Origin of the sequence: Photobacterium leiognathi, from assembly GCF_030685535.1 — a bacterium.
GTDB lineage: Bacteria > Pseudomonadota > Gammaproteobacteria > Enterobacterales > Vibrionaceae > Photobacterium > Photobacterium leiognathi.
Map to the genome: position 1 here is coordinate 3,171,929 of NZ_CP131601.1, position 97,203 is coordinate 3,269,131.

Genomic DNA, 97,203 nt, shown 5'->3' on the forward strand with positions numbered 1-97,203 from the left:
TTTCCATGTGTCTCCGCTATCTTCGGCTTTCGTCCAATATTTGGCAGTGAGTGAGAAAAGTGCTTTTAGAGGCTGTGCTGTCAATCGTTTTCGCGCCTGAGGGATAGCACTTGGTGCAATAGAATCACCTTGTGATCGCGATAATTGCAAATCAAGTTTATTCAAGACATCGGTTATCGATCTATTACGATATAGGCCAATTCCAACGATTAACCAAACAACCAATTCCGCAGGTAATTTTCGTCTGCGTATACTGGCCTTATTGGTTTCATCTAATGCTTGTTGAATCCACTCAAGAGGTAAGTCTCTTTGAAATAATGAGAGTGATTCTGGTGCTGCAAACGCATCTACATCAATGAGCCAATGTGACAACATAAAAAATACCCCCAGTTTTGCAAAACTGAGGGTATTTTTAACTATCTGAAAGATCGTGCAACCAATCAATTTCTTAAGTGATAGGTGTTATCCCAGAACGGAGGCTTTTTTGTTAAATCTAAATTTATAATCCCAACGCTTTTTTGGCTTTCTTTAGCTGCTTTTCAAACTTCTTCACGGTTTTCGCCGCTTTCTTCAACTGCTTATTTTTCTTCTTCGCTAACTTCTTCAGTTTTTTCGCTTGCTTTAGCTTTAAGCTATCAGGCTCTAAGGCTTCTTCTGCAATTACCGATACCATTTCAATATGGCTTTGCCCGACAGCCGTTGGTGCTGGCAAGTTATGAATATTAGGCGCAGTGATAGCCGTAGGCTGAGGAGCTGGCGGCACAGCAAGCTTTGCAACACGACGAGGAGCAGCCTTTACAGCGCTAGTCAGACGACTAGGTTTACACAAATAATCTTTATCACTCGCCACACGAGTACAACTTGCACACATGTAATTTGGCTCGCTCACAATCTTACTGATAGTTGCAAACTGATCGGCAATTTCTGCTCGGCGATATTTACATAAGGTCTTAGCCATGAATGCTCCTCTAGCCAACAACGAACCTTTTTATCAACATTAAACGATAATGATTCGTAATACCAGTGGTGCATTGCGATTTTATTTACCCTATTTGTAACTATTTATTGGTAACAATCACTTAGGCTTTCATTGCTGCTTTTACGTAAATATCAAAGCGGTTTTTCTTGGTCTCAATTGGTATTGATGGCTTCGCTTGAGCGAGAAATTCAGCATAATCTGGGCGTTTCACTACCACACGTTTCGTGGCTAGCGCATAAGCCGGTTCAAATAAACCATCTGCATCTAAATCCGCACCAACTAGAGTTTGGAAAACGCGCATTTCTTTTTTCACTAACGCTGATTTTTTCTTATGCGGATACATAGGATCAAGGTACACCACATCTGGCGCTACAAAATCCGGATCTTCAGCAAGTTTCACCAAAGCATCATGGCTAGAGGCATGTAATAGCTGCATACGCTCGCTAACCCATGCGCCAATTTCAGGATCGGCTTTTGCCCGCATCAAACCATCATCAAGCAATGCGGCGACCACAGGATGACGCTCTACCAACTGTACCTTACAACCCAGTGTCGCTAACACAAATGCATCACGACCAAGCCCAGCAGTGGCATCAAGCACGGTAGGATTCACTCCACCTTTTAGGCCAACGGCTTTCGCTATTGCCTGACCTCGACCACCACCAAATTTGCGACGGTGCGCCACCGCGCCACTGACTAAATCAACAAATACTGCGCCAAGTTTTGGCTCATCTAACTTACGAAGCTCTAACTGCTGAGCGGTTAGCACCAACGCAAAACAGCTATTTTCATCATGGCTTAAGCCCCAACGTGAGGCTAATTGATCTAACTCAGACTGACGTTCAGGAACTTCACAAACTAAGGCAAGCTGCACAGCATTCTCCGGTATAAAAGCAACATCTGGATGTGAACGCACACCCGATCATAGGGCGCGGATTATAGCACTACAATTGTACCTTTGCTCTGGTATCACACCATCAGATAAGTATAAGATACGACAACGAACTTGATTCTCTGCACCGTGAAAGGAACGATTATGACGCCATCCATTCGTATCGATGATTTAGATCGCGATATTCTTAATGCCTTAATGAATGACGCCCGTATTCCTTACGCTGAAATGGCGAAACGCTTTAACGTAAGCCCTGCCACCGTGCATGTGCGAGTCGAGAAAATGCGAGCAGCGGAAATCATCACTGGAACCGAGGTGATCATAAACCCGAAATTATTGGGCTATGATGTTTGCTGCTTTATTGGCATTAACTTAAATGCTGCCCGTGATTATCACTCAGCCCTTGCCAAGCTAAATGAGTTAGATGAAGTGGTTGAAGCCTATTACACCACTGGAGCTTATAACATCTTCGTTAAATTGATGTGCCGCTCAATTGAAGAGTTGCAGTATGTGCTTATTGATAAGCTGCAAGCGATTGATGAAGTGCAATCCACTGAGACCCTTATCTCACTGCAAAACCCGATCAACCGCAATGTAAAACCTTAGAAAATAGCTTTCAATCGACAATAAAATGTATGGTCCGCCCCGTTATTGCAACTACAATATTAGTAATAACGGAGTTGGTTGCGCTAATGTATTCGGAGTCAAAATTAGGCATATTAATGTCCTAGCTCCACGATGATATCCGCGCCAGATTATCCTTAAAAAGCGAAAAGCATTTATTGCTGTTTTTATTATCAGGTTATTAATCTGGCCGATTTACCGTTAATGTCATCACTTGCATTGTCGTTGCAAACTCGGTTATGACTGCGATGCAGTCTTAAACGCTTGGCGGTGGTATAACACCGCCCAAGCTATTCTTGCTAATTTGTTAGCCAATGCGACAACAACCACATTGAATGGCTTACTGGCTCTTAAATCTACCAGCCATTGTCCGAAGACTTTACCCGTTGTCTCTAACCTTGATAATACAGCTCTTGCGCCATGAATGAATAATGTCCGGAGATGTTTATTTCCTCGTTTACTCACCCCAAGTAACTTTGTTTTACCTCCCGTAGAGTATTGTCGAGGCACTAACCCTAACCAAGCAGCCATATTCCTTCCATTTGAAAAGTTACTGGCGGCACTAACATCTGCCACACACAGGGTTGCTGTTAAATCACCGATGCCAGGCACAGTTTTTAATAACTTAGCCAATTCATGTTGCTCAGCTAGCTGTTTCAACTTCGTATCTTGTATTTTTATCTGCTCATTAAGATACAAATAATGTGCGTGAATTAAGCTTAATTCGTACATAAGACTTTGTGGAAGAGTTTGATATTTTTGGTCTGCTATCCACTGAAAAAGCATCTTCATTTTCGCATGTCCTGTAGGCAAGCTCAGTCCAAACTCTAACAATATCGCTCCGATACGAGACATACAGGCTGTTCGCTCCTTAATAAAACCATCACGGATACGATGAATGACAGCAATGACTTGTGCTTCTTCTGATTTAACAGCAACAAAGCGCATGGAAGGTCGACTTGCTGCTTCAGCGATAGCTGCAGCATCAATGAAGTCATTTTTATTGCCTTTCACATAAGGTTTTACATACTGAGGAGGAATGAGTTGAACTTGATGCCCAAAATCAGCACATTTACGGGCTAACCAATGTGCACCACCACATGCTTCAAATGCGATAGTGGTGGTTTCTAAATTTGAGAGAAACTTTAGAAGTTGGCTTCGATTATATTTCTTACGTAGCACCTCTTTACCTGCGTAATTGTGTGCGACAGCATGAAAGCAGTGTTTACCTAAATCGATACCTAAGATGTGGATAGTAGACATATGGTTCACCTCTTTGAAAGCCTACCCTAAGCCTAACGGCTTAGGATGAGGCGGACCATATAATTAAGCGAGCATGGCGCTCGCTTTTTAGATCTGGAATATCGCTTATTCAGGCTTTTGCGTTAGACATTCGCCACGCGCTGCGCCTTCTTGTGCTAACCACTCAGCAACTGTTTTCGCAAAGTACGTTAGGATGCCATCCGCACCTGCACGCTTAAAGCAAAGTAGTGATTCCATGATGGTTTCACGCTCTTTAAGCCAGCCATTTTGAATCGCTGCCATGTGCATCGCATACTCGCCAGAGACTTGGTAAGCATAGGTTGGTACTTGCAACTCACTCTTCACACGACGAACCACATCAAGGTAAGGCATACCTGGTTTCACCATTACCATATCAGCGCCTTCATTGATATCCATTGCCACTTCTTGCAATGCTTCATCGCTGTTTGCCGGATCCATTTGGTAAGTCTTCTTATCGCCACCTTTTAGGTTGCCAGAAGAGCCAACAGCATCACGGAACGGACCGTAGTAGTTCGATGCGTATTTCGCAGAGTACGCCATGATTTGGGTATTAATATGACCTGCTTCTTCTAATGCTTCACGAATCGCACCAATACGACCATCCATCATGTCTGATGGTGCAACCACGTCTGCCCCAGCTTCTGCGTGTGACAATGCTTGCTTGATCAAAACTTCTGTCGTGATGTCGTTTAGCACGTAACCTTCATCATCGATGATGCCGTCTTGACCGTGAATGGTGAACGGATCAAGGGCGATATCGGTGATCACGCCAAGCTCTGGCACATGCGTTTTCAGCGCGCGCACTGCCGTTTGAACTAAGCCTTCAGGGTTGTAAGCTTCTTCTGCTAACTCTGATTTAAAATCTTGAGAAACCACAGGGAAAAGTGCAATCGCAGGAATGCCTAACTTAGCAAGGTATGCCGCTTCTTCCAGTAGCAGATCAATCGATAGACGCTCAACACCCGGCATAGACTCTACCGTTTCACGACGATTTTTGCCCATCAACACAAACATTGGATAAATCAAATCATTCACTGATAGTTGATTTTCCGCCATCAAACGACGGCTAAAGTCATGCTTACGCATACGGCGCATACGACGACCAGGAAACGCACCTTGAATAGATACTGACACGACAAACTCCTCGCTAAAAAATAGGATTAGATAATATCACTCAGACTGACGAATGTGGCTTAAATCGAAAAAAAAGCCTGACTATTAACATAAGACTGCGCAATGACTTGCTCTGCGGTTTCACCACGACACTCGGCGATCACGGCAGCAATATGTGGTAAAAACTTTGGCTCATTACGGCTCGATTTTGGTTTAGGACGGTAATCTCGCGGTAGTAGGTACGGACAATCGGTTTCAATCATTAAACGGTTTGCAGGGATATGACGTACGACTTCGCGTAGCTCTTGTCCGCGGCGTTCATCACATACCCAACCCGTAACCCCTATGTGTAAATCAAGATCTAAATACTCCCTCAACTCTTGCTCTGAGCCAGTAAAGCAATGCAGTACTGCCGCAGGTAATTTATCTCGCCAAGGCGTCAAGATTTCAATAAAACGTTCATGGGCATCACGGCAATGCATAAATACTGGCATGTTCAGCTCAGCCGCTAACGCCAGTTGCGCATCAAAGACCGCTTTTTGCTGTGGACGAGGAGAAAAATCACGGTTGAAATCAAGCCCACATTCGCCAATCGCCACCACTTCCGGTGTTGCTGCTAAAGCACGAATATCGGGTAGCGACAGATCGGTCACTGACTTTGCATCATGCGGATGAACCCCAGCGGTTGAATAGCAATAATGCGGCCATTGCTGCGCCATTTGTTGCGCCTCAATGCTCTCTTCAATACTGGTGCCCGTAATAATTAAATGCTTCACACCCGCTTCTTGAGCACGTGTGATCACATCCGCACGGTCTTTATCAAAACGGTTATTTGTTAAGTTCACACCAATATCTATCATCTGTTTATCCATTCTCTGCGCAGTAATATCTACAAGCTCAGTATATAGAGCCTGTTCGCTTAGTACCAAACCCATATTTTAGATATAAAAAAACCGACGATTAGGTCGGTTTTTTTCATCATCACATAGTACAAAGTACTATTTACTGTTGCTCTTCGTGCTCTTCCGTATCATCCAGCTCATCATGATCACGTACATAGAAACGTGAGAAGAATAAGCCAACTTCAAACAATAAACACATAGGTACAGCCAACAAGGTCTGAGAAACAATATCAGGCGGTGTTAACAGCATACCAACGACAAACGCACCTACGATAATGTAAGGACGTTTGCTACGTAGAGACTCAGGATCGGTTGCACCGATCCAACACAACAAAATAATCGCCACTGGAATTTCAAAAGCGATACCAAACGCCATAAATAGCGCCAGAACGAAGTCCAGATAATTTGCGATGTCTGTTGCCACCTCTACCCCTTGTGGGGCAACGCTGGTAAAGAACTTAAAGACCAATGGGAACACAACGTAGTAGGCAAACGCGACACCTGCGTAAAACAGCAATGAGCTGGAAAACAGCAGTGGCATGATCAGCTTACGTTCGTGCTTGTACAAACCTGGCGCAACAAACGCCCAAACTTGGTACAAAATCATTGGCACAGCAATAAACACTGAGGTAACTAAAGTCAGTTTTATCGGTGTAAAGAACGGCGACGCCACATCTGTTGCAATCATGGTCGCACCAGCAGGCATACGCTCTACTAATGGTGCAGCTAAGAAGGCATAGATATCATTGGCAAACCAAACTAAACACAGAAAAACCACCAGCACGCTCAACATAGAACGCAGAAGTCGCGTACGTAGTTCAAGTAAATGACTAAATAGCGGCTGCGTATCTTCGACGGTCGACATAGTGATGTAATTTATTCCTGCTTGTGTGAAGTCGTTGCTGAGGTTTGCTCGCTTTTATCAGCATAAGGGCGCTGAACATCTGAAGCCGCTTTTTTAAGCTCATCCACAGAGTCTTGCAATTCCGGCGCTAAGTCCTTCATCCCCATTTGCTCGGCTTTTTTCAGATTTGCCTGCAATTCCTGAATTTTCAGTTCTTGCGATAGTTCATCTTTAACCGAGTTTGCCATATTACGAGCAGCACCTATCCACTGCGACACTGTGCGTATCGCAACGGGTAGACGTTCCGGCCCCAGTACTACTAATCCCACCACGGAGATCAGTACTAACTCCCAGAACCCGATATCAAACACGTGTTAAACCTGCTCTTTGTCTTTTTGACTAGTTGTAGTCTGATCCGCTGGCTTTTTCTCGTCAGCAATTTTCTTTTGCTCGAAGTCAGCATCGTTGTTGTCTGACTCTTTTTTCGCAGCAGGTGCAGCTTCATCATCACTGATTGCTTTTTTGAAGCCTTTTACTGCAGAACCTAGGTCACCACCTAGAGTACGAAGTTTCTTCGTTCCGAACAGAAGAACAATGATCAGGGCAATAATTAATAATTGCCAGATACTGATACCACCCATGCTTGTTTTACCTCAGCTTTATGTGGTTAATAACGAAAGTGCGTTTATCAACGCAACTATAAGTATAGGCGAGAGCCAAACCGATTATTTTCGGCAGGTACGCCATCCTAGTAACCAAAATAAACCACCGACACCGGCAGATACTGCTGGGTAAGTCGCTACTTGATCACCAAAGAGTATTGCAGCACACACCATAAAAGTGGCGCCGATACCAAAATAGAACCTTGCCTGGTTATGAGTGCGTCGATTCTCCATGAAATTATCATAGAGTTTATCGATCCGCTGATTCATTACCTTGCCTTGGCGCAAGCTGTCATAAAGTAATTCTGGCAGTTCAGGCAATTTTTCAGCCCAAAATGGCGCTTTACTTTTTACCGCTTCAATAATGGCTTGTGGGCCAACTTGACGCGACATCCAGTTTTCCAAGAACGGCTTGGCTGTTGCCCACAAATCAAGTTGTGGATACAACTGGCGTCCTAAGCCTTCAACATACAACAAGGTCTTTTGTAATAGGACCAGTTGTGGTTGCACTTCCATATTAAAACGGCGAGCAGTATTAAACAGGTTTAACAACACATGACCGAATGAAATTTCGCACAGTGGCTTCTCAAAAATAGGCTCACACACAGTACGAATTGCAAATTCAAACTCATCCACATTGGTATCATGTGGAACCCAGCCTGAATCGACGTGTAATTCTGCAACCTTACGATAATCACGATTAAAAAAAGCCAATAAATTTTCAGCTAAATAACGCTTATCTTCTCGGTTTAACGTCCCCACAATGCCACAATCTAACGCGATCCATTGGGGATTTTCCGGGTTCTCATAAGAGACAAAAATATTACCCGGGTGCATATCAGCATGGAAAAAACTGTCACGAAATACCTGAGTAAAGAAGATATTTACCGCATTTTCAGACAGTAATTTTAAATCCGTGCCGTTCGCTTTTAGCCCCTCAACGTCAGAAACTTGGATACCATAAATACGTTCCATGACAAGAAGATTAATACTGCTGTAATCGGTATAAACTTCCGGTACATACAGTGTGTCATCTCCTTCAAAGTTACGACGGAGTTGAATGCTATTGGCCGCTTCACGCATTAAATCAAGCTCATCGAGCAAGGTTTTTTCGTATTCACGGACCACTTCAACAGGGCGTAGTCGTCTTGCTTCTGGTTGGAGGCGAGAAACTATCTCTGCCATCCTGTACATCAGCTTAATATCAGCCTCAATAATTGGCTTAATATCAGGACGAATGACTTTAAAAACAATTTCTTTGCCGTTTTCTTTTAATGTGCTCGTATGCACTTGAGCAATCGATGCCGAAGCGAGTGCGACTTCATCGAAATCATCAAACCATTGCTCTAACGGCCCACCTAATGCTTGCTCGATAGTACGTTTCGCTAACTTACCATCGAATGGCTCAACTTGATCTTGCAGCAGAGCCAATTGATCGGCGATATGCGGTGGAAACAAATCGCGACGCGTTGACATCATTTGACCGAATTTGATCCAAACAGGACCTAACTCTTGCAACGCTAAACGTAATCGCTCACCCAATGGTTTATCTGGGTATTCGTTTTTGATCCAAAACAGCGATTTACGAAGTTTCTTTGGAAGTTCAGTGCGCGGATCGACAGGGATAAAGTCATCCAAGCCATAGCGCAGTTGTACTTGAATAATACGGTACAGCCGTTTTATTTCTGAGTAACTCATCATTGCCAATTTATCGCTCAAGTAACTGGTTCAATCGGGCTTCAAAACGGGCAACATCTGATTTCAAGTCGTCAACTTGATCGCAGAAATGCATCATTTCTAAAGGCTGGGGTAACAATCGCCATTCCTCTGTGATCACTTCAGCAAGGTCGCGTTGGCGATTTTTAATCCCTTGGCGAATAAATCGACTGCCTGACTTTACACTACTGACTAAAGTATGAGCAACTACATCACCAGTATATTCTGATAACTTGTCCTCAAAATCAGGTTTTAACCCGCTTAACAAACTGGAAAAGTGCTGTGCTAATTGCAGATCACCATCTAGCGCCAACTTATCTGCTTTGATCAACTGCGTTAGGTTAGCTTGTTGACGCAACTCAGGCAGAACCGACAGGTTTAATGCTAATTGACAATCAACCTCGCCTTCAAATCCTGCCAGCACATCAATTTGATGGCTAAAGACAAAATACATTGTCTTATTAAATTCATTCAGCTTGACGCTGATCACTTTGCCACGTAAACGAGTAAGACGACGCTGACTATCAGCATCATCTTTAATTAATTGATTCAGAGCTGTTTCAACCGCACCGTTAACAAACGCATCTATTGGCATAGGATCCTCAGAACTTATAACCACGGTGCAAGGCAACAATACCGCCCGTTAGGTTGTAATAACTTGTTTGATCGAAACCCGCTTCATCCATCATTCCTTTCAAGGTTTCTTGATCAGGGTGCATACGGATAGATTCAGCAAGGTAACGGTAACTTTCAGCATCATTAGCAATGATTTCACCCATTTTAGGTAATAGGTGGAATGAATACGCATCGTAGACTTTTGATAATGGCTCTAAAATTGGCTTAGAGAATTCTAATACTAATAAACGACCGCCTGGTTTTAGTACGCGGTACATTGAGCGCAGCGCTTTTTCTTTATCCGTTACGTTACGTAAACAGAAACTGATAGTAATACAGTCAAAGTAATCGTCAGGAAACGGCAGCTCTTCCGCATTGGCTTGAACATATCCCACATTACCCACAATACCGCTATCACGCAGTTTGCTACGACCAACTTTCAACATTGAGTTGTTGATATCAGCCAAAATAACTTGACCAGTTTCACCCACGATACGTGAGAATTTTGCCGTTAAATCACCATTACCACCGCCTAAATCCAGTACACGTTGACCTTTACGAACGCCACTACAATCAATGGTAAAGCGTTTCCAAACGCGGTGAATACCCATCGACATCAGATCGTTCATGATGTCGTATTTTGCTGCAACCGAATGAAAAACCTCAGCAACCATGGTTGCTTTCTCTTCTTTGGCGACGGTACGGAAGCCAAAGTGAGTCGTATCTTGTGTGGTGTCCGTCATGTTCAATCCGTTTATAGATACTGATGACGCTTGGCGTCTAATTACGCAACGTCACCAGTATTAAATTCATTTATTCAACTGGGCTTAGTGTACTTGATGGTTGCTCTTTGCTCAAAGCGCTTTGCCCATCATTATGATAAATCCCCTTCCGAGGGCGCGGTAATATGAGAAAAGCCTCGATATTCCGTCAGGTTAGATTGTGACTTTTCCACCAGCGGAGCACTAATATCACGTTTCACTTCAACCCCTAGCTGTTTAAAGCTTTCCGCTTGGCGGATCACGTTGCCACGGCCTGTTGCCAGTTTATTCATCGCCCCTTGGTAACTTTGATTCGCTTTTTCTAACGACTGCCCCATGGCTTCCATGTCGTTTACAAATAAGCGTAGCTTGTCATAAAGCTTACTGGCACGCTCTGCGATCTCTTTGGCGTTTTGATTCTGTCTTTCATTGCGCCACAAGTTATTAATAGTACGTAATGCCACTAATAACGTTGTTGGACTGACCAGCATAATATTAAGATCCATCGCATCACGAATAAGCGCAGGATCGGCTTCAATCGCGGCTTGGAACGCAGGCTCTACAGGAATGAACATCAACACATAATCAAGGCTACGAATGCCGTGTAATTGATGGTAATCCTTACGACTTAGCCCTCGCATATGAGCGCGCATGGAAGCAACGTGCTCGCTCATTGCAAGCTCTCGCTCGGCAATGGTGTCAGCATTAAAGAAACGCTCATACGCCACCAGCGACATTTTCGCATCCACGACGACGTCTTTCTGTTGTGGTAAATGCACCACCACATCGGGTTGGTAACGCTTACCCTCTTCATTTTCTAAGCTAACCTGGGTTTGATATTCATGCCCTTCGCGAAGCCCTGAATCAGACAGTACCCGAGCCAACACCACTTCGCCCCAGTTACCTTGGGCTTTGTTATCTCCTTTTAAGGCTTGGGTTAAGTTAATGGCTTCTTGTGCCATTTGCTCATTAAGCTGTTTAAGACTATTTATTTGATGCACTAAGGTATGGCGCTCACGAGACTCTTGGGTAAAGTTATCATTAACCTGCTTTTTAAACCCTTCAAGCTGCTCTTTAAGTGGGCTTAAAAGCGTCTCTAAGCTCATCTTATTTTGCTCATCCACGGTTCGTGTTTTTTGCTCAAACAGACGATTAGCTAAACTTTCAAATTGAATACGTAGACGCTCTTCAGCATTTTCTAATAGCTTAATTTTTTCATCCGCGGCTTTTTGCTCTTCAAAATGGCGAGCATCTTGCTCACGCAGATCAGCCTCTAACCCCGCATTCGCTAAGCGGGCATTATCCAGTTGTTCTGATAAGTACTGTTTTTCATTTTGCAGTGCTTCAAAATGACGCATTTTCTCTAACGCGGCAGCTAAACGACCATGCATTTGACGAATTTCATGGGTCAGCCTGTCACGATCATCATCAAGCTCTTCCAGCTCTTGATTACGTTCAGTTAATTGGCTTTGTAGCTGCTGCTCTCGACTTTGTGCCAAACGCGCATCAGATTCTGCTTGCTGCTCAACTAACTGCAAGGTTTGTTCAAATCGCCCTTTATACCAGAATGCGGTGATCACACTGGCAACCGTTGCCCCTAACAATGTTGCTAATGCCGTGATAACGCCACCGCTTAACCATTCTGCCATCGTAAATACTCTATCTTCCTGACGGTTTATTTCTGTAATAAGGCTAAGAGGATACTGGATAAATGTCCAGCTAACGAGCATAACTCGCGGTATTAATTCAACAAGCAAAGAGATTTGTTTGCAGTCGATCACAAGGTGTTATTGCCCTTGCTATTCAGCTTTAAGATCATCTCCTACACTGTTTTCTTTTCACGTTTGCTTAATAATGGAATGTAATGAACGAACGTCTCGCCTTGGGCTATGGTATGGGGGCAGTGTTACTGTGGTCGACTGTCGCCACCGCCTTTAAAATCACTTTAGATTACTTTTCACCCGTACAAATGATGGTGATCGCCAGTACGGTTTCAGCGTTGGCACTCATCGCCATTGCTTATTATAAAAATACGCTCCACCAGCTAAAACAGACCTTTATTAAACGTCCACTCTATTACCTCGCGCTTGGACTGATAAATCCCTTTGCTTATTACTTAGTCTTATTTAAAGCCTACGATTTATTGCCCGCCTCACAAGCACAACCCATCAACTACAGTTGGGCAATCACTCTAACTTTAATGGCAGCTATTTTTTTAGGGCAAAAGATTCAACGTAAAGATTGGATTGCTTGCGTGCTGGGATATGGCGGTGTGGTGGTGATAGCAACTCAAGGCAATATTGCCGCATTGAATTTCACCAGTCCGTTAGGCGTTGCGTTAGCATTATTTTCAACACTGTTATGGGCTTACTATTGGATTTTAAATACTAAGAATACTGCTGATCCAATCCTTGGCTTATTGCTTGGCTTTTTAGTTTCACTGCCATTTTCTATCGGCTTGAGTCTTTATCTTAGCGGTTGGCAAAGTGTACCTTGGCAAGGCTGGGCAGCCGTCACTTATGTCGGTTTGTTCGAAATGGGGATCACCTTTGTTTTATGGCTCAATGCCCTACGGTTAACCCGTAATACGGCTAAGATCAGTAACCTGATTTTTATCTCGCCATTTATCTCTTTATTGCTACTTGCCACTATCATTGGCGAAACCATTCATCCATCTACTTTGATCGGATTAGTGTTGATCATTGCAGGTTTAATCATCCAACAATGGAAAACGAAAAAAGCAGTTACAGCCGAGCCTTAAACGAAAAAAGCCTGTCATCTGACCTGTCTCTTATACACAAATCCCTAAGCCAATGCTTGGGGATTTTTTTGAACTAATTTTATGTTTCATGATCTGATCATCTAAGCAATGATAAGGATGATTATGATGACCTATATAGAACCAACTCTTTGGGCTCAAAAACAATTCGGTCAAGCCGATCTTAATGACCCAAGACGCACTCAAAGACTCGTTGCTCTAGCTACCTCTCTGGCTGAACAACCTGGTATCCCTATCTCAAAACTCATCATCTCCCCAGCCGATATGGAAGGGGCTTATCGCTTTATTCGTAATGACCAAATCAAAGCAGAAGATATTGCAGAAGCTGGATTCTATGTCACAGCACAAGAAGCTTTTGAACAACAAACACTGCTTGCATTGGAAGATACCACTTCTCTAAGTTACTCACATCACAGCATACAAGATACACTCGGGCATTCCAATCAAGGTAATCGACACCGAGCAATGTTCGTTCATTCAACGTTGCTTTTTGCTCCCGAAACTCACACTGTAGTTGGTTTAATCGAACAACAACGCTGGACCCGAGATATTGAAAAACGTGGTCAAAGACACCAGCATGCAACTCGACCATACAAAGAAAAAGAAAGTTATAAATGGGAACAAGCATCTCGCCATGTTGCAGAGCGACTAGGCGAGAAAATGTCAGAGGTTATTTCTGTATGTGATAGAGAAGCCGATTTATTCGAGTACCTCACTTACAAGCACGAGCAACAACAACGATTTATCGTTCGCTCAATGCAAAGTCGCTGTATCGAGGAGCATGATAATCGTCTTTATGACTACGCTTCCAAGTTGTTATCAGCAGGAAGCAAAGAGCTAAAAATACCGCAAAAAGGCGGTCGTAAGTCCCGCACGGCTCATCTAGACATCAAATATGCTCCCGTGACACTTAAGTCTCCCGCTAATAAAAAAGAGTTCGATAATATCTCTCTCTACTATGTTGGATGTATAGAGCAAGGTGAGAGTGACGACAAGCTCGCATGGCATTTACTGACATCAGAGCCTGTAACGAACAAAGAGGAAGCACTTAACATCGTCAGTTATTATGAGCGTCGTTGGCTGATAGAAGATTTTCACAAGGTTTGGAAAAGTGAAGGCACGCAAGTTGAACAACTGAGAATGCAAAGTAAAGATAACTTAGAAAGGCTCAGTGTTATTTTGGCATTTATTGCTACTCGTTTACTCCAGTTAAGATTTATGAACGAATCTAAAGAGTTATCTAGTAGCTGTTGTGAACGGGTGTTAAAAGGTAAAGCGTGGAAGCTTATGTGGTTAAAATTGGAGAAGAAAAAGCTGCCCAAAGAAGCACCAAATATATCGTGGGCTTACAAAAGTATTGCACGGTTAGGTGGTTGGAAAGATACCAAGCGGACGGGTCGCGCTTCTGTAAAGACATTATGGCAAGGATGGTTTAGGTTACAAACCATCCTTGAAGGATATGAACTAGCTAAGTCTCTTGAACACAATGACTTGTGATCAAGAGACAGGTCATCTGACAGGCTTTTTCATCTCTAGAAACTTATTCGTTCACCGTTGCCGAAATAGGATGCCAACGACGCCCAATCTTCGATGCCAGAATGACTAATCCCGGTACTAATAACCACATTTGCAGTGTCATCAATATAGGTGACGAAAGATCTAAACGCTGCAGCAAGCTAACCATTACACCAGAACCACTCATTTGGAACAAACCTAATAGCGCAGCCGCAGTACCAGCACGATCGCCAAACGGCGCCAATGCCTTACCTGCCGCAGAGCCTAGAACGAACGCAAAACCAAATGAGCACACAAAAATCGGTACCATAAATGCCCATGCTTGTTGTAATGGGCTTAATACCAACATCATAGCGCCAGCGATCATTAAGATAATTAAACCAGTACGTAACGTGCGGCGAGTACCAAAGCGATCCATAAACTTAGGTGCAACCATACACGCAATAATATTTAATGCGGCGTTAATGCCAAACCACATCGTAAACTGGTTCATGTCTTGACCAAGGTGGTTCATCAACCACACAGGAGCAGATGTTACGTAGGCTAAGATCACAGCCATGGCTAACATACATAGCGATGCATGAAATAAAAATGTCGGTTCACGTAGCACAGACCAATAACGGCTTAAGCTGATGGTTGAGCCTGATACATCCGAGTGTGCTGGGCGTGTTTCTCTAAACAACGCCACCACAAACAGACCAGCAACTAAAGCAAAGCCCGCCATGAAACTAAAGTTTGAACGCCAGCCAAAATGATGAGTTAGCCAAGTGCCTAAAAGAGGAGCTAGCGCAGGGATGAAACAAATCGCACCGTTTAAATAACTGATCATACGACCGCTTTTTTCAGCGCCAAAGCTATCTCGTACAGCTGCAAACGCTGCTACTGAGGTCGCACACGCGCCAAAGCCTTGTAGTAAACGCGCCAACAACAACAGATCTAAGCTGTGTGCTAAATACGCCATGGTCGAACTAAAACCATAAATCACGATACCGCCTAAGGCGATAGGTCGACGACCAATACGATCCGCTAATGGGCCTGCCAATAACTGCCCTAAGCCCATGCTAAACATGAACCAAGTAACAGTATCTTGCACACGAGTAGGATCGACTTGAAACGCACTTGCCATTGCAGGTAATGCTGGCAAATAAATATCAATCGCTAAGGGACTAAAAAGGACCAAGGTTACCATTAAGGTAACAAGCCGAGTGTCGGCAGTAGTTGAATTAGGTGTTGTCATGCTGCGTTCCTAAAAAATGATCGCGCAAGTCTACGGATTTATCGGAATGAATAAAAATGGTTTATTTTCAAAACCGCTTTTCCAAATTGGAATCCACCAGCCAACGTATTAATCACTAAGATAAATAGAGTCATAAGGTGAATAGCCTGTCATTTATCATTGAGACAATTGAAGCGAGCCGCTAAACAAGCTAACGTAACAATATTAAACCTGAATCGCTGATACCGTGGTGATTAGGGTGAATTTGATCTAACCGCCTTTCAACGGTGGTTTCTTGACAAGGACCTATACATGCAAGCAGTTATCGCACAACGTATTGAGCAGATCCGTCAGTGGCTTGAAGCAGAGCAACTCGATGCCCTACTGATCCCTCATGAAGATGAATATCTTGGAGAGTACATTCCCGATCATAACGAACGCCTTCATTGGTTAACCGGTTTCCGCCATTCTGCAGGTGCTGCCGTGATCACTCGTGACCGTGCTGCCATGTTTGTTGATGGTCGTTATGTTGTGCAAGTTCGCAAGCAAGTACCGGGTGATGTGTTTGAATATTGCCATTTGATCGAGCAACCACCAGTGCAATGGGCATTAGAAAATCTAGCCGCAGGTAGCAAAATCGCCATTGATAACCGCCTACACAGTGCGGCATGGCTAAAAAACACTATCACAGCCCTTGATGGTGAGTTAGATCTGGTAGCGGTTAACGAAAACCCAATTGATGAATTATGGTTCGATCGCCCAGCACCAAAACTGTCGGATGCCGAATTAATGGGGCTAGAGTATGTGGGTCAATCAAGCGAAGAGAAGCGTGAACAAATTGCCGCACTGCTTAAAAAACAAAAAGCTGACGCTGCCTTTTTAAGCCAACTTGATAGCATTGCTTGGCTACTCAATGTCCGTGGTGATGACGTGCATTGTCTACCCGTTCTGCTATCAGCTGCGGTGATCCACAGTGATGCATCGGTGGATTTCTACATCGATCACCACCGCCTACCAGAAGGTTTTGCTGCACATGTCGGTAACGGAGTAAATATCAGTGAACCTGAACAACTCGCAGCAGGTTTAGCGGCATTTGCAGGCAAGCGTGTACTGTTTGATTCTGCGAACAGTAACGCATGGGCGGCTCAGCAATTAACGGATGCTGGCGCACAACTTATTGAAGCGGCAAACCCAACACTATTACCAAAAGCGGCGAAAAACACGACTGAAATTGCTGGTATGAAAGCCTGCCACATCCGTGATGGTGTGGCGATTGCCAAATTTCTCGCTTGGGTTGATGCACAAGTTGCGAATGGCAATCTATTAGATGAAGCCGCACTTTCCGATCAACTTTGGCACTTCCGTCAGCAAGATCCAACTTGTCGTGATGTCAGCTTTGATACGATTTCAGCCTCTGCTGGCAATGCGGCTATGTGTCACTACAACCATATTAACCAACCACAGCCAAGCAAGCTACAAATGGATACGGTTTACTTGGTCGATTCAGGCGGTCAATACCCAGACGGTACAACCGATATCACCCGTACTATCGCTATCGGCAATCCTGGTGATGAAGTAAAACAGGCTTTCACATTAGTACTAAAAGGTCATATTTCATTGGCTTCGGCGCGTTTCCCGAAAGGCACAACAGGCTCACAGCTCGACGCACTCGCGCGTCAGCATCTATGGGCGTATGGCTTTGATTATGATCATGGTACAGGTCACGGTGTTGGTCACTTCTTAAGTGTTCATGAAGGTCCACAACGTATTTCTAAAGTGGCTAACCCAACCGCACTACTGCCAGGTATGGTGTTATCTAACGAGCCGGGTTATTACCGTGCAGACGCATTTGGTATTCGTATCGAAAACCTTGAACTGGTCGTCGATATTGAAACGCAAGGCGACATGAACGTCATGGGCTTTGAGTCATTAACTCGTGCGCCAATTGATAAGCGTTTAATCGAGCCAGCACTACTAACCGACGTAGAGCTTGCATGGCTTAACAACTATCACCAAACCGTGTTTAACGTGATCAGCCCATCGCTGACTGGTAGTGATCTTGAGTGGCTAACACAAGCGACATCACCGCTAAACCGCTAACTCTGAGATAAGAAAAAGAAAAGCCAGTACACATCAGGTACTGGCTTTATTTTTATCCCGAGTATGCAGGGTGCCAATCTTTCCACACCACTTCAAACCCCTGCCGCTTGACGGCAGTTGCGACATCTGCGACCGAGCGTTCATCACTGATCGCAAATTGTTCTAGCTCTGGCGTGTCATCAGCATATCCGCCCGGTTGGGTTTTAGAGCCCGCCGACATACTAGTGATCCCCAAAGGCAATACGTTATCGCGAAAATGCGGTGATTCTCGAGTCGATAACGACAGCTCAACTTCAGGATTAAACAACCGATAAGCACAAATCAATTGCACCAGTTGGCGATCCGTCATCACCGATTTAGGCTCTAATCCACCAGTACATGGTCTTAAACGCGGGAATGAAATCGAGTAGCGGCTTTGCCAATAGGTTCGCTCAAGATAGGCCAAGTGACTAGCAACAAAAAAACAATCCGTGCGCCATTCTTCCATGCCGATCAAGGCACCGATCCCAATCTTGTCTATTCCTGCTTTTGCTAACCGATCAGGTGTCGCTAAGCGGTATTCAAAATTGGTTTTATTGCCTCGCAAATGATGCTTCGCATAGGTTGGTGCATTATAGGTTTCTTGATACACCATCACCGCATCTAAACCAAGTTGTCGCAGCTCTTGATACTCATCTTGCTCAAGTGGCTGTACTTCCATAGCCAAATAACTGAAGTGATCTTTGACTCGAGGGATCGCATCACGAAAGTAATTCATACCGACTTTGGTTTGATGCTCTCCAGTTACCAATAACACACTATCAAAATTTAGCGCTTTTATTGCCTCACACTCTCGCTCTATTTCTTGCTCACCCAGGGTACGGCGCTTAATGCGATTTTCCATCGAAAAACCACAATAGGTACACGCATTGGCACACAGATTCGAAAGATATAACGGCACATAAAAACTCATGGTATGACCAAACCGCTGACGTGTTAGCATCGCAGAGAGTTGTGCCATTTGCTCTAAGTAAGGTTCAGCCGCGGGTGAAATTAAGGCTTTGAAATCCTCTAGATCCAGCGTTGATTTTCCTAAAGCACGCTCAACATCGGTAGCCGTTTTAGCATAAATCGACAAACGGATATCATCCCAATCCATTTGTTGCCAAACATCCACAAAGCTCATGTTGGCTCCTTAGTCGTTAAGAAATGCCGTTAATGGGCTTGATGCAATGGCATGATTCACCTTACCAGCAAGACCAGCTTCATAGGCCATACGACCACTTTCCACGGCCAATTTAAATGCACGCCCCATTGCAATCGGATCACTTGCCGCTGCGATGGCAGTATTAACCAATACCGCATCAGCCCCCATTTCCATCGCTTCTGCGGCATGTGAAGGTGCACCAATGCCCGCATCCACCACCACAGGTACTTGCGCCTGATCGATAATAATGCGAAGAAAATCGCGAGAAGCGATCCCTTTATTCGAGCCAATCGGCGCACCTAGTGGCATCACGGCAGCGCAACCTACCTCTTCTAATCGCTTACAAAGCACAGGATCGGCATGACAGTAAGGCAGTACGACAAACCCTTCTTTTACCAACTGCTCTGCTGCTTTTAGCGTTTCAATCGGATCAGGCATCAGGTATTTTGGATCAGGGTGAATTTCTAATTTTAGCCAATTCGTCCCCAATGCTTCTCTGGCTAACTGCGCAGCAAAGATCGCTTCTTTGGCATTTTTTGCCCCTGACGTATTAGGCAGTAAATTCACTCCAGCTTGGATCAATGGCGCTAAGATATCGTCATCACGCTCAGCAATATTGACCCGCTTTAGTGCCATCGTCACGAGCTCAGAGCTTGTCGCTAAAATCGATTCAGCCATGACATCTCGATTGGCGTACTTACCCGTTCCGGTAAATAATCGCGATGTGAATGTTTTATCTGCAATGGTCAACATATTAACCTCCTGCTATCGCTTGAAATAACGCGATCTGATCGCCATCAGCAATGACGGTTGTCGACCACTCACTGGCTGCAACAATTCGCTGATTTATCGCGATCGCAGTACCTTGTATGGGTAAATCTAACTGCTTAACAAATTGATTGACGGTTTGCTCAGCCTCGCAAGACATAGATTCATCATTCAGCCAGATAGTTATCATGGTAGCCATTTACACAACCTCCCTTTGCTCTTGCTGACCACATACAGGGCAACAAGGAGCAGCATCAATTGATACCTGCTGCCATTTTCCTGTTAAGCCATTAAATTGCTGCAGTAAACCAAACCCAACTTCACCAACACCTGCGATAGCTTTGATCGCATTAAGCGCTTGTAACGTTCCAATAGTGCCTACAACAGGTCCCATCACGCCGTTACTACGACAGTTTTGATCTTGTGGTGGCGTTTCAGCACTTAATGGAAACACACATTGATAACACGGTGAGATCTGTCTGAAATCAAACGCCAGTAACTGCCCTCGCCAACCTATCGACGCACCAGCAATCAGTGGTGTTTGATGCTGATAACAAGCTTGATTGACCGCATAACGGGTAGCCCAGTTATCACTGCAATCAAGCACAATATCGGCCTGCTGTACTTCCATCGCGAGTTGAAAGCCTGCAAGCTTGGCTTTTACTGCACGCGTTCTCACCAATGGGTTCAATGCTAAAAGCTGATCACAGGCTGCTTGCGCTTTATTGAGTGACACATCGTTTTCTCGATAAATCACCTGACGCTGCAAGTTTGAACTATCAACCTCATCATCATCTGCAATCACCAGTAAGCCAACACCCGCAGCGGCTAGGTACATTGCTGCTGCTGAGCCTAAACCGCCCGCACCGACGATCAATACCTTGGCATTGTTAAGTGCAAGTTGTCCCTGCTCTCCCATGTCTTCGAGCATGATTTGTCGGTTATATCGAATAAAAGCAGTATCAGAGAGTCTGTCAGTTGTCATACATCACCTCACGCTGAACTAAACATTTATTGAGTTGTTCGACGGCAATCGCTGGCTCACTAGACTGGGTGATCGCACGTACCACCGCAACACTACTCACCCCTGTGTCCCAAACCACTGGCACACGCGATAAATCAATACCGCCAATCGCCACCGTTGGAAACGCATTGCCAATGAGTTGTTGATAAAGCTTTAAGCGGTGAACACCTTGCGGTAATGACGGCATTTGCTTAGTTGTAGTTGGGTAAATATGACCGAGGGCGATATAACTTGGATTAAATGCCATCGCACGTAGGATCTCGTAATACCCATGGGTTGAGATCCCCAAGCGAAGGTTGGCTTGTTGAATAGCATTGAGATCAGCAACAGCTAAATCTTCTTGTCCCAAATGCACCCCAAAAGCACCATGCTCAATAGCCAGTTGCCAATAGTCATTAATAAAGACCTGCGCATTTGCCTGCTGACCTAACGCAATAGCTTGAGCAACATCTTGCTCTAAACCTTGAGCATTCGGATCTTTGATCCGCAGCTGAGTCGTTTTCACATCCAATTCAAGTAACTGCTTAACCCATTGGACGGAATCCACCACCGGATATAACGTAAGTTTCTCACTATCAACAGGTGAAAAAGCTTCAACTGGCTGACATTCGAATTGCCAACCAATATCTGACAGCTTTGCAAAATTAGCACAAACGATATCAGGGAAAGCATCACGCTCAGTTGACCAAATGCCCATCTGCGTTGACTGGGCATAGGCTCTTGCTAGCACTAGAGCATCTTCTAAGGGGTAATCAAGCGCGAGTGCCACCAATAACATCGCTCGCTGTTGAGTCGCATTACCAAGTTCAACACTGAAACAACCACGCACGTCACCATCATGATGCCAAATATCAAGGTAGCCCCCCTTAACTGGCAAGCCACAAATTACTAAGTCTGGGCGTTTCAGTACTTGCGCTTTGAGCGATGAGAGTTTCCCATCGATAGAGCCCCATTGATCTTGGATCTCATAATCAACAGGTGTTGTGGAGCAGGCTTGTTCAAAGCCTACTCGTTTAACGCAAGAGGGTGTCGATACCTCAATCCACTCTTGGCTTGATGGCATTAACGTGACTTGCTCACCTAACTGATACTCTGCAGCAGAGGCTAATAATGGCTCAATATGCATCACCAGAGACGATAAAACCTTTGGTAAGCTTAATGTGCTCATTTAGCACTCCTCTTTCGCAGGATGATAAAGCTCGCTACCTTTCTCACGGAACTCTTGTGCTTTTTGCTGCATGCCCTCTAACGGATCGTCTAATAGCTTGATTGCTAGCTCATCAGATCGTTCAAGATCTTTTGCATAATCTCGAACTTCTTGAGAAATCTTCATTGAGCAGAATTTAGGGCCACACATTGAGCAGAAATGAGCAATTTTTCCTGACTCTTGAGGTAGGGTCTCGTCGTGATATGCACGCGCCGTTTCAGGATCTAAACCAAGGTTAAATTGGTCTTCCCAACGAAACTCAAAACGTGCTTTTGATAGCGCATTATCACGTACTTGTGCACCAGGGTGTCCTTTGGCTAAATCAGCGGCATGAGCACATAGCTTATAAGTGATAAGGCCAACTTTTACATCTTCTTTATTTGGCAGACCTAAGTGCTCTTTTGGTGTGACATAACAAAGCATTGCACAACCATACCAACCAATCATAGCGGCACCTATGCCCGAGGTAATATGATCATAGCCCGGTGCAATATCGGTAGTTAGTGGACCCAAAGTATAGAATGGCGCTTCATGACAATGCTCAAGCTGCTCTTCCATGTTTTCTTTGATCATATGCATTGGTACGTGACCAGGGCCTTCAATCATGACCTGAACATCGTATTCCCATGCAATCTTCGTTAACTCACCTAAGGTGCGTAGCTCACTAAACTGCGCTTCATCATTCGCATCAGCGACGGATCCCGGACGCAGGCCATCACCTAGTGATAGTGAAATATCGTATTGCGCACAAATCTCACAGATCTCACGGAAGTGCTCGTAGAGGAAACTTTCTTTATGGTGTGCCAAGCACCACTTCGCCATAATAGAGCCGCCACGCGATACAATGCCTGTTACGCGTTTCGCCGTCATTGGTACATATCGAAGAAGTACGCCAGCATGGATAGTGAAGTAATCCACCCCTTGCTCAGCTTGCTCTAGTAATGTGTCACGGAATACTTCCCAGTTAAGGTTCTCAGCCACCCCATTCACTTTTTCTAGGGCTTGATACATTGGCACAGTACCAATCGGAACAGGGCTGTTACGGATGATCCATTCACGGGTTTCGTGAATATTACGCCCTGTAGAGAGATCCATTACCGTATCTCCACCCCAACGGGTCGACCAAACAAGCTTCTCAACTTCTTCTTCAATCGATGAACTCACCGCTGAATTACCAATATTGGCATTAACTTTAACAAGGAAGTTACGGCCAATGATCATTGGCTCAGTTTCTGGGTGGTTTATATTGGCAGGAATAATCGCACGTCCTTCAGCCACTTCTTGACGCACAAACTCAGGGGTAATTTCTTTTGGTAAGTTGGCACCAAAGCTAATACCTGGATGCTGTTGATTTAAGACTTCATCACGGTATTTCGCACGTCCCATATTTTCACGGATCGCGATATATTCCATCTCAGGGGTAATAATACCTTGGCGCGCATAGTGAAGTTGTGTCACGCACTTACCTGCTTTTGCACGGCGGATCGGTGCACGTTCACCAAAGCGTAAATCATCTAGCGTCTTATCATCTAAACGTTCATTGGCATAATTAGAACTTAAACCGTCAAGGAGCTCTGTATCTTCACGATCTAAAATCCATTGTTCGCGAACGGTAGGCAAACCGCTGTAGATATCAATCGTCTTATCAGGATCGGTATAAAAACCTGAAGTATCGTAAACACGTACAGGTTCATTTGGCTCAAAGATAGGGGATTCTTTGCTACCACCAACCAAACTATCAGCAAGAGTGATTTCACGCATAGGTACACGAAGATCAGAACGACTTCCTTGAACATATACTTTTTGTGAATTTGGGTATGGTTGAACAGTTAATGATTCAATAAATTGTTTAGCTTCCAGTCTCGCTTGCTTGCGATTCGACATAGCAGTTTCCTTGATTTTTCAATGTAGGGGAAAATGCTTGGCGGATGGGCGTAAACAAGAGGTGTGTACTTTATGTACAGCTATGCAGATGCGTACAGTGATCATAGAAGATATGTAGCAGAAGACATTCTCTTGTTCCCTTCGCAGGTATTAGCCTGATCAGGTTCAACGGATCCCGCAATGCGGTCTCAGCCATATGGCACTCCGACAAGTAGCAATGAGTATAGAGAAGCTGTAAAAGCGCAACAACCTTTATACTGAGAAAAAATGTGAAAAGTGACAGATAACAAAAAGCCGTGTATCAACACGGCCTCTTATTACATTCAGCATATTGCTCAAGATTACTGTGAAATCAATACATCACAATTAAGGTGATTCGCTAAAGAATCGCTTAAATCACCAAAGAGGTGGAAAGTCGATTTGTGATACCCGGTGATCACAAGGTTCGCATTAAGCTCCTTGGCTAAGGCTTCAATATGTTTAGAGACATCGCCATCTGCAGTATGAATCGCTTTAACCTTGTAAGAAGAAGCAGCAATCAGTTCAGACAACTCTTTCATACGCTTTTTGGCAATAGTGTCGTGCTCTTCTTGTAATTCAACTTCAACATCAATAAAGCTGACATTGCCAATCCCTGGTTCAACATAAGCAACATGTAAATCAGCGTGATTCTGCTCAGCAATAACGCCAGCTTTTACCATCAATTTATGCGCATTTTTATCTTCAGGGTTAACCGCTAATAACACAGTTTGGTAAAGCGACATATCTAGCCTCCTTGAGCCAAGGCTCATTACAAATTCAATAATTATGATTATGATGCTATAAATGTAGCTATACAACTAACGATGTGGCTGACGAATTAATATTCGATTGAATCAATGATTGCAATATTGGAGAGTTCTCACCTTTCTAACTAGCGATTATCATGACCGCTTTCTATCATTACCTGAAAATATAAACGAGATCCCAATGAGCCAATATTTATTACTAGGATTCATCGCGCTTGGTGGTGCATTCGGTGCCTGCTCACGATACCTAATTTCTGAGCTATGCGTAATGCTATTTGGCCGTGGCTTCCCATACGGTACTTTAACCGTAAACGTGCTGGGCTCCTTAATCATGGGGTTATTGATGTCAGCACTGAATCAAGGAATGATTGAAGCTGCGCCATGGCGACCTATCATCGGCTTGGGCTTCCTAGGTGCATTAACTACGTTCTCAACATTCTCAATGGATAACGTAGTACTTATGCAGCAAGGCGAGTTTTTTAAAGCTGGTTTAAACATTTTGCTTAACGTTATTGTCAGTATCGCCGCGTGTTATGTTGGCTACCAAATCATGATGAAAAGCTAACTAACAGACATAAAAAAACCGCCAATTAGGCTAACACCTATCACTTAAGGTGTTTGGAACGAACTGGATAACGAGTTTTATTGATACGAACGGCTCTCTGCTTGGGCCGTTTTTTTCTTTCAGGTAATATGTAACGCTTTACTTGTTTTCTCATTGCTCTCAGTTTTTGAGGAATTGAACCTGGCGAAGCGATGGCACACCACATTAATTCATCTTGAATATCTCTTAACGCCATCATAAAACTTATCCGTAATGGTGAAACATTCGCTTCTGCCGCTATTCTACTTATTTCTAAGCGAACAAGATTATAAGCTATCAATATTCCCCATATTTCTTGCTCAATACCTTCTACTGATTGACTACGCAATAATATTTCATCTTCAAGCATGTCATGTTTTATTTCACCATAACTGTTTTCTATCTCCCAACGTTCGAAATAAACATCAAGCAAAGCTTGATAGCTATAATGCTCACCAACTAAGGAAGTAAGAAGCCCTTGGATATGATATTTTTGAGTTTTTTCTGGATAAAGCACTAATCGAGCTTGCCATTTTTCAGGAAGGCTTGGGTCTTTAGCTCTTGCATATTTGGATACATCCATTTCTACAATCAAATCTCGTCCTGCTTCATCAAGCTGCTTAATGACGGTATATCGCGTATTTGATTTAATTGGAGTCATCCAATGACTCGAATCATGCTGACGTTGCCAATTAATCATCAACTCGGCGCCAAGATAACATCGGTCAAAAATAGTTAAAGAATCTGGCGTTATTGAGGATATAAGCTGTTTAGCATAGTTCTCTTCACCAATATTGCTGGGACCAAATGCTACGTTGTGTATTAATCGACTACGAAGGGAGCATAAAGCACATAACCTGACGATAGGGTATTCTGTATGCTGTATCTTACCGTGTTTGACATACTGAAAGTGACTCGCTAATTCTGGAGTATCATGACTTCTAAATTGAGTTCCATCGACAGAGAAAAGGCGTAAGCCTTTCCATGTGTCTCCGCTATCTTCGGCTTTCGTCCAATATTTGGCAGTGAGTGAGAAAAGTGCTTTTAGAGGCTGTGCTGTCAATCGTTTTCGCGCCTGAGGGATAGCACTTGGTGCAATAGAATCACCTTGTGATCGCGATAATTGCAAATCAAGTTTATTCAAGACATCGGTTATCGATCTATTACGATATAGGCCAATTCCAACGATTAACCAAACAACCAATTCCGCAGGTAATTTTCGTCTGCGTATACTGGCCTTATTGGTTTCATCTAATGCTTGTTGAATCCACTCAAGAGGTAAGTCTCTTTGAAATAATGAGAGTGATTCTGGTGCTGCAAACGCATCTACATCAATGAGCCAATGTGACAACATAAAAAATACCCCCAGTTTTGCAAAACTGAGGGTATTTTTAACTATCTGAAAGATCGTGCAACCAATCAATTTCTTAAGTGATAGGTGTTAGCCAATTAGGCGGTTTTTTTATGTCTTACATCTAAGGTATTCAGACTTAAATAGCAATTAACCCGATAGCACGGCATGCCATTATTTATATCAAACTCAAAGAACTGCTTAATAATACTTATAGATAATTCGGAGAACCTAAATCGATAAATGTAAAAAAGCCCCGCTATTTCTAGCGAGGCTTCTTAATAAGTGGCGGAGCGGACGGGACTCGAACCCGCGACCCCCGGCGTGACAGGCCGATATTCTAACCAACTGAACTACCGCTCCACACGGAGATAAAACTTTCGTTTTATCCGATACCTGTCGTTCAGAACAAGTATCTTAAATTTAAAGCCTGGCGATGTCCTACTCTCACATGGGGAGGCCCCACACTACCATCGGCGCTATTACGTTTCACTACTGAGTTCGGCATGGGATCAGGTGGGTCCATAACGCTATGGTCGCCAAGCAAATTCGTTACAATCTTGAAAAGCTGATTCTCAAACACACGTTCAAGTGTTCTTGGAGTCCGTATAAAACCCCTTGGGTGTTGTATGGTTAAGCCTCACGGGCAATTAGTATCGGTTAGCTCAATGCCTCGCAGCACTTACACACCCGACCTATCAACGTTGTAGTCTTCAACAACCCTTTAGAGACCTTAAAGGTCTAGGGATGACTCATCTTGAGGCTCGCTTCCCGCTTAGATGCTTTCAGCGGTTATCGATTCCGAACTTAGCTACCGGGCAATGCGTCTGGCGACACAACCCGAACACCAGCGGTTCGTCCACTCCGGTCCTCTCGTACTAGGAGCAGCCCCTCTCAATCATCCAACGCCCACGGCAGATAGGGACCGAACTGTCTCACGACGTTCTAAACCCAGCTCGCGTACCACTTTAAATGGCGAACAGCCATACCCTTGGGACCGACTTCAGCCCCAGGATGTGATGAGCCGACATCGAGGTGCCAAACACCGCCGTCGATATGAACTCTTGGGCGGTATCAGCCTGTTATCCCCGGAGTACCTTTTATCCGTTGAGCGATGGCCCTTCCATTCAGAACCACCGGATCACTATGACCTGCTTTTCGCACCTGCTCGAATTGTCATTCTCGCAGTCAAGCGGGCTTATGCCATTGCACTAACCTCACGATGTCCGACCGTGATTAGCCCACCTTCGTGCTCCTCCGTTACTCTTTGGGAGGAGACCGCCCCAGTCAAACTACCCACCAGGCACTGTCCGTAACCCCGATAAGGGGCCCACGTTAGAACATCAAGCATACAAGGGTGGTATTTCAAGGACGACTCCATAACCGCTAGCGCGATTATTTCACAGTCTCCCACCTATCCTACACATGTAGGGTCAATGTTCAGTGCCAAGCTATAGTAAAGGTTCACGGGGTCTTTCCGTCTAGCCGCGGGGACGCAGCATCTTCACTGCGATTTCAATTTCACTGAGTCTCGGGTGGAGACAGCGTGGTAATCATTACGCCATTCGTGCAGGTCGGAACTTACCCGACAAGGAATTTCGCTACCTTAGGACCGTTATAGTTACGGCCGCCGTTTACCGGGGCTTCGATCAAGAGCTTCGACCGAAGTCTAACCCCATCAATTAACCTTCCGGCACCGGGCAGGCGTCACACCGTATACGTCATCTTTCGATTTTGCACAGTGCTGTGTTTTTAATAAACAGTTGCAGCCACCTGGTATCTGCGACTCCCGGCAGCTTAGAGAGCAAGTCTCATCACCGCTAGGAGCGTACCTTCTCCCGAAGTTACGGTACCATTTTGCCTAGTTCCTTCACCCGAGTTCTCTCAAGCGCCTTGGTATTCTCTACCTGATCACCTGTGTCGGTTTGGGGTACGATTCCTTATAATCTGAAGCTTAGAAGCTTTTCCCGGAAGCATGGCATCAATGACTTCATCACCGTAGTGACTCGACATCGTATCTCAGCCTTAAGATGGTCCGGATTTGCCTAAACCATCAGCCTACATACTTGGACCTGGACAACCGTCGCCAGGCTCACCTAGCCTTCTCCGTCCCTCCATCGCAATTATAAGAAGTACGGGAATATTAACCCGTTTCCCATCGACTACGCCTTTCGGCCTCGCCTTAGGGGTCGACTTACCCTGCCCCGATTAACGTTGGACAGGAACCCTTGATCTTCCGGCGAGGGAGTTTTTCACTCCCTTTATCGTTACTCATGTCAGCATTCGCACTTCTGATACCTCCAGCATGCCTTACAGCACACCTTCAACGGCTTACAGAACGCTCCCCTACCCAATGAAGTAAAACTTCATTGCCGCAGCTTCGGTGTATAGCTTAGCCCCGTTAAATCTTCCGCGCAGGCCGACTCGACCAGTGAGCTATTACGCTTTCTTTAAATGATGGCTGCTTCTAAGCCAACATCCTGGCTGTCTGAGCCTTCCCACATCGTTTCCCACTTAGCTATAACTTTGGGACCTTAGCTGGCGGTCTGGGTTGTTTCCCTCTTCACGACGGACGTTAGCACCCGCCGTGTGTCTCCCGGATAGTACTTACTGGTATTCGGAGTTTGCAAAGGGTTGGTAAGTCGGGATGACCCCCTAGCCTTAACAGTGCTCTACCCCCAGTAGTATTCGTCCGAGGCGCTACCTAAATAGCTTTCGGGGAGAACCAGCTATCTCCGAGTTTGATTGGCCTTTCACCCCTAGCCACAAGTCATCCGCTAATTTTTCAACATTAGTCGGTTCGGTCCTCCAGTAAGTGTTACCTCACCTTCAACCTGCCCATGGCTAGATCACTCGGTTTCGGGTCTAATCCTAGCAACTCTGACGCCCAGTTAAGACTCGGTTTCCCTACGGCTCCCCTAAACGGTTAACCTTGCTACTAAAATTAAGTCGCTGACCCATTATACAAAGGTACGCAGTCACATAACAAGTATGCTCCTACTGCTTGTACGTACACGGTTTCAGGTTCTATTTCACTCCCCTCACAGGGGTTCTTTTCGCCTTTCCCTCACGGTACTGGTTCACTATCGGTCAGTCAGGAGTATTTAGCCTTGGAGGATGGTCCCCCCATATTCAGACAAGATAACACGTGTCCCGTCCTACTCGTTTTCACTGATAATGCGTTGTCGGTTACGGGGCTATCACCCTGTATCGCAGAACTTTCCAGAACTTTCACCTAACGCAAAACTAGCTTAAGGGCTAATCCGGTTTCGCTCGCCGCTACTACCGGAATCTCGGTTGATTTCTCTTCCTCGGGGTACTTAGATGTTTCAGTTCCCCCGGTTCGCCTCGTGCTGCTATGTATTCACAACACGATACGTGCTTATGCACGTGGGTTTCCCCATTCGGAAATCCCAGAGTCACAGGTTTTTACTACCTTCTCTGGGCTTATCGCAAGTTAATACGTCCTTCATCGCCTCTGACTGCCAAGGCATCCACCGTGTACGCTTAGTCACTTAACCATACAACCCCAAGAGGTTTCGTATGTTCAAACAACCAAGGTTTATGTCTCTGATAAGGAGACGTTGGTTTTTCGCCGGACTCGATACAAGACACTTGAATGTGTATTGTTTTGAGAACTCGTTTTCATCTTTCGATGAAAACTATAAATCAATCTATCGATTGAATTTACTAGTCAGCTTTCCAGATTGTTAAAGAGCATTAACGCAAAAGCGTTAATCAATAACAAATGTTATTCATTAGCACTTTCGCTATTTTTCTAAAACCATTTCACCAAGCAATCTGTGTGGACACTGCATTTAAACAGTTAAGTCTTTAGGTAAGGAGGTGATCCAGCCCCAGGTTCCCCTAGGGCTACCTTGTTACGACTTCACCCCAGTCATGAACCACACCGTGGTAAACGCCCTCCGAAGGTTAAGCTATCTACTTCTGGTGCAGCCCACTCCCATGGTGTGACGGGCGGTGTGTACAAGGCCCGGGAACGTATTCACCGTGACATTCTGATTCACGATTACTAGCGATTCCGACTTCATGGAGTCGAGTTGCAGACTCAATCCGGACTACGACGTACTTTCTGGGATTCGCTCACTCTCGCGAGTTGGCAGCCCTCTGTATACGCCATTGTAGCACGTGTGTAGCCCTACTCGTAAGGGCCATGATGACTTGACGTCGTCCCCACCTTCCTCCGGTTTATCACCAGCAGTCTCCCTGGAGTTCCCACCCGAAGTGCTGGCAAACAAGGATAAGGGTTGCGCTCGTTGCGGGACTTAACCCAACATTTCACAACACGAGCTGACGACAGCCATGCAGCACCTGTCTCAGAGCTCCCGAAGGCACCAAAGCATCTCTGCTAAGTTCTCTGGATGTCAAGAGTAGGTAAGGTTCTTCGCGTTGCATCGAATTAAACCACATGCTCCACCGCTTGTGCGGGCCCCCGTCAATTCATTTGAGTTTTAATCTTGCGACCGTACTCCCCAGGCGGTCTACTTAACGCGTTAGCTCCGAAAGCCACGGCTCAAGGCCACAACCTCCAAGTAGACATCGTTTACGGCGTGGACTACCAGGGTATCTAATCCTGTTTGCTCCCCACGCTTTCGCATCTGAGCGTCAGTCTTTGTCCAGGGGCCGCCTTCGCCACCTGTATTCCTTCAGATCTCTACGCATTTCACCGCTACACCTGAAATTCTACCCCCCTCTACAAGACTCTAGTCTGCCAGTTCAAAATGCTGTTCCGAGGTTGAGCCCCGGGCTTTCACATCTTGCTTAACAGACCGCCTGCATGCGCTTTACGCCCAGTAATTCCGATTAACGCTCGCACCCTCCGTATTACCGCGGCTGCTGGCACGGAGTTAGCCGGTGCTTCTTCTGTAGGTAACGTCAAACAATGCCGCTATTAACGACACTGCCTTCCTCCCTACTGAAAGTACTTTACAACCCGAAGGCCTTCTTCATACACGCGGCATGGCTGCATCAGGGTTTCCCCATTGTGCAATATTCCCCACTGCTGCCTCCCGTAGGAGTCTGGACCGTGTCTCAGTTCCAGTGTGGCTGATCATCCTCTCAGACCAGCTAGGGATCGTTGCCTTGGTGAGCCATTACCTCACCAACAAGCTAATCCCACCTGGGCTAATCCTGACGCGAGAGGCCCGAAGGTCCCCTCTTTGCTCCGAAGAGATTATGCGGTATTAGCTATCGTTTCCAATAGTTATCCCCCACATCAGGGCATATTCCCAGGCATTACTCACCCGTCCGCCGCTCGCCGCCCTTAACGTTCCCCGAAGGTTCAGTTAAGTCGCTGCCGCTCGACTTGCATGTGTTAGGCCTGCCGCCAGCGTTCAATCTGAGCCATGATCAAACTCTTCAATTAAAGTTTTGTTGGTCTTTCGACAAGCTCAATGAATACTGTTAATTCATCATAAAATGATGAATGAATTGACTGTGCTGATACCGAAGTATCAAATTGGTCACTAGTATCATTGATAAATCTTTTTGACTAATCATTCAACGAGTGCCCACACAGATTGCATGGTCAAATTGTTAAAGAACAATACTGATTTCGTTGCTAGCCAGTGGCTCACTCCGTGTCAGTGAGGTCGCATTATAGAGAGTTCGATCACATTAGCAAGGGCTAAATTGAAATATTTCTGACATATTTAATCACTCGAGCAAATAACGATCAAAGCACCTCGCTTTGACTATAATTCACCCACCATATTCGCTAATCTAGTTCAATAAATACGCATTATTATAGGTATAGTTATGCCAAGCCCTTTACGCTCTTATAAAACGATTTATCCAACAGTAGGTAATAATGTCTTTATTGACCCTTCTAGCGTGATTATTGGTGACGTTCGCTTAGCTGATGATGCCAGTATTTGGCCTTTAGTCGCTGCGCGTGGTGATGTTAATTACATTACTATTGGTAAACGCACTAATATCCAAGATGGTAGCGTGCTACACGTTAGCCGTGTCAGTGATGATCACCCCAATGGCTTTCCGCTTATTATTGGTGATGATGTGACAGTTGGACATAAAGCGATGCTACATGGCTGCCAAGTAGGTCATCGAGTATTAGTGGGTATGGGAGCGATTATTTTAGATGGTGCAGTCATAGAAGATGATGTGATCGTTGGTGCTGGCAGTTTAGTCCCCCCCAATAAACGCCTAGCCGCTGGTTTTCTTTATGTCGGCAGCCCTGCCAAACAAGCTCGCCCTTTAACGGATAAAGAGAAAACCTTTTTGTCGCAATCAGCAGATAACTATGTGCGACTCAAAAATGAGTACCTTTGCGAAGAACTGCCATTGTAAATAAAAAGAAGCCTTATCTAACGATAAGGCTTCTCGATAATTATTTGAGTGACTTAGCCAATAACGACATCACCGTTATCATCAAAACATTCATCTTCAATCATTTCTTCAGCTAACTCTTCAAGATCGAAACGGTAAGCTGAGAACTGCGCTAAAATGTCCGCTTCATCTTGTAACGATTTATCACTGCGTACTTGTAACCATTCAAGGCTTACCCAGCAGGTAATTAATGCAAAGGCTTGCTGGGCGGGAAAGTTAACCGCTTGGCGAACAGCATCCCATGCTTGAATATCTGAAAATAGAATATCTTGGTTCATTACTTTTACTCTTGTAAGGTTCGGCGTAATTCGCGCTGTACTTGTTTTGCGCCAGGGCGAAGTCCACGCCATAACATAAAGCTTTCTGCCGCTTGTCCAACGAGCATACCTAGCCCATCTAGTGTTTTAATTGCGCCATGCTCTTTCGCCCAACGATTAAAAGAAGTGATCGCTGAGCCATACACCATGTCATAGCAAGTAGTATTCGCACCAATCACTGTTGATGGTATTGCAGGTACATCCCCGGAAAGACTGGCTGAGGTTGAATTGATGATCACATCAAAGGTTTGATCTTCAAGTTCAGCTTGCTCTAATGCCGCTACATTGCCGTCAGATGAAAATAACTCTGCTAATTGTTGCGCTTTACTCAAGGTACGGTTAGCGATCACAAGTTGCTTAGGCTGCTGTGCTAATAGTGGCAATATCACACCACGGGCTGCGCCACCTGCACCTAATAATAAGATGCGTTGCTCTTTTAATTCGACATGCTGATTGATGAGATCTTGCACCAAACCTTCACCATCGGTGTTATCACCTAACACGCCACCATCATCTAGTTTCTTAAGCGTGTTAACAGCACCAGCTAAACGAGCACGTTCTGTCAGGGTGGTCGCATATTGATAAGCTTGCTCTTTAAATGGCACCGTGATGTTACAACCTTTACCACCATCATTAAAAAATGCATCTGCCGCTTGTACGAAACCATCAAGCGCTACTAGTTGGCTGGTGTATGTCATCTGCTGGCTCGTTTGACGGGCAAACAAGGTATGAATGAACGGAGATTTACTTTGTCCGATCGGGTTACCAAATACGACGTACTTATCCATATACGAATTCTCTCTTTATATAAGCAGGCTCTATCACTCCGTGATCTGAGCTAAATGATTGTTCACCACTCACGCGGCTGTAAGAAATCTTGATACAAACGGGCTTCTGCTGAGTTTGGCTCTGGCTCATAACAGTATTCCCAGCGTGCTAATGGCGGCATCGACATTAAAATCGATTCTGTTCGTCCACCACTTTGTAGGCCAAATAAGGTGCCACGATCGTAAACCAAATTAAACTCAACATAACGTCCACGACGATATAACTGAAACTCTCGCTCACGTTCGCCATAAGGCAAGTGATAACGCTGTTTTACAATTGGCATGTAAGCATCAATGTAGCCATTGCCTACCGCTTGCATGTAAGCAAAGCTCTTTTCAAATCCCCACTGATTGAGATCATCAAAGAACAAACCACCCACACCACGCGTTTCATTTCGATGCGGTAGGAAGAAGTATTGATCACACCACGCTTTGTGCTCTGAATACACATTATCACCAAACGGGGCACAAAGTTGTTTCGCAGTATCATGCCAATGTTGGCAATCTTCTTCGAATGGGTAAAAAGGGGTGAGATCAAATCCACCCCCAAACCACCACACAGGTGCTTCGCCGTCTTTTTCTGCGATGAAGAAACGGACATTGGCATGAGAGGTAGGTACATAAGGATTGCGAGGGTGGATAACCAAGGATACGCCCATAGCTTCAAAGCGGCGGCCTGCAAGTTCAGGTCGATGCGCGGTAGCAGAAGCTGGCATTTCAGCACCGTAAACATGAGAGAAGTTCACACCTGCTTGCTCGAAGATCTCACCGCTACGTAATACACGGCTACGACCGCCACCACCTTCTTCACGTTGCCATTGGTCTTGCTCAAATGATACTGTGGTTTCTTGCTGTTCTAATGCTTGGCAAATGCGATCTTGTAAATCCAACAAGAAGGATTTCACCGCATGTTTGTCGACTTGGTTATCCATACTATTTACCCCTGACGGAAGATATTGCCATTGCGTGCATCACGGATCTCAGAAGGATTGGTACGTCCTCCCGTTTCTCCTTGAAGGATCGCTGCTAGACAATGACCCAGTTGTTGCTCGACTTCTTGTGCAGTTCGACCCGGCTCTTGTCCTGTTAGGTTAGCGCTAGTTGAGGTAATTGGCTTACCAAATTCTAAACATAGGCGTTGTACTAATGGATGATCGCTCACACGTACCGCAATAGTCGTAAACTGACCCGTTAAAAAAGCAGGTACATTCGCTTTAGTTGGCATAACCCATGTTACAGGACCAGGCCACGTTGCCATCACTGTCGCTTTTTGCTCTACCGTTAATTGGCTTTCATCAATGTATGGCAATAACTGCTCATAATTAGCTGCGATCAAAATTAGCCCTTTTTCAACTGGGCGCTGTTTAATTTCTAATAGTTTTTCGACCGCTTGTTGATTATCAGGATCACAGCCAACACCAAACACCGCTTCGGTTGGGTAACCAATCACTTCACCTTGTTTTAAGGCCGCGACAACTTGAGCAAAATTCTCCACAGTATCCTCGTTTCTTCTTGGGCTAACATTGTTGTTTTACTTTCTCAAAATCATTCTACCTACTCCTTAGTCACAACTCCATGCTAGGTTATAAGACAGTCAATATTCATGACGCAAACGTTTTCCTTTGCGATAAATCACCGTATAATGCCGACATCAACACGATGTTAAGTTATGACCTGAAGGAGAATGAGATGAAAGTTGGAATTATCATGGGTTCAAAATCTGACTGGTAAACCATGCAACATGCCGCTGAGATGCTTGATCGTTTCAATGTTCCTTATGAGACAAAGGTCGTTTCAGCTCACCGCACCCCACATTTACTGGCTGAATACGCAGAAAGTGCACAAGAGCGTGGTATTAAAGTGATCATCGCAGGTGCTGGCGGCGCGGCTCACTTACCTGGTATGACAGCTGCTTTTACTAGCGTACCTGTATTAGGTGTACCAGTACAATCTCGCGCCCTAAAAGGTATGGACTCACTGCTTTCGATTGTTCAAATGCCAAAGGGGATTGCAGTAGGTACATTGGCGATTGGTGATGCAGGTGCTGCCAATGCTGGCCTATTAGCCGCACAAATTATCGGTACGCAAGATGAGCAAGTACTTGCTGCCATTGATGCTTTTCGTAAAGAGCAAACAGAAACCGTACTGAGTAATCCAAATCCAGCTGAGGACGCATAATGAATAACGTGCTCGTCCTTGGAGCAGGTCAACTAGCCCGTATGATGGCACTGGCTGGCGCACCGCTTAACATCAATGTGATTGCCTATGATGTGGGTAGCGATAAGGTGGTTCACCCACTAACCCTACAGGTTATGGCGGACTCTTTAGCTCAAGCCATTAATGAAGTTGATGCCATCACCGCTGAATTTGAACACATTCCTCACGATATTTTAGATAGTTGCGCCGCTAGAGGAAAATTCTTCCCAACGCCTGATGCAATTAAAGCAGGTGGCGATCGCCGACTTGAAAAAGCGTTACTGGATAACGCAGGCGTGCGAAATGCTAACTACCATGTGATCCGTGAGCGTGCTGATCTGTTAACAGCGATTGAAAAGATCGGCTTACCGCTGGTGCTAAAAAGTGCCTTAGGTGGTTATGACGGTAAAGGGCAGTGGCGCTTAAAAGAAAGCACACAAATTGATGCGATCTGGCCTGAAATGGCGCAATGTATTGCCGATTCTGCTAATCAAGCGATTGTGGCAGAGCAATTCATTCCTTTTCAACGTGAAGTCTCATTGATTGGTGCCCGCAATCGTAGCGGTGATATTCAAGTATTTAACTTAACAGAGAATATTCACACTGATGGCGTATTAAGCCTATCTACCGCAATTGTGGGTGACTCACCGCTGCAAGCACAAGCCGATGACATGTTCCGTGCCGTAGCAAATAGCCTTGATTATGTTGGCGTGTTAGCTATCGAGTTTTTTGATCTTAATGGTGAGTTATTGGTAAACGAAATTGCACCACGGGTTCATAACTCAGGCCACTGGACACAACAAGGAGCTGAAACCTGCCAATTTGAAAACCATTTACGTGCGGTATGTGACTTTCCACTTGGCAACACGCAATTAACTCGACCAAGTGCGATGATCAATATCTTAGGGTTAGACAGCGTGCCAGATGCAGTTTATGCCCAAGAAGGTTGCCATGTTCATTGGTACGGCAAAGAAAAACGAGCAGGCCGTAAAATGGGGCACATTAACGTGTGTGCTGATACCCCAGAGCAACTGCAGTACCGTTTGATCATGTTATCGAGCTTACTCGATGAGAACGATTTCCCAGCGCTACCTCGCTAAATACACCTATATAAAAACCGACAAAAAAGCCTGCAATCTATGCAGGCTTTGTTTTTTATTCTGTTTTATCTAAGCTTTCAAGCTCTTGGTAAGCATGGCATTTTCTATCAGCACATTGCAGCTTCACACCGCTAGCTAATTTCTTTTCAATTAACAAACCAAAGCCACATTGCTGGCAAGTCCCAACAACAGGTTTGTTATTCACCGCAAAACGACAACTTGGATACTGATCACAGGCATAGAATACTTTGCCATAACGGGATTTTCGCTCCGTTAAATGGCCTTTGTGACATTCAGGACATTCAACATCCGTATTCTCCGCTTTCTTTTCCGTTGATGCCAAATAATGACAAGCAGGGTATGCCGAACAACCAATAAACATCCCATAACGACCTTGACGTAAAACCAACGGGCTTTCACATTCAGGGCAAGGCATATCTAACTCTTTCACCACATGACCATCATTGTGATTTAATGGCTGAATGTAATCACACGTTGGGTAGTGATCACAGCCAAGAAACGGACCACGCTTACCAAAGCGCATCACAAGCTCACTACCACACTGTGGACAAGGCGAGTGTGCTAACGCTTGTTCATGGGCTGAAAATAAAGGCGTGTTATTGGTTTTCATTGGGTGTGCTCAACAAGAAAAAAATCGCAGATACAATAACGGGCCACTCAATGGCCCGCTGCGTTTAATGAATAGTGCCTTCTTCATCCGCACCATATAGCAGCTCTTCCATTTGGCTATACGCCGTTTCATTGCCCGGCGCATTAAAGAGTACCATTAAGATGATCCATTTCAGATCATCTAACGAAAACTCATTGGTATCGAGCTCCATAATACGATCGATCACCATTTCACGTGTATCAGAACTCAATACATGGATTTGCTCAAGATACATCAAGAAGCCACGGCAAGTCACATCCATGCGGATCATCTCTTGCTCGGTATAAACACGCATCGATGTTGCTGCACAGTTATTCACATAAGGGGTATGCTCAGTTTCTTGCAGCGCTGCCAGTTGTTCTAACCAACTAAGAGCTTTATAAATATCATCTTGATGGAACCCTGCACGAATTAACTCTTCGGAAAGTTCATCTTGATCAAACATCAACTCAGCATCACTTTGGATGTAAGTCTCAAACAGGTACATAAGAATGTCCATCATGACTCGCTCCTCCTCGTTCTGATATAACCACCTGGCACTGCACTGACCAAACCAAGTAACTCCAACTCTAACAGCTGGGTTAATATTTCGTGGACAGGCTGTTCACAGCGTTCAGCAACTACATCTACGGGTGTTGCTTCGGTGCCTACGTTAGCCAACAGCGCTGGAAATGGCAATTCTTCATTTTCAGGTTGTGGCAAAGGCAAGCCTATTTGATTATTTATTGCGCACTCAGTAAGGGTTCCTACTTCATTAAAAATATCGAGGGGACTTTCTACCAGTGTAGCACCGGATTTTATCAAGGCATTACAGCCCTTACTTTGCGTGTTATAGATAGAGCCAGGGATGGCAAACACTTCACGCCCTTGCTCTAGCGCGTAACGTGCAGTGATGAGTGAACCACTTTTTTCAGCTGCCTCTACGACTAATACGCCGGTCGATAAGCCACTGATCACTCTATTTCGTCGAGGAAAATTTTGTGGTCTTGGTTTTTCATCAGGCCAGAATTCTGATACCAACGCCCCTTGCTCGACAATATCATTGGCTAACTTTCGATGCCGGGCTGGATATACCTGATCTAAACCAGAGCCCAGCACGGCAATGGTGGCACCACCAGATTTCAATGCCCCTAAATGGGCTTGGCCATCTATTCCTAAAGCTAAACCGCTGGTCACCACGTATTCTGCTTGTCCTAACGCATAACCAAAATTAAAGGCCGCTTCTCTGCCATCAATGGATGCCGAACGACTTCCTATAATCGCAATTTGCGGCTTAGATAAATAGGAAGCATCTCCTCGAATAAACAACAAGGGAGGCGGTGACGAGATTTGTTTGAGTAAATAAGGATAGTGAGGGGAATCGAATGTCAGTATTTGCTGAAATGGTCGTTCATGCCAAGCCAAAACTTGATCAATTCGACGCTGATCTGGTGACACTATAGCAGTGGCTTGTTGTTCACTTAGCCCTAACTGGCGTAATTGTTCAAACGGCAGTGCTACACAGTCAGCAGCAGAAATTTTACTTAATAATTTATTAATACGATGACCCCCTAATGTTGGAGTCATCGCTAGCACTAACCAAGGGTAGAGTGCGTTAGTCATCAATACTTATCGCGTTGGTGGAACCGCGATAACCCCCGGTTTAAACGGCTCTAAACTTTGCATCACCACCGCTAAACTAAAACGCTCATAAGGACGCAATACCATTAGTTTACCAACAGACACTTCACCTAACTGAGTTGAGCCAGCAAACGGATTATCTTTGTAATGGTAACTGCCTTTTTTGCCTTGCACTTTGGCGCCAGGTTTAAACAGATCAAATACGTAGCCCGACTCCACACCATCTAAATGACCACGATCTAGCACTACAACATCAAAACTAGAGATATAACTGCGCCCTTCTAGTTGACCAATCACGTTGGCTGTCATAGATTCTGGCGGCGTTGAGGGTGAGAACGATAAATTAGGCTCACCACTCACAAGTAGAGGTAACAATATGTCGTTTTGACTGATTTCTTGACGGTAAGTATCTACACGCAATTGGCTCGTTGTTTCATCTGCTGCTGTTACAGTTAAATCCGCAATTTCTTTTAGCGTCATCACTTTCGCTTCAACCGCAGGTTGCGTTTCCGTTGCTGCATCGTCACGCTCAAAAGTTTCTTCAATACGGTAAACACGCCATTGGGTAGTTGGTGCTAACGGTTGATCAGCCCATACAATATCACCGACAGAAAGATAACCACGCTCATCACTAGCGCCTAACACCTGAGGCTGAGATTTAGCAGATTCTTGGCTGATCAATTTATTTTCAGCCACGTACTCCAGCATTAAGTATCCCGGTAGTGTCGTAATAGGATCACGGATAACTCGCGCTTTTGGCGAGAGTTTTACATGCTTTTTCAAACTCAGTTTTGGCTGTCCATTAACCCAGATAAGGTGGAGGCGATCACCAGGGTAAATAAGGTGAGGGTTTTTAATGTAGCTATTCTTTTCCCATAATTGTGGCCATGACCATGGATTTTCGAGAAATACTCCAGAAATATCCCATAACGTATCACCTTTCTTGACGATGTAGACTTCTGGTATATCTTTTTTAAGTAATGGGGATGGCGCAGCAAACAGAGAGGGGATAAAAAGCATAAAGCTAAGAATAATGCCCAATTGCTTCATGAGATCGCTTCCTTGGATAACACAACCGAATCGTAAGGCTCCGCCTTACAACAAATAAAATACGTTTATCGTCTCAGACTGGCATTAGCTTGTTGATATGTCGACTGTTTAACGATGAGCAAAAAGCGCTTTTCGGTTCACGTCACTATTTATAGAAAACTGTTGCAGCTCAATAACGTCAAGTTTGCTAACGGCTAACACTAATCCCTTTCATCATAAAATAGTGCCATGCTGCTTTTCATTTCCTTATTCCTAGCCCACAGCAAAAAATTCGGTACTGTTATTTGATCTGTAAAATGACTAGAATTAGACCAACAGCGATTTATTTTTAGTTACCGTTAACGAATTCGAGTCCTTATGTCTGTATTACAAGTTTTAACCTTTCCGGACGAGCGCCTACGTACTGTCGCAAAGCCTGTTGAGGCAATAACACCTGAAATCCAAACAATTATCGATGATATGTTGGAAACCATGTACGACGAAGAAGGCATTGGTCTTGCGGCAACTCAAGTCGATATTCACCAACGTATTGTGGTGATTGATACTTCTGAAACGCGCGATCAACCTATGGTACTGATCAACCCAGAAATCACTGAAAAACGTGGTGAAGATGGGATTGAAGAAGGATGTCTTTCTGTTCCTGGCGCACGTGCATTAGTCCCACGCGCAGCAGAAGTGAGCGTAACCGCCTTGGATCGTAACGGTGATACCATCAGCTTTGATGCAGACGAGCTACTGGCTATTTGTATTCAACATGAATTAGATCACCTAGCTGGTAAGTTATTTGTGGACTACTTGTCACCGCTAAAGCGTCAGCGTATCAAACAAAAACTAGAAAAAATTAAACGCCATAACGAAAAAAACTAATTATTTAGAGGTTACCTTGAGCAAACCATTACGCATCGTTTTTGCCGGTACTCCTGACTTCGCCGCCCGTCACTTGGCGGCGTTGTTGTCTTCACAGCACGACGTTGTTGCTGTTTACACTCAACCGGATCGCCCAGCAGGCCGTGGTAAAAAGCTAACGGCAAGCCCTGTAAAAGCCATTGCACTTGAAAATGATATTCCGGTTTACCAGCCTGTTTCACTTCGCAATGAAGAAGCACAACAAGAGCTAGCAGCAATTGATGCAGACATCATGGTAGTTGTAGCTTATGGTCTATTATTGCCACAAGAAGTGTTAGATACACCGCGTTTAGGTTGTATTAACGTACACGGTTCTATTCTGCCTCGCTGGCGTGGTGCGGCACCTATCCAACGCTCTATTTGGGCTGGTGACACCGAAACAGGTGTGACCATCATGCAGATGGACATCGGCCTTGATACTGGCGACATGCTAAAAGTGGCAACTTTGCCAATTGAAGCGACAGATACCAGTGCAACCATGTATGAAAAGCTGGCTGATCTTGGCCCAGATGCACTCATTGATTGTTTATCTGATATTGCTGATGGCACAGCCGTGGCAGTTAAACAAGACGATGAGCAAGCAAACTACGCCAAAAAGCTAAGTAAAGAAGAAGCGTTGATTGACTGGACAATGAATGCAGCTGCGATTGAGCGTTGCGTGCGTGCATTTAACCCATGGTAAATGAGTTACTTCACCGTGACAGAGCAAAACGTCAAAGTATGGCAAACAGCGGTAGAAGCCGATAACCAAGGTAAAGCGCCAGGTACAATTTTATCTGCGGATAAACAAGGTATCTTGGTGGCGACAGGTAATGGCGCACTTCGCCTTATTTCGCTTCAACCTCCAGGCAAAAAAGCCATGTCAGCGGCGGATTTACTAAACTCGCGTCGAGAATGGTTCGAACCTGGCACTCAGCTATAAACACCAATGCCAGTGTTCAGTCACTGGCTTTTCTTTTTTAAGTTCCAACATTGTTATCGCCAGCACTAACGGCGTGTTCAGGAAACAGCTATGAATGTAAGAGCCACCGCGGCCAAAGTTATTTATCAGGTCGTCGATCAAGGGCAGTCATTATCCGCCGCGCTTCCCGCTGCGCAACAAGATATCAGAGAGCGTGACCACGCTTTATTGCAAGAGATCTGCTATGGCGTTCTTCGCTGGCTTCCACGTTTAGAGTCCATCACTCAAGCGTTAATGGATAAGCCGTTAAAAGGTAAGCAACGTGTTTTCCACCACCTTATTTTAGTGGGTTTGTACCAGTTAGGTTACATGCGTATTCCCGCTCACGCGGCCGTTGCTGAAACGGTAAATGCGACGAAAACACTTAAAAAGCCACAACTTCGTGGTCTTATTAATGCGATATTACGTAATTATCAGCGTCAGCAAGAAGAGCTCGATACCAAGGCGATCAGCCATGACGCAGGTAAATTGGGTCACCCAAGTTGGCTGCTGAAACTGTTAAAAGAAAGCTACCCTGAGCAATTTGAAGCGATTTGTGAAGCCAACAACACCAAAGCGCCAATGTGGCTACGTGTAAACCGCCAGCACAATACTCGTGATGCTTACCGTGCACTACTCGATGCCGAAGGTATTGCGACAGAATTACACTCACAAGCGGCTGATGCACTACGTTTGCTATCACCTTGCGATGTGACCAAACTACCAGGTTTTAGTGATGGTTGGGTATCGGTACAAGATGCCGCGGCACAATTGGCTGTGGATTACTTACAGCCACAAGCAGGTGAGTTAATCCTTGATTGCTGTGCAGCCCCTGGTGGTAAAACAGCTCACATTATGGAGCATGTGCCATCAACTAAAGTGGTAGCCATTGATTGCGATGAAAACCGTCTTAAGCGTGTGCATGAAAACCTAGCGCGTTTAAACCTTGATGCGACAGTACTGTGTGCTGATGCTCGCTACCCAGAGCAATGGTGGAAGGGCGATAAATTCGATCGTATTTTGCTGGATGCACCATGTTCAGCGACAGGCGTTATTCGCCGTCACCCAGATATCAAATGGCTACGTCGCGGTGAAGATATTGCGGCACTGGCAACACTTCAGGCAGAAATCTTTGATGCAATGTGGCTGCAATTAAAACCGGGTGGTACGTTGGTTTACGCTACTTGCTCTATTACGCCACAAGAAAACTGCGATCAGGTAAAAGCTTTCTTAGCACGAACGTCAGATGCGACATTAATTGGCAGCGATCCTGCGAAACCAGGTCGTCAAATTCTGCCCGGAGAAGAAGCAATGGATGGTTTTTATTACGCAGTACTGACAAAAGCAGAGTAAGCACTCTTTTTTAATAAAAGCGGAACTTGGCGACAAGATTCCGCTTTTTCGTACTTTATAACGCCGATCAGAACGTTGTTATTCAAACACGGAACTCTACAGGCATTACATCAGGCATAGACTATGAAAATTATTATTCTCGGTGCCGGACAAGTTGGCGGTACTCTTGCTGAAAACTTGGTTGGTGAGAATAACGATATCACTATCGTTGATAAGGATCCCGAGCGTCTACGTGAGCTGCAAGACAAATACGATCTTCGTGTTGTACAAGGTTTTGCTAGTCACCCTCGCACCTTGCGTGAAGCAGGAGCACAAGACGCCGATATGTTAGTATCTGTCACGAACTCCGACGAAACTAACATGATCGCATGTCAAATTGCGTTTTCTTTGTTTAATACACCTAACCGTGTTGCACGTATCCGCTCTCCGGAATATTTGCGAGAAAAAGAGCAGTTATTCCAATCCGATGCTGTTCCTGTCGATCACTTGATCGCACCAGAAGAGTTGGTGACCGATTACATTGAAAAACTGATCGAGTACCCGGGCGCATTACAAGTCGTCAGTTTTGCTGAAGACAAAGTCGGTCTGGTTGCGGTAAAAGCCTACTACGGTGGTCCACTGGTCGGTAACGCACTCTCTGCACTGCGTGAGCACATGCCACACATTGATACTCGTGTTGCAGCTATTTTCCGTCAAGGTAAGCCTATCCGCCCACAGGGTACTACGATTATTGAAGCCGATGATGAAGTGTTCTTTGTCGCTGCCAGTAATCATATTCGCTCAGTCATGAGTGAGCTCCAGCGCTTAGAGAAACCTTACAAACGCTTGATGATTGTCGGTGGTGGTAACGTTGGTGCTGGTTTAGCGCGCCGTTTAGAGCAAAACTACAGCATTAAACTGATTGAAAGAAATCAGGAACGTGCTGAGAACTTGTCTGAAATGCTGCAAAACACCATCGTTTTCTGTGGTGATGCATCCGATCAAGAGCTGTTGAGTGAAGAGCATATCGAGCAGATCGATGTCTTCATCGCCGTCACCAACGATGATGAAGCCAATATCATGTCGGCGATGCTAGCCAAACGCATGGGCGCGAAAAAAGTAATGGTGTTGATCCAGCGCGGTGCTTACGTCGATTTAGTGCAAGGTGGCACTATTGATATTGCGATCTCGCCACAACAAGCAACCATTTCAGCGCTGTTAACCCATGTGCGTAAAGCCGATATCGTTAACGTATCGTCACTACGTCGCGGTGCGGCAGAAGCCATTGAAGCCATTGCTCACGGTGATTCAACCACATCGAAAGTCGTTGGCCGTGCAATCAGCGATATCAAGCTGCCACCGGGTACCACCATTGGTGCAGTCGTTCGTGGCGAAGAGGTTTTGATCGCCCATGACCGTACTGTGATTGAACAAAACGATCACGTGGTGATGTTCCTTGTTGATAAGAAGTACATCCCTGATGTTGAACGCTTATTCCAACCAAGTCCTTTCTTCTTGTAATTATCATGGTTAATTATCGTCCCATACTGTTTGTTCTAGGGTTAGTGCTATCTAAGCTAGCCCTGTTCATGTACGTGCCGACATTAGTCGCCTTTTTTACAGGTACAGAAGGGTTTATTGATTTCGCTACCGCGGTATTGATCACCCACTCTGTGGCCTTTTTATTTTTAACCTTAGGCAAGACTCCTGAATTCAAACTCAGTGTGCGTGATATGTTTTTGATCACTACCTTGGTTTGGACCGTTGCTAGTGCCTTTGCCGCTTTACCATTTGTATTTATCAACCACATTAGCTTCACTGATGCCTACTTTGAGACCATGTCAGGGATCACCACCACAGGCTCTACAGTGTTAAGTGGTTTAGATGATATGGCACCCAGTATTTTGCTGTGGCGTTCAACCTTACAGTGGTTAGGCGGGGTGGGATTCATCGTGATGGCAGTAGCTATTCTACCGATGCTGAACGTCGGTGGTATGCGTCTGTTCCAAACTGAATCTTCAGATTGGTCAGATAAAAGCTCACCACGAACCAAAAGCGTAGCGAAGAATATCGTTAATGTTTATCTCACTTTAACCCTGCTTTGTATCATTTCGTTTATGTTTGCAGGGATGAATACCTTTGATGCTATTAACCATGCTTTCACTACCATTTCGACCAGTGGATATTCAACCTCAGACGGCTCAATGAATCACTTCTCGCACAGCGCACAGTGGGTTGCTACTGTCTTTATGTTTGCAGGTGGTTTGCCATTTTTGCTGTTCGTCCAAGCGTTGAAAAAGCGTCATCCCAAAACCTTATTTGGCGATGCACAGGTAAAAGGCTATGCCTTGTTTGTAACCGTCGCGAGTTTGATTGTGGCAGCCTGCTTGATCTTCAATAAAGATTATTCAATGATGGATGCGCTACGTTTGTCGTTTTTCAACATTATTTCTGTTGTAACAACCACAGGGTTTGGCTTAGGTGATTTCACTGCATGGGGACCACTGCCGAGCATTATTTTTGCTTTCACGCTATTAGTGGGTGCATGTTCAGGCTCAACCAGTGGCGGTATTAAAATCTTCCGTTTCCAGATCGCTTTTGCCTTATTACGTAAGCAAATCATGCAATCTATCCACCCATCAGCGCTGTTTATCCAGCGTTACAATGGGCGTCCAGTGACAGAAGAAATTGTCCGCTCAGTGGTCGCTTTAGTACTGACGTTTATAATGACGATCATCTTTATTGCGGCAGTACTTGGTCTGCAAGGACTTGATCCGATCACCAGTATTACTGGTGCTGTGACAGCTGTGGCGAACGTTGGTCCGGGTATGGGTGACATCATTGGTCCTACTGGTAACTTTGCCAGCCTACCAGATCTGTCTAAGTGGACATTAAGCTTAGGAATGTTGATGGGGCGTTTGGAGATCCTAACTGTATTAGTAGTGTTTTCTCCGGCGTTCTGGCGAGATTAATTGAAAGTATAAAAACAAAAGAGAGCGCAGTGCGCTCTCTTTTTTTATCTTAAATATTTAAATCACGACACTGGATTAACGTAAAAATAAATCGCGCAGAAATGGCAAATCGAGCCACCTAATACAAACAAATGCCAAATCGCATGATTGTAGGGAATGCGTTTATTAACGTAAAAAATCACCCCAAGTGAGTAGATAACACCACCTAATGCCAGCAGCACCAAACCACCTGTAGAGAGCGAAATTGCTAACTGATAGATCACAATCAGCGATAACCACCCCATGGTGAGATAGGTGATCAAAGAGAGCTTTTTAAACCGATATACAAAAGCAATTTTGGCAATAATCCCGATCAAAGCCAGAGCCCAAATCACCGTCATCAAACCGATAGCTAAAGGAGTGCGTAAAGCAATCAATAAGAAAGGGGTATAAGTACCTGCAATCAATAAATAAATCGCACAGTGATCAAAGGTCTTCAATGCACGCTTGGCTTTCGGCGAAGACACGGAGTGATATAAGGTTGATGCCAGATAGAGCAGTATCATACTCACGGCATAGACGGTATAACTCACAATGCTTAACGTATCGGCATTCAGCGCAAATGCTTTCTCTAGCAAGAGATATAAACCAAACAAACCAAACAGTAAGCCAATACCATGACTAATACTGTTTGCTGCTTCTTCTGCAACTGAATACCCCGATTCGGTTGCGACTGCTTTACCCATTGTTCTTCTTCCTCTACCCGACATGACATCATGACTTTGTAATTATTCACTCAGCTTACACTTGTAAGCTGAAAATTAGCAAGAGAGGATGTGTGATATTTGTATTTCCGATAGTAAAAGTTGTAAGCAATAAAAAACGGAGCATTTAGCTCCGTTTCTCTGATCACTTATTTAATAAGGATAATGTGGCTTGGCGTGCAGCATCAGGATCGCGGGCAATAATGCTATCGACAATCTGCTGGTGAGCATCAAGTTTTAAAATGCGCTTACGTGTTACGACACGGAAGTAATTTTCAAACACTGCTTTAAATAAGTTACCAAATGGACTGATAAAGTGATTACCAGAAGCAAAATAGATCAACTGGTGGAATCGCGTATCCACTTCAATCCAATGTTCTTGATCGAAGTTTTCACCCATTTGGTGCATTTCTGCTAGTAACTCTTGCAACTCTCGACGTTCTTCATCAGTTGCATGAATTGCCGCTAATGCGGCCGCTTCTGGCTCTAACATCAAACGTGCTTGCTGATATTCTGTCAGTAACTCAGAATCAGCATCGAAATCTAACCAAGCTAATAAATCTTGATCTAAGTAATTCCAGTTCTTTTTTGGCATCACGCGCGTACCAATGCGCGGACGTGGCAATACCATTCCCTTGGCAGCCAACATTTTGATTGCCTCACGAACAGCTGTACGGCTTACACCATACATTTCACCTAATTCGACTTCACCCGGCAAAATATCACCTGGTGCCGTTTCGCCCGCCAAAATACGACGACCGATAGATTCGGCTAATCGATAAGATAAGTTTCGGTTGGCAACAATACGTCGCTGCTCCTGCTCCATACATCCTCTCCCAAGGCTTTCTTTTATAATATGGATGTTCCATACAATATGGACTGTGTAACACAAACGGCGTATTACAACATAAACAAATGTGAATACATCGAGCTAAGTAGCTTTATACAGCTATTTTTTTGCGTTGTGCTGATTCATCCGTCTCAACGCTTCAATATTAGCATTTTACTGGCTACTTTTTGCTCGACTTTTGAAATCGCTATTGCTATTCTCAGCACAAATTGATTAATAGCCAAGCGATATTCTGATGGATGGGGTAAACCCAGTAGGGAATGTTCCCTTCAGTTATCAGCTTACAACTTCCGGCCAAGGATGAGCCTGACAATAGGTGATTTATGCGACCAGCATCTCCCGTCAGGTATGCAAGTACCCATCGTAGTCCTTCTCGTTACCGAACAACCGCGCATGCGCCACATTTTAAAACGAAAAAAGCAGCCGTTACTGAAATTTCGTTAACCAATAACGATATCGCATTAAAACGCGAGCAGTTTGACGAACAAACTCTGACATCACCACTCGCTAAAAAGACGGCGTGATCATAAATAAATCATTTCTATAAAGCAGCCTCCGCTGCTTTTTTTTACTTTCTTTTGTCATTGCTAAGCATAACAACAGATTGTATCCCTACCGACTTTGTTATAGTTTATCCCTATTAAAATTATGACAATTAAATCGTGTAACGATTACTCAGCCCGAAACACGGAGTAACTATGAAAACGCATCGCGTTAATGAGCTCATCGAACTTATTCACCCTGAGTGGCAAAAAGATCCCGATCTAAACTTGGTTGAATTTATTCTAAAACTTGCCAAAGAAGCCCAATACGACGGTCCTTTAGAATCACTTACTGATGATGTACTGATTTATCACCTAAAAATGCGTAACAGTGATAAAGACGCGATGATCCCAGGTATTGCAAAAGATTGCGAAGATGACTTCAAAACAGCAATCTTACGTGCTCGCGGTATCATTAAGTAACCCGACAATTATCGTACAAATTACCCAGTATTCAAAAAGCCAGTTTTCACACTGGCTTTTTTTGTGTCCAATATCCTCAATCACGAGATTCACCCTATATCCTTCTGCCTTTATTAGGCTTTATAGTTATTTTTAGATAAAAATTATGCCATTTGTGCATATTTATCATTGATCGATTACATTTTAAAAAGTTATACTAAGTTTCAAATCGAAACTTAAAGTATCATTTCAAAACTTATGTCTAAGCGTAATACTCAGCAACGTCGCCACGCCATTGCGGCGATGGTCAGTGCTGAAGGTGAAGTCAGTGTTGATGTATTGGCTAGCCACTTTTCTACTTCCGAAGTTACTATCCGTAAAGATCTCGCGGCATTAGAAAGCTCTGGTTTATTGCTACGTCGTTATGGTGGCGCGATTTCAATGCCAAGTGAAATTGTCTCTACTGATTCTGCTGAAAAAGTTTCAGAACGAAAGCAAGCGATCGCATTAGCGGCTTCTGAGCTTATTCGCGATCACAATCGCATCATTGTTGATTGTGGTAGTACAACAGCAGCATTAATTAATTTGCTAGGCACTAAGCAAGGGCTAGTGGTTATGACGAACTCTTTGCAAGTAGCGAACGCATTAAATGCATTAGAGAACGAACCTACGCTGTTGATGACTGGCGGTACATGGGATCCCCATTCTGAATCTTTCCAAGGTAAAGTCGCAGAATCAGTACTGCGATCTTACGATTTTGATCAGCTCTTTATTGGCGCGGATGGTATTGATATTGCTCGTGGTACTACGACCTTCAATGAGCTAACAGGATTAAGCCGTGTGATGGCTGAGGTATCGCGAGAAGTCGTGGTGATGATTGAGTCATGCAAGATTGGACGAAAAATTCCTAATTTAGAGCTGGCATGGCAAGGAGTAAGTACTCTTATCACTGATGACGGCATGAGTGATGAAGATACAACAGCAATTGAGCAACAAGGTGTACGAGTGATCCGTGCCTGTTGTGAACGATAACAAGTAGTAAAGGATAGACCGTTATGTGTGGGATTGTCGGTGCGGTAGCACAGCGTGATGTGGCAGAAATTTTAATCGAAGGTTTACGTCGTTTAGAATATCGTGGTTATGACTCAGCAGGTATTGCCGTTGTTGAAGATCAGCAACTTCAGCGTGTGAGACGAATGGGTAAAGTACAAGCCTTAGCTGAAGCCGTTGAGGCAACGCCTTTACTTGGCGGTACAGGTATTGCACATACGCGTTGGGCAACCCATGGCGAGCCATCAAAATCTAATGCTCACCCGCACACTTCTGGCGAACAAATCGCTATTGTTCATAACGGTATTATTGAAAATCACCAAGCATTACGTGAGCTATTACAACAACGTGGTTACGTGTTTAGCTCTCAAACCGATACTGAAGTGATTGCTCACTTGGTGGAATGGGAACTGCGTTCTGCTACGTCGTTACTTGAAGCAGTACAGAAAACAGTAACACAATTAGAAGGTGCTTACGGCACTGTTGTGATGGATAGTCGCGATCCCGAGCGCATTGTCGTAGCACGCTCTGGCAGTCCGTTAGTGATTGGTTTGGGTGTGGGTGAGAACTTCATTGCTTCTGATCAATTAGCGTTATTGAATGTGACGCGACGCTTTATGTTTTTAGAAGAAGGTGATGTTGCCGAAGTCACTCGTCGCTCTATTTCGGTATTTAATCAAGCGGGTGAGCAAGTTGAACGTGCGGTGACAGAATCGAATGTTCAACATGATGCGGCTGATAAAGGTACTTTTCGCCACTATATGCAAAAAGAGATCTTTGAGCAGCCAAGTGCCTTGATCAACACCATGGAAGGTAGGATCAGCAATGATAAAGTGATCATTGAAAGTTTTGGCAGCGATGCGAAAACGATCTTTGATAAAGTCGAGCATATCCAGATCATTGCCTGTGGTACTTCATACAACGCGGGTATGGTCGCGCGTTACTGGTTTGAATCCATTGCTGGTATTAGTTGTGATGTTGAAATTGCGTCAGAGTTTCGATACCGCAAGTTTGTTACCAGACCAAACAGCTTATTGCTGACCCTATCTCAGTCTGGTGAAACAGCAGATACTTTAGCCGCCCTTCGATTAGCACAAGAGAAAGGCTATATGGCAGCGATGACGATTTGCAACGTGGCGGGCTCATCATTGGTGCGTGAATCTGATTTAGTCTTTATGACTCGTGCTGGGGCTGAGATTGGAGTGGCATCGACCAAAGCTTTCACTACTCAATTAATTTCGTTGTTGATGTTGGTAACGGCATTGGGTAAACAGCAAGGGAAAATTGACTCCCAAAAAGAGCGTCAAATTGTTCATGCAATGCAGCAATTGCCAAGCTACATAGAAAAAGCACTGACCCTTGATAACCCGATAGAGCAATTAGCGGAAGAGTTTAGCGACAAACACCACGCACTCTTTCTTGGTCGTGGTGAGTTCTACCCTATTGCAGTGGAAGCCTCACTTAAGCTTAAAGAGATTTCGTACATTCACGCTGAAGCTTATGCTGCTGGTGAGTTAAAACATGGCCCATTAGCACTGATTGATGCCGATATGCCTGTGATTGTGGTTGCACCAACTAATGATTTATTAGAAAAGCTTAAATCCAATATTGAAGAAGTACGGGCTCGCGGTGGTTTACTGTATGTCTTTGCTGATAGTGAAGCAGGTTTTGAAGCAACGGAAGGGATGAAAATCATCACCATGCCAAGTGTGGATGAAATTATCGCCCCGATTTTCTACACCATACCGATGCAGTTGCTCGCGTATCATGTTGCTCTTATTAAAGGTACTGATGTTGATCAGCCACGAAATTTGGCAAAAGCGGTGACTGTTGAGTAATTAAAATCGAGCATCACTGAAAAGACGCAGCAATGCGTCTTTTTTATTTTTACTGATTATCATCTTTGTTGCGAAATACAAAAATGTCTGCATTTCCATACAATGTGCAATTCAAATTAAGAATAATCTTCTACTCTAATTTTATCTGTTTGTTTTTAAAAAATAAAAAAAGCTGACAAATTGGCTCATCATCTGCACAGCTGTAAATAAGCATAATATTCTTCGCAGTGTGATTGGAGGAGAAGCATGACCGAGCCTAAGACCAAAATTGCCGCACGGATCAAAGAAGCAAGAGAGTGGAAAGGTTTGACTCAAGTGCATATGGCTCAGCAATTAAAAGTTGCTCGTCAAACCTATCTTGATTTGGAAACAGGAAAAACAGAGCCGAAAGTTCGTCTACTTTCTGAAATATCGGAAATTACTGAGCGTCCACTGACGTGGTTTGTTTATGGTGATGAAGGAATAGAGATATTAGAAAGCGAATATAAAGAAGAGATAGATCGACTATTACAATTTTTCAGTCGCTTACCTCACTCTGCTCGCCATATTATTTTGCAGCAATGTATTAATCTCGCCAGTTTTATGGCGGAGTACACACGTGCGCTGACACATAAAAATAAATAAATTATCATCGATTTTAGTGTCTTATTTGCTGTTCATTTCTGGCTTTTGATTGCCTTGTTTTATTTGCACTAATGATGCCTTGTCACACTTTTACATTGATACCCATAGACATATTTTGGGGTGAAGAATAACGTAGCAAACTACTTAGATTTAATACGGTATTGATGTCTATTATGAGTGACGTACCCCCTACTAATAAGATAAATAATACCGACCAGCAAATGGTACAATTGGCGCTGAAAATTCGTGAAGCGCGAGAGTGGAAAGGGATCACCCAAGTCGCCATGGCAAAGCAGCTTGGTGTGGCTCGTCAGACGTACCTAGATCTAGAATCAGGTAAAACTGAGCCAAGAGTGTTGATGTTATTAAATATAGCTAAAATCACCGGACGGTCGCTGAGTTGGTTTCTTTATGATGACGGTAATCCCGAGTATGGTGATATTAACCGTTTATCGATGCTATATGCGCAAATGCCTTCTCCATTGCGCTATAAGATGGTAGAGCAAAATATCAACTTGATCTCATCTTGCCTTGAATATGCACTTGATAAACATCAGTGAATGTCGATTAATGGGATAATAAAAAAAGCAGCGTTCGCTGCTTTTTTTATTTAAATGCTCAGTGCTTTTATTGCGCGAGAAAAAACTTATAAGCGGGGTTTTCTGTTTCATCTTGCCAGTGATAGCCCAATTCTCGTAGATGGCTGGTAAAAGACAATAGATCTTTATCTTCTAATTCAAAGCCACAAAGCACACGACCATAATCAGCGCCGTGATTACGGTAGTTGAATAAGCTGATATTCCAGTGACTGCCTAAGGTTTTTAAGAAACGAATAAGCGCGCCTGGGTATTCTGGGAACTCAAAACTGTATAAACGCTCTTTTAATGGTTTTGATGGCCTGCCCCCGATCATATAGCGAACGTGTACTTTCGCCATTTCATCATCGGAAAGATCGACCACCGGATAGCCGCCTTTTCGTAGATCTTGGATAATGCCATCAAGCTCTTCTTGACCTTGCATTAAACGGACACCAACAAACACATTTGCCAGTGAATCATCGTTATAACGGTAGTTAAACTCGGTAACAGCACGTCCACCAATAAGGTGGCAGAAATCAAGAAAAGCACCAGGACGTTCAGGAATGGTGACGGCTAACAGCCCTTCTCGTTTTTCACCCAGTTCGCAGCGCTCTGATACATAACGTAAACCATGAAAGTTTAAGTTTGCGCCCGATAATATGGCAGCGAGTTGCTGATCTTTAAGTTGATGCAATTCTACGTACTTTTTAAGCCCAGCTAATGACAAAGCCCCTGAAGGCTCAGCTATCGCTCGGGTATCTTCAAAGATATCTTTAACTGCCGAGCAAATTTCATCACTGCTTACTGTCACTACATCATCAAGGTATTGCTGACATAAACGGAAGGTTTCGCTACCAATACGTTTTACTGCTACACCATCAGCAAACATGCCGACTTGATCCAGCGTGACGGGTTGGCCTGCATCAAGCGCTGCTTTTAAACAGGCTGAATCTTCAGCCTCGACCCCAACCACTTTAATTTCAGGCAGTAACTGTTTGAGTAAAACGGCAACGCCTGCCGCTAAACCGCCACCACCTCTCGGTACAAAAACACAATCAAGATGACCATTTTGTTGCACCAACTCAATACCGATTGTGCCTTGTCCTGCGATCACCGATGGGTGATCGAAAGGTGGAATAAAGGTGTAACCATGTTGATCTGCAAGTTGTTCGGCATAGCCTTTAGCTTCATCAAAATTACTACCATGAAGCACCACATGACCACCAAAACTGCGCACCGCATCAACTTTGATATCAGGTGTCGTACGTGGCATCACAATCGTCGCTTTAACGCCGAGTTGTTGGCTCGATAAGGCTAAACCTTGTGCATGATTACCTGCTGATGCAGCAATAACACCAGCGGCTTTTTGCGGCTCTGTGAGTTGCGACATCATGTTATAAGCGCCACGCAACTTAAACGAGTGAACTGGCTGGCGATCTTCTCGTTTTAGTTGGATCTGATTCGCTATCCTTGCGCTCAGACGAGACATATTTTGCAATGGAGTGACTTGCGCCACCTCATAGACTGGCGCTCGAAGGATATTGCGAAGATAGTCGGCTCCGCTAAGTAGCACTTCATCCGTGGCCTGTTTCACTTCGCTCATGATGATTATCCTTCTAGTTTAGACTTATCGCGAACAGCGCCTTTATCAGCACTAGTCGCTAAGTTGGCATAAGCCTTAAGGGCAAAAGATACCTGACGTTCACGATCGACTGGCTTCCAACCGCGTTGCTCTGTTGCTTCACGACGTACCGTGAGGGTTGCATCATCGACATTTAGTTCAATGCTACGGTTTGGAATATCAATTGCGATGATATCGCCATTTTCGATCAGGCCAATCGTGCCGCCATTTGCCGCTTCTGGTGATACGTGACCAATAGAAAGACCGCTAGTACCGCCAGAGAATCGACCATCAGTGATCAAGGCACATTCTTTACCTAAGCCCATAGATTTTAAGTAAGTGGTTGGGTAGAGCATTTCTTGCATGCCTGGACCGCCTTTTGGCCCTTCGTAACGAATCACTACCACATCGCCTGCTTTGACTTTGCCACCAAGGATGCCTTCTACTGCCGTTTCTTGGCTTTCAAAGACAATCGCAGGGCCCTTAAAGGTTAAACAGCTTTCATCAACCCCAGCGGTTTTAACGATACAGCCATCTAGCGCCATGTTGCCAGAAAGTACCGCAAGGCCACCATCTTGGCTAAAGGCAAATTCTTTACTACGAATACAGCCGTTTTCGCGATCATCATCAAGGGTTTCCCAGCGGCAATCTTGTGAGAATGCTTGTGTGGTACGAATGCCAGCAGGGCCAGCGCGGAAGAAAGTTTTCACTTCTTCTGAATCGGTCACTTTGATGTCGTATTGGCGGAAACTTTCGGCAAAGGTTTCACCTAGCACGTTGTGACAGTCGCTATGGAATAAGCCAGCACGATCCAACTCACCAAGAATACTGTAAACACCGCCAGCACGGTGCACATCTTCCATGTGGTACTTCTGGGTAGATGGCGCCACTTTACATAAGTGTGGCACACGGCGTGACATGCGATCGATATCTGCCATGGTGAAGTCAACTTCGCCTTCTTGTGCTGCAGCTAATAGGTGTAAAACGGTATTCGTTGAACCGCCCATTGCGATATCAAGTGCCATCGCATTTTCAAAGGCCTTTTTATTGGCAATATTGCGTGGCAATACGGTTTCATCGTCTTGCTCATAGTAACGCTTAGTTAGACCAACAATACGTTTACCCGCGTTAATAAATAGCTGCTCACGATCAGCGTGGGTGGCTAGCATTGAACCATTACCTGGCTGACTTAAACCAAGTGCTTCGGTTAAACAGTTCATCGAGTTCGCAGTAAACATGCCTGAACATGAACCACAAGTTGGGCATGCTGAACGTTCGATCTGCTCACTTTGTTCATCAGATACTGTTGGATCGGCACCTTGGATCATCGCATCAACCAAATCGAGTTTGATCACCTGCTCTGAAAGTTTGGTTTTCCCCGCTTCCATTGGGCCGCCGGAAACAAAAATCACAGGGATATTAAGGCGCATAGATGCCATTAGCATTCCCGGGGTAATTTTGTCACAGTTCGAAATACACACCATGGCATCGGCACAGTGGGCATTAACCATGTATTCAACTGAATCTGAGATCAGTTCACGTGATGGCAGTGAATACAACATACCACCATGACCCATTGCAATGCCGTCATCAACAGCAATGGTGTTGAACTCTTTGGCAATACCGCCCGCTTCTTCAATTTGCTTGGCAACCAGCTGACCTAAATCTTTTAAGTGGACGTGACCTGGAACAAATTGGGTAAAGGAGTTAACAACAGCGATGATAGGTTTACCGAAATCTTCATCTTTTACGCCAGTGGCACGCCAAAGCGCACGAGCACCAGCCATATTTCGACCATGGGTTGTGGTTGCAGAACGGTATTTAGGCATAACAGAAAATCCTTTTTGAGCACTGCCGCCAAGGTTCGGCGGCACTTTTGATATGTGTTGAGTGGCGATGAAGCGGGATTATTTCTCTGGGTAGACGTAATCTAGCCAGCCCCATTTGTCTTCTGTTTCACCATTAAACAAGCCGAAGTAAGCTGCTTGTAGCTCTTTTGTCACCTATCCACGTTTACCAGAGCCGACTGTGATTTGATCCACACTGCGTACCGGTACGATTTCAGCTGCCGTCCCTGTCATGAAGATTTCATCAGCGAGGTATAGCGCTTCGCGAGCAATATTTTCTTCACGCACTTCATAACCACGCTCTTTCGCTAAGATCATGATGGTGTCACGGGTAATACCCGGTAAGATCGCACTGGTCGTTGGTGGGGTTGAAAGAACGCCATTACGTACCACAAAAATGTTCTCGCCAGCACCTTCAGATAGGTAACCATCCACACTTAGCGCAATACCTTCGGCATAACCATGACGACGTGCTTCACTACCAACCAGTAGTGATGATAGGTAGTTACCACCTGCTTTCGCTGCGGTTGGAATGGTATTTGGTGCGGCACGATTCCAACTAGAAATCATCGCATCAACGCCATTTTCAAGTGCTTCTTCACCAAGATAAGAGCCCCAAGGGAAAGCGGCAACAATCAAATCCATTTTGGTATCAACAGGAGGACATACACCTAGACCCACATTTCCCACATAACCGAGTGGGCGAATGTATGCAGAGTCTAGCTTGTTGACACGGATCGTTTCACGGCAGATCTCCATCAGTGCATCACTGCTATATGGAATAGGGAAACGGTAAATTTTCGCTGAGTTTAGTAAGCGATCCATGTGCTCTTTATGACGAAAAACAGCCGGACCTTTCGGTGTGTTGTAACAACGGATCCCTTCAAAAACCGAGGTGCCGTAGTGCATAGCATGGGTTAGAACGTGAACATTAGCATCTGCCCAAGGCACGATTTCACCGTTAAACCAAATATAATCTGCAGTATTTGCCATGTTGAATTCCCTTCTAAAAATTTAATCCTGTAACTGTAGGTTTGATGTTTCGACTTCAATAACATCCCACAGTTTTTCAATTTGGTTGATAAGCGTTGTGATTGGACGATCACTATCGACGATAATTTCGATTCTGGCTATCTTGCTGTGATGATTTTGCGTGGCATCGACTTTCTTGATAATAAAACCGCGGTGGCGGATCACACGCAAGATACGCTCAAGTAATACTGGCTTATCGTTTGCCGTAATGTTGAGTAAAAATCGTTCCATTAGGTATTCTCCAGCATATCTTGGTTTGCCGCACCCGGTGGTACTAGCGGCCAGACATTTTCTTCTTCATCAATTAGCACATGCAGTAAATAGGCTGTTTTGCTTGCTAGCATTTCTTCAAGAGCAGGTGCGACTTCTTCTTTACGGGTGATGGTTTTACCCGGAATATCAAAAGCTTTCGCCAGCATTACAAAATCAGGGTTGTCATCTAAAATTGTTTCGCTGTGGCGACCATCGAAAAACAGCGACTGCCATTGGCGAACCATGCCTAAACGCTGATTATTAATAAGTACCATTTTCACTGGAATATTACGGCGTTTGAGTGTGCCTAGCTCTTGCACGTTCATCATGAAAGAGCCATCATGGCATGATCAGAATCGATTGATCATCAGGTCGGGCGACACTTGCTCCCATCGCTGCTGGCAAGCCAAAGCCCATGGTGCCAAGTCCTGCTGAAGTGATGTAGTTTTGTGGTGCTCGAGGTTGAATATGCTGTGCTGCCCACATTTGATGCTGACCAACATCGGTTGAGATCATGCTGCTGTCAGGCATCATATCGGATAACTGTTTTAGCATTAGTGGTGCATAGATCAGATCGCCTGGATGGTCGTAACGCCATTTACCTATTTTACGAACATGCTCGCTGTGAGTGAGCCAGCGGCTGATATCTTGGCTTAGTTCAAGCTGCGGTAGGATGACATTTATATCACCACGCAGTGGTGCATCAGCATGACGTAATTTGCTAAATTCTGCCGCATCAATATCGATATGAATAACTTTGGCGTGTGGAGCGAAAGTATCGAGTTTTCCAGTTACGCGATCGTCAAAACGCGCACCCACCACGATCAATAAGTCTGCCTCTTGTACCACTAAGTTTGCAGCTTTGGTACCGTGCATACCTAGCATACCCAGAAAGTGTGGATCATGACGTTCAATTGAGCCTAAGCCTTTTAGCGTACTCACTGATGGCATTGGGTTTAGTGCTAAAAACTGGCGTACAGTGTCTGTTGCGTGAGCAATTTGTACCCCGCCTCCGACATATAAAACTGGACGATGACTTTGATCAAGTAGCTGTTGCGCAGCTTGAATGGCTTCTGCTGTAGTGGTCGGAATTGCAGGACTATCAATAACTGGTAGTAATTCGGTAGGTGCTTGTGCAAGTTGCACATCTTTTGCTATATCGACAATAACTGGGCCTGGACGCCCTGCTTTTGCAACAACAAAGGCTTCAGCCAATGTAGGTGCAAGCTCGTTGATATCGGTCACTAGATAGCTGTGTTTGGTACACGATAACGACATACCGATCACATCCATTTCTTGGAAAGCATCAGTACCAATATGAGAGCTAGCAACCTGTCCAGTGATGGCAACTAGTGGTACAGAATCCATAAAGGCATCTGCAAGGAGAGTTTACAAGGTTAGTTGCGCCAGGACCTGATGTTGCCATGCAGACAGCGACATCTTGTGTTGATCTTGCCATGCCGATGGCTGCCATTGCCGCCCCTTGTTCGTGGCGACAAAGAATGTGCTCAACACCGCCGTCATATAGTGCGTCATAAATTGGCATGATGGCACCGCCAGGGTAACCAAAAACGGTTTTTATCCCCTGCTGTTGTAGTGCTTGTACAACTAATTCTGCCCCTGTCATCGCAGCTCCTTGCTTGCTTTGATAGATCGTGTAGAAGTGATTAATTCACTCAAATCCATTTGTTGAAAAAAGCCCCCGAACTTCTCAGTGCGGGGGCTTTTTGTTTGCATTCTTTGCGCTATTTTACGCCAGCAAATCCCCGCAGCGGTGACAGAATCACCACAATGACGTTAATAATGAGTACTAGGGATGTTGTTGCTAAACGCATGTATATTTGTCCAACTTTTGTTGTCTACTTGTTGCTATATGTTAGTGGTAACACAGACATCTATCGCATGACAAGCAAAAAGTGTGGTTTTTTTAGCAAACAAGCTGCATTTACAGGCATCTTATGAAACCCAAAAGCAATATTTCATTAACTAATGATTTTTTATCTCTGTGGGATGATGTATCGATGACACTTGCAATTGTTCATAGCCGAGCCTGTGTAGGTGTGCAGGCACCACCGGTTACGGTTGAAGTACATTTAAGTAATGGTCTACCAAGTTTTACGTTAGTGGGATTGCCTGAGACCACGGTCAAAGAGGCCAAAGATCGGGTTCGTAGCGCGATTATTAATGCTAATTTTGAGTTCCCTTCTCGGCGTATTACCGTCAACTTAGCCCCTGCTGATTTACCGAAAGAAGGCGGACGGTTTGATCTGCCCATCGCCCTCGGTATTCTCGCCGCTTCTGGGCAAATTCCGTCTGATAAGCTAAGCGATCATGAGTTTATTGGTGAGCTTGCACTCTCCGGTGAGTTGCGCCCTGTTAAAGGGGCTTTACCAGCGGCATTGGCGGCACTGAAAGCCAAACGTTGTTTTGTGGTGCCTGATCGCAATGGCGATCAAGTGGCGTTAGTGGGTAAAGAGACCCATAAATCAGCAGCAAGCTTACTGGCGGTTTGTGGTTATCTTTGTGGGCAACAACAATTAGAGTTGCAGTTTGCAGAGTATCGCAATCAAACCGATGAGCATAATGATCGAGACATGCAAGATATCATCGGTCAGCAGCAAGGAAAGCGGGCGTTAGAAATAGCCGCTGCGGGCGGTCATAATTTACTGTTTTTAGGGCCGCCAGGAACGGGTAAAACTATGCTTGCCTCAAGGTTGTGTGATTTACTGCCGCCAATGAGTCATGAAGAAGCACTAGAAACAGCAGCCGTTACTTCGCTTACTCAGCAATCATTACATCAAGGTAATTGGCTTAAACGCCCGTTTCGTACCCCACACCATTCAAGTTCGATGGCGGCTTTAGTGGGCGGTGGCTCAGTGCCGAAACCGGGAGAAATTTCACTTGCTCACAACGGCTTACTGTTCTTAGATGAAAGATTAGTAATCCTAATGACTAAAAGTTATCAAAACAGTATCAAGTTTATGAATATGAATAATTTAAATGGCTTTTAGTGCATTTTATTTACGTTGACAATAATCACTTTGACTTCTACGTTTTTTATTAGTTGTCAATTTATGAGGTTTGGTTGTGAATGTAAAAATACTAAATGAGCTTTCTTTATTAAAAACTGCACTGTCAGTCGAATACTCTAACTACCTAACACTTGCTGCTGAATCCTCAATCAATCCAATGAAAATTCAGGCAGTGTTGAATGTTTATGCAGCTTACTGCTACTTGGTTAAGCAAGGTAACTACAGTGCATTAGAAATACTGAATGATTCAAGCTCACTTAATGCACACTTCCAGTCGCTCATTGGCTTTGTTTATAACTGTGATGATACCACTATCAAGCGTAGATATAATATTGGTAATCAACTCAAAAAATTTTTCCGCCACATTGCGCAAGATAAACATTTAACTCTTGATGAAGTAAAGCTTTCGGATCTAAAAATCACAGAAGACGCTTCGAGTTGTCTAGCTCAGTTCAGAGAGCTTAATATAGATAAATCAAAATCTGACTATCTTGATGGTTGGCAGGTGCTATCAAAAGAAGGCAAAGAACATGAGGCTCATCTGGATACGCTTTATGTTAATTTTGGTGAGGCGTTTACCAACAAGGTTCATCTTGCTCTAAAAAACTATGCTTTTACACAAAAATCATCATCTCTTACTCGTGCATTAATAGAACTCAAAAAACTATTTGTGGGTTTCTCCACTGTTTATAGCGACCGAGAATGCCTGACAATAGAAGCCCTTTTAAGCCGTAATCATGTGCAGCTATTCTTCCATAAGGTGTTTAAAGTGCTATTTGTGCGCTCTCAAGCAGCCGATAACTGCCCAAAAGATTTTCATGCTAAGTGGCGAAATGCCATTAACTATTATACCGAGTGCTTTATCAACACGGGTGTTTTTGCTGAACCTCACAAACCATTCATCGTTCCAGACTGGAAAGACCCAAAAGATGCAGCACCCACCTTTTCAATTGGTGGCAATGCTACGCAGCCAGAAAACCTTCGATGGTTTGCTAACATTCCACTCAAAATTAAAGATGAAGAGGCTGTTTCAATTATTCAGCAACGTGTAGACCGAGACATGGCGCATGTCAGGCATGTGTGTCTCTTGAAGTTTTTGGAGCTTTTAGATCGAGAGGATAGGAATATAGCCTTTCAGAGCACTGGCTCTGTCAAGCCTCTAGATAGTAGCAATAGCAACAATTATCAATATAGAAACTTTGTCGGTGAAGATAAGTTAGATAATACAGTAGCAACCTTTTATGCGCATGGCATCGCTGCAAAAGGCGCTTCCTATTCCTCATTTTTGGGATTTTATGGAAATGTTAGTCAGCTCAACACAGAGTTAAATTTACCAAGCAAATCATCGCTGAATGTTCTTTTGACGCTTCTTGTGATGGAGCATCCTCTGATAACACCTTCTTGGTTAGCAAAATGGGACTTATTTGATGTAAATGGCAATATGGTGGGCTATAAGCAAGTTGGTAATCAGCACATTGCGGTCAGTCACAAATCACGCAAAGGGTCTACCAATGCGCAGCAAGAAGTAGTGCTCAATGAGTTTTCTAAACCTATAGTTGAGTTCTTGGTGCGCCATACTCGCATGAGCCGTGAATACCTGAAGCAAAAAGGGAATGTGAATTGGCGAAAGATGATTTTGACTGCAACCACTACCAGTGTGATATGTCCAAGCAATCTCAATACCACTCTTTATTCAGCAAATGATTTTTATAATTGGCTTCAAGATGAAACACTCTTTGATAAGAGCAGCGACATAACCTTGGAAGATGCTCAAGCCATTTCCGATATCCATTCGTTACGTTCCATTAGACGACACCGAGGCTTTCAAATTTATTTGGAAACACATTCAATGGATGCTGTTGCCGAGGCGCTTGGTCATGAAAAGAAGGATGTAAACCTACTGACATCTTACCTTCCTAAGCCGTTAATGGACTTCTTTAATGCACGTTGGATACGTCAGTTCCAGAACGCTATTTTACTTGAAGCCATGAAAGATTCAGTGCATCGACTTGATGCTGTGAACATGAGCGCTCAGGACATTGAGGAGTTCTTGAGTAATCACGGCATAAGCAACATTCCAGAGCACTTCGATCATGGTTTTACTCAACAGACGACTACTGACAGTGAAGTTTCAGAATCATTAGGGTTTGACCAGTTAACATACACTATATCGACATCACTTTTGCAGTTGTTGATGGCGATACGCTTTGTTGTTGAGAGTAGTGATGATGAGGAATCTTTTTTAGATATTGTGGCTCACTGGTATCAATCAGCGGTGTTTGTTTTAGATACCCTGAGTTCAGGCAAGCATAGTGCGGATGATGATTTGATGGGAATGCTTGATATTGCAACCAATAACAAACTAAATACTGACTCAATTAAAGGGGCGCTACTATGTTAAGTGTTGCTATCGACAATTCCTCTATTGCTAACCTCATTGAAAACATCGTGGAAGACCATTCAGTTCTAAATGGTTTAAGTGCCGAGACTCTTGAAGATATTATCAATTTTTCAGTAGCAAATGATGACTATCGAGCATTAGATATCATCACGAATATCCATACTGGCATCTACGGTTACGATGACCGACAGCCCGATTGGTTAGAATCCAGCTTTCCTGAAAACAAGTGGGTACTAACATTTGGCAAAACCCCAAAAACGATACATTGGGGCACGGTTTACTTAGATGACGGTAAGAAACTCACGGATAAAAAACACCAAAAGCTGTTAAACAGCTTTAAATACTGGATTACGGCAGCAGATAATCCACTTGAAAACGGTGGGAAGGTTATCTGTCCAAGAACTGCAAACCAAAAAGTTAACAGAGTTATCGCTCTCATCAATGCGGTCTTACTACACTCGAAAGAGTTGAAGCTAGCAAAATATCACCTTCTGAATGTGAATGATGACTTTTGGTTGAACATCTTGACGAAAGTCGCCGAGCACGGAAATTTTCAAGGTGTGTATGAAATTGATAAACATACCAACGTATTACTGAATAACGCTTCTCAAAGCATTTCTGATAGAGATGCACAAGCGTTTAAAGAGAAGTTTCCCTACGTTACACAGGACATCGTGCAAGATGAAAGTTTCTTATTTCTGTCCGAGAGAGAGAAGGCGTGTGCTTGGCTTTATGAGCAAAGTTATTATCACTCTGGAGAATACATAAAATACAGTGGCAACGGTGCTGTGCTGGGTGAGTTGTTGTTTAAAGGTAAGATGCTTTACCACGACATCAATATTCCCAACTACGCAGAACTTCACCTCAAAGCGCCAAGGCGAAACTTAGAGTATCGAGCGGTTGAGAATAATGACACCTCAACAGGCACGAATCAAAAGACTATCTCAAAATGGATTGAAGCAATTCGATTGATTCATACCAACCTTGAGCGTGAAGATGCGGCAACCCCTTCAATCTTGTCCGAGCGTGTCAGCTCAGGTCACATTAGCCAGTTAGTTAGCTTTAAAAAAGTAGGACGCACCCGCACCTTGCCGCCAACCTTTGTGTTTAATTTAATTCGTCAGTGCTATGAGTTTGCCAAAGAGCACTTACCTATAGAGGAAGGCTCTACTACTTTACTCGATGAAACATTAAGTGTGCTGTCTACAGCAAGAAGTAAATCTACTGAAATAAACTCCAACACACTCCGCCCACGAACACACGCTCTAGCTTGGAATGAAGAGTTGCATCGAGAGATGTCTAGTTCGGAGCAAGGGTACTGGTTTCAAACGGAGGCAATCAACTGTCTGAGTAGTGAATACCTTAAAAAAGGGGTAACGCAGATTCAAGGCTTTGCAGAAAGTGTGGAGAGTCGCTTTGAGCGGATTCGAGCTAATGAGAGCTTGTTTGATTTGTTCTCTGTACTGCAAGGGGCAATACAAGTCTTAGTGGGTGCAATCATGGCTCGAAGACAAGATGAATTAATCAAGTTGAAGTCACATGGCAACCTTTCACCTAATGTAAGTCCCTTTTCAGAAGCGGGTGCAAAAACAGAGTACAACCTGATTTTTAAGGTAAAAAAAACTGGCTCAAAAGGGGTGAACGCAACAATAGAAAGACCAATTCCCTTATCTATAGCAAGGTTCATTTGGCAACTGGAGCAATTTAACATCAAAGCGAGTGAGTTGGGGTTATGCAAAGGAAAGTTATCTTTGTTTAACAACCTCAATTCAAGGAACTCGCAGTTAAGTCAGGTTGTTCACACGACATATAATACTCATCTTGATGCCTTATGCGATTACTTAGAAACGGACTTGGTGGAGTACGACAACGGTGAGTATCGCCGTAATTATGTCCGTCAGCACCAATTGAGACGCTTCTTTGCTATGGCATTCTTTTGGTCAAAAGGATTTGATGGAATGGATGCTCTACGCTGGATGCTCGGACATTCAGATATGGAACACTTATACCATTATATCTCTGAGTCGGAAACTGGGGCGGTACTAAACGGAGCTAAAGCCAGTGTAATTGTCCGTGGTGTGGTCGATTCCACTTCTGAACTTGCGAAGCTAGAAGGAATCGAAGAGGTTCGCAAAATCATTGCAGAACGCCTGACAGGTGATAGTTCAACACCCATCATGATAGAGTCAGTGAGTGAAGCCGCAGAAGATTACGATGATGAGTCTTATCTAACTGTCCCTCACATAAGCCAACTTCAAAAAGAGCAGGACATCGAAACAGAGGTTATTCAGCTTTTAGAAGAAGGTCGAATCACGCTTGAGCCAGAGTTCTTTACCATTGAAGATGCTGATGGAAATACAACTCAAACCTTTAATCTAATTTTAAAAATCAAAGACCTTGATTGAGGATTGGGACAATGAAAGTTTTAGAGAAAAACCAAACGAAAATACTTGAAATAGAAAAGCTGTTGAGGGAAATAATCACATCTCCCGCTGAGTTTAAAGATGATGAAGAGTTGATTAAGGCTCTTAAATCACAATCTGGTATCGCTAAATATCAGAATCAAGAGCGTAATATCACATCATGCTCATTAAACACGGTCAAAAGCATCTCAGAAGCACTTCTGGAAAGAGGCTTCTTATCATTAGATGAGCTTCGTATTAATGCAAAACTGGCGGTAGAGGCTGTACATCACAATGAGAAAGCTTCTAAAGGAAACAAGCAAACTGTCGTGGGTTTAAAGCACAAAGTCGCTGAGCTTGAATCAGAGCTAGATGCAGCGCAGCGCAGCAATTCGTTACTGACCGTTATGGTTTCAGAGTTGCGTTCTAGATTAAAGCAACTAGCGAATCATGAAGGAACAGTAGAAGAACGACAGGAGCTTTATCGAGAGCACAATCGGAAGATTGAAGCGCAGATGAACTTCACTTTGAATGGAGAGCTATGATGGCGGTTCGTAAGCTTAAAAACTTTGAGCAATGGAGTCATCTTGGGTTTGATGGGAAGCTTGTCTTTCGTAAGCCACTGGATATTCCTTTCGTAACCTACAGTAATCATACTCCTTGCTATGAAGCCAATGCCTACATCCATAGTTTGATTGTGAGAAACTTAAAAAGTGACACCATTCGAGGGTATGCCCACGATATCATCCACTTGGTTCATTTTATTGAAAAACAGCCACTATTGAGTCGGTTTAGTCAACTTACTGACGCAACATTCACTCTTTTCGTTCAATCACTACAGGCGGAGAGAACACCACTTGGCGAACTGAAGCGCAAGAATAACTCCGTTATAAAGATTGCGCATACCTGTTTGGATTTTTTGCAGTTTATCCAAGAGTTTCATGATTTGAGTGCTTTCATTGGCAAAGATAAAGGTAACTCAATTCAGATACTTGAAAAACATTACAAGCGCAAACAGGAAGGCTATAAAGGGTTCATTGAAGGCACTAAAATTACGCATTCTGCTGTACCAACTAAAGACGAGATAAAGAAACGTCACCCTGTTTCAGAAGATGATGCCTTGCGTGTTTGGGAGCTTATAAAGACCCAGAAAAATAAAGATAAGCGCAGAAGGGATATGGCGTTATATACTGCAATGGAGCAGTTAGGTGGTCGAGTGTCCGAGCTTCATTTGATTAAAATGACCGATTACGAGGAAGCTAGACGCACAGGTATGCTCACTCTTACCACTTTGAAACGTAAAGATGATAACACCACTCGAAAGATACCTGTCCCACACCTTTTGTTATCTGTGATAGCGGATTACATTAAAGTTCGTAAGAAAGTCGTGAGGAAGAAAAAAGCCCAACATGATTATCTATTTGTCAGTTTAAAAACAGGCTTACGCTTATCCGCAGATTCATGGACAACGTACATGAACTCATGGAAAAAAGAGCTTGGTATCGAGGGAGAGTTACACCCGCACTTATGGAGACACGCATTTATAACAGATAAGCTCAAAGAGCTTATTCTTGCCACTAAAGAAGTGAATGATAAGGACGATTTCCGAAAGCACTTACTTCACACGCAAACGTTTAAAATGCAGCTTCAACAGTGGACAGGCCATACAAATCTTAGCTCTTTAGATACTTATATTGACCTCGCATTTGCAGATATTCACGGCTACGCAGAGGTTTATAATGCAGTATCTCTAAAGTCGAGTGTTGACCTAGCAAAGCGTCAGATTGAGTTGTTAGAAGAGCAGATAGCAAGGAAGGAGTTAACGCCTACCGCAGCACTCGGTGAAATGAAGAAACTATTGGGAGCTTTTCAATCTGATATAGATAAAAGCATTGTTCCTTCGTCACAGTAAAAGTTCATCCTCAAGCGGTCATGTAACACGTCTTTGGATAAAAAACTGTTAGGCAATTTGCTTATTTAGGCTGGTAGTATTAAGAAAAGTAAGTGTAAAGAACATTCTAATAACTATCTTATTGTATACAACGAGATAGTCAAAATGACCAGCTTGTTGTTGGACAGATACGCGTTAGACTTAAGCTCTGAAAGTGATTCTTAAGTGAGTCATCTAGAGGTTTTAGTTTTGAATCGACTCAACTGAGATTTCTAGGAAGGGAAATTAAGAAGAGGCTTGTTCAGATTTTATAAGGTGCGGATTTGAGCTTATTTCACTGCGAGCAACTATGAGTTTGGTATGTTGCTTCTTCAAAACATCTATATCTTCTTGTGAATACCCCGCCTTTTTCGCTGCAGCAATACTTTTCTCTAATTTCTTAATATCACCATCAAATCGACGAATCACTTTAAGCTCTTCAAGAGGTCTGACTCCAATTGCGGTAAAGGCATATTCCAATAACCAAAAAAGCGCACCAATTAAAGCAGGCACAGCAGTAGAAACAAGTGCTGCATTCTCAGGATTCCCCCAAGCGTTATACATAGCAATAATTGCAGTTGAAGCGCCACCAATAGACAGACCAGGCGATAAGGCTTTGCTTGAGTTGTTCTTAGGCTGCTCAGCCATTTTTATTGACCTTCAAAACGGAATGCTTTTCTATGTGTCCAGTAGCCTTCAGAATCACATCAGCTATTTCATCTGTATTATCAAGCTTTATAATTCTTGTCGTTGAATGGTAGTTATCTCCTTCAACTTTAAGCTTTATAGTGGTGGCGGGAACAAGATAAAGAGCTATAGCACGACCCAGTAAACGACAGATACGAGCAATCCACGGAAGAGACATGAAAATCCCTACCGTCAGAAATAAGCTCATAATTGTGTCGTGCTCTAAATTCATAGTATTAACCTAGCTGACGAATCACTTCTTCAATAGTGTAACGTGTATTCACAGAACCATCAGGTTTTGTTGTCTTAACTGTTTTCATCATCACTAAACAAGGCTTAGTTTTTGAAAACTCTTCATAGCCTTGATTAATTCGGCTGATAAAGGCTTCATGATTCATACGAACTGATTCAATCTCACCATTCGGTAATTTAAACTTCCAACCTGTAGCTGACTCGAAGTTTACCTGAGAAAAGTGAATTGTCATCTGATTTGTTTCTTCTTCCACTTGCTCAAGAGTTTTCTGAGGTAGCTTTCTGAAAGCTGCTGCATCTTCACTAACTACAACTATTACCTCATCATCATTTTCATTTTTGATGATTAGCTTTGCATCGTCCTTGTTCTCAATTGGTGTTGTGAATACTGTTTCTATATCCTTGCGAACATCTTTATTTAACAGTATTTTAGCAATATTCGGTTCAAGTTCATGCTCTTCGCCATCTTTGGTTTTAAGAATCACCTTGCCGTCACGTTTCAAACTACCAACGATTTTTCGACCCTTTAACGCTTCCATTGCCCCCAAAACAGTATTAGCACAACCTACACCAACTGCAGTTGATATACCTAAAATTTGCAACACGTCGGCTCCACCAGTGTTTAGCCATGTTACAAATTCAACCATAAACGAACCTTCTTGATGTGCTCGAACCTTCACTTGAAGATCAGACTGCTCACCATTAATAAGCCTATTGGAGCTTTTTATCGCATTCGACAAACTTAAGATCGAATGTCCAAGAGTCTCAGCATCAATTGTATGGTTAGCTGTTTCTTCCATATCATACGACAGTTTGAATACTTGTTTACTTGGCTCATTACTACTAGGTGCCATAACTTAACCTTTGTCATTAATTTTTCTTGTTATAATAAACAGAACCTCCTTTTTTGTATAATATTTTAGACACTTACAATAGAAAAAAGCTCGTTTACTTCTCGATTTATGATTGTAAAAGCTATAAAGAACGCACAGATGGTATCGGTTCGAGCAATTTCCATCGTTGAGCACACTTTTGGCTTCATTCTTTCCCTTTCAAGAGTTGGAGAAAGCTTTCGTCTCTAACAAGGAATGGGAGCTAATTGTTTTAGCTGGTAGTTTTGCTATCTATCTGAATTAGTAGTTGCACCAAACGATTAAGAGAATATTCATTCATGAGGAGGGGCTAGATAAAGAAGTCCGATTGAACGGATAATATAGCGAGTTTTCCGGCTAAATAGAAAAATGAATGGCCTACCGTTCCACTAGTATCTAAAGCAATACGCTCCACTAAATCGAACTACACTAATAATATTCAAAGTCTCGAATTGACAATATTTATTATTCAAACTCGATATTAGGAAAATGCCTGAGTTTGAGCGCAAAGTGCTCGATTCATTACGGGAGCCGCTTGAGTCTGGGCACATTGTAATTTCTCGCGCCAGCAGTAAAACGACCTTTCCTGCCCGCTTTCAGCTGATTGGTGCCTTAAATCCTAGCCCGTCTGGTTATTACGATGGCAATCAAACACGTACCAATCCTCAAGCGATATTGCGCTATTTAAGCCGTTTGAGTGGACCATTACTTGATAGGTTTGATATGTCGATTGAGATCCCAGCCTTGCCTCGTGGCACATTGACCGAAGGTGGTGATCGGGGCGATACGACTGCTGTGATTAAGTCTCGGGTCGATCAGGCAAGAGTGCGAATGTTAGCGAGAAGTGGCAAAGTGAATGCGCTGCTATCAACCCGAGAGCTCGATCAACATTGTCCATTACAGCAAGCAGATGCGGCTTTTTTAGAAAACGCACTGCATCAGCTAGGACTATCTATTCGGGCGTATCATCGGATTATTAAAGTGGCACGCACAATAGCGGATTTAGCTGGTGAAACTAGTATTGGTCGAGGGCACCTTGCTGAAGCATTGGGGTATCGTTCGATGGATAGACTCTTAAAGCAGATCAATAGCCAAGTGGTGTAGCTAGACGTGGTTATAAGGTAAGAAAAAAGGGCCATTCGGCCCTTTTTGTAATATAGAGGTTGTGCGATTACTTTTTCAGTAAGTAGTTAACTAGCTCAAAGTACTCGTCAGCAGATTTGATCTTACCTGTTTTCACTAGGTATTTATTGTTGACTATCACAGCAGGCACGCCTGTTAGACCTGCATCTTCAAAGGCTTTATCAAAACGGCTTACCATAGAGTTAACGGCAAAGCTGTTGAATGCGCCATCAAACTCAGCAGCAGGAACACCTTCATCGATGAAGATTTGGCGCACTTCTTCTTCATTGCGTGGTGGTTTGTTTAGTGTGTGAATGCGGTTAAAGAACACTGGCACCATTTTATCTTGTACACCCAGTACCACAGACGTTGCGAACGCTTTGCTCATCACTTTGCCCATTGGGCCACCCATGAAAGACACATGCATTTTTTGTAGCTTAGCATTTTCAGGTAGCTTTGTTTTTAGCTGCTTGATCATTGGCTCAAATTGGTAACAGTGTGGGCAGTACAATGAGAAGAACTCGGTCACAATAGGGGTTTCAGACTTAGGTTGATCGAGAACTTGGTAGTAATCGCCTTCTGTGAATTTTGCAGCATGTACAGAAAACGACAGTAATGCAGCGCTGGCTAACGTAAGTAACTTCTTGAACATTGGTATGACTCCCTGATTGTCCTTGTCATGGCTATAGATATAACCTGAGTTTTTATATTAATGATTGTTGTTATTACCACTGAGGCATAAGTTGCAATGGTGCTTCATTCAGTGATGCAATTTGTTCTTTAAATGCAAGTACTTGCCCTTCCCAATATTTTGCATCAGCAAACCATGGGAATGCACGTGGAAACGCAGGATCTTGCCAGCGTTTTGCTAACCATGCCATATAATGCACCATTCTAAGACCGCGTAAAGGCTCAATTAGTTGCAATTGGCGCTGATCAAACTCTGCAAATTCACCATACGCTTCCAATAAGGTATCAAGCTGGGCTAATTGATCGGCACGCTCACCGTTAAGTAGCATCCATAGATCTTGGATCGCCGGACCATTACGGGCATCGTCAAGATCGACAAACATTGGCCCATCACGCCAGAGAATATTTCCCGGATGACAATCACCATGAAGACGAATAGCTTGCCAATCCGTTGACCAATATTGCTCAAGAACACTAATTAACGTATCAAGATCAGCGAAGAATGTGGCTTTTAGGTGATCGGGAATAAACGGGCTATTCGCCAATAATTGACGTGGCTGATAAACGTACTCTTCCAATCCCATGGTTGGACGATGTTGGAACGCTTGGCGTTGCCCGACTTGGTGAATGCGACCTAAATAGCGACCTACCCACTCAAGCTGATCGAAATTATCAACTTCAAATTGGCGTCCACCGACACTTGGAAATAGTGCAAAACGGTGACCATTGAAGTTATGTAGCGTTTGTCCATTGATCGCAATTGGTGCAGCTACAGGAATGTCGGCTTCCACTAACTCTTGGGTAAATTGATGCTCTTCGGCAATTTGCTCATCGCTCCAACGTCCAGAGCGATAGAATTTGGTGACGTAACGCGCCCCATCTTCCGCTTTAAATTGGTAAACCCTATTTTCATAGCTGTTAAGTGCAAGTAATCCAGATTCCGCGCGAACCTCAATACCATCTAATGCATCAAGTAGTAACTCGGGAGTGAGATCTGAAAAACAAAAATCGTTTTTTTCCATGGAGCAGCCCTAAAGACAGAGAGTAAGCCGCTAGTGTACCTTAATCTCTGTATTGCGAAATCAAAAGGGTCATTACCTGACCCTTCCAAATAGTATGTTTAGTCATTAGTTTAGCGAAGCTTACCAATAAATCGACTTTCTGTGCTTAACGAATGTTGCTCATCTCCTTGCCCAGTTGAGAGTACAAAGCGAATGTTTATGATCGGCTCTTTTAGATCGTAAGGGTCGACCCCTAAACTGATCGGCAAGCTCACAATATTACCGACATCAACGGTGATCACTTGCGGACCATACCATTGAATATCATCAATCCCTTCCGCAGTTAGGGTAAAGGTGGTGTCTTGTTGGAACTTATTGATGATCTTCAGGGTATAGGTATTTTCAATTAAGCCTTGGTCGTTTTCTTTAAACAGCTGGGTGCGATCGCGGATCACATCCAAACCCATTGGCTGAATAGTATTAAGTAATACGAAAAATAGCCCAATCATAGCTACCAGAACCGAGCCATATCCGATTAATTTTGGTCGTAAGACTTCGGTTTTCTGCCCTGCTAATTGGTGCTCTGTGGTATAGCTGATCAACCCCTTTTCATAGCCCATTTTATCCATGGTTTGATCGCAGGCATCAACACAGGCACCACAGTTAATGCACTCGTATTGCATTCCTTCTCGAATATCAATGTCTGTTGGGCACACTTGGACACAAAGGTTGCAGTCAATACAGTCACCAAGCCCTTGCTCGGCAGGGGTCGTTTTACGAGAGCGAGGGCCGCGTTTTTCACCGCGTCGAGTGTCATAGCCGACAATGTAGCTGTCTTTATCAAACATAGTGGATTGGAACCGAGCATAAGGACACATGTGGATACAGACAATAGATCGCATCCTATCTGCATTAACGTAAGTACAAATGGTGAAAAAAAGTACCCAGAAGGTTATCCAAGTCGATGATTGCCAAGTGAAGAACTCTACAAGTAGGGTTTTGATTAAAAGAAATCAATGTTGAAGCTGGTGTTTTTTTGGATAATAAAAAAGCAGGTCAAATAGAGCCTGCTTTTAGAATTAAAATAAAAATGATTATTTCTTTGTTGGTCGCTTCCAGCCTTGAATTGTACGAGCTGGTGCACGAGTGATCACTAACTCACCTTCGCCAATATTACGATTAATTGTTGCGCCAGCACCGATGGTTGCACCACTGGCAACTTTCACTGGTGCAATAAGCTGTGTGTCAGAGCCAACAAACACATCATCACCAATTTCAGTTTTAAACTTGTTTGCGCCATCGTAGTTACAAGTAATAGTACCTGCACCGATATTTACGTTAGCACCAATTTCAGCATCGCCTAAGTAAGTTAAGTGACCCGCTTTTGAGCCTTCGCCTAAACGTGCCTGCTTCATTTCAACAAAGTTACCTACATGCGCTTGTGTTTGTAACTCTGTGCCTGGACGTAGTCGCGCAAATGGACCTACAGTACAAGACTCACCAACCGTTGCACCTTCAATCACAGAGTACGGGCTGATCACAGTATTGTCGTCAATTTCACAATCTTTTAGTACACAGCCAGCACCGATAACCACGTTATCACCAATGCTAACACTGCCTTCAATCACCACGTTTACATCAATTTCAACGTCAGTACCGCATTGCAGCTCACCACGTAAATCAAAACGCGCAGGATCGCGTAGCATCACACCTTGCTCAAGTAGGCGCTCAGCCTGCATTGCTTGGAAAGCACGCTCTAAACGCGCAAGCTGTACGCGGTTATTCACACCTTCAACTTCAATCGCAGCCACAGGATGTACCGCTTCAACGGCACGACCTTCATTGTGGGCAATTTCTATGATGTCCGTTAGGTAGTATTCACCTTGCGCATTGTCATTTTTAAGTGCAGATAACCAGCGCTTCAAGTCGCCACCGTTAGCAACCATAACACCAGTGTTGATTTCTTTGATCAGCTTCTGCTCTTCAGTTGCATCTTTTTGCTCAACGATAGCAACAACAGGACCGTTACGACGAACAATACGACCGTAACCTGTTGGATCATCAAGCACAACCGTTAGCAGCGCAATACCGCCGTCAGGTTGTGCATCAAGTAAGTTTTCAAGTGTTTGTGCGCTAATAAGTGGCACATCACCATAAAGAATTAATGCTTTCTCATCATCTGCAAGGTTAGGTACTGCTTGATTAACAGCATGACCAGTACCTAATTGCTCTGCTTGCAGCACCCAGTTAACACTTTCTTGTGCTAACACTTGCTGCATCTTGTCACCACCATGACCGTAAACTAAGTTAATAGTTTGCGCACCAAGATCATTACATGTGTCAATCACATGCTTAACCATCGGCTTACCTGCCAAAGTGTGAAGCACTTTAGGCAAATTAGAATACATGCGGGTACCTTTACCCGCAGCTAAAATCACAGCACTAAAGCTCATGATGGGATATCCCTCTTGATGCATAAATTCATAATCTTTCTCTATTGTACCGCCTACTTAGAACAGTTTTAAGTGCTAGCGCTTATTTCTCACCGACAAATAACATGCTCTCGTCGCAATTTAGTTCATTAATAAAAAGAAAATAAGCAGGTACGGTTTCTCGCTAGCGGCGAGCGTATAGGTAACAATAGAGCAAATATAAAAAAAGCGACCACAATGGTCGCTTTTTTACTTTCTTTAGCGTCAGACTAGCGTGCGCGTTTTGTTAACTCAATAACGCGTAGCTGAGCAATGGCTTTCGCCAGATCACTCGCTGCCTGCGCGAAGTCAATATCGCCATGCTGATTGTGGATTCGCTCCTCAGCTTGACGTTTCGCTTCTTCTGCTTTCGCGGCATCCAGATCGACACCACGAATAGCAGTATCGGCTAATACCGTCACTGCAGCAGGCTGAACTTCAAGCATACCGCCAGAAAGATAAATCACATCTTCCTCACCACCTTGCTTGGTAATACGTACCATACCCGGAGTGATAGCAGTCAGTAGTGGGGTGTGACCTGCGTGAATACCCAGTTCACCTTCGCTACCCGTTACCTGAATATTTTCAGCACGACCAGAGAACAGACGTTTCTCAGCACTGACTACTTCCAGATGGAAAGTTATCGCTGCCATGTCGCCTCCTAATTAGCTTACAGCTTCTTCGCGTTTTCTAATACGTCTTCAATCGCACCACAGTACATAAATGCCTGCTCTGGGATATCGTCGTACTCACCCGCTAGTAGGCCCTTGAAGCTACGTAGCGTATCTTTTAGCGATACGTAGATACCTGGGTCACCAGTGAAGACTTCTGCAACGTGGTAAGGCTGAGTTAAGAAACGTTCAATCTTACGTGCACGAGATACAGCTTGCTTATCTTCTTCAGAAAGCTCGTCCATACCTAGGATTGCAATGATGTCTTTTAGCTCTTTGTAACGCTGAAGTAGGCTCTGAACGCCACGCGCAATGTCGTAGTGCTCTTGACCAACAACCAGTGGATCTAGCATACGAGAAGTAGAATCCAATGGGTCGATAGCAGGGTATAGACCTAGCGATGCAATTTGACGAGAAAGTACAACTGTTGCGTCAAGGTGCGCGAACGTCGTTGCTGGTGATGGGTCAGTCAAGTCATCGGCAGGTACGTATACCGCCTGAACAGACGTGATAGAACCAGTCTTCGTTGACGTGATACGCTCCTGAAGTACACCCATCTCTTCTGCAAGTGTAGGCTGGTAACCTACAGCAGATGGCATACGACCTAGCAGTGCTGATACTTCTGTACCTGCAAGGGTGTAACGGTAGATGTTATCGATAAATAACAGTACGTCACGACCTTCATCACGGAAGCGCTCAGCCATTGTAAGGCCTGTCAGAGCAACACGTAGACGGTTACCTGGTGGCTCGTTCATCTGGCCGTAAACCATTGCTACTTTAGACTCTTCAGGATTTTCGATGTTAACAACACCTGCTTCCTGCATCTCGTAGTAGAAATCGTTACCTTCACGAGTACGCTCACCAACACCTGCAAACACAGATAAACCTGAGTGTTTTAGGGCGATGTTGTTGATAAGTTCCATCATGTTAACGGTCTTACCAACACCTGCACCACCAAACAGACCGATCTTACCACCCTTAGCGAATGGACAGATAAGGTCGATAACCTTAACGCCTGTTTCTAGTAGTTCAGTTACGTTTGATTGTTCTTCGTAGCTAGGTGCTGCGCGGTGAATAGCGTAACGCTCTTGCTCACCGATCTCACCACACTCATCAATTGGTTGACCTAGTACGTTCATGATACGTCCTAGCGTCGCGTTACCAACTGGTACTTCAATAGGGCGGCCTGTGTTTTCAACAGACAAACCACGACGTAAGCCATCAGAAGTACCCATTGCGATACCACGAACAACACCACCACCAAGTTGCTGCTGAACTTCAAGTACTAGCGTACCGTTCTCTTTTGCATCAACGTGAAGGGCATCGTATACCTGTGGTACAGAGTCCTGTGGAAACTCTACGTCGACTACCGCACCGATGATCTGTACGATCTTACCTGTAGCCATCGTTAATCCTCTAAACTTATTAATTCTTTGCCTTATACAGCAGATGCGCCAGAAACGATTTCTGACAGTTCTTGTGTGATCGCAGCCTGACGAGCTTTGTTGTACACAAGTTGCAGTTCATCAATCAGATTACCTGCATTATCTGTTGCAGCTTTCATCGCTACCATTCGTGCCGCTTGCTCACTGGCAAGGTTCTCAACCACACCTTGGTACACTTGTGATTCGGCATAGCGAACCAACAGGGTATCAAGTAGGGCTTTCGGCTCGGGCTCATAAATGTAGTCCCAAGAATGGTTGCGCTGCATTTCTTCGTCTTCTGACTTAGGCAAAGGCAACAATTGATCAATCACTGGTTCCTGTACCATGGTGTTTACAAACTTGTTGTAAACTACATACAGGCGATCCAATTGGCCTTCATCATATTTCTTCAGCATGACGCCAACAGTACCAATCAGCTCATCAACGCTTGGTGAATCACCAAGACCTGATACTTGTGCTGACACGTTACCGCCGTAGCTATTAAAGAATGCCGTTGCTTTTGCGCCAATTAACGCTAAATCAACTTCTGCACCTTTGTCTGACCATGTCTTAATGTCAGTGATCGCTTTTTTGAACAAGTTAATGTTCAAGCCACCACATAGACCGCGGTCAGTTGAAACAATGATGTAACCAACGCGCTTGGCTTCACGCTCTTCGAGATAAGGATGCTTATACTCAAGGCTACCAAGGGCGATATGACCGATCACTTTGCGCATAGTTTGTGCGTACGGACGTGATGACTCCATCGCTTCTTGCGTTTTACGCATTTTAGAAGCAGCCACCATTTCCATCGCTTTAGTGATCTTTTGCGTGTTTTTAACACTACCGATCTTGTTACGAATCTCTTTTGCGCCATCCATCGTTACTCTCCGTTAGAAGGTGATCGCAAGCGATCACCAACCAATTACCAAGTCTGGGTCGCTTTGAAATCTTCTAGCAGTTTCGCGAACTGCGCAGCGATTTCGTCGTTCCAAGCACCCGTTTCATCGATCTGAGCAACTAGCTCAGCAAACTGACCTTTCGCGTAAGAAAGTAACGCTGCTTCGAAATCAGCAAGCTTAGTTAGCTCAACATCATTCAAGTAGCCTTTTTCAGCTGCAAAGATAACAACCGCTTGCTCAAATACAGACATTGGCGCGTATTGTTTTTGCTTCATCAGTTCAGTTACTTTCTGACCATGATCTAGCTGTTTCTTAGTTGCGTCATCAAGGTCAGACGAGAACTGTGCGAATGCCGCTAGTTCACGGTACTGTGCAAGTGCGGTACGGATACCACCAGACAGTTTCTTGATGATCTTGGTTTGGGCAGCACCACCTACACGAGATACAGAGATACCTGGGTCAACCGCTGGACGAATACCGGCGTTGAACAGTTCTGTTTGTAGGAAGATCTGACCATCGGTGATAGAGATAACGTTAGTCGGTACGAATGCCGATACGTCACCCGCTTGGGTTTCGATGATCGGTAGTGCCGTTAGCGATCCTGTTTGACCTTTCACTTCACCGTTAGTGAATTTCTCAACGTAGTGCTCGCTTACACGAGAAGCACGCTCTAGAAGACGTGAGTGAAGGTAGAAAACATCACCAGGGAATGCTTCACGACCTGGTGGACGCTTAAGCAATAGTGAGATTTGACGGTAAGCAACAGCCTGCTTAGACAGGTCATCGTATACAATCAGTGCATCTTCGCCGCGGTCACGGAAGTATTCACCCATCGCACAACCAGAGTATGGTGCTAGGTATTGCAGTGCCGCAGCTTCAGATGCTGATGCTACAACAACGATGGTGTTTTCCAGTGCGCCGTGCTCTTCAAGCTTACGAACTACGTTAGCGATAGTTGAAGCTTTACTGGTAATAGCCACATACACAGAGTAGATACCAGAGTTTTTCTGGTTGATGATGGCATCGATTGCCATCGCAGTTTTACTGGTTTGACGGTCACCGATGATCAGCTCACGCTGAGCACGGCCGATAGGGATCATTGAGTCAACTGCTTTGTAACCAGTTTGTACTGGTTGATCAACAGATTTACGATCGATTACACCCGGTGCAATTACTTCAACAGGAGAGAATGTCTCTGTTTCAATTGGACCTTTACCGTCGATTGGCTGACCTAGTGTGTTCACAACACGACCAAGTAGCGCAGGACCTACAGGTACTTCAAGAATACGACCAGTACCGGTTACCTTCATGCCTTCCTGTAGAGAAGCATAAGGGCCCATCACAACAGCACCTACCGAGTCACGCTCAAGGTTAAGTGCCAGTGCGTATAGTCCGCCTGGTAGTTCAATCATTTCACCTTGCATTACGTCAGCAAGGCCATGGATACGAATAATACCGTCGCTTACAGAAACGATAGTACCTTCGTTACGCGCTTCACTTACAACGTTGAAGTTTTCAATACGTTGCTTGATCAGTGCGCTAATTTCCGTGGAATTAAGTTGCATGCTCCAATTCCCCAAATCAAGACTGCAAAGTATCGCTCAGACGGTTCAATTTGCCCCGTACAGAGTTGTCGATAACAAGGTCTCCAGCTCTAATTACAACCCCGGCAATCAGGGTCTCGTCTACACTGTAAGTCAGCATAACTTTACGCGCTAAACGCTGCTCAAGTTTCGCGCTAATGGCGTCTAGTTGAGACTCATCTAAAGCAACGGCAGAAACCACTGTTGCTTGGATGGTGTGTTCATGTTCATTTTTCATAAACATAAACTCTTCACAGACATCCGGTAGCGCCTTAAGGCGTCCATTTTCAGCCATTACCTTTAAAAGGTTTTGACCAAATTCATCGAGTTGCTCACCGCATACTGAAACAAAAATCTCAGTTAGCTTTTCAGCAGCAAAACCGCTATCCAGAACATCCTGCATAGTGTCGTTTTTTGCTACTTCACTAGCGAAAGTCAGCATTTCTGCCCACTGTGCTAGTGCGTTCTTCTCGACCGCAAAGTCAAAAGCTGCTTTAGCGTAGGGGCGTGCGATAGTAGTCATTTGTGACATAAGCTTGCCCCTTTAATTACAGTTCTGCAGTGACTTTGTTAAGAATATCTGCTTGAGCGTCCGCATCGATCGAACGTTCAATGATCTTCTCAGCACCAATCACAGCCAGAGTTGCAACTTGTTTTCTTAACTCATCACGAGCACGGTTACGTTCAGCTTCAATTTCCGCCATACCTTGCGCAAGAATCTTCTCACGCTCAGTTTGAGCTTCAGCTTTCGCTTCATCGATAATTTGAGCTTTACGCTTGTTTGCTTGCTCGATCAACTCACTCGCAGCGCGTTTCGCTTCTTTAAGTTGATCTGAAGCATTCGCTTGTGCAAGGTCAAGGTCTTTGGCTGCGCGATCTGCGGCAGCCAAGCCGTCAGCAATCTTTTTCTGACGTTCTTCAATCGCTTCCATAATTGGTGGTCATACATATTTCATGCAGAACACCACGAAGGCGAAGAAAGCGATAGCCTGACCCAGCAAAGTTGCATTCATATTCACAACGCATCTCCTTAAAAAGGGTTGCTAGAGTCCATTTGCTACTTAATGTCAGGTTTTAAGCAAACCTGACACTACGATTTATTAACCAGCTAGCTGACCAACAAATGGGTTTGCGAATGTGAATAGCAGCGCGATTACGATACCGATCATTGGTACCGCATCAAGTAGACCAGCGATGATGAACATCTTAACTTGAAGCATTGGAGCCATTTCAGGTTGACGTGCAGCACCTTCAAGGAACTTACCACCAAGAAGTGCGAAGCCGATCGCTGTACCAAGGGAAGCAAGACCTACAATAATGCCCACGGCAATCGCAGAAAAGCTTAGTAAAGTTTCCATCACTATCTCCAGTTTATAGTTGTCGGCTAAAGCGCCATATAATAAAAATGTTTACAAATAATCGTTAATGATTGTCTTCATGTGCCTGAGACAGGTACACGATAGTTAACATCATGAATACGAATGCTTGAATTGTAATGACCAGGATGTGGAAAATAGCCCACGGTACCGAGCCTAGCCATTGAGCCCACCACGGCATTAGTGCCGCGATTAGGATAAACACCACCTCACCAGCAAACATGTTACCGAATAGACGCATACCCAGTGAAATTGGCTTCGCTAGTAGCGATACCACTTCAAGAAGTAGGTTAAACGGGATCATTACTGGGTGATTGAACGGGTGAAGAGCCAGTTCTTTCGCAAAGCCGCTAAGTCCTTTCACTTTGATGCTGTAGTAAATCATCAATGCGAACACGCCTAACGCCATTGCCATGGTGATGTTAACATCAGCACTTGGAACCACTTTCATGTAAGGGATCCCGACGCTTGCTGCTGCATACGGAATGAAATCAATTGGCACTAAGTCCATGATGTTCATTAGCAGTACCCAACAGAAAATCGTCAGTGCTAACGGAGCTACAAGTGGATTGCGTCCATGAAAAGTGTCTTTTACGTTGGTATCAACGAATTCAACCACCATTTCAACAAAACATTGTAATTTACCTGGAACTCCTGATGACGCCTTCTTCGCAACTGAACGGAATACCCACAAAAAAGCTAAACCAATCAAAACAGAGAAGAAAAGGCTGTCAATATGCACCGCCCAGAAACTACCTTCACTCGCTAAACCTAGCTTATCGGTTGATAAGTTGGTTAAGTGGTGAGTAATGTAGCTTGACGGCGTTAGCGCTTCACCTGGCGCAGCCATAACTCATCCTATTTGTTGTTGTTAATGAATAAAACCGGTCCAAAAATATTAATACCAAGGGCCAGCAAATAGGTTAGTTTGAGGGGAACAAGTTCCACCCCTATATACAGGTAAGCAATGGCAAAAAGGATGACTGTGATAAGAATTTTTAGCACTTCTCCGCCATAAAATGACGCCATGACTAATCGTGCTTTCCTAGCACCACTAAACATGAAGGCACACATTGCGAAGACAGCATTGGCGATCACGAAGATGCCACCACCAATCAATGCAGAGATTCCCCAGTCAACATTGACAGCAAAAACTGCCGTTAATGCCGTTGCTATCACGACGCCAGATTGTAGTAACAGCAACCGTTTTGCCAATTGGCGTCCCGGTTTAGCTAGCGTCGATACCATGTATTCGTTCCTCGAGTCCATTCCTTTACACGATCCGTGCTTGGGAAAACAGCGAAAATTATACGACTCATAAAATTGATTGCAATCAAATAGCAGCAAAAAAAACAGTTAGATTTTACAACACTCTAACTTGATCACGATGATGTTATACTTTTAACAAAAGTTACACATTCGACATCACATGTTTCGCTCGAGCATTGCAATAATTTGCTCAAGTTTGTCTTGTTGATCAAAGTTAATAACGAGCTTTCCTTTACCAGTTTTGGTCTGATTTATCGCCACCTTGGTGCCAAGTCGCTCGGTTAGCCTATTTTGTAACAGCGCGACCTGCTCGCTAACTGGCTTTGGTGACTTCGGTGCCGAAGGGTTTAATAGGGTTTTAACCAGTTTTTCAGCTTCACGAACAGTTAACAAGTTATTGACAATTTTTTGTGCTGTAGATAACTGTTGTGCTTCATCAAGGGATAGTAAAGCCCTTGCGTGACCCATTTCGAGCTTTTTTTGCTCGACTAATTGTTTTACAGGCTCACTTAATTGGTTTAAACGCAATAAGTTAGAGACAGCAGCACGTGATTTACCCACCGCATCAGCAATTTGTTGATGAGTCAGTGAAAACTCTTGCTGAAGCCTTGCAAGCGCAACCGCTTCTTCGATGACATTGAGATCTTCACGCTGAATATTCTCAATCAATGCGATAGCCATAGTAGCACGATCATCAACGGCTTTGACTAAACAAGGCACTTTAGTTAAACCAGCAAGCTTCGCGGCTTGCCAACGGCGCTCAACGGCGATGATTTCGAAATCGTTGTTCGCTAGACGACGAACAACGATTGGCTGAATAATACCTTGGGCGCGGATCGATTCAGCCAATTCAGCCAAGGTTTCTTCTGTCATGGATTTACGAGGTTGATATTGGCCTGATTTCAGCGCATCAACAGCCAGTTCTCGTAACTCACCGTCAGTTTGCTCTTCAACAGATGGAGTCGCTTGATCGTTATGTTGCTTTGCTTGCGCAACCGCACTGGTTGACAACAACGCATCTAGACCTTTACCGAGGCCACGTTTATTAAAATTCATGAAAAACCTTATGCGTCCACTGGAGTGACAGTTTGTAATGCTAATTCGTCGCGGCGGATCATTTCGCCCGCTAAGGCTAAATATGCTTTAGCGCCACTTGAATATTTGTCGTAATACATTGCAGGACGGCCATGACTCGGCGCTTCTGCTAAGCGGACATTACGTGGAATAACGGTACGGTAAACTTTATCGCCAAAATGCTTTTTCAACTGCTGTGAAACTTCATTGGCAAGGCGATTGCGAGGATCAAACATGGTACGGAGTAACCCTTCGATCTTGAGCTCGCTATTGACCACTGCGGTCAATTTACTAATGGTATCCATTAATGCGGTTAAGCCTTCTAATGCGAAATACTCACATTGCATAGGCACTAACACAGAATCTGCAGCCGTCATGGCATTAATGGTTAAAAGGTTTAGCGATGGGGGACAATCGATAAAAATATAATCGTAATCATCACGTACGGTAGCCAGTGCTGAGCGCAAACGCACTTCACGGGCAAACACTTCCATCAATTTGATTTCTGCAGCAGTGACATCACCATTAGCGGCTATCAAATGATAACCGCCAGTGGTGTCTTTAATAACAACGTCATTAAATGGGGTTTCTTCGACCAGAAGATCATAAGCGGTAGCATCAACTTGGTATTTATCAACCCCACTTACCATGGTCGCGTTTCCTTGCGGATCGAGATCAATTACCAACACTTTTCGTTGGGTGGCGGCCAATGATGCTGCCAAATTTACACAAGTGGTTGTTTTACCTACACCACCTTTCTGATTAGCTACTGCTATGATTCTTCCCACAAGAAAACCTCAACAATTAATCCTTTGCCGTTAAGACTACTAGATGACGCTCGCCTTCTAAATCAGGAACCTGTAAAGATTTCACCTCAACAACCGAGCACCACTCTGGCAGATCTGCCGCTTCTTGCTCGTTGTATTGGCCTTTCAATGCTAGGAACTGACCGCCAGACTTTGGTAGATGATGACACCAGTTCACCATATCAGCCATCGATGCAAACGCACGACTTAACACTGCATCAAAGCCATCTTCTGCTTCAAATTCTTCAACGCGACTTTGTACCGTTGTCACATTGGTAATTTTCAACTCATGGATCACTTGGCGGATAAAGCGAATGCGTTTACCTAAGCTATCTAGCAAGGTAAATGATTTATCAGGACACATAATAGCCAGCGGGATCCCAGGCAAACCAGGACCTGTACCGACATCAATATAATTTGTGCCACCTAGATACTTGCTGACCACAATACTATCCATAATATGTTTAACTAACATTTCGTTAGGATCACGGACAGAGGTCAGATTATACGCTTTATTCCACTTATGCAGCAGTTCGACATAACCGATCAGCTGGTCAAGTTGCTGTTCTGTGACCTGCAGGTCAGTTTGGGCGATAAGTTGTACCAATCGTTGTTTCATTGTTTACCCCTTATTCACCTTTTTTTAGCAAGCCGTGCTTTTTCAGATACACAAGTAACAGAGAAATAGCAGCCGGTGTGATACCTGAAATACGTGATGCCATACCAATAGATTCTGGTTTTGCATCCGTTAGCTTCGCCACCACTTCATTAGATAGACCTTTAACTTGGCTATAGTCTAAATCAAACGGTAGTTTCGTTTTTTCATGGCGAAGTGATTTTTCAACTTCTTCACGTTGGCGATCGATGTAACCTTGGTACTTGACCTGAATTTCAACTTGCTCGCGCGCTTCTACGTCTTCATGAGCTGGCGCAAAAGTTTCAATTGCTGTTAATTGCTCATAGCTCACTTCTGGACGACGAAGAAGATCCTCGCCACTTGCTTCACGAGTGATCGGTGCTTTTAGGATCTTATTAAGTTCATCAACATGATCCGATTTTGGATTGATCCAAATATCTTTCAAACGTTGACGTTCAAGCTCCATGTTTTCCAGTTTCTGATTAAAACGCGCCCAGCGCTCATCATCCACTAAACCTAGCTCGCGACCTTTTGGTGTTAAACGTAGATCAGCATTGTCTTCGCGCAATAATAGACGGTATTCGGCGCGAGAGGTAAACATTCGGTACGGCTCTTTAGTACCAATGGTCGATAGATCGTCGATCAATACGCCCATGTAAGCTTCGTCACGACGAGGGCTCCAGCCTTCTTTATCTTGTGCTTGAAGCGCTGCGTTCATACCCGCCATAAGACCTTGCGCTGCCGCTTCTTCGTAACCGGTAGTACCGTTGATTTGACTGGCGAAGAATAGACCATCGATGTACTTATTCTCGAAGGTTTGTTTTAGATCGCGCGGGTCGAAGAAATCATACTCAATCGCGTAGCCAGGGCGCACAATTGTTGCGTTCTCGAAGCCTTTCATCGAGCGTACAATTTGCATTTGCACATCAAACGGTAAGCTGGTGGAGATACCATTTGGATATAATTCGTTAGTCGTTAAGCCTTCTGGCTCGATGAAGATTTGGTGGCTGTTTTTATCAGCAAAACGCATCACTTTATCTTCGATAGACGGACAGTAACGAGGACCGATCCCTTCAATCACACCAGCGTACATTGGGCTGCGATCCAAGTTATTGCGGATCACTTCATGGGTACGCTCATTGGTGTAAGTAATAAAACATGGGATCTGACGTGGATGATCCGATTGCTTACCCATAAATGAGAAAGTCGGCGTTGGGTTATCACCGTGTTGTGCTTCTAGTACGCTGAAATCAACGCTTCGTGCATCAATACGTGGTGGTGTACCTGTTTTTAGACGATCTACACGTAGTGGTAATTCACGTAGACGATCAGCCAGTGCAATCGATGCAGGATCACCTGTACGACCACCGCTGTAATTTTCTAAACCAATGTGGATCTTACCGCCAAGGAAAGTACCTACGGTTAGTACCACGGTTTTACTACGGAACTTTAGTCCCATTTCCGTTACAACACAAGCTGCACGATCATTTTCCACAATCAGATCAGTCACTGCTTGTTGGAAAATCATTAGATTTTCTTGATTTTCTAATACGTTACGTACAGCTGCTTTATATAAAGCACGGTCTGCTTGAGCACGTGTTGCACGTACTGCTGGACCTTTTGATGAGTTCAGCGTACGGAATTGAATACCGCCTTGATCAATGGCTTTTGCCATTAAACCGCCCAGGGCATCAACTTCTTTAACCAGGTGTCCTTTCCCGATCCCGCCGATCGCTGGGTTACACGACATTTGGCCCAACGTATCGATATTATGGGTCAACAGTAAGGTTTTTTGTCCCATTCGGGCTGCTGCCAATGCGGCTTCAGTGCCAGCATGACCACCACCCACAACGATGACATCAAATTTTTCCTGGTAAAACATGGAACTTCCTCAGGTATTTAAATAGCCAGTGAGTTAACTCGAGCAAAGGGCGGACATTCTATCCTTTTTCTGTGCAAGAGAGAATCTTTCATCAAGATCATTTGATCAATGCAATTACGCTCTTTAAATATATATAAGATCTTTTTAAAGAGATCTTCTGTTAGATCTACTATTAGGATCACCTGATCGTGTGGATAACCGTTAAATGATCCTAATGATCATGCGTTTAGAGAGGATCATTTACTGTGGAGGAGCTTGGATCTGATCGGGTATAGGCTGGGATCAAAAACAGCACTTATTCACAGGGGGGAGGAGGTCTATAAGTTATTAAATGGATAACTATGGGTTGATCACCGTTTTGATCTATAGTTATCCACAGAAAAAAGATCGAAATTAGTTATAATTCTGAGTAAAAATTGACGCTTTTTTACGCATCAAGCAGATTTACCCACGAATTAAACCATTCTTCAGCTGGTTCTTCAGGCACTGGTGTTGATGAAACATCAATATCGAGACGCTCACCAAGCTGATTTGCACCTAGAGAAAGTAACAATCCTTCTATTTTCTTACCTGCGGCACAGAAAGTATCGTAATTACTGTCACCAAGGCCAATAACGGCAAACTTAACACCGCTGAGATCCGGTTGTTGCTGCTCTAGCTCTTCGGCAAACGGTAAAAAGTTATCTGGATATTCGCCTGCACCGTGGGTTGAGCAGATGATCAGCCAAATATCGTCTTGATTTAGGCTTGAGAATTCAGCTTGGTTGATCACTTCTACTTGATGACCATTATCTTCTAATAATTCAGCCAAATGATCGGCAACATATTCGGCACCACCAAGAGTGCTACCTGTAATTAGGCTAAGCGTGCTCATAGTTATCCTTTATATAGAGAGAAATCGCTAGTTTGTGCGTATAAACGCGATCTCGCTGATGAACCATTGGGTATTGTTGGCCTCATTGAGGTAATGAAGCCTACGATGGGGCTTAGGTTATCGTCTATTTATACACTTATCTATGCTTTCGTGATATCCACCAGCAAATTTACTTATATTGAGAGGAAAAAGTGTGGGTATTTTTAGCAAATGATCAGTTTTATAAAGGAGATAGATGATCATTGAGTTGTGATCTTATTTTTGTGGATGAAATCGAGATGATGATCTTACCCACATGATCTTGATATCTTAATCACAAGCTTATGATCGTGAATATATGATGATCCAAGTGGATAAATCGAGAAGAAAACGATCTATTTTCTTAATGGGGTTAGATAGAGCTTACTGGTGTCTGGATGGCGTGAAATACGGATATTATCGTGATAAAGCTGGCGTAATTGGGCTGGAGTTAAGACTTGCTCTGGGGTGTCGAAAGCGATCAGTTCACCTTGTTGAAGTAGTAATAAGCGATCGCAAAACTCCAGTGCAGTATTGAGATTATGGAGTGCCACCAGCGCAGTTTTTCCTTGCTGGCATTGGGCTGTAATGATGTTCATTAGTTGAGATTCATAGTAAATATCAAGGCTAGCGGTTGGCTCATCAAGCAGCATTATATCGGCATTTTGCAGCAAAATACGGGCGAAATGGACTCGTTGTTGCTCCCCGCCAGATAATTGGTTAAGTGGCTGATCTAATAACGTTTCTATGTTTGTTTGTGCAATGATGCTGGCAAGTTCATCGGCGTTATTTTGATTGGGATGGCTATAGGCGCCATAACTAATGACATCTTTGACCAAGAAAGAAAATGCGGGCTCGCTATGCTGGGGAAGGTAGCTTAAATGCTGTGCACGATCTTGATGAGAATAGCTCGATAACGGTTTGCCTTGTAGCGAAATGCTACCACTCGAAGGGAAGATATAGCCTGATAAACACTTTAGTAGAGTGCTTTTACCTGCGCCATTTGGGCCGATAATACCCACCAGCTCACCAGGATATACTGTGAAGTCAATGTTATTGAGTAAAGCCTTGTTACCCTGAGTTAAAGACAATTGTGTCACGTCTAGGATCGTACTCATTGGGTAATTCCTTTGTACTGACTGCGGATCAATAAAACAATAAAGTAGATACCGCCGATCACGGCAGTGATGATCCCCGTTTTTAATTCGTTAGGGGCAATAACGGTTCTGGCTAATAAATCGCAAAGTAGCAAGAACAGTGCACCGAACACAGCAGAAAAGGGGAGTAAGCGACGATTGTCAGGACCTAATACCAACCTGACTAAATGCGGCACAATTAAACCAATAAATCCGATAGGACCTGCCACAGCAATAGCCATCGCGGTTAATAATGTGGTTAAACCGAGTAACAGTAATCGGCTACGTTTTACATTGACTCCCATACCATGGGCATTTTGCTCGCCTAGTGCCAGTAGGTTCAATATTTGCCCGTTACGAAGCAAGATCACTGCAGCAATTAATATTATCGGCGTTGGCCAGAGTAATTGCTGCCAGATCCGCGAATCTAATCCGCCCATGGTCCAGAACACAAATTCACTAACTTCATACTGCTGAGCGGTAAGTAATACGCCCATGGTTAATCCACCGAGTAGGCTTGATACGGCGAGTCCTGCCAAGATTATAAACAGTCCTTGTTGGGCAGATTTGGCGGCCAGGAGGTAAACCAAAGCAGCACTGGCTAAAGCCCCCATTGTGGTAAATAAAGGTAATCCCCCTAAACTGCTAGCACTGATCCCTGTCACTATTGCAACTACTGCGGCAAAGCTGCTACCAGCACTTATCCCTAGAATATCGGGGCTGGCTAATGGGTTTTTGAATAAGCCTTGGCTACACGCCCCCGCTAAAGCGAGTGCGCCACCAGCAAGAATGGCTGCGCAGGCTCGGGGTAGACGAATATGAGCGATAATGGCATTGGCGAGAGGATAATGCTCGGCGGCATATTGGCTACCATGGGTTAGGTAAGCGAGAAATAAGCCAGCGACATCATGCAGTGGTATCGATACTGAGCCGATACAAAGGTATATCGCCAGTATTACGAAGAACAAGATGAATGTGAGTAACCACTGATAGCGGGATGCCAATTTATTCATGGGCTTGCTTTGTTTTATTGTCACCATAAACGTGGTGGTTAAGGTAGATGATCGCATCAACAATGTATTGGCTATCGGTTGAACGCAGTGATTGCGGTAAACAAATCACCTTGTTGTTTTTGATCGCTGTTAATTGTTGAAGTGAAGGATCGGCTAATAACTCTTGGCGAAACTGATTACTGTTATCGGTATTGTCTTTATCACAGGTACCAGGAATGATGATCACATCTGGGTTTAAGACTAATAACTGCTCCTTGGCGAGAGGAACTTGTCCGTATTGATCACCTTGGACGTTAGCAACAACATTGGTTAAGCCTGCACGAACCATAATAGTATTAATGGTTGAGGCTTCATTACTCGCCGCGCCCCATGGAGTGTATTCCACCGCCGTTAATCTGTGTTTCGGTTTAATAAGTTTGGTTGCTAGCTTGGTATTCATTTCATTAACTAGCTGTTGGGCACGTTCAGATTGGTTAACGAGTTTACCAAGCAACAAAATATTGTTCTCGATATCGTGAATGGTATAGACGGTATTAAAGACAAACACGGTGATACCAGCTTGGCGTAAAACCTCTATTTTTTGTTGATCGCTCCAGTTTGCAGCAATAAGCAGATCCGGTTTATTGGCGATAGTACGCTCTATATTGAGATCCAATAAAGGGATTGAGCTTGGGATCTTATTTGCGATCAGAGAATAAGAGGGATCTTTGCTTAAACGACTCAAACTGGTGATCTGATTGGCTGGTAATAATTCTATCAATACTTGATCGCTAAACATGCTTTTTGATGAAACACGTAATGGTGCTTGTTTTAATGTCACCGTGTGGTTCGTTGCATCCGTGACAGTCAGAGGATAACGCGTTGCTTGTATAGCATGAGCGGAAAAAGGCATCACAAAAGCTGTGATAAGTGAAAAGGTATGAAAAAATTGACGTGTCATGATCATTAATCGCAAAGCATATAAAGACTGCTTACCGCTCTTCCTTGGGCTAGCAAAAGATGGCGCACATAGTTAGTGATTTTGATTTAACTGTCAATTACAGTTCTTTGTCGTATTGTTAATATCGCAACCTTGCGAAATAAAGAGGATTGAGTATATGACGTTAAAATATTCTGGTGATATCGATGAATTAGCTTATCCCTTTATCTTTGAAGACTCCCCCTTATGTGATTTTGAAATTCTAACCGATGAGTTATGCACCTATACAGGGCTGGCATTATCTCAACTTGAAGAGGGAGAGCTCCGTCAATCATTAGAATGGTTACAACCACGTATCTTTCATTTAAATGGTTCTATTCGTGGTAAGTGCGGCATATTTGAAGCTGATATCGAAAAGCTTAAAGCTGATTATCATTACTTCCGTGAGCAGGTCAGTGATAGTAATAAACGCTTTGTTCTTCCTCGTGGTGTTGGGCAGGTCATACAACTACATCAGTGTCGAAGCTTGGCGAAGAAGGTTGTACGTCAATTAGTGTTAGTGGACGCTTCGGGAAAAAAGGTACCAGAGACCTTACCTCGCTTTACTAACTTGTTAGTTAACTACTATTTTGCATTGACCCGAGTATTAAACCAGCAAGCGGGTATTGAAGAGCCAGAATACATTAGTATTAATTACCCAAAACCTGCGTGAATGAAATATAAAAAATAATAAAAAACGTCATATATCAAAGATATATGACGTTTTATTGTTTCTGTCAAAAATGGTTAGTATTTACTTACCAATACAGAACGACGTAAAGATACGACCAAGTAAATCATCAGAGGTAAACTCACCTGTGATCTCACTTAGGTGCTGCTGAGCAAGACGTAGCTCTTCAGCAAGGATCTCACCTGCCATAAAGCCTTCAAGCTGCTCTTTACCAATATCGAGGTGCTCTGCTGCACGCTCAAGGGCATCTAGGTGACGACGACGCGCCATGAAACCACCTTCTGTGGTACCTGAGAAACCCATACATTGTTTTAGGTGTTCGCGCAGTGCATCAACACCATCACCTGTGCGCGCTGATAGGCGAATTAGGGTTGGGTTGTTAGCATGGCAAATACCGGTTTGCTCGCCTGTTAACTCGGCTTTGTTACGGATCACCGTTAAGCCCATATCGGCAGGTAGACGCTCAATAAAGTCAGGCCAGATCTCTTTAGGATCGGTCGCATCTGTGGTGGTGCTATCAACCATAAATAGCACGCGATCAGCATGTTCGATTTCATCCCACGCACGCTCAATACCAATACGCTCTACTTCATCGGAAGCTTCGCGCAGACCTGCTGTATCGATAATGTGTAGCGGCATGCCATCAATGTGGATGTGCTCACGCAGTACGTCACGGGTAGTACCAGCAATGTCTGTGACGATTGCGCTGTCTTTACCTGATAGAGCGTTCAACAGGCTAGATTTACCCGCATTAGGGCGACCAGCAATAACCACCTTCATCCCTTCACGCATAATCGCGCCTTGGTTAGCTTCTTTACGTACATCGTTAAGACGCTCGATGATGCCATTGAGATCGCCACTTACTTTACCGTCAGACAGAAAATCAATTTCTTCTTCAGGGAAATCAATCGCCGCTTCTACGTAGATGCGTAAATGGATCAGCGCTTCAACAAGGTCATTCACCTTTGTAGAAAATGCTCCTTGCAGTGATTTGAATGCGCTCTTAGCTGCTTCTTCAGAGCTAGCATCAATTAAGTCGGCAATCGCTTCTGCTTGCGCTAAGTCGAGCTTGTCGTTCATAAAGGCACGTTCAGAGAACTCACCTGGGCGTGCGGCACGAATACCGTCAATTTTTAAGATACGACGGATCATCATATCCATCAGTACCGGGCCACCATGGCCTTGCAGTTCCAACACATCTTCGCCAGTAAAGGAGTTCGGGCCTTTAAAGAATAGCGCGATGCCTTGATCGAGTGCTGTGCCATCTTCATTCTTAAATGGCAGGTATTCAGCGTAGCGAGTTTTCAGTTCGCGACCTGCAACAGCAAGCGCAACCTCTTTGGCTTTAGGACCTGAAACGCGGATGATGCCGACGCCACCACGACCCGGCGGTGTCGCTTGAGCGACAATAGTATCGATGTGTTGATTCATAACCTTGGCTTTGCTTGATAAAAACACGGCAATTGTAAACTAGTGTTGTGTCTAACACCTAATTAGGCAAATAAAAAAGGCGACTAAAAAGCCGCCTTAGTGCAAATGATACGTTACTTCGACTTATCTCGGCTATGTAAGCCTTGTGCTTCGAGCTGACGGAAGATAATAGTTTGCTGAATAAGGGTAACGATATTTGAAGTGAGCCAATACAGCACGAGACCTGCCGGGAAGAACAAAAAGAACACCGTAAAGATAACAGGCATAAAGGTCATGATTTTTTGCTGCATTGGATCGGTAACGGTCGATGGGCTGTTCTTTTGGATAAAGAACATCGAGATCCCCATTAAGATCGGTAGTACGTAATATGGGTCTTGTGCTGACAAGTTTTGGATCCAACCAAAGAAAGGCGCATTACGTAGCTCTGTTGACAGATTCAATACAGTATAGAGCGCAATAAAGATCGGCATTTGCAACAGTAAAGGTAAACAGCCACCTAATGGGTTGATTTGCTCTTTCTTGTACAGTGCCATCATTTCTTGGCTCATACGTTGGCGATCATCACCACAGCTTTCACGCAATGCTTGTAGCTTTGGCTGTAGCATGCGCATCTTTGCCATTGAAGTATATTGCGCTTTTGTTAGCGGATACATTAAGCCACGGACAATCAGGGTCAAAATAATGATGGCGACACCCCAGTTACCCATGACGCCGTGGATGAGTGACAGTAAATCATGGAGAGGGTTGGCGATAAATGATGACCAACCATAATCAGGGGTTGCTGTTGTCGTTAAATCTGGATTCATAATGTCGTGCCGAACTCCGCAAACTAAAGATTAAATTTTAACCAATTATAGTCCGATGAACGTCCGAGTAATGCAAATAAAAAAGGCGACCCGGAGGTCGCCTTTTTCTAACTAGCTTGGATTACTTCGCTTTTTTACTGCTGTGTAAGCCTTTTTTCTCTAGTTGACGGAAAATAATGGTTTGCTGGATCAGTGTAACGATGTTTGACACTAACCAGTAAAGCACTAGACCTGAAGGGAAGAACAGGAAGAAGAACGTAAACATCACCAGCATAAAGGTCATGATCTTCTGCTGCATTGGGTCAGTCACTGTTGACGGACTCATCTTCTGGATAAAGAACATAGTGATACCCATTAGGATAGGTAGCACGTAGTACGGGTCTTGTGCTGACAAGTCATGGATCCAACCGAAGAATGGCGCGTGACGCAATTCAACTGATTCCATTAGTGCCCAGTACAGCGCAATGAAGATTGGCATCTGTAGTAAGATTGGAAGACAGCCACCTAGTGGGTTTACCTTCTCTTTCTTGTACAGCTCCATCATCTCTTGGCTCATGCGTTGACGGTCATCACCTAGACGCTCGCGCATTGCTTGGATCTTAGGCTGAAGCATACGCATTTTAGCCATCGACGTGTATTGCGCTTTTGTTAGTGGGTACATAGCACCACGAACAATGAACGTTAGCACGATGATTGCGATACCCCAGTTACCCACGATGCTGTGAATAAATGAAAGTAGCTTGTGCAGTGGGCTAGCAATGAACCATAACCAACCGTAGTCTACCGTTAGGTTTAGGTTTTTTGCTGTTGCTGCCATTTCATTTTGCAGCTTAGGACCTACCCAAAGTGTCGCTTTGATTTCTTTACTCTGACCAGGTGCAACTGTTTCGATTGGCATGCGTACACCAATGTAGCCGTTACCGTTGCTGGTTGTAGAATAAACTTGAGAGGTTTGATCTGCACCATCGCGTGGGATCCAAGCAGAAACAAAGTAGTGCTGCATGATCGCCGCCCAACCTTCGTTCGCAGCAACATCAAGGTTCTTGTCCTTCATGTCGTCGAAGCTGTATTTCTTGTACTTAGTATCGTTTGCAGAATATGCGCCACCTAGGTAAGTAGGCATCGTTAGGCTACCGCCTGAATCACTTAGCTTATGACGAAGCTGTGCATACATTTGTACGCTTGCTGCTTTGTCTGTGTTATTCGCTACAGTGTAATCAACGTTAACCGCGTAATCGTTACGTTTTAGTACGAACGTTTTAGTGTAAGAAATGCCATCTTTAGTAAATGTCATTGGTACACGTAGTTCGTTTTGCTCTGGACCCATTACAAAATCTTTTGCTGTTACGCTGTATTGCGCACGGCCGTTTTGTTGTGAGTCAGCACCATTTGGACCAATAAGACCAGATTGCGCAATGTAATCATGACCGTTGGTATCGCTCAGCAGTACAAACGGGTCTTTTGAACCTAATGTGTTGTTGTATTTTAGAAGTTTGGCATCAACTACATCACCACCAAGCGTATCTACTGTTAATTCCAATACATCCGTTTTAATGGTAATTAAGTTTTGTGAACTAGTTTGGTCTGTTAGAGGCTGACCTTCACCTGAATGTGATGGGATATCACTATTTTGTGAGGCTTGTTGCGCTACACCTTGGCCTTGAGGCTGAGGATTCTTGTCTGCATTCCATTGTTGGAAAAGTAAGAATGAGACAAAAAGTAGAGCAATTAACAGAATATTACGTTGGGAACCCATAGTTAATGTTCTCTGTCGTTATGCTTAGTTGGCGGAACGGGGTCGTAACCACCGTTATTTAAAGGGTGACATTTTAATAGACGTTTCGCCGCTAACCAACAACCTTTTAATGCTCCATGCATTTTTACAGCTTCGATCGCATATTGAGAGCAGGTAGGGGTAAAACGACAGCGAGGTCCAAGAAGCGGACTTATTGCCAGTTGGTAAAAGCGGACTAGTCCTACGACTAGCCACGCGAAGGGCGAGACAGGCGATGCCATAATTTATCTAACAACTTAAAGAGTTCTTCGTTGCTCAACTCGTTAGCTGATTTCTTGGCAATGACTACGAAATCTTTTGCTGGAAGCTGATGTTGTTTAAGACGGAAACTTTCACGCACGATACGTTTAAAGCGATTTCGGTCGACAGCATTCTTAATCTGTTTTTTTGGAACAGCCAGACCTAGACGGGGGCAGTTTAGTTCGTTAGAACGAGCAAGAATAGTTAAGTGAGGAGAGCCAGCACGATGAGCTTGCTGGAAGACAGTTTTGTAATGTTCGGGAGTTAACAAGCGTAACTCCCGAGAAAAAGCGAACTTATTCAAAATAATCGTCGAGATTACTTAGAAAGACGCTTACGGCCTTTAGCGCGACGTGCGTTGATTACAGCACGACCGTTCTTAGTAGCCATGCGTGCACGGAAACCGTGAGTACGCTTACGCTTAAGAACAGTTGGTTGGAAAGTACGTTTAGACATTTTGTTACCTTAAATTAACTGATCAGTTTTTAAGTTTGTTACCAGTCTTTGGCAATAATTTGCCAAACACCTCTAACAAAGAGGCGGAATTGTAATCACTGACCCTCAAAGAGTCAATAAATATACGTGTAACTGGCAACGGGCGCTGAATTATACGTTTTGTAGCCATAAGCGCAAGGATCCTTAGATGATCATCTATCAATTTAATCGTTTTTTAGCAAAGGATCGTGCAATCGGTCGTGATCGGGTGGGGCTTTTTGTGATAAATGCGCATTGATCATTACTGTTTTGTCTTATTTAATCGGCTTTAGCTGGATCTATCACCTGTCACGGTATGTTTGGGCTTAGATCTTTCCCATATAAAGTGATGAATTGAAAGCGAATGCTAAAAAGTGGGTAAATGGAACGATTTCGACAAGATTAGAAGAGTAAAAAGACTTAGTTTGGGGGGATTTTTGAGTAAATAGGTTACCCACAATAGAACATTTTACCTGTGGATGATAATTGAGCGAAAAAATATCGCTAAATTTAGGTAAAAACGCCAATAAATAGGTGATGAGGCGCATTTATTTTATCGGGGTGTGTTAATATAACTGTGAGTAACAACAGGTTAAATTGTGCTGATCTCCACTTTTTTGTGCGATCAGTGTGTATAACTTGGATCTTATTCACTTGATCTGCGATCTCTTTACTGGAGATCCTCTTCTCTCGGGTATAAAATTATAACCCTTTTTGTGTTTTGTTTATTAAGTGTGGAGTCTAACTTGTCATCTTCGCTATGGTTGCAGTGCCTTCAACGCCTTCAGGAAGAACTCCCTGCGACAGAATTCAGC

General features: G+C 44.1%; 85 protein-coding genes, 1 tRNA gene, 3 rRNA genes, 8 pseudogenes and 1 riboswitch (1 of these 98 running past the window's edge). Of the genes and pseudogenes, 26 read left to right on the top strand and 71 right to left on the bottom strand.

What is annotated here, in order from left to right:
- The 3 genes from Q7674_RS21370 to Q7674_RS21380 form a co-directional block, all read right to left on the bottom strand.
- Window positions 1-375, bottom strand: partial view of an IS4 family transposase gene (locus tag Q7674_RS21370; protein WP_045066500.1) — the start only. Its footprint begins 957 nt before the window's first position; only the first 375 of its 1,332 coding nucleotides appear in the window; the start codon lies at window positions 373-375; its stop codon lies off the left edge, out of view.
- Window positions 376-499: 124 nt separating this feature from the next.
- Complete coding sequence (locus Q7674_RS21375; protein ID WP_045066489.1) at window positions 500-958, bottom strand: hypothetical protein; 459 nt, start codon at window positions 956-958, stop codon at window positions 500-502.
- Window positions 959-1,079: 121 nt separating this feature from the next.
- Window positions 1,080-1,853: a class I SAM-dependent methyltransferase gene (locus Q7674_RS21380; protein ID WP_305423311.1), complete on the bottom strand. Its 774-nt coding sequence runs from the start codon at window positions 1,851-1,853 to the stop codon at window positions 1,080-1,082.
- Window positions 1,854-2,015: 162 nt separating this feature from the next.
- On the opposite strand from Q7674_RS21380, the gene asnC reads away from it, so the two are divergent.
- On the top strand, window positions 2,016-2,477 hold the full coding sequence (asnC, locus tag Q7674_RS21385) for a transcriptional regulator AsnC (RefSeq protein ID WP_008985997.1): 462 nt from the start codon (window positions 2,016-2,018) through the stop codon (window positions 2,475-2,477).
- 255 nt (window positions 2,478-2,732) lie between these two features.
- Here asnC and Q7674_RS21390 read toward each other — a convergent pair whose 3' ends face one another.
- The 10 genes from Q7674_RS21390 to rmuC all read right to left on the bottom strand — a co-directional run bounded on the left by Q7674_RS21390 (window position 2,733) and on the right by rmuC (window position 12,041).
- Window positions 2,733-3,758 carry an IS110 family RNA-guided transposase gene (locus Q7674_RS21390; RefSeq protein ID WP_305422071.1) on the bottom strand — a complete coding sequence of 342 codons (1,026 nt, stop codon included), beginning with the start codon at window positions 3,756-3,758 and terminating at the stop codon, window positions 2,733-2,735.
- A gap of 105 nt (window positions 3,759-3,863) precedes the next feature.
- Window positions 3,864-4,913 (bottom strand): porphobilinogen synthase, encoded by a 1,050-nt coding sequence (hemB, locus tag Q7674_RS21395; RefSeq protein WP_008985998.1) that lies wholly within the window; start codon window positions 4,911-4,913, stop codon window positions 3,864-3,866.
- Between the two features lie 59 nt (window positions 4,914-4,972).
- On the bottom strand, window positions 4,973-5,752 hold the full coding sequence (locus Q7674_RS21400; RefSeq protein ID WP_045066396.1) for a TatD family hydrolase: 780 nt from the start codon (window positions 5,750-5,752) through the stop codon (window positions 4,973-4,975).
- A gap of 142 nt (window positions 5,753-5,894) precedes the next feature.
- Window positions 5,895-6,659: a Sec-independent protein translocase subunit TatC gene (gene tatC, locus Q7674_RS21405; protein WP_305423313.1), complete on the bottom strand. Its 765-nt coding sequence runs from the start codon at window positions 6,657-6,659 to the stop codon at window positions 5,895-5,897.
- An 11-nt stretch (window positions 6,660-6,670) separates the two neighbouring features.
- The gene (gene tatB / locus Q7674_RS21410) at window positions 6,671-7,009 is read right to left on the bottom strand and encodes a Sec-independent protein translocase protein TatB (protein WP_023931280.1); all 339 of its coding nucleotides are present in this window, start codon (window positions 7,007-7,009) and stop codon (window positions 6,671-6,673) included.
- A gap of 3 nt (window positions 7,010-7,012) precedes the next feature.
- Window positions 7,013-7,279, bottom strand: coding sequence for a Sec-independent protein translocase subunit TatA (tatA, locus tag Q7674_RS21415; RefSeq protein WP_008986002.1), 267 nt, complete (start codon window positions 7,277-7,279; stop codon window positions 7,013-7,015).
- Window positions 7,280-7,363: 84 nt separating this feature from the next.
- Complete coding sequence (gene ubiB / locus Q7674_RS21420) at window positions 7,364-9,001, bottom strand: ubiquinone biosynthesis regulatory protein kinase UbiB (RefSeq protein ID WP_305423315.1); 1,638 nt, start codon at window positions 8,999-9,001, stop codon at window positions 7,364-7,366.
- 7 nt (window positions 9,002-9,008) lie between these two features.
- Window positions 9,009-9,611, bottom strand: a complete 603-nt coding sequence (locus Q7674_RS21425; RefSeq protein WP_305423317.1) for a ubiquinone biosynthesis accessory factor UbiJ — start codon at window positions 9,609-9,611, stop codon at window positions 9,009-9,011.
- Between the two features lie 7 nt (window positions 9,612-9,618).
- A complete protein-coding gene (gene ubiE / locus Q7674_RS21430) occupies window positions 9,619-10,374 on the bottom strand; it encodes a bifunctional demethylmenaquinone methyltransferase/2-methoxy-6-polyprenyl-1,4-benzoquinol methylase UbiE (protein ID WP_305423319.1) in 756 nt (251 codons plus the stop codon).
- A 131-nt stretch (window positions 10,375-10,505) separates the two neighbouring features.
- Window positions 10,506-12,041 (bottom strand): DNA recombination protein RmuC, encoded by a 1,536-nt coding sequence (gene rmuC, locus Q7674_RS21435; protein WP_045066398.1) that lies wholly within the window; start codon window positions 12,039-12,041, stop codon window positions 10,506-10,508.
- A 215-nt stretch (window positions 12,042-12,256) separates the two neighbouring features.
- Between rmuC and Q7674_RS21440 the strand changes: the two genes are divergently transcribed.
- Window positions 12,257-13,153: a DMT family transporter gene (locus Q7674_RS21440; protein ID WP_305423321.1), complete on the top strand. Its 897-nt coding sequence runs from the start codon at window positions 12,257-12,259 to the stop codon at window positions 13,151-13,153.
- Window positions 13,154-13,279: 126 nt separating this feature from the next.
- Window positions 13,280-14,668: an IS4 family transposase gene (locus tag Q7674_RS21445; protein WP_305422587.1), complete on the top strand. Its 1,389-nt coding sequence runs from the start codon at window positions 13,280-13,282 to the stop codon at window positions 14,666-14,668.
- A 43-nt stretch (window positions 14,669-14,711) separates the two neighbouring features.
- Here the strand turns inward: Q7674_RS21445 and Q7674_RS21450 are convergent, their stop codons facing one another.
- Window positions 14,712-15,923, bottom strand: coding sequence for a multidrug effflux MFS transporter (locus Q7674_RS21450; protein WP_045066311.1), 1,212 nt, complete (start codon window positions 15,921-15,923; stop codon window positions 14,712-14,714).
- A gap of 291 nt (window positions 15,924-16,214) precedes the next feature.
- Between Q7674_RS21450 and Q7674_RS21455 the strand changes: the two genes are divergently transcribed.
- Window positions 16,215-18,002, top strand: a complete 1,788-nt coding sequence (locus Q7674_RS21455; protein WP_305423322.1) for an aminopeptidase P family protein — start codon at window positions 16,215-16,217, stop codon at window positions 18,000-18,002.
- A 52-nt stretch (window positions 18,003-18,054) separates the two neighbouring features.
- On the opposite strand, the gene thiH is transcribed toward Q7674_RS21455, so the two are convergent.
- From thiH to Q7674_RS21490, 7 genes are all read right to left on the bottom strand, one after another.
- Window positions 18,055-19,167, bottom strand: a complete 1,113-nt coding sequence (gene thiH, locus Q7674_RS21460) for a 2-iminoacetate synthase ThiH (protein WP_023931271.1) — start codon at window positions 19,165-19,167, stop codon at window positions 18,055-18,057.
- Window positions 19,168-19,176: 9 nt separating this feature from the next.
- The gene (locus tag Q7674_RS21465) at window positions 19,177-19,941 is read right to left on the bottom strand and encodes a thiazole synthase (RefSeq protein WP_023931270.1); all 765 of its coding nucleotides are present in this window, start codon (window positions 19,939-19,941) and stop codon (window positions 19,177-19,179) included.
- 1 nt (window position 19,942) lies between these two features.
- Window positions 19,943-20,155, bottom strand: a complete 213-nt coding sequence (gene thiS, locus Q7674_RS21470) for a sulfur carrier protein ThiS (RefSeq protein WP_023931269.1) — start codon at window positions 20,153-20,155, stop codon at window positions 19,943-19,945.
- Window positions 20,156-20,941, bottom strand: a complete 786-nt coding sequence (locus Q7674_RS21475) for a HesA/MoeB/ThiF family protein (RefSeq protein WP_023931268.1) — start codon at window positions 20,939-20,941, stop codon at window positions 20,156-20,158.
- Window positions 20,931-22,148: a thiamine phosphate synthase gene (gene thiE / locus Q7674_RS21480; RefSeq protein WP_305423324.1), complete on the bottom strand. Its 1,218-nt coding sequence runs from the start codon at window positions 22,146-22,148 to the stop codon at window positions 20,931-20,933. The genes Q7674_RS21475 and thiE overlap by 11 nt, the downstream gene beginning before the upstream one ends.
- Window positions 22,149-24,071, bottom strand: coding sequence for a phosphomethylpyrimidine synthase ThiC (gene thiC / locus Q7674_RS21485; RefSeq protein WP_045066307.1), 1,923 nt, complete (start codon window positions 24,069-24,071; stop codon window positions 22,149-22,151). It abuts the gene before it with no gap.
- 119 nt (window positions 24,072-24,190) lie between these two features.
- Window positions 24,191-24,288, bottom strand: a riboswitch (TPP riboswitch).
- Between the two features lie 124 nt (window positions 24,289-24,412).
- Entirely contained in the window at window positions 24,413-24,835 is a 423-nt protein-coding gene (locus tag Q7674_RS21490) for a universal stress protein (RefSeq protein WP_023931265.1), read from the bottom strand.
- 205 nt (window positions 24,836-25,040) lie between these two features.
- On the opposite strand from Q7674_RS21490, the gene crcB reads away from it, so the two are divergent.
- Window positions 25,041-25,424 (top strand): fluoride efflux transporter CrcB, encoded by a 384-nt coding sequence (gene crcB / locus Q7674_RS21495; protein ID WP_008986017.1) that lies wholly within the window; start codon window positions 25,041-25,043, stop codon window positions 25,422-25,424.
- Between the two features lie 40 nt (window positions 25,425-25,464).
- On the opposite strand, the gene Q7674_RS21500 is transcribed toward crcB, so the two are convergent.
- The 5 genes from Q7674_RS21500 to Q7674_RS21520 form a co-directional block, all read right to left on the bottom strand.
- Window positions 25,465-26,796, bottom strand: a complete 1,332-nt coding sequence (locus tag Q7674_RS21500; RefSeq protein ID WP_045066500.1) for an IS4 family transposase — start codon at window positions 26,794-26,796, stop codon at window positions 25,465-25,467.
- Window positions 26,797-27,079: 283 nt separating this feature from the next.
- Window positions 27,080-27,156, bottom strand: a tRNA-Asp gene (locus Q7674_RS21505).
- 65 nt (window positions 27,157-27,221) lie between these two features.
- A 5S ribosomal RNA gene (gene rrf, locus Q7674_RS21510) occupies window positions 27,222-27,337 on the bottom strand.
- A gap of 85 nt (window positions 27,338-27,422) precedes the next feature.
- A 23S ribosomal RNA gene (locus Q7674_RS21515) occupies window positions 27,423-30,314 on the bottom strand.
- 318 nt (window positions 30,315-30,632) lie between these two features.
- Window positions 30,633-32,179, bottom strand: a 16S ribosomal RNA gene (locus tag Q7674_RS21520).
- The 16S, 23S and 5S rRNA genes sit together here with 1 tRNA gene alongside, the layout of an rRNA operon.
- Window positions 32,180-32,571: 392 nt before the next feature.
- Between Q7674_RS21520 and Q7674_RS21525 the strand changes: the two genes are divergently transcribed.
- On the top strand, window positions 32,572-33,120 hold the full coding sequence (locus Q7674_RS21525; protein ID WP_023934037.1) for a gamma carbonic anhydrase family protein: 549 nt from the start codon (window positions 32,572-32,574) through the stop codon (window positions 33,118-33,120).
- 53 nt (window positions 33,121-33,173) lie between these two features.
- On the opposite strand, the gene Q7674_RS21530 is transcribed toward Q7674_RS21525, so the two are convergent.
- The 4 genes from Q7674_RS21530 to tsaC all read right to left on the bottom strand — a co-directional run bounded on the left by Q7674_RS21530 (window position 33,174) and on the right by tsaC (window position 35,798).
- On the bottom strand, window positions 33,174-33,437 hold the full coding sequence (locus tag Q7674_RS21530) for a DUF1488 family protein (RefSeq protein ID WP_305423328.1): 264 nt from the start codon (window positions 33,435-33,437) through the stop codon (window positions 33,174-33,176).
- Window positions 33,438-33,442: 5 nt separating this feature from the next.
- Window positions 33,443-34,264: a shikimate dehydrogenase gene (gene aroE, locus Q7674_RS21535; RefSeq protein WP_045064171.1), complete on the bottom strand. Its 822-nt coding sequence runs from the start codon at window positions 34,262-34,264 to the stop codon at window positions 33,443-33,445.
- Between the two features lie 62 nt (window positions 34,265-34,326).
- On the bottom strand, window positions 34,327-35,235 hold the full coding sequence (gene hemF / locus Q7674_RS21540) for an oxygen-dependent coproporphyrinogen oxidase (protein WP_045064172.1): 909 nt from the start codon (window positions 35,233-35,235) through the stop codon (window positions 34,327-34,329).
- 5 nt (window positions 35,236-35,240) lie between these two features.
- On the bottom strand, window positions 35,241-35,798 hold the full coding sequence (gene tsaC, locus Q7674_RS21545; protein ID WP_045064174.1) for an L-threonylcarbamoyladenylate synthase type 1 TsaC: 558 nt from the start codon (window positions 35,796-35,798) through the stop codon (window positions 35,241-35,243).
- Window positions 35,799-36,037: 239 nt separating this feature from the next.
- On the opposite strand from tsaC, the gene purE reads away from it, so the two are divergent.
- Complete coding sequence (gene purE / locus Q7674_RS21550) at window positions 36,038-36,481, top strand: 5-(carboxyamino)imidazole ribonucleotide mutase (protein ID WP_305423331.1); 444 nt, start codon at window positions 36,038-36,040, stop codon at window positions 36,479-36,481.
- Entirely contained in the window at window positions 36,481-37,599 is a 1,119-nt protein-coding gene (locus Q7674_RS21555) for a 5-(carboxyamino)imidazole ribonucleotide synthase (protein WP_023934030.1), read from the top strand. Before purE ends, Q7674_RS21555 begins: the two co-directional genes overlap by 1 nt.
- Window positions 37,600-37,654: 55 nt before the next feature.
- Here the strand turns inward: Q7674_RS21555 and Q7674_RS21560 are convergent, their stop codons facing one another.
- The 4 genes from Q7674_RS21560 to Q7674_RS21575 all read right to left on the bottom strand — a co-directional run bounded on the left by Q7674_RS21560 (window position 37,655) and on the right by Q7674_RS21575 (window position 40,939).
- Entirely contained in the window at window positions 37,655-38,230 is a 576-nt protein-coding gene (locus tag Q7674_RS21560; RefSeq protein WP_023934028.1) for a DNA topoisomerase family protein, read from the bottom strand.
- Window positions 38,231-38,294: 64 nt separating this feature from the next.
- Entirely contained in the window at window positions 38,295-38,771 is a 477-nt protein-coding gene (locus Q7674_RS21565; protein ID WP_043129116.1) for a DUF494 family protein, read from the bottom strand.
- Window positions 38,768-39,871, bottom strand: coding sequence for a DNA-processing protein DprA (gene dprA / locus Q7674_RS21570; RefSeq protein ID WP_023934024.1), 1,104 nt, complete (start codon window positions 39,869-39,871; stop codon window positions 38,768-38,770). Before dprA ends, Q7674_RS21565 begins: the two co-directional genes overlap by 4 nt.
- A gap of 6 nt (window positions 39,872-39,877) precedes the next feature.
- Entirely contained in the window at window positions 39,878-40,939 is a 1,062-nt protein-coding gene (locus Q7674_RS21575; RefSeq protein WP_008988356.1) for a LysM peptidoglycan-binding domain-containing protein, read from the bottom strand.
- Between the two features lie 357 nt (window positions 40,940-41,296).
- On the opposite strand from Q7674_RS21575, the gene def reads away from it, so the two are divergent.
- The 5 genes and pseudogenes from def to Q7674_RS21600 all read left to right on the top strand — a co-directional run bounded on the left by def (window position 41,297) and on the right by Q7674_RS21600 (window position 47,089).
- Window positions 41,297-41,806 (top strand): peptide deformylase, encoded by a 510-nt coding sequence (gene def / locus Q7674_RS21580; protein WP_023934022.1) that lies wholly within the window; start codon window positions 41,297-41,299, stop codon window positions 41,804-41,806.
- A gap of 16 nt (window positions 41,807-41,822) precedes the next feature.
- Window positions 41,823-42,767: pseudogene (fmt, locus tag Q7674_RS21585) on the top strand (methionyl-tRNA formyltransferase).
- Between the two features lie 90 nt (window positions 42,768-42,857).
- Entirely contained in the window at window positions 42,858-44,138 is a 1,281-nt protein-coding gene (gene rsmB / locus Q7674_RS21590; RefSeq protein WP_045064178.1) for a 16S rRNA (cytosine(967)-C(5))-methyltransferase RsmB, read from the top strand.
- A gap of 123 nt (window positions 44,139-44,261) precedes the next feature.
- Window positions 44,262-45,638 (top strand): Trk system potassium transporter TrkA, encoded by a 1,377-nt coding sequence (gene trkA / locus Q7674_RS21595; protein ID WP_008988352.1) that lies wholly within the window; start codon window positions 44,262-44,264, stop codon window positions 45,636-45,638.
- 5 nt (window positions 45,639-45,643) lie between these two features.
- Complete coding sequence (locus tag Q7674_RS21600; protein WP_305423337.1) at window positions 45,644-47,089, top strand: TrkH family potassium uptake protein; 1,446 nt, start codon at window positions 45,644-45,646, stop codon at window positions 47,087-47,089.
- A 62-nt stretch (window positions 47,090-47,151) separates the two neighbouring features.
- Here the strand turns inward: Q7674_RS21600 and trhA are convergent, their stop codons facing one another.
- Entirely contained in the window at window positions 47,152-47,814 is a 663-nt protein-coding gene (gene trhA, locus Q7674_RS21605) for a PAQR family membrane homeostasis protein TrhA (RefSeq protein ID WP_045064179.1), read from the bottom strand.
- Between the two features lie 163 nt (window positions 47,815-47,977).
- On the bottom strand, window positions 47,978-48,658 hold the full coding sequence (locus Q7674_RS21610) for a FadR/GntR family transcriptional regulator (protein ID WP_045064181.1): 681 nt from the start codon (window positions 48,656-48,658) through the stop codon (window positions 47,978-47,980).
- A 347-nt stretch (window positions 48,659-49,005) separates the two neighbouring features.
- Between Q7674_RS21610 and Q7674_RS21615 the strand changes: the two genes are divergently transcribed.
- The 6 genes from Q7674_RS21615 to Q7674_RS21640 all read left to right on the top strand — a co-directional run bounded on the left by Q7674_RS21615 (window position 49,006) and on the right by Q7674_RS21640 (window position 53,698).
- Entirely contained in the window at window positions 49,006-49,206 is a 201-nt protein-coding gene (locus tag Q7674_RS21615) for a hypothetical protein (protein WP_023934013.1), read from the top strand.
- 174 nt (window positions 49,207-49,380) lie between these two features.
- Window positions 49,381-49,647: a YihD family protein gene (locus Q7674_RS21620; protein WP_008988347.1), complete on the top strand. Its 267-nt coding sequence runs from the start codon at window positions 49,381-49,383 to the stop codon at window positions 49,645-49,647.
- Window positions 49,648-49,884: 237 nt separating this feature from the next.
- A complete protein-coding gene (locus Q7674_RS21625; protein ID WP_008988334.1) occupies window positions 49,885-50,658 on the top strand; it encodes a DeoR/GlpR family DNA-binding transcription regulator in 774 nt (257 codons plus the stop codon).
- 23 nt (window positions 50,659-50,681) lie between these two features.
- A complete protein-coding gene (gene glmS / locus Q7674_RS21630) occupies window positions 50,682-52,514 on the top strand; it encodes a glutamine--fructose-6-phosphate transaminase (isomerizing) (RefSeq protein WP_045064182.1) in 1,833 nt (610 codons plus the stop codon).
- A gap of 246 nt (window positions 52,515-52,760) precedes the next feature.
- Window positions 52,761-53,138, top strand: coding sequence for a helix-turn-helix transcriptional regulator (locus tag Q7674_RS21635; RefSeq protein WP_008988336.1), 378 nt, complete (start codon window positions 52,761-52,763; stop codon window positions 53,136-53,138).
- Window positions 53,139-53,311: 173 nt separating this feature from the next.
- Window positions 53,312-53,698 (top strand): helix-turn-helix transcriptional regulator, encoded by a 387-nt coding sequence (locus Q7674_RS21640; protein WP_237156780.1) that lies wholly within the window; start codon window positions 53,312-53,314, stop codon window positions 53,696-53,698.
- A gap of 67 nt (window positions 53,699-53,765) precedes the next feature.
- On the opposite strand, the gene ilvA is transcribed toward Q7674_RS21640, so the two are convergent.
- The 5 genes and pseudogenes from ilvA to ilvG all read right to left on the bottom strand — a co-directional run bounded on the left by ilvA (window position 53,766) and on the right by ilvG (window position 60,095).
- Complete coding sequence (gene ilvA, locus Q7674_RS21645) at window positions 53,766-55,319, bottom strand: threonine ammonia-lyase, biosynthetic (RefSeq protein WP_305423340.1); 1,554 nt, start codon at window positions 55,317-55,319, stop codon at window positions 53,766-53,768.
- A gap of 5 nt (window positions 55,320-55,324) precedes the next feature.
- Window positions 55,325-57,166: a dihydroxy-acid dehydratase gene (gene ilvD, locus Q7674_RS21650; protein ID WP_305423342.1), complete on the bottom strand. Its 1,842-nt coding sequence runs from the start codon at window positions 57,164-57,166 to the stop codon at window positions 55,325-55,327.
- Window positions 57,167-57,244: 78 nt separating this feature from the next.
- A pseudogene (ilvE, locus tag Q7674_RS21655) lies at window positions 57,245-58,177 on the bottom strand (branched-chain-amino-acid transaminase).
- 21 nt (window positions 58,178-58,198) lie between these two features.
- Window positions 58,199-58,447 (bottom strand): acetolactate synthase 2 small subunit, encoded by a 249-nt coding sequence (gene ilvM / locus Q7674_RS21660; protein WP_008988341.1) that lies wholly within the window; start codon window positions 58,445-58,447, stop codon window positions 58,199-58,201.
- A pseudogene (ilvG, locus tag Q7674_RS21665) lies at window positions 58,447-60,095 on the bottom strand (acetolactate synthase 2 catalytic subunit). The gene ilvM and the pseudogene ilvG overlap by 1 nt, the downstream one beginning before the upstream one ends.
- Before the next feature lie 394 nt (window positions 60,096-60,489).
- On the opposite strand from ilvG, the pseudogene Q7674_RS21670 reads away from it, so the two are divergent.
- The 5 genes and pseudogenes from Q7674_RS21670 to Q7674_RS21690 all read left to right on the top strand — a co-directional run.
- A pseudogene (locus Q7674_RS21670) lies at window positions 60,490-61,401 on the top strand (YifB family Mg chelatase-like AAA ATPase); the annotation flags it as partial.
- A 154-nt stretch (window positions 61,402-61,555) separates the two neighbouring features.
- A complete protein-coding gene (locus Q7674_RS21675; RefSeq protein ID WP_045064188.1) occupies window positions 61,556-63,901 on the top strand; it encodes a hypothetical protein in 2,346 nt (781 codons plus the stop codon).
- Window positions 63,895-66,306: an integrase gene (locus Q7674_RS21680; protein WP_107229674.1), complete on the top strand. Its 2,412-nt coding sequence runs from the start codon at window positions 63,895-63,897 to the stop codon at window positions 66,304-66,306. The genes Q7674_RS21675 and Q7674_RS21680 overlap by 7 nt, the downstream gene beginning before the upstream one ends.
- A gap of 11 nt (window positions 66,307-66,317) precedes the next feature.
- Window positions 66,318-66,848: a hypothetical protein gene (locus Q7674_RS21685; RefSeq protein ID WP_045064189.1), complete on the top strand. Its 531-nt coding sequence runs from the start codon at window positions 66,318-66,320 to the stop codon at window positions 66,846-66,848.
- A complete protein-coding gene (locus Q7674_RS21690) occupies window positions 66,848-68,215 on the top strand; it encodes a site-specific integrase (protein ID WP_045064190.1) in 1,368 nt (455 codons plus the stop codon). Before Q7674_RS21685 ends, Q7674_RS21690 begins: the two co-directional genes overlap by 1 nt.
- Window positions 68,216-68,479: 264 nt before the next feature.
- Here the strand turns inward: Q7674_RS21690 and Q7674_RS21695 are convergent, their stop codons facing one another.
- From Q7674_RS21695 to Q7674_RS21705, 3 genes are read right to left on the bottom strand one after another with little or no spacing between them, the layout of a single operon-like run.
- Window positions 68,480-68,881, bottom strand: a complete 402-nt coding sequence (locus Q7674_RS21695; protein ID WP_045064191.1) for a hypothetical protein — start codon at window positions 68,879-68,881, stop codon at window positions 68,480-68,482.
- Window positions 68,874-69,152, bottom strand: coding sequence for a hypothetical protein (locus Q7674_RS21700; RefSeq protein ID WP_045064193.1), 279 nt, complete (start codon window positions 69,150-69,152; stop codon window positions 68,874-68,876). Before Q7674_RS21700 ends, Q7674_RS21695 begins: the two co-directional genes overlap by 8 nt.
- A gap of 4 nt (window positions 69,153-69,156) precedes the next feature.
- Entirely contained in the window at window positions 69,157-70,026 is an 870-nt protein-coding gene (locus tag Q7674_RS21705; RefSeq protein ID WP_045064195.1) for an LAPAL motif-containing putative phage structural protein, read from the bottom strand.
- Window positions 70,027-70,518: 492 nt separating this feature from the next.
- Here Q7674_RS21705 and Q7674_RS21710 point away from each other — a divergent pair.
- Window positions 70,519-71,148 (top strand): annotated as a pseudogene (locus Q7674_RS21710) (magnesium chelatase subunit ChlI family protein); the annotation flags it as partial.
- Between the two features lie 67 nt (window positions 71,149-71,215).
- Here Q7674_RS21710 and Q7674_RS21715 read toward each other — a convergent pair.
- From Q7674_RS21715 to Q7674_RS21815, 21 genes and pseudogenes are all read right to left on the bottom strand, one after another.
- A complete protein-coding gene (locus Q7674_RS21715; RefSeq protein ID WP_045064199.1) occupies window positions 71,216-71,818 on the bottom strand; it encodes a thiol:disulfide interchange protein DsbA/DsbL in 603 nt (200 codons plus the stop codon).
- Window positions 71,819-71,891: 73 nt separating this feature from the next.
- Window positions 71,892-72,878, bottom strand: a complete 987-nt coding sequence (locus tag Q7674_RS21720) for a serine/threonine protein kinase (protein ID WP_045064201.1) — start codon at window positions 72,876-72,878, stop codon at window positions 71,892-71,894.
- Between the two features lie 110 nt (window positions 72,879-72,988).
- Window positions 72,989-73,870 (bottom strand): annotated as a pseudogene (ccoG, locus tag Q7674_RS21725) (cytochrome c oxidase accessory protein CcoG); the annotation flags it as partial.
- A gap of 81 nt (window positions 73,871-73,951) precedes the next feature.
- Window positions 73,952-75,310, bottom strand: a complete 1,359-nt coding sequence (gene glmU / locus Q7674_RS21730; protein ID WP_023933999.1) for a bifunctional UDP-N-acetylglucosamine diphosphorylase/glucosamine-1-phosphate N-acetyltransferase GlmU — start codon at window positions 75,308-75,310, stop codon at window positions 73,952-73,954.
- 248 nt (window positions 75,311-75,558) lie between these two features.
- Window positions 75,559-75,981 (bottom strand): F0F1 ATP synthase subunit epsilon, encoded by a 423-nt coding sequence (locus Q7674_RS21735; protein ID WP_008988332.1) that lies wholly within the window; start codon window positions 75,979-75,981, stop codon window positions 75,559-75,561.
- Between the two features lie 17 nt (window positions 75,982-75,998).
- A complete protein-coding gene (atpD, locus tag Q7674_RS21740) occupies window positions 75,999-77,405 on the bottom strand; it encodes a F0F1 ATP synthase subunit beta (RefSeq protein WP_008988331.1) in 1,407 nt (468 codons plus the stop codon).
- 32 nt (window positions 77,406-77,437) lie between these two features.
- Complete coding sequence (atpG, locus tag Q7674_RS21745; RefSeq protein ID WP_305423350.1) at window positions 77,438-78,304, bottom strand: F0F1 ATP synthase subunit gamma; 867 nt, start codon at window positions 78,302-78,304, stop codon at window positions 77,438-77,440.
- 44 nt (window positions 78,305-78,348) lie between these two features.
- Entirely contained in the window at window positions 78,349-79,890 is a 1,542-nt protein-coding gene (atpA, locus tag Q7674_RS21750) for a F0F1 ATP synthase subunit alpha (RefSeq protein WP_305423352.1), read from the bottom strand.
- Window positions 79,891-79,906: 16 nt separating this feature from the next.
- Window positions 79,907-80,440 (bottom strand): F0F1 ATP synthase subunit delta, encoded by a 534-nt coding sequence (atpH, locus tag Q7674_RS21755; protein WP_008988328.1) that lies wholly within the window; start codon window positions 80,438-80,440, stop codon window positions 79,907-79,909.
- A 16-nt stretch (window positions 80,441-80,456) separates the two neighbouring features.
- Window positions 80,457-80,927: pseudogene (atpF, locus tag Q7674_RS21760) on the bottom strand (F0F1 ATP synthase subunit B).
- Window positions 80,928-81,008: 81 nt separating this feature from the next.
- Window positions 81,009-81,266, bottom strand: coding sequence for a F0F1 ATP synthase subunit C (atpE, locus tag Q7674_RS21765; RefSeq protein WP_005372317.1), 258 nt, complete (start codon window positions 81,264-81,266; stop codon window positions 81,009-81,011).
- A gap of 64 nt (window positions 81,267-81,330) precedes the next feature.
- On the bottom strand, window positions 81,331-82,134 hold the full coding sequence (atpB, locus tag Q7674_RS21770) for a F0F1 ATP synthase subunit A (RefSeq protein ID WP_305423356.1): 804 nt from the start codon (window positions 82,132-82,134) through the stop codon (window positions 81,331-81,333).
- An 8-nt stretch (window positions 82,135-82,142) separates the two neighbouring features.
- Window positions 82,143-82,532 (bottom strand): F0F1 ATP synthase subunit I, encoded by a 390-nt coding sequence (locus Q7674_RS21775; RefSeq protein WP_008988325.1) that lies wholly within the window; start codon window positions 82,530-82,532, stop codon window positions 82,143-82,145.
- A 177-nt stretch (window positions 82,533-82,709) separates the two neighbouring features.
- The gene (locus Q7674_RS21780) at window positions 82,710-83,609 is read right to left on the bottom strand and encodes a ParB/RepB/Spo0J family partition protein (RefSeq protein ID WP_305423358.1); all 900 of its coding nucleotides are present in this window, start codon (window positions 83,607-83,609) and stop codon (window positions 82,710-82,712) included.
- A gap of 8 nt (window positions 83,610-83,617) precedes the next feature.
- Entirely contained in the window at window positions 83,618-84,415 is a 798-nt protein-coding gene (locus Q7674_RS21785; protein ID WP_305423360.1) for a ParA family protein, read from the bottom strand.
- A gap of 16 nt (window positions 84,416-84,431) precedes the next feature.
- Entirely contained in the window at window positions 84,432-85,052 is a 621-nt protein-coding gene (gene rsmG / locus Q7674_RS21790; RefSeq protein ID WP_305423362.1) for a 16S rRNA (guanine(527)-N(7))-methyltransferase RsmG, read from the bottom strand.
- Window positions 85,053-85,062: 10 nt separating this feature from the next.
- On the bottom strand, window positions 85,063-86,952 hold the full coding sequence (gene mnmG, locus Q7674_RS21795) for a tRNA uridine-5-carboxymethylaminomethyl(34) synthesis enzyme MnmG (protein WP_305423364.1): 1,890 nt from the start codon (window positions 86,950-86,952) through the stop codon (window positions 85,063-85,065).
- Window positions 86,953-87,379: 427 nt separating this feature from the next.
- On the bottom strand, window positions 87,380-87,826 hold the full coding sequence (mioC, locus tag Q7674_RS21800; protein WP_008988320.1) for an FMN-binding protein MioC: 447 nt from the start codon (window positions 87,824-87,826) through the stop codon (window positions 87,380-87,382).
- A gap of 374 nt (window positions 87,827-88,200) precedes the next feature.
- Entirely contained in the window at window positions 88,201-88,962 is a 762-nt protein-coding gene (locus Q7674_RS21805) for a heme ABC transporter ATP-binding protein (RefSeq protein WP_305423366.1), read from the bottom strand.
- Window positions 88,959-89,993, bottom strand: coding sequence for a FecCD family ABC transporter permease (locus Q7674_RS21810; protein ID WP_045064206.1), 1,035 nt, complete (start codon window positions 89,991-89,993; stop codon window positions 88,959-88,961). The genes Q7674_RS21805 and Q7674_RS21810 overlap by 4 nt, the downstream gene beginning before the upstream one ends.
- The gene (locus Q7674_RS21815) at window positions 89,986-90,933 is read right to left on the bottom strand and encodes an ABC transporter substrate-binding protein (protein WP_045064226.1); all 948 of its coding nucleotides are present in this window, start codon (window positions 90,931-90,933) and stop codon (window positions 89,986-89,988) included. The genes Q7674_RS21810 and Q7674_RS21815 overlap by 8 nt, the downstream gene beginning before the upstream one ends.
- 157 nt (window positions 90,934-91,090) lie before the next feature.
- Between Q7674_RS21815 and Q7674_RS21820 the strand changes: the two genes are divergently transcribed.
- Window positions 91,091-91,624 carry a cobalamin adenosyltransferase family protein gene (locus Q7674_RS21820; RefSeq protein WP_305423369.1) on the top strand — a complete coding sequence of 178 codons (534 nt, stop codon included), beginning with the start codon at window positions 91,091-91,093 and terminating at the stop codon, window positions 91,622-91,624.
- A gap of 81 nt (window positions 91,625-91,705) precedes the next feature.
- Here the strand turns inward: Q7674_RS21820 and mnmE are convergent, their stop codons facing one another.
- From mnmE to rpmH, 6 genes and pseudogenes are all read right to left on the bottom strand, one after another.
- Window positions 91,706-93,073 carry a tRNA uridine-5-carboxymethylaminomethyl(34) synthesis GTPase MnmE gene (mnmE, locus tag Q7674_RS21825; RefSeq protein ID WP_023933986.1) on the bottom strand — a complete coding sequence of 456 codons (1,368 nt, stop codon included), beginning with the start codon at window positions 93,071-93,073 and terminating at the stop codon, window positions 91,706-91,708.
- Between the two features lie 113 nt (window positions 93,074-93,186).
- A pseudogene (gene yidC / locus Q7674_RS21830) lies at window positions 93,187-93,852 on the bottom strand (membrane protein insertase YidC); the annotation flags it as partial.
- Window positions 93,853-94,000: 148 nt separating this feature from the next.
- On the bottom strand, window positions 94,001-95,635 hold the full coding sequence (gene yidC / locus Q7674_RS21835; protein WP_305423372.1) for a membrane protein insertase YidC: 1,635 nt from the start codon (window positions 95,633-95,635) through the stop codon (window positions 94,001-94,003).
- 2 nt (window positions 95,636-95,637) lie between these two features.
- Complete coding sequence (gene yidD, locus Q7674_RS21840) at window positions 95,638-95,895, bottom strand: membrane protein insertion efficiency factor YidD (protein WP_023933982.1); 258 nt, start codon at window positions 95,893-95,895, stop codon at window positions 95,638-95,640.
- Window positions 95,862-96,218 (bottom strand): ribonuclease P protein component, encoded by a 357-nt coding sequence (gene rnpA / locus Q7674_RS21845; RefSeq protein ID WP_080562911.1) that lies wholly within the window; start codon window positions 96,216-96,218, stop codon window positions 95,862-95,864. Before rnpA ends, yidD begins: the two co-directional genes overlap by 34 nt.
- Window positions 96,219-96,232: 14 nt before the next feature.
- The gene (rpmH, locus tag Q7674_RS21850; RefSeq protein WP_008988310.1) at window positions 96,233-96,370 is read right to left on the bottom strand and encodes a 50S ribosomal protein L34; all 138 of its coding nucleotides are present in this window, start codon (window positions 96,368-96,370) and stop codon (window positions 96,233-96,235) included.
- Window positions 96,371-97,203: the final 833 nt, after the last annotated feature.

What these genes read in the sequence shown, in the direction of transcription:
- Q7674_RS21375 (WP_045066489.1), bottom strand. Translation starts at nt 958, where the DNA reads ATGGCTAAGACCTTATGTAAATATCGCCGAGCAGAAATTGCCGATCAG.
- asnC (WP_008985997.1), top strand. Translation starts at nt 2,016, where the DNA reads ATGACGCCATCCATTCGTATCGATGATTTAGATCGCGATATTCTTAAT.
- Q7674_RS21390 (WP_305422071.1), bottom strand. Translation starts at nt 3,758, where the DNA reads ATGTCTACTATCCACATCTTAGGTATCGATTTAGGTAAACACTGCTTT.
- Q7674_RS21400 (WP_045066396.1), bottom strand. Translation starts at nt 5,752, where the DNA reads ATGATAGATATTGGTGTGAACTTAACAAATAACCGTTTTGATAAAGAC.
- tatC (WP_305423313.1), bottom strand. Translation starts at nt 6,659, where the DNA reads ATGTCGACCGTCGAAGATACGCAGCCGCTATTTAGTCATTTACTTGAA.
- tatA (WP_008986002.1), bottom strand. Translation starts at nt 7,279, where the DNA reads ATGGGTGGTATCAGTATCTGGCAATTATTAATTATTGCCCTGATCATT.
- ubiB (WP_305423315.1), bottom strand. Translation starts at nt 9,001, where the DNA reads ATGATGAGTTACTCAGAAATAAAACGGCTGTACCGTATTATTCAAGTA.
- Q7674_RS21425 (WP_305423317.1), bottom strand. Translation starts at nt 9,611, where the DNA reads ATGCCAATAGATGCGTTTGTTAACGGTGCGGTTGAAACAGCTCTGAAT.
- ubiE (WP_305423319.1), bottom strand. Translation starts at nt 10,374, where the DNA reads ATGACGGACACCACACAAGATACGACTCACTTTGGCTTCCGTACCGTC.
- rmuC (WP_045066398.1), bottom strand. Translation starts at nt 12,041, where the DNA reads ATGGCAGAATGGTTAAGCGGTGGCGTTATCACGGCATTAGCAACATTG.
- Q7674_RS21440 (WP_305423321.1), top strand. Translation starts at nt 12,257, where the DNA reads ATGAACGAACGTCTCGCCTTGGGCTATGGTATGGGGGCAGTGTTACTG.
- Q7674_RS21445 (WP_305422587.1), top strand. Translation starts at nt 13,280, where the DNA reads ATGACCTATATAGAACCAACTCTTTGGGCTCAAAAACAATTCGGTCAA.
- Q7674_RS21450 (WP_045066311.1), bottom strand. Translation starts at nt 15,923, where the DNA reads ATGACAACACCTAATTCAACTACTGCCGACACTCGGCTTGTTACCTTA.
- Q7674_RS21455 (WP_305423322.1), top strand. Translation starts at nt 16,215, where the DNA reads ATGCAAGCAGTTATCGCACAACGTATTGAGCAGATCCGTCAGTGGCTT.
- thiH (WP_023931271.1), bottom strand. Translation starts at nt 19,167, where the DNA reads ATGAGCTTTGTGGATGTTTGGCAACAAATGGATTGGGATGATATCCGT.
- Q7674_RS21465 (WP_023931270.1), bottom strand. Translation starts at nt 19,941, where the DNA reads ATGTTGACCATTGCAGATAAAACATTCACATCGCGATTATTTACCGGA.
- thiS (WP_023931269.1), bottom strand. Translation starts at nt 20,155, where the DNA reads ATGGCTACCATGATAACTATCTGGCTGAATGATGAATCTATGTCTTGC.
- Q7674_RS21475 (WP_023931268.1), bottom strand. Translation starts at nt 20,941, where the DNA reads ATGACAACTGACAGACTCTCTGATACTGCTTTTATTCGATATAACCGA.
- thiE (WP_305423324.1), bottom strand. Translation starts at nt 22,148, where the DNA reads ATGAGCACATTAAGCTTACCAAAGGTTTTATCGTCTCTGGTGATGCAT.
- thiC (WP_045066307.1), bottom strand. Translation starts at nt 24,071, where the DNA reads ATGTCGAATCGCAAGCAAGCGAGACTGGAAGCTAAACAATTTATTGAA.
- Q7674_RS21490 (WP_023931265.1), bottom strand. Translation starts at nt 24,835, where the DNA reads ATGTCGCTTTACCAAACTGTGTTATTAGCGGTTAACCCTGAAGATAAA.
- crcB (WP_008986017.1), top strand. Translation starts at nt 25,041, where the DNA reads ATGAGCCAATATTTATTACTAGGATTCATCGCGCTTGGTGGTGCATTC.
- Q7674_RS21500 (WP_045066500.1), bottom strand. Translation starts at nt 26,796, where the DNA reads ATGTTGTCACATTGGCTCATTGATGTAGATGCGTTTGCAGCACCAGAA.
- Q7674_RS21525 (WP_023934037.1), top strand. Translation starts at nt 32,572, where the DNA reads ATGCCAAGCCCTTTACGCTCTTATAAAACGATTTATCCAACAGTAGGT.
- Q7674_RS21530 (WP_305423328.1), bottom strand. Translation starts at nt 33,437, where the DNA reads ATGAACCAAGATATTCTATTTTCAGATATTCAAGCATGGGATGCTGTT.
- aroE (WP_045064171.1), bottom strand. Translation starts at nt 34,264, where the DNA reads ATGGATAAGTACGTCGTATTTGGTAACCCGATCGGACAAAGTAAATCT.
- hemF (WP_045064172.1), bottom strand. Translation starts at nt 35,235, where the DNA reads ATGGATAACCAAGTCGACAAACATGCGGTGAAATCCTTCTTGTTGGAT.
- purE (WP_305423331.1), top strand. Translation starts at nt 36,038, where the DNA reads ATGCAACATGCCGCTGAGATGCTTGATCGTTTCAATGTTCCTTATGAG.
- Q7674_RS21555 (WP_023934030.1), top strand. Translation starts at nt 36,481, where the DNA reads ATGAATAACGTGCTCGTCCTTGGAGCAGGTCAACTAGCCCGTATGATG.
- Q7674_RS21560 (WP_023934028.1), bottom strand. Translation starts at nt 38,230, where the DNA reads ATGAAAACCAATAACACGCCTTTATTTTCAGCCCATGAACAAGCGTTA.
- Q7674_RS21565 (WP_043129116.1), bottom strand. Translation starts at nt 38,771, where the DNA reads ATGATGGACATTCTTATGTACCTGTTTGAGACTTACATCCAAAGTGAT.
- dprA (WP_023934024.1), bottom strand. Translation starts at nt 39,871, where the DNA reads ATGACTAACGCACTCTACCCTTGGTTAGTGCTAGCGATGACTCCAACA.
- Q7674_RS21575 (WP_008988356.1), bottom strand. Translation starts at nt 40,939, where the DNA reads ATGAAGCAATTGGGCATTATTCTTAGCTTTATGCTTTTTATCCCCTCT.
- def (WP_023934022.1), top strand. Translation starts at nt 41,297, where the DNA reads ATGTCTGTATTACAAGTTTTAACCTTTCCGGACGAGCGCCTACGTACT.
- rsmB (WP_045064178.1), top strand. Translation starts at nt 42,858, where the DNA reads ATGAATGTAAGAGCCACCGCGGCCAAAGTTATTTATCAGGTCGTCGAT.
- trkA (WP_008988352.1), top strand. Translation starts at nt 44,262, where the DNA reads ATGAAAATTATTATTCTCGGTGCCGGACAAGTTGGCGGTACTCTTGCT.
- Q7674_RS21600 (WP_305423337.1), top strand. Translation starts at nt 45,644, where the DNA reads ATGGTTAATTATCGTCCCATACTGTTTGTTCTAGGGTTAGTGCTATCT.
- trhA (WP_045064179.1), bottom strand. Translation starts at nt 47,814, where the DNA reads ATGGGTAAAGCAGTCGCAACCGAATCGGGGTATTCAGTTGCAGAAGAA.
- Q7674_RS21610 (WP_045064181.1), bottom strand. Translation starts at nt 48,658, where the DNA reads ATGGAGCAGGAGCAGCGACGTATTGTTGCCAACCGAAACTTATCTTAT.
- Q7674_RS21615 (WP_023934013.1), top strand. Translation starts at nt 49,006, where the DNA reads ATGCGACCAGCATCTCCCGTCAGGTATGCAAGTACCCATCGTAGTCCT.
- Q7674_RS21620 (WP_008988347.1), top strand. Translation starts at nt 49,381, where the DNA reads ATGAAAACGCATCGCGTTAATGAGCTCATCGAACTTATTCACCCTGAG.
- Q7674_RS21625 (WP_008988334.1), top strand. Translation starts at nt 49,885, where the DNA reads ATGTCTAAGCGTAATACTCAGCAACGTCGCCACGCCATTGCGGCGATG.
- glmS (WP_045064182.1), top strand. Translation starts at nt 50,682, where the DNA reads ATGTGTGGGATTGTCGGTGCGGTAGCACAGCGTGATGTGGCAGAAATT.
- Q7674_RS21635 (WP_008988336.1), top strand. Translation starts at nt 52,761, where the DNA reads ATGACCGAGCCTAAGACCAAAATTGCCGCACGGATCAAAGAAGCAAGA.
- Q7674_RS21640 (WP_237156780.1), top strand. Translation starts at nt 53,312, where the DNA reads ATGAGTGACGTACCCCCTACTAATAAGATAAATAATACCGACCAGCAA.
- ilvA (WP_305423340.1), bottom strand. Translation starts at nt 55,319, where the DNA reads ATGAGCGAAGTGAAACAGGCCACGGATGAAGTGCTACTTAGCGGAGCC.
- ilvD (WP_305423342.1), bottom strand. Translation starts at nt 57,166, where the DNA reads ATGCCTAAATACCGTTCTGCAACCACAACCCATGGTCGAAATATGGCT.
- ilvM (WP_008988341.1), bottom strand. Translation starts at nt 58,447, where the DNA reads ATGGAACGATTTTTACTCAACATTACGGCAAACGATAAGCCAGTATTA.
- Q7674_RS21680 (WP_107229674.1), top strand. Translation starts at nt 63,895, where the DNA reads ATGTTAAGTGTTGCTATCGACAATTCCTCTATTGCTAACCTCATTGAA.
- Q7674_RS21685 (WP_045064189.1), top strand. Translation starts at nt 66,318, where the DNA reads ATGAAAGTTTTAGAGAAAAACCAAACGAAAATACTTGAAATAGAAAAG.
- Q7674_RS21690 (WP_045064190.1), top strand. Translation starts at nt 66,848, where the DNA reads ATGGCGGTTCGTAAGCTTAAAAACTTTGAGCAATGGAGTCATCTTGGG.
- Q7674_RS21695 (WP_045064191.1), bottom strand. Translation starts at nt 68,881, where the DNA reads ATGGCTGAGCAGCCTAAGAACAACTCAAGCAAAGCCTTATCGCCTGGT.
- Q7674_RS21700 (WP_045064193.1), bottom strand. Translation starts at nt 69,152, where the DNA reads ATGAATTTAGAGCACGACACAATTATGAGCTTATTTCTGACGGTAGGG.
- Q7674_RS21705 (WP_045064195.1), bottom strand. Translation starts at nt 70,026, where the DNA reads ATGGCACCTAGTAGTAATGAGCCAAGTAAACAAGTATTCAAACTGTCG.
- Q7674_RS21715 (WP_045064199.1), bottom strand. Translation starts at nt 71,818, where the DNA reads ATGTTCAAGAAGTTACTTACGTTAGCCAGCGCTGCATTACTGTCGTTT.
- Q7674_RS21720 (WP_045064201.1), bottom strand. Translation starts at nt 72,878, where the DNA reads ATGGAAAAAAACGATTTTTGTTTTTCAGATCTCACTCCCGAGTTACTA.
- glmU (WP_023933999.1), bottom strand. Translation starts at nt 75,310, where the DNA reads ATGAGCTTTAGTGCTGTGATTTTAGCTGCGGGTAAAGGTACCCGCATG.
- Q7674_RS21735 (WP_008988332.1), bottom strand. Translation starts at nt 75,981, where the DNA reads ATGGCAGCGATAACTTTCCATCTGGAAGTAGTCAGTGCTGAGAAACGT.
- atpD (WP_008988331.1), bottom strand. Translation starts at nt 77,405, where the DNA reads ATGGCTACAGGTAAGATCGTACAGATCATCGGTGCGGTAGTCGACGTA.
- atpG (WP_305423350.1), bottom strand. Translation starts at nt 78,304, where the DNA reads ATGGATGGCGCAAAAGAGATTCGTAACAAGATCGGTAGTGTTAAAAAC.
- atpA (WP_305423352.1), bottom strand. Translation starts at nt 79,890, where the DNA reads ATGCAACTTAATTCCACGGAAATTAGCGCACTGATCAAGCAACGTATT.
- atpH (WP_008988328.1), bottom strand. Translation starts at nt 80,440, where the DNA reads ATGTCACAAATGACTACTATCGCACGCCCCTACGCTAAAGCAGCTTTT.
- atpE (WP_005372317.1), bottom strand. Translation starts at nt 81,266, where the DNA reads ATGGAAACTTTACTAAGCTTTTCTGCGATTGCCGTGGGCATTATTGTA.
- atpB (WP_305423356.1), bottom strand. Translation starts at nt 82,134, where the DNA reads ATGGCTGCGCCAGGTGAAGCGCTAACGCCGTCAAGCTACATTACTCAC.
- Q7674_RS21775 (WP_008988325.1), bottom strand. Translation starts at nt 82,532, where the DNA reads ATGGTATCGACGCTAGCTAAACCGGGACGCCAATTGGCAAAACGGTTG.
- Q7674_RS21780 (WP_305423358.1), bottom strand. Translation starts at nt 83,609, where the DNA reads ATGAATTTTAATAAACGTGGCCTCGGTAAAGGTCTAGATGCGTTGTTG.
- rsmG (WP_305423362.1), bottom strand. Translation starts at nt 85,052, where the DNA reads ATGAAACAACGATTGGTACAACTTATCGCCCAAACTGACCTGCAGGTC.
- mnmG (WP_305423364.1), bottom strand. Translation starts at nt 86,952, where the DNA reads ATGTTTTACCAGGAAAAATTTGATGTCATCGTTGTGGGTGGTGGTCAT.
- mioC (WP_008988320.1), bottom strand. Translation starts at nt 87,826, where the DNA reads ATGAGCACGCTTAGCCTAATTACAGGTAGCACTCTTGGTGGTGCCGAA.
- Q7674_RS21805 (WP_305423366.1), bottom strand. Translation starts at nt 88,962, where the DNA reads ATGAGTACGATCCTAGACGTGACACAATTGTCTTTAACTCAGGGTAAC.
- Q7674_RS21810 (WP_045064206.1), bottom strand. Translation starts at nt 89,993, where the DNA reads ATGAATAAATTGGCATCCCGCTATCAGTGGTTACTCACATTCATCTTG.
- Q7674_RS21815 (WP_045064226.1), bottom strand. Translation starts at nt 90,933, where the DNA reads ATGACACGTCAATTTTTTCATACCTTTTCACTTATCACAGCTTTTGTG.
- Q7674_RS21820 (WP_305423369.1), top strand. Translation starts at nt 91,091, where the DNA reads ATGACGTTAAAATATTCTGGTGATATCGATGAATTAGCTTATCCCTTT.
- mnmE (WP_023933986.1), bottom strand. Translation starts at nt 93,073, where the DNA reads ATGAATCAACACATCGATACTATTGTCGCTCAAGCGACACCGCCGGGT.
- yidC (WP_305423372.1), bottom strand. Translation starts at nt 95,635, where the DNA reads ATGGGTTCCCAACGTAATATTCTGTTAATTGCTCTACTTTTTGTCTCA.
- yidD (WP_023933982.1), bottom strand. Translation starts at nt 95,895, where the DNA reads ATGGCATCGCCTGTCTCGCCCTTCGCGTGGCTAGTCGTAGGACTAGTC.
- rpmH (WP_008988310.1), bottom strand. Translation starts at nt 96,370, where the DNA reads ATGTCTAAACGTACTTTCCAACCAACTGTTCTTAAGCGTAAGCGTACT.